Source organism: Staphylococcus sp. FSL W8-1268 (assembly GCF_038003965.1).
GTDB lineage: Bacteria > Bacillota > Bacilli > Staphylococcales > Staphylococcaceae > Staphylococcus > Staphylococcus hominis.
Window position 1 is genome coordinate 1,095,758 of sequence record NZ_JBBOQE010000001.1, and the last position, 115,343, is coordinate 1,211,100.

Below are 115,343 nucleotides of genomic sequence, written 5' to 3' on the forward strand. Positions count from 1 at the left end.
GACATGATGATTGTCAAACCAGCTTTAAGTTATTTAGATATTGTTAGAGATGTAAAAAATAACACTAATATTCCTGTTATTGCTTATAATGTTAGTGGTGAATATGCTATGACTAAAGCAGCATCTCAAAATGGTTGGATAGATGAAGAACGTGTGGTTATGGAACAAATGGTATCAATGAAACGTGCGGGCGCAGATATGATTATTACTTATTTCGCGAAAGATATTTGTCGTTACTTAGATAAATAATGGTTAAGGAGGAACAAGTTAATGACTTATGAAAAATCACAAGAAGCAATGCGCATTGCTGAAACACTTATGCCTGGTGGTGTCAATAGCCCTGTAAGAGCATTTAAATCAGTAGATACACCAGCAATTTTTATGGATCATGGTGAAGGTTCGAAGATTTATGATATAGATGGCAATGAATACATTGATTATGTATTAAGTTGGGGACCATTAATTTTAGGTCATAAAAATAAACAAGTCATTAGTAAATTACATGATGCTGTAGATAAAGGCACTAGTTTTGGTGCTTCAACACTAGAAGAAAATAAATTAGCTGAACTTGTTATTGAAAGAGTGCCTTCAATTGAAAAAGTAAGAATGGTTTCTTCAGGTACTGAAGCTACTTTAGCGGCATTAAGACTGGCTAGAGGTTACACTGGTAGAAATAAAATTGTTAAGTTTGAAGGATGCTATCACGGACATAGCGATTCATTGCTTATCAAAGCAGGTTCAGGTGTAGCAACTTTAGGTCTTCCAGATTCACCAGGAGTACCTGAAGGCACAGCTAAAAACACAATTACAGTACCTTATAATGATTTAGATGCGATTAAAGTAGCATTTGAAAATTATGGAGATGATATTGCTGGTGTGATAGTAGAACCAGTTGCAGGAAATATGGGTGTTGTACCCCCTAAAAAAGGTTTCTTAGAAGGATTAAGGGAAGTCACTAAAGAATATGGTTCTTTACTTATCTTTGATGAAGTCATGACAGGTTTCCGTGTAGGGTATAACTGTGCTCAAGGTTATTTTGGTGTGACACCAGATATCACATGCCTAGGAAAAGTGATTGGCGGTGGCTTACCTGTAGGTGCTTTTGGAGGCAAAAAAGAAATTATGGATAAAATTGCTCCAGTAGGTAATATTTATCAAGCGGGAACTCTATCTGGTAATCCTTTAGCAATGACAAGTGGTTATGAAACACTAAGTCAATTAACGCCTGAATCATATGAGTATTTCCAAGAATTAGGCGATATATTAGAAAAAGGACTTAAAGAGGTATTTGCTAAACACAATGTTCCTATTACAGTAAATAGAGCTGGTTCTATGATTGGTTATTTCTTAAATAAAGGACCTGTAACCAACTTTGAAGAAGCGAATCAAAGTGATTTAGAGTTATTTAGTCATATGTATAGAGAAATGGCTAAAGAAGGCATATTTTTACCACCTTCTCAGTTTGAAGGAACATTCTTATCTACCGCACATACCAAAGAAGATATTGAAAAAACGATTCATGCTTTTGATAATGCATTAAGTAGAATTGTTTAATATTTAAAAGTTAATATAATAAAAGTGGAACAAAGATGAGATAATATCATCGTTCCACTTTTTTTAATTTAAATGCTTTTAATCTAGAAAGAAGTGATGATTTTTGAGGCGAATTTGGCTAAATAATATTATATTATTAATAATAGCGATAATCATGAGTTTAATATTAAAATTATCTCATATGCTTTTACCCTTTATGTTTGGGCCCATTATAGCCTCAATTATTGTGGTTAAAGTACTAAAACTAAATATTAAATGGCCTTTTTGGATTAGTCAGATTGGCTTAATATTACTTGGAGTACAAATAGGATCTACGTTTACGTCACAAGTCATTAACGATATCAAAAATGAGTGGTTAACCATTGTGACGGTGACTGTTTTACTCATCACGTTATCATTATTGATTGCTTATTTTTTCAAAAAAATTGCAAGAGTTAATACTGAAACTGCTATCTTGAGTGTAATACCTGGCGCTTTAAGTCAAATGTTAATTATGGCTGAAGAAGATAAAAAAGCGAATATCTTAGTAGTAAGTTTAACCCAAACTTCTAGGGTTATTTTTGTAGTCGTACTTGTACCACTTATTTCTTTTTTATTTAGCAATTCATCATCAAGTGAAGAGATGATTCATAAAGCTACACCATTAACAAGAGCTTTAAATGTGCCCCAAATTGCTTTAATTATGATTGCTATAGCTTTTGTTTATTTCTTAATGTCAAAAATAAATTTTCCAACAAAACAATTACTCGCTCCAATTGTCGTTTTAATTGTTTGGAATTTATCAACTCATCTGACTTTTACTTTAGATAATTATATTCTTGCTTTTGCACAAGTGATTTATATGATTAGAATTGGTTTACAAATTGCACATTTATTAGGTGATTTAAAAGGTCGCATTGCTATAGCAATTATGTATCAAAATATAAGTTTAATTTTAGGATCATTTTTGATGGTCTTTATTGTTCATTTGTTTACTCATAATTCACTAAACGAATTATTTTTAGGTGGAGCTCCTGGAGGTATGAGTCAAATTGTGCTAGTTGCCATAGCTACTGGTGCAGATGTTGCTAAGATATCAAGTTTTCATATCTTTAGGATATTTTTTATATTATTTTTAGTAGCACCAATAATTAATTACTTTTTAAAACGAAAAAAAAGTGATAATCAATCATAAGGAGTAGAACTACGAATTCAAAATAATCTGTTCTACTCCTTTTAATATTTAATGATTAGGTTTTGAAGGACATCCTTCTAAGTGAGCATCATATAGACCAGCCGCTTCCATAAACGAGAATACAGTTACAGGTCCTAAAAATTTAAAACCATAAGCTTTTAAATCTTTTGAAAGTTGTTTTGCTCTTTCATCAACTGTAATACGTTCTGAGGGAGTTTTATAGTGCAAGTCAATAGGATGTCCATCAACATATGACCATAAAAACTTACTGAAGCTACCATATTCTTTTTCAATTTGTAAATAACCCTTAGCTTGAGATACTATGGCTTCTAATTTCTTTCTATTATGTACGATATTTGGAAAGGTCATTAAAGCATTAATATCTTTCTCTGTCATTTTAGAAATTTTTATAGGATCAAATTGATGAAATGCTTTTTCATAAGCCTCTTTCTTTTTTAATATAGTTAACCAAGATAAACCAGCATGTTGAGATTCAAGTGCAAGTAATTTGAAAAGTGAAAGACTATTAAAATCTGGTTGTCCCCATACTTTATTATGATAATCTAAATAAATAGGGTCTGTAGTTCCAAAGGCACATGCGTTCATAAATATTCCTCCAAAAGATTGACTTATCATTGTTTTCTATTATACTATTAATTAGTAATTAAATATATTTTTTGGGAAGAGTATGTTTGATACTTATCAAAGAGAGCATATGGACGGTGTAAATATGTATAATGATCAAACTGAAGGTAGCCCACAAGTTCTTTTATTGAATACACATATAATAGTAGATAGAAGCGTGTATGAGCGTTAATCATAAATAAGTGCAAGAAGATATGGAGGTATCGTCTTGAATTTAGGTGGTACCACGGAGCATCCGTCCTATATATTAGGAAGGATGCTTTTTTATTTTAGGAGGTTATTTCAATGAAAATGGAATCAAAGTATAATCCTCGTGAAGTTGAAGCGGGACGTTATGAAGAATGGGTAAAAAATGAATACTTTAAACCTCTAGAAGATGAATCTAGAGAAGCATATACAATTGTTATTCCGCCGCCGAATGTGACTGGTAAATTACATTTAGGACATGCTTGGGATACAACATTACAAGATATTATTACTCGAATGAAACGTATGCAAGGATACGATACGCTTTATTTACCTGGTATGGATCATGCGGGTATTGCAACACAAGCTAAAGTAGATGCTAAATTAAAAGAACAAGGTATTTCTCGTCATGATATAGGACGTGAAAAATTTTTAGAACATGCTTGGTCTTGGAAAGAAGAATATGCATCTTTTATTCGTAAACAATGGGCTAAATTAGGCTTAGGTCTTGATTATAGTAGAGAACGTTTTACTCTTGATGACGGCTTAAGTAAAGCGGTTAGAAAAGTATTTGTTGATTTATATAATAAAGGAATTATTTATCGTGGAGAGCGAATTATAAATTGGGATCCAGTCGCACGTACAGCATTGTCAGATATAGAAGTGATTCATGAAGATGTGCAAGGTCATTTTTATCATTTTAAATATCCTTATGCTGATGGTAATGGATATATTGAAATTGCCACAACTCGTCCTGAAACAATGCTAGGGGATACTGCTATAGTCGTTAATCCAAATGATGAACGTTATAAAGATGTTATAGGAAAAAAAGTGATTTTACCAATTATAGGTAGAGAATTACCAATTTTAGCAGATGAGTATGTTGATATTGAATTTGGTAGTGGAGCTATGAAAGTTACACCTGCACATGATCCTAATGACTTTGAAATTGGTCAGAGACATCATTTAGAAAACATTATCGTAATGGATGAAAATGGAAAAATGAATGACAATGCATCTCAGTATGCTGGTTTAGACCGTTTCGAATGTCGTAAAAAATTAGTAGAAGATTTAAAAGCTCAAGATTTAGTGATTAAAATTGAAGAACATATGCATTCTGTAGGTCATTCAGAACGTTCTGGTGCAGTAGTAGAACCTTATTTATCTACACAATGGTTTGTAAAAATGAAACCACTTGCGCAACAAGCACTAGATAATCAAAAAACAGATAATCGAATTGATTTTTATCCACCACGTTTTGAAAATACATTTAATCGTTGGATGGAAGAAATTAGAGATTGGACTATTTCTAGACAATTATGGTGGGGTCACCAAATTCCAGCTTGGTATCATAATGAAACAGGTGAAGTATATGTTGGAGAAGAAGCACCTGCTGATATCGAAAATTGGACTCAAGATGAAGATGTGTTAGATACATGGTTCTCAAGTGCGTTATGGCCATTCTCAACTTTAGGTTGGCCTAATGAAGAAGCAAAAGATTATCAACGTTACTATCCAACGAATGTTCTTGTAACCGGTTATGATATTATCTTCTTCTGGGTAGCAAGAATGATTTTCCAAGGATTAGAATTTACTGGTAAACGACCATTTAATGATGTACTTCTTCATGGTTTAGTAAGAGCTGAAGATGGTCGTAAAATGAGTAAATCACTTGGTAATGGTGTAGATCCAATGGATGTCATCGAAAAATACGGAGCAGATAGTTTACGCTACTTCTTAGCAACTGGTTCTTCTCCAGGTAATGACTTACGTTATTCTACCGAAAAAGTTGAATCTGTATGGAACTTTATTAATAAAATTTGGAATGGTGCTCGCTTTAGCTTGATGAATATTGGAGAAGACTTTAAAGTGGAAGACATTGATTTATCTGGTAATTTATCTTTAGCGGATAAATGGATTTTAACACGACTAAATGAAACAATAGAGACCGTTACTAATCTGAGTGAAAAATATGAATTTGGTGAAGTTGGACGTGCTTTATATAACTTTATTTGGGATGAATTCTGTGATTGGTATATTGAAATGAGTAAAATACCAATGAATGGTGAAGATGAAGCTCAAAAACAAACAACACGTTCTGTTCTAAGTTATACACTTGATCAAATAATGAGAATGCTACATCCATTTATGCCATTTGTAACTGAAAAAATTTGGCAAAGTTTACCGCATGAAGGAGAAACAATTGTAAAAGCAGCATGGCCGACAGTTAAAGAAGAGTTTGTGTTTGATGAAAGTAAACAGACAATGGAACAATTAGTTGAAATTATTAAATCTGTGAGACAATCACGCGTAGAAGTAAACACACCACTTTCTAAATCAATCCCTATTCTCATTCAAGCTAAAAATGAAGAAATTAAAACAATCTTAGAAAAAAATGCGGATTATATTCATAGATTTTGTAATCCAAGTGAATTAACCATTGATACAAATGTAGATATTCCTGAAAAAGCGATGACAGCGGTAGTAGTTGCTGGTAAAGTCATTTTACCGTTAGAAGGACTTATTGATATGGATAAAGAAATTGAACGTTTAGAGAAAGAGTTAGACAAACTTCAAAAAGAATTAGACCGTGTTGATAAAAAATTATCAAATGAGAATTTTGTTAATAAAGCACCTGAAAAAATTATAAATGAAGAGCGCGAAAAACAACAAAAATATCAAGAAAAATATAATGGTGTTAAAAACAGAATTGAACAATTAAAAGCATAGGAGAATTGTCAATGAATTACCTAGATAGCTTATATTGGATACATGAGCGCACTAAGTTTGGTATTAAACCTGGTGTTAAAAGAATGGAATGGATGCTTAACCACTTAAATAATCCTCAATTAAATATTCGCGGTATTCATGTGGGTGGAACAAATGGTAAAGGTTCTACAGTAGCTTATTTAAGAGCTGCATTAGTTGAGAATGGATATGAAGTTGGAACATTTACTTCTCCTTTTATTGAAACGTTTAATGAACGAATTAGTTTAAATGGTTATCCGATCTCAAATGACGAAATAGTTGAATTAGTAAAGCGAGTTAAACCAGTAAGTGAAGCGTTAGAACAAGAAACCGAACTCGGTTCTGCAACAGAATTTGAAATTATAACAACAATGATGTTTTTATATTTTGGAGAGATACATCCTGTAGATTTTGTTATTGTAGAAGCGGGACTAGGAATTAAAAATGATTCAACTAATGTGTTTACTCCTATTCTTTCAATTTTGACAAGTATAGGATTAGATCATACTGATATTTTAGGAAGTACGTATTTAGATATCGCAAAAGATAAAGGTGCTATCATAAAACCTAATGTACCCGTCATCTATGCAGTCAAAAATGAGGAAGCTTTAAAATACATTAGAGATTTAGCGGTAAATCAGAATGCAAAGCCAATTGAACTAGATAGAGAAATCATTATTGTATCTGAAGATGATGAATTTACTTATAGATATAAAGATTATGAGTTAGAAACAATCATCTTAGATATGATAGGTGATCATCAAAAAGAAAATGCTTCATTAGCTATTACAGCTTTAATAGAGTTGAACGAAGAAAATATTATTGAATTAGATTTTAATAAAATGATTGATGCTATTGAAAGTGTTTGTTGGACAGGACGTATTGAGCAAGTTAAAGAAAAGCCTCTTATTATTATTGACGGAGCACATAATAATGAAAGTGTTGAAGCATTAGTTTCAACAATCAAAAATTATTATGATCTTGAGAAAATGGATGTTTTATTTTCAGCCATTAAAGGTAAACCTGTAAACGAAATGTTAAGTAAATTACAAAATTTAGCTGGTACCTTTTATTTTACTGAATTTGATTTTCATAAAGCCTTATCTAAACAAGAATTACTTGAGAGTATAGATGCTGATAACATCGAATATATTGATGATTATGTAGATTTTATAAATCATTATGATGGTGAGGGCTTATTGATTACAGGTAGTTTATATTTTATAAGTGAAGTAAAATCGAAAGTTGAATTTAATTCATAATATATAGTATGTTAAATGTCTAAATATAGCTATGAAGAAAGTTACAAATTAAACTTCTTCATAGCTTTTTTATTAGTTATATAATTGATAGATTAAGAGTGGACTGATTATTTTTAATAAAAGTTTTATTCATTTTATTGAATTTAAAATGCTTTAAAGAAGATATATTTATTTATTGAAATGAATTTAATCTAATCCTCGTTATTCCATTTACTTAGACCATATTTTAGTTATAATGAATGATATGAGGTGATAAGTATAATAGTATTATTAGCATTTACGTGTAGTGTAATATTTAGTTTTTTATATCAATTTTCAAGTATAGAGAAAGTGAATCTTCAATATTTCAAGCGACGATCCCAATGTGATTATTGTCATACATCATTAAAGTGGTTTGATACTATACCATTATTAAGTTTCATATTCTTAAAAGGACGCTCGAGATGTTGTTCAAATCCTTTAAAGCGTTCCTATATTATAGGTGAAATATTATCGTTTCTTATTGTCCCATATTTAATATTTATCGATATACATATAAATTATTCTCTCTTTATATTAACTTGTTTAATGTTGATAACGATGTCTCTAACCGATATTCAAACATTAACAATCAACAGTAACTTAATCCTCATTTTTTTCATTGTCGGTATCTATATTTCTTCATTACATTTGATTTCATTTATATTTATTTTCTTTCTATTACATACATTTTTTCTGTTAAATTCTAAAAGTATAGGGTACGGTGATATTTTATTACTTAGTATACTTTCTATATTTTATACTTATGAATTTATGCTTCATCTAATATTATTAACTTGTGCAATTGGTCTTATGTTTTATATCATCATGTTTCGTTTTAAGATACGTAAAATCCCACTTATTCCTTTTATTTCAATCTCATATATTTTATTAATTAATTTTTCCAACAATATTATGTAACTAATAAAGAAAAGGTGATGTTTTTGAAAATTAAAGATATGGCCAAAAGTGAGCTTCCTAAAGAGAGACTCATTCAATATGGTGAAAAAAGTTTGTCTAACAGTGAATTATTAGCAATTTTAATTAACACTGGACGACGAGGGGTTTCAAGTATTGATATTGCGAATGAAATGATTAATAAAGTAAATAATTTAAAAGAATTAAAATTACTTTCAATACATGATTTGTTAAAAATAAAAGGTATAGGATTGCATAAAGCAGTGACATTAAAAGCCGCTTTCGAATTGGGAGAAAGAATAAATAAACGTAATTCGATTGAAAAAGTAAAGATTAAATCTCCTAAAGATGTCGCAGATATGATGATGTCTAAAATGAAAGATTTAACTCAAGAGCATTTAGTTGCTTTATTTTTAAATACTAAAAATATAGTGATTAAAGAAGAAACTATATTTATAGGAACATTAAATTCTTCAGTGATACACCCGAGAGAAGTCTTTAATGCTGCCATTAGAGCTTCATGTAATGCAATAATTGTGATTCATAATCATCCATCTGGAGATGTGACGCCTTCAAAAGAAGATATTGCTACTACCATTAGACTTAAAGAATGTGGACAAATTCTTGGCATTGAATTACTTGACCATATTATTATCGGTGATCAAAAATTTACTAGTTTAGTAGAGGAGGGATATTTCGTATAAAAGGTTAAAAAGTATTTATAGTCTCATTGTTAAAATTTTAGTATAATAAACCTTAATTATATATTTAGAGGTGTACGATGACTTTATTTTTAATCATAGGGGTATTAATACCTATTATTTACATAATGAGATTGAATATTAAACAAGAAACAATTCGTTTAAAAGAAACACTTAATACTGTATTATTATCGATTGTTGGTATTACAACTTTTTCTTTTATTGGAGTATTCGTTAACCAAACGCATACTCAATTATATATTGTACTTATTAGTGATATAGTAACTGGAACGATATTTGGGTTACTATTAGCAACAATATATAAAATTTATGAATACTTGTCTCAAAGCAATCGTAAATAAAGCTAGTTAACTTTTCATACAATACAATCATAAACGAATTAATAAAGGGATAGATTGTATCAATTACATTGAAAAGTAACTAGCTTTTTCATTATCTTATATAAGCTGAAAGCACATTAAAATTTTCTAAAATCCAAAGAACACCTTGATAGGCTAAATACAGTCCGAGAATAATAAAAGTAGCAGAGATTAAAAATCTTAAAAGTGCAAATCCTACTTTAAAAAGTATAACTGCAAGCAAGATAAGTAAAATAATTGTAAGAATGTTCATTTCTCACACTCCTCTAAATTTATTTTACGAGTGATATTAATTATTATAATATATTTTAAGAAAATGTTAATCAGTCTAAAGAATTTACTTAATTTACTTCTTTAGACCGATGGATGAAATCTATTTTATATTTATAATAATTTAGGTTTAAAATTGGAGGGATTTAATTGCGAATGGTATTTAGTATTTTTAAAAATATAGTAGCAGTTATTGCAATCCTTAGTATTGTTTATTTTGCATTAAAATATGCCCCATTTTTAAGAGAACAGGACTGGAATCCTATGAATCAACCTCTTAGTAACCAATTCGAGCTTCTACCAAGTAATCAAACATCAACACCAGTGCCCACTAATGGAAAAAGTTATACTATAGAAGAAAACAATTTACTTCAGAATATTCCTGCTAGTCAAACGAAAAATGTATTTAAATTTATAGATAAAAAAGAATTTATGGAAGTTTCAGGTATAGTTAGGATGGGATATAATGAAAATTACATTGTAGGGCAAAGAGATAATGAATTTATCATCTATAAATTCGGAAGTGATACGATTAAAGTCTTTAGTACGGAAATTGAAATGGAACAGGAATTAAATCGTCTAGGACAATCAATTACTTTAAAACCTCAGAATGAGTATTAAAAAATATAATTTGAAAAAAATAAATAAATGCGTTAATGTCTAGAATAGATACAATAATCTTTTGAAGGTTGGTGTAATGTATGTCTGAACAATCTAAAGAAAAACAAGCAAATGAACAAGCAAAAGCACAAAATTTATTTTCGAAATGGAGAAAAGATGAAACGCTCTATGAAGAAGATAAAAAAGATAATTCGAATAAAAAATCGTAAAATTAAATAAGATGACATTTGATAGGAGCAAGTACTAGAATTCAATGAAGATTCTAACTTGTTCCTTTTTTCTTCTTTGAAGATAATATTTAATATTATTCTTTATTTCAATCCTAGAGTAATATAAAATAGAATATAATAGTTTAAAATAAATAGTAGAGGTGTTATGAGTGTTAAATTTTTTTAAAAATAACAAGTTAATTGTTGTTTTTTGTGCAATAATTATTTTTATTGCATTGATTGGTTTGTCCATTCGTTCACAAACTCAATCACCTCCTGAGCAATATGTGGGGGACTCAGTGTCATTTGGTCAGAGAGTAATTAGTTACCCGGTAAACTTTGTGACTGGAGCTATAGGTAACTTCTTAAAATCTAACAAATCAAATCATAATGAAGTTAATCAATTAAAAGCAAAAAACGAAGCATTAGAAGCTGAAAATAAAAACTTAAAAAAAGAACTTGATATGACTGATGCTTCAAAATACGATGCAATTTCAGGTGCCATCATAGCACGTAATCCAGATCAATGGATGAATACAGTGATTATTGATAAAGGTAAAAAAGCTGGTGTAAGCAATAATATGGCAGTGTTTACTAGTGATGGTTTAATTGGAAGAGTAACTAGAGTGAATCAATTTTCTTCTCAAGTTGATTTACTTTCTACGAGTACAAGAGCTGGAAAACTATCAGTCAATATTCAACATCATTCTAAAAATGTTTTTGGATTAATTGATCACTATGATAATAAAACTCAGGAATTAATTATTAGTAATATCAATAATAAGGATAAAATTTCAAAAGGTGACAAAGTAGTAACAAGTGGATTAGCCGACCAATTGCCAAGTGATTTATACATAGGAGAAGTGACGAAGGTAGAAAATGATGAATATGGTTTAGCAAAAGAAGTGAGAGTGAAAACTGGAGCTAATTTATCAGATATTCAACATGTATACATAGCGAAAAAAAGTAATAATACGGATTTCAATGAAAGAGAGACCCGATAATGAAAGCGTTCGTTTATATAATGATTGGTATCATCGTTTTTTATCTTGATACACTTATTAGTTTAGTTATTCCTTTTCATATAGGAAACCTAACATTTATCTTAGTTCCTCATTTAACTTTAATGTATTTATTACTTTTATCAATTTATAGACCATTTATGGTCACATTATTACTAAGCATTTTTTTAGGTATTATAACTGATATCTACTTTGGCAGTGTATATGGTTTATATTTGTTTGGTTATATATTCTTAATAACAATATTTAATAAATTCTTGAAGATTTTTTACCGAGACTATATTATGGTATATTGGTTCAGTATCATTGGTGTAATGATTCTTGAAATATTTGTAGCAATTATATATTCTGTCATTAGCTATGTAGAATTTGATTTACTAAATTTTATATTACTACGTATTATCCCAACACTTATATTAAATATTATTTTATTAATTATTTTTATGCCTATATTCTTTAAATTTTTTAAAAAGCCAATATAATAGATTGACATTGAATATAAGTAATGGTAAGATGCAGTAGTTGAGTAGTTTTATAGCTACATACAACCGCTCAAATACAGGTTTAAGCGTTAAAATGTTTTTATTTTATCACCTGTATATGGCGTGACTTATAATTATAGGAGGTGCAAAGTATGTTTGCTATTATCGAAACAGGCGGTAAACAAATTAAAGTAGAAGAAGGTCAAGAGATCTTCGTTGAAAAATTAGATGTTAATGAAGGTGATTCATTCACATTTGATAAAGTATTATTTGTAGGTGGAGATTCAGTTAAAGTTGGTGCTCCAACTGTTGAAGGAGCTACAGTAACTGCTACTGTGAACAAACAAGGTCGCGGTAAAAAAATTACTGTTTTCACTTACAAACGTCGTAAAGATTCAAAACGTAAAAAAGGTCATCGTCAACCTTATACTAAATTAACAATTGATAAAATCAACGCTTAATTATGATTACTGTTGATATTTCAATTAATGATGAAGGTAAAGTAACAGACGTCATTATGGATGGCCATGCTAATCATGGTGATTATGGCTATGATATTGTTTGTGCAGGGGCTTCAGCTGTTCTTTTTGGAAGTGTAAATGCTATTTTAAGTTTAACTTCTGAAAAGCCGGATATCGATTATGATGATGACGGTGGTCATTTTCACATTAGATCAGTAGACACTAACAATGAGCAAGCACAATTAATTCTTCAAGCAATGCTTGTGTCTTTACAAACGATTGAAGATGAATATAATGAAAATATCAGATTAAATTATAAGTGAGGTGTATCCCGATGTTAAAATTAAACTTACAATTCTTCGCATCTAAAAAAGGGGTAAGTTCTACAAAAAACGGTCGTGACTCAGAATCAAAACGTTTAGGTGCTAAACGTGCAGACGGTCAATTCGTAACAGGTGGCTCAATTTTATATCGTCAACGCGGTACTAAAATTTATGCTGGTGAAAATGTAGGTCGTGGTGGCGATGATACATTATTCGCTAAAATCGACGGCGTTGTTCGTTTCGAACGTAAAGGTCGCGACAAAAAACAAGTTTCTGTATATGCAGTAGCTGAATAATTTTTGTCTAATTAACACCAGAAGTGAAGACTTCTGGTGTTTTATTTTTGTTTAAAAATGATTATAATAGAATCTAACGTTTTAGAGTTAATGATATAATATTAGCGATGAATTAATAAAATATATAAAAAGAGGTGAGATATATGTTTGTCGATCAAGTAAAAATATCTCTAAAAGCAGGCGATGGAGGTAATGGTATTACTGCTTATCGTAGAGAAAAATATGTACCATTTGGTGGCCCTGCCGGTGGTGATGGCGGTAAAGGTGCTTCAGTTATTTTTGAAGTTGATGAAGGTTTAAGAACACTTTTAGACTTTAGATTTCAACGTCATTTTAAGGCTAAAAAAGGTGAAAATGGTCAAAGTAGTAATATGCATGGTAAAAATGCGGAAGACCTAGTTTTAAAAGTGCCTCCTGGTACCATTATTAAAAGTGTAGAAACAGAAGAAGTTTTAGCAGATTTAGTTGAAGAAGGTCAACGTGCAGTCATTGCTCGAGGAGGTCGAGGAGGTCGAGGAAATTCACGTTTTGCAACCCCTCGAAATCCAGCTCCAGACTTTAGTGAAAATGGAGAACCTGGAGAAGAGCTAGATGTTACCTTAGAATTAAAGCTACTTGCTGATGTGGGACTCGTTGGATTCCCAAGTGTAGGGAAATCAACATTGTTGTCTATTGTATCTAAGGCAAAACCTAAAATTGGTGCTTATCATTTTACAACAATTAAACCAAATTTAGGTGTGGTTTCAACACCTGATCATAGAAGTTTTGTAATGGCAGATTTACCAGGTTTAATTGAAGGAGCTTCAGAAGGAGTTGGTTTAGGTCATCAATTTTTACGTCATGTTGAGAGAACAAAAGTTATTGTTCATATGATAGATATGAGTGGTTCTGAAGGAAGAGATCCACTTGAAGATTATCAAATCATCAATAATGAACTGATAAATTATAAACAAAGATTAGAAGATAGACCTCAAATTATAGTGGCAAATAAAATGGATATACCGGAAGCAAAAGATAACCTAGAATTATTTAAAAAAGAAATTGATGAAGAGGTAACTATTGTTCCAGTTTCTACAATTACAAGAGATAATATTGATCAATTACTATATACAATTGCTGATAAATTAGAAGAAGTAAAAGATATTGATTTTAGTGTAGAAGAAGATGAAGATGCAGGTGTTAATCGCGTATTATATAAACATACGCCATCTCAAGATAAATTTACGATTACAAGAGATGATGATGGTGCCTATGTAGTAAGCGGTAATGCAATCGAACGCATGTTTAAAATGACAGACTTTAATAGTGATCCAGCAGTAAGACGCTTTGCACGTCAAATGCGCTCTATGGGTATTGATGATGCATTAAGAGAACGTGGATGTAGTAATGGTGATATTGTTAGAATACTTGGGGGAGAATTTGAATTCGTCGAATAGGAGGGCTTTTTAGTGGACAGCAAAGATTATAAAAAGTTTTATTTAATACGTGAAGACGTTTTACCAGAATCAGTGGTTAAAACGCTTAAAATTAAAGACGCTTTAAAAAATGATTCCACACTGTCCATTTATGAAGCAGTTAAGCAGTTTAATCTATCAAGAAGTGCTTTTTATAAATATAGAGATACTATTTTTCCTGTAGATGACAAGATTTTTGAACACCGTGAATTCACCTTGATTCTCTATGTTAATGATATAGTAGGAATGCTTGCTCAAGTACTACAAATTATTTCAAAACTAGCGTTATCCGTTTTAACTATTCATCAAAGTGTTCCAATGGAAGAAAAAGCAACGATTACACTCTCTTTGAGTGCAAAAGATCAATCATTATCAATAGAAAAGGTCATGGGCACTTTGAGAAATATTCAACATGTTTATAAAGTTGAATTAATTAGTATGAGTATGTAAGGAAGGTATTTATGTACGCTTATATAAAAGGACATTTATCTCAATTGTTTCCAACACATATTGTTGTAGAAACGTCTAGTGGTATCGGTTATGAAATTCAAACTCCAAATTCATATCGATTTCAAAAATATTTAAATCAAGAATGTAAAGTCTTTACTTCACTTATTGTAAGAGAAGACGCACAATTATTATATGGTTTTATTAGCGAAGAAGAAAAAGAGATGTTCTTAAGCTTAATAAAAGTTACAGGTATAGGCCCTAAATCAGCTTTAGCTATTCTAGCCACAAGTACACCTAACGAAGTTAAACGTGCAATTGAAAATGAAAATGATACTTATCTAACTAAATTTCCTGGTATAGGTAAAAAGACTGCACGACAAATTGTATTAGATTTAAAAGGTAAAGTTAAGATTACAGAAGAGACTAGTGAGACCTTGTTACAAGTTGAGGGACAAGTTGAAGAAAATGACAATATAATTAAGGAAGCGTTATTAGCGCTTGCAGCTTTAGGATACTCTAAGAGAGAGCTTTCTAAAGTTGAAAAAGTACTTAATAAAACATCCATTCACTCTGTTGATGAAGCAGTTAAGATTGGTTTAAAAACGCTTGTATCTTAATATTATGAACGATAACTGGGGGGATAAATATGGATGATAGAATGGTAGATCAATCATTACACAATGAAGAATCTTCTTTTGAATTCTCACTCAGACCAACTAAATTAAAACAATATATTGGGCAATCATCAATAAAGAACAATTTAGAAATTTTTATAAAAGCGGCTAAACTAAGGGATGAGCCATTAGATCATGTATTACTTTTTGGCCCTCCAGGATTAGGTAAAACGACACTTTCAAATATTATTGCTAATGAAATGGAAGTCAATATAAGAACTGTATCTGGTCCATCATTAGAGCGACCTGGAGATTTAGCGGCAATTTTATCTGGGTTACAACCTGGCGATGTTTTATTTATTGATGAAATTCATCGCTTAAGTAGTGTAGTAGAAGAAGTTTTATACTCTGCTATGGAGGATTTTTTCTTAGATATTATTATCGGTAAAGGTGATGAAGCACGTAGTATACGTATTGATTTACCACCTTTTACTCTAGTAGGTGCGACAACACGTGCTGGAAGTTTAACAGGCCCTTTAAGAGATCGATTTGGTGTCCATTTAAGATTAGAGTACTATTCGGAATCAGATTTAAAAGAAATCATTATTCGAACTGCTGAAGTATTAGGTACAAAAATTGATGATGAAAGTGCAGTTGAGCTTGCTAAGCGTTCAAGAGGAACACCTCGTGTTGCAAATCGACTACTAAAAAGAGTAAGAGATTTTCAACAAGTAAATGAAGATGAACAAATTTATATCGAAACAACAAAGCAAGCTTTAAACTTATTACAAGTGGATGATGAAGGCTTAGATTACATTGATCATAAAATGATGAATTGTATTATTAATCAATATAATGGAGGCCCTGTGGGACTGGATACGATAGCAGTGTCAATTGGAGAAGAACGTATTACAATCGAAGATGTCTATGAACCCTTTTTAATACAAAAAGGATTTATAGAACGAACACCAAGAGGTAGAAAAGCAACACCATTTGCCTATGAACATTTCAAAAAAACTAAAGAATGAGGGAATAATATGAACGTTGAGGAGTTTGATTATCATTTACCTGAATCATTGATTGCTCAGACACCTTTAAAAAATAGAGATCAAAGTAGATTACTTGTGCTAGGTAGAAAGACTGGAAATATTGCACATAAACACTTTACAGATATTATGGATTATTTTGAAACTGGAGATACATTAGTGTTAAATGACACACGTGTTATGCCAGCGCGTTTATTCGGTTTGAAAGAAGAAACAGGTGCAAAGGTAGAAATGTTAATGCTTACTAGGATAGAGGACAATGACTGGGAAGTGTTATTAAAACCAGCAAAACGTATTAAAGTAGGTAATACTTTATCATTTGGTAACGGCAAAATCATTGCTGAATGTATAAAAGAATTAGAACAAGGTGGGCGTATTATGCGTCTACATTTTGAAGGTATTTTAGAAGAACGCTTAGATGAGTTAGGTGAAATGCCTTTACCACCTTATATTAAAGAACGTTTAGACGATCCGGATAGATATCAAACTGTATATGCTAAAGAAAATGGTTCCGCTGCAGCGCCTACTGCAGGGTTACATTTTACAGATGAGCTTTTACAGAAAATAAAAGATAAAGGTGTCAATATTGCATTTATTACACTACACGTTGGCCTAGGTACCTTTAGACCAGTAAGTGTGGAGGATATTAATGATCATGAAATGCATAGTGAATACTATCAAATGACTAAAGAAACGGCAGATATTCTGAATAAAACTAAAGAAAATGGGCATAGAATTATTTCTGTAGGTACAACGTCTACTAGAACGTTAGAAACCATTCGTCGTGATCATGAACAATTTGTTGCCACAAGTGGTTGGACAGATATATTTATTTATCCAGGTTTTGAATATAAAGCAATTGATGGGTTAATTACTAATTTTCATTTGCCCAAATCAACATTAGTGATGTTAGTCTCTGCTTTTAGTAGTCGAGAATATATTTTGAATGCTTATAAAGAAGCGGTAAAACTTAAATATAGATTCTTTAGTTTTGGAGATGCAATGTTAATAATTTAATGAATGAGAGGTACAGATTATGCCAGCAGTAACTTATGAGCACATTAAAACTTGTAAGCAATCAGGTGCACGTTTAGGGATTATTCATACACCCCACGGCTCATTTGAGACACCCATGTTTATGCCAGTAGGTACGAAAGCAACAGTTAAAACAATGAGTCCAGAAGAGTTAAGACAAATTGAAGCTAAAATTATATTAGGAAATACATATCATTTGTGGTTACAACCTGGAAATGATATTATCAAACAAGCTGGGGGCTTACATAAGTTCATGAATTGGGATGGCCCTATTCTTACAGATTCTGGTGGTTTCCAAGTATTTAGCTTGAGTAATCTTAGAAAAATATCAGAAGAGGGTGTCGAATTTAGACATCATACAAATGGCTCTAAGTTGTTTTTAAGTCCAGAAAAATCAATGCAAATTCAAAATGACTTAGGTTCAGATATTATGATGGCATTTGATGAGTGTCCACCTATGCCTGCCGAATATAAATATGTAAAAGATTCAATTGAACGTACAACGAGATGGGCTAAACGATGTCTTGAAGCACATCAACGTCCAGAAGACCAAGCATTATTTGGTATTATACAAGGTGGAGAGTACAAAGACTTAAGAGAACAAAGTGCTAAAGAACTTGTATCATTGGATTTTCCTGGATATGCTATTGGTGGTTTATCTGTAGGTGAACCAAAACCAGTGATGTACGATATGGTTGAACATACGGTTCAATTTATGCCAGAAGATAAACCAAGATACTTAATGGGAGTAGGATCACCTGATGCCTTAATAGAATGTAGCATTCGCGGCATGGATATGTTTGATTGTGTGTTGCCAACACGCATAGCTAGAAATGGAACATGTATGACATCTCAAGGACGATTGGTTATAAAAAATGCTAAATATGCAGATGATTTTAGTCCTATAGATGAGAATTGTGATTGCTATACTTGTAAGAATTATACACGTGCATATATTAGACACCTAATTAAAGCAGAGGAAACGTTTGGTATCCGTCTTACTACTATTCATAATTTACATTTTCTGCTAAAATTAATGGAAGATATTAGACAGGCCATTCGAGAAGATCGTTTATTAGATTTTAAAGAAGAATTTTTCGAACAATATGGGCTAAATGTAGAGAACCCTAAAAACTTTTAATAAGGAGAACAACATAATGAATGTTTCAGCATTAATCTTGCCTATAATTTTAATTATAGTATTTTATTTCTTTTTAATTAGACCGCAACAAAAACGTGCGAAAGAACATCGTGAAATGATTAGTCGTATCGAAGCAGGTCAAAAAATTACAACTATTGGTGGAATCAAAGGAACAGTTAAAGCTGTGGATGAAACAGCAGTTGTAATCACAGTAAATGGTCATGGTACTGAAATGACATTTGAAAAACCTGCGATTAAACAAGTTGATCCATCATAAATTATAATAAAAAGACATTCCACGACAGTTTGTTGTCATGGAATGTCTTTTTATTAACTATTTATCTTGATTACACTAATAAAGAGGTTATGTTAAGATAGATAAGTCTTGTCACATAGATGTAATCTTTAATTCACTTGCACATGGTTTATTAAAAGATTATTCTAATTACATAAGTAAATAATGAGGTGTTCATGTGAAAAAAACAAGTAGAATAATTGCATTCATACTCATTGTAGCGCTACTGATTGTAGGTATGGGCTTTACATATAAGAATGTAGTTAAGAATGTAAATCTAGGTTTGGATTTACAAGGTGGTTTCGAAGTATTATATCAAGTTAAACCACTTAGCGGTGATGGTAAAATCGATGATAAGGCTTTACAATCTACTGCTCAAACTTTAGAAAATCGTGTTAATGTATTAGGTGTATCTGAGCCTCATATTCAAGTTGAAGACCCTGATAGAATTAGGGTACAACTCGCAGGGGTAAAAAATCCTGATGAAGCTCGAAAAATTTTGTCCTCACAAGCAAATCTGACTATACGTGATGCTGATGACCACGTTAAATTAACAGGTAAAGATATTGTACAAGGTTCTGCAAAACAAGAATTTAAACAAGGTACAAACGAACCTGCAGTCACTTTTAAATTAAAAGACCGTGCGAAATTCAAAAAAGTTACAGAAGAAATTTCTAAAAAACAAGAAAATATGATGGTAGTGTGGTTAGACTATAAAAAAGGTGATAGCTATCATAAAGAGTTGGAAAAACCTGAAGATAAACAGAAATACGTTTCAGCCGCTTCAGTAGATCAACCCATTAATTCAGACAGTGTAGAAATTTCAGGTGGCTTCCAGGGTCAACAAGGCGTAGAACGTGCTAAGCAAATTGCAGAATTATTAAATGCAGGTTCATTACCAGTTGATTTAAAAGAAATTTATTCTAATTCTGTAGGTGCACAATTTGGTCAAGATGCATTAGATAAAACAATCTTTGCATCAATGGTTGGTGTTGCAATTATCTATTTATTTATGGTAGGTTTTTACAGATTACCAGGTATTGTAGCAGTGATAGCTTTAACAGTATATGTTTATTTAACATTAGTAGCATTTAACTTTATTTCAGGTGTACTTACATTACCAGGTTTAGCTGCATTAGTATTAGGTGTTGGTATGGCTGTAGATGCAAACATCATCATGTATGAACGGATTAAAGATGAACTTAGAGTAGGACGAACGCTTAAACAGGCTTATTCTAAAGCAAATAAAAGTTCTTTCTTAACGATTTTTGATTCAAACTTAACAACGGTTATAGCAGCAGCAGTATTATTCTTCTTTGGGCAAAGTTCAGTTAAAGGATTTGCTACGATGTTATTATTAGGTATTTTAATGATATTCATCACAGCTGTCTTCTTATCAAGAGGACTATTATCACTTTTAGTTTCTTCTAATTACTTTAAGAAGAAATATTGGATGTTTGGTGTAAATAAAAATAATCGCCATGATATCAATGAAGGTGTAGATGTTCATGACTTAAAAACAGCTTTTGAAAAATGGAATTTTGTTAAATTAGCAAAACCATTAATTGGAGTAAGTATTTTAATTTTAGTAATTGGTATAATTATTCTAAGTATATTTAAACTTAACTTAGGTATTGATTTCTCATCTGGTACAAGAGTAGATCTTGATTCTGATACGAAGTTATCTCAAACGAAAGTTGAACGTACGATTAAAGATGTTGGTTTGACACCTGATCAAATTCAAATTAATGGTAATGACAATAAACAAGCAACAGTTCAATTTAAAAATGATTTATCTAAAGATGAAACTTTGAAACTTAATAAAGTTATTAATGATCAATATGGTCATAAACCGACAGTGAACACAGTCTCTCCAATGATTGGTCAAGAGTTAGCTAAAAATGCAATGAAAGCATTAATTTATGCAGCTATTGGTATTATTATCTATGTTTCATTAAGATTCGAATGGAGAATGGGGCTTTCTGCTGTCTTAGCATTACTTCATGACGTATTTATTATCGTTGCTTTATTCAGTTTATTAAGACTTGAAGTAGATATTACATTTATCGCTGCAATCTTAACGATTGTAGGTTACTCAATAAATGATACAATTGTTACTTTCGACCGTGTAAGAGAAAATCTTCATAAAATTAAAGTTATAACAGAACCTCATCAAATCGATGATATTGTTAACCAATCTATTAGACAAACGATGACTCGTTCTGTTAATACAGTTCTTACAGTCGTTGTAGTAGTTATCGCCATACTAATCTTTGGTGCATCAAGTCTGTTTAACTTCTCATTAGCATTACTTATTGGATTATTATCTGGTGTATTCTCTTCTATCTTTATTGCAGTTCCACTATGGGGAATCATGAAGAAACATCAGTTGAAAAAATCTGAAAACGATAAGCTTGTAGTTTATAAAGAGAAAAAATCAAATGATGAAAAAATCTTAGTATAATTAAATATATGATATAAAATTAGTGGAAGAAACAAAAGAATTCTAATTGAATTCAGTGTTTCTTCCTCTTTTTATTTATTCTTTTTTTAGGTATAATTGCTTGTGGAAAAAGGAAGGATAACTTTATGATTCAATCTAAATATAAATGGCTTTATGAAGCACCTAAACAAAATATATCGTCTGAGATTATTAAGGAATTTAATTTATCTCCTATTGTAAGAAAGATTTTAGAAAGTAAATCGATTACACAGTACGATGAGATAAATACATTAATTAATGGTACAAATAAAAAGCATGATTCATGGCTAATGAGTGATATGCAAAAAGCTGTTGATCGAATTAATTTAGCGATTGATAAAAATGAAAGAATATTAGTATATGGAGACTATGATGCCGATGGCGTAACATCTACAACGATATTAGTTCAAACACTGCAGAAATTGGGCGCTGAAGTCGGTTGGTATATTCCTAATCGATTTAGCGAAGGTTATGGCCCAAATAAATACGCCTTTCAAAATGCTTACGATGAAGGCGTATCACTTATTATTACAGTTGACAATGGAATACAAGGTCATGAAGAAATTGAAATGGTACAAGCATTAGGAGTCGATGTAATTGTTACAGACCATCATGAAATAGGCCGTACATTACCAAAAGCGTATGCCATTATTCATCCTATGCATCCAGAATTTGAGTATCCATTTAAATATTTATGTGGAGCCGGTGTCGCATACAAATTATCGCAATGTTTAATAGATCATCCTCCAGAATATTTCATAGTTCTTGCAACTATTGGGACGATTGCAGATTTAGTGTCACTGACTGATGAAAACAGAACGATTGTTCAAGAAGGTCTTAAATATTTAAATCAATCCTGTCCATTTCAAATTCAATCATTATTAAATCAAGCAGGATTTAATGATGAGATAGATGAAGAAACAATTGGTTTCATTATTGGACCTCGTTTAAATGCGGTAGGTAGATTAGAAGATGCGTCATTAGCAGCGGAATTACTGATGGCAGAAGATTCTGAAGAGGCGAATTTTTTAGCTGAACAAGTAGAGGCATTTAACATTGAACGTAAAGATATTGTAGCTCAAATAACAGAAGAAGCCCTATTGATGGCTAATGAAAAAGTTGAAAATGGCGACAAATTTTTACTTTTAGCTAAAGAAGGATGGCATGAGGGAGTATTAGGTATTGTGGCTTCAAAAATTGTAGAAACTTATGCTTTACCCACTCTTATTTTAAATATAGATTTAGAACAACATCATGCAAAAGGTTCAGCTAGAAGTATTGAACAAGTGTCCATGTTCGAAATTTTAAGTGCACATCAAGATTTGATATCTAAATTTGGTGGTCATCATATGGCAGCTGGAATGACGATGGAGATTGATAATATTGATGCATTATCAAAAGGACTAAATGAGTGGATGGTTCAGCTTTCTAAACATACTTCTTTAGAACCAACAAAACATATTACGACTAAACTTTCAGAAGATGACATTACTGTATCAAATATTCATGATATTAAAATACTGAAACCGTTTGGTACTGATTTTGAAAAACCTTTATTTGAATTGGATGATACAGAAGTTAATGATGTTAAAGTGATTGGAAAAGATAAAAATCATTTAAAATTAGTAACTGGTCAAGCTAAGTTACAACATTTATTTTGGAAAAATGGTGGTTTAATTACACAAATAGAATTAGGCCAACCCGTCAATATCATAGGACATTTACAAATAAATGAGTGGAATGGCAATCAGACACCTCAAATGATGATACAAGATTTAGCGACTCAAAATGAGCAAATATTAGATTATAGAAGTAAACGTAAACAACTTAACATTGATACGTCATCTAAAAATGTTGCTTTTGTCATTCATTCTAAAAAAGAGAAGCTAGGGGAGAATTATTTCCACTACGGTGAAACAATTGATTCATCATATAATACGATTGTATTTCGTGATTTACCAACTGATTTAGATAGTGTCAAACAATCTCTAAAACATTTAGAATACTCACAACTCTATTTAGTATTACACCATCAACATTCAATTTATTTCGAGGGGTTACCGAGTAGTCATCTATTTAAACAAAGTTATAAGGCACTATTCATTAGGAAAGAAATGAATTTAGAAAAAGAAGGTTTACAATTATGTCAATACTTAAATATTAAGCCAAATACTTTAAAGTTTATTTTAAAAGTATTTCTTGACCTAAGTTTTATTTACGAAGAAAATGGTATAATTAAAATAAATGATAATCCAAGTAAACAATCTATTGAGTCGAGTCAAGTTTATAAATCGAGACAGTCAAGAATTGAAGTTGAAAAATTAATGCTTTATGATGACTTTTCACATCTTAAGAATTGGATTAAAGCTCAAAAAGCGTAACGCATAGGAGGAAATTTTTAAATGGATTTAAAGCAATACGTATCTGAAGTACAAGGCTGGCCTAAACCAGGTGTTAGTTTCAAAGATATTACAACTATTATGGATAATGGTGAAGCATACGGTTATGCAACTGATCAAATTGTAAAGTATGCAAAAGATCGTAACGTTGATATTGTTGTAGGCCCTGAAGCAAGAGGATTTATTATTGGCTGTCCAGTTGCGTACTCAATGGGAATTGGATTTGCACCTGTAAGAAAAGAAGGAAAATTACCACGTGAAGTTATTCGCTATGAATACGACTTAGAATATGGGACAAATGTTTTAACAATGCATAAAGATGCAATTAAACCAGGACAACGTGTTTTAATCACTGATGATTTATTAGCGACAGGTGGAACAATTGAAGCGGCTATTAAATTAGTAGAAAAATTAGGTGGTATTGTTGTTGGAATAGCTTTTATTATTGAATTAAAATATTTAAATGGTATGGAAAAAATTAAAGACTATGATGTCATGAGTTTAATTTCTTACGATGAATAGTCATTAATTTAGTAATTAGATTAATATATACTTTAAAGCGAGTGTAGGAATTCAGATTGAATACTATCTCGCTTTTTTATTTATCGTTGTATCATCATTAATCTAATCACATTTATTTATTTAAAAACTTGTAGTATTATATAACTATTATTTAAACCAAAGTTAATCTTTTAGAGATTTTAATACTTTTGTTAAAATTACATTAATACTCACGCATCTTTAATTAATAGGAGTGGTACTCGGATTAATTAAGTAATGAAAAGAAATGTCTTGATTTTCAATGATTCGGTTATCGGTAGAGTATTTGAAATATTAAAAAGTCGGGGTGTCATATATTGAATAACGAGTATCCATATAGTGCTGATGAAGTACTAAATAAAGCTAAATCCTATTTATCAGCAGATGATTATCAATATGTTTTAAAAAGTTATCATATTGCTTATGAAGCACATCAAGGACAGTTTCGAAAAAATGGGCTACCATATATTATGCATCCAATTCAAGTAGCAGGTATATTAACAGAAATGCGCTTAGATGGACCAACAATTGTAGCTGGCTTTTTACACGATGTGATAGAGGATACACCATATACATTTGAAGACGTAAAGAATATGTTTAATGAAGAAATTGCACGAATTGTAGATGGTGTAACGAAGTTAAAAAAAGTTAAATACCGTTCTAAAGAGGAACAACAAGCGGAAAATCATAGAAAGTTATTTATTGCGATAGCTAAGGATGTTCGTGTCATATTAGTTAAATTAGCTGACCGCTTACATAATATGAGAACGTTAAAAGCAATGGCTAGAGAAAAACAAATTCGTATTTCCAAAGAAACATTAGAAATCTATGCACCTTTAGCGCATCGTCTAGGTATTAATACCATTAAATGGGAATTGGAAGATATTGCGTTACGTTATATTGATAGTGTTCAGTATTTTAGAATTGTTAATTTAATGAAGAAAAAACGCAGTGAACGTGAAGCATATATTCAAAATGCTATGGATAAAATTCAAACTGAAATGAATAAAATGAATATCCAAGGTGAAATAAGCGGTCGCCCTAAACATATTTACAGTATTTATCGTAAGATGGTAAAACAAAAAAAACAATTTGATCAAATATTTGATTTATTAGCTATACGAGTGATTGTGAATTCAATTAATGATTGTTATGCTATTTTAGGCCTAGTTCATACATTATGGAAACCGATGCCAGGTCGTTTTAAAGATTATATCGCTATGCCAAAGCAAAATATGTATCAATCATTACACACTACTGTTGTTGGACCTAATGGTGATCCTTTAGAAATTCAAATTCGAACATTTGAAATGCACGAAATTGCTGAGCATGGGGTGGCAGCGCATTGGGCATATAAAGAAGGTAAAACAATAAATTCTAAAACACAAGATTTCCAAAATAAACTTAACTGGTTAAAAGAGCTTGCAGAAACTGACCATACATCTTCAGATGCACAAGAATTTATGGAATCACTTAAATATGATTTACAAAGTGATAAAGTATATGCATTTACGCCAGCAAGTGATGTGATTGAATTACCTTATGGCGCAGTCCCTATTGATTTTGCTTATGCCATTCATAGCGAAGTTGGTAATAAAATGATTGGCGCAAAAGTTAATGGTAAAATTGTGCCTATAGATTATATACTTAAGACAGGCGATATTATAGAAATTCGCACAAGTAAACATTCATATGGTCCAAGTAGAGATTGGTTGAAAATTGTTAAATCATCTGGAGCAAAAAGTAAAATAAAAAGTTTCTTTAAAAAGCAAGATCGTTCTTCTAATATAGAAAAAGGTAAATTTATGGTAGAAGCGGAAATTAAAGAACAAGGTTATCGAGTTGATGAGATTCTAACAGAAAAAAATATTGAAGTCGTTAACGAAAAATATCATTTTGCCAATGATGATGATTTATATGCTGCAGTAGGTTTTGGTGGAGTTACTGCATTACAAGTAGTGAATAAATTAACAGAAAGACAGCGTATACAAGATAAACAAAAAGCATTAAATGAAGCACAAGAAGTCATTAAAACATCACCAATTAAAGAAGATATCATTACTGATAGCGGGGTTTATGTCGAAGGATTAGAAAATGTTTTAATCAAACTATCTAAATGTTGTAATCCAATTCCTGGTGATGATATTGTTGGATACATCACTAAAGGACATGGTATTAAAGTTCATAGATCAGATTGCCCAAATATTAAAAATGAAAACGAGAGATTAATTAATGTCGAATGGGTTAAATCAAAAGATTCAACACAACGTTATCAAGTAGATTTAGAAGTCAATGCATATGATCGAAATGGGTTACTCAATGAAGTGATTCAAGCCGTAAATTCAACCGTAGGAAGTATTATTAAAATGAATGCACGATCTGATATTGACAAGAATGCAATCATTACAATTAGCGTTATGGTTAAAAATGTAAATGATGTATTTCGTGTAGTTGAAAAACTTAAACAATTGAGTGATATTTATACAGTTTCTAGAGTATGGAATTAAAAGAGGTGCTAAGATATGAAAATAGTTGTACAAAGAGTAAAACGAGCATCTGTCACTAATAAATCTATTCATAACCAAATTGAAAAAGGTTATTGTTTATTAGTAGGTGTTGGGAAAAATTCGACGGAAGCTGATATAGAAGTATTAGCGAAGAAAATTGTTAACGCACGTTTGTTTGAAGATGATAACGGGAAATTAAATTTAAATATTCAACAAATTAATGGTGCGATTTTATCTATTTCTCAATTTACACTTTATGCAGAAGTTAAAAAAGGTAATAGACCAGGTTTCTCACAATCCATGCGACCTGAAGATGCCAAAATATTATACGATAAGTTTAACTCTGAACTTCAAAAGTATGATATTGATATTCAAACTGGTGAATTTGGGACAGATATGGAAGTAGAAATTATTAATGATGGTCCCGTAACGATTATATATGAAAGTCAGGATGGCAAAGTAATATGAATAAATTAGATACATGGTTAACTAAACATGATCTAAAAAATATGTTGACGTTAGTAGTAGTGTTATTATTTATTCTTTTTATAATATTATTATTTATGTTTATGAATCATAATGATCAAGATAGTAATAGACTAACAATAACGGAAGATGCAGAAATAAGAACAGGTCCTAATGCAGGCTATCCGGTGATATATAAAGTTGAAAAAGGAGATAGTTTTAAAAAATTAAAGACTACAGGAAAATGGATTGAAGTCCAAAATGCTAAAGGAGATAAAAAAGGATGGGTTGCTGGTTGGCATACGAGTTTGAATATTAAAGCTGATGTCAATAAACAGGAAAATCCTTTTAGGAATAAAACTGTGGTACTTGATCCTGGTCATGGAGGTAGTGATCAGGGAGCCTCAAGCTCCACGGCTCTTAAATCTCTCGAAAAAAACTATACTTTGAAAACAGCACTTGAATTAAAACGTGCATTAGAAAAAGCAGGAGCGCATGTTAAATTGACGAGAACAGATGATAGTTATGTAAGCTTAGATAATAGAAAAGCGACAGGCGATGTATTTATAAGTATTCATAATGACTCATTAGATAGTCATAATGCTAATGGCGCTACTGTATATTGGTATCAAAATAGTCAAGAAACATTAGCAGAAATATTAAATGCGAATATTCAAAAAAAGTCATTACTTTCTAATCGTGGTGTTCGTCAACAAAATTATCAAGTTTTAAGACAAACGAATAAACCAGCTGTGTTACTTGAATTAGGCTATATAAGTAATCCTACTGATGAAAAAATGATTAGAAATCAATTACATAGACAGGTTGTAGAAGAAGCAGTCGTAGATGGATTAAAACAATATTTTGCTTCATAATACTTGCAAACTTTTCCTAAAATCGGTATCATAATCTGTGAACTTTATAAATAATACCGTTTGTATTCTTGAAAAGACTAATGAAATAGTGGACAATCATAATGATTGTGAAGAGAAGTAATCCTAGGCTGAAAGATTATACTAGTACATTGGTATCTTTGAACACAAGAAAAGGTGCTTTGATAAAATAAAGCCGGTTTGCGTACGTTACACGTGATGAGTGGAGAATATTTTTATTCTCAATTAGGGTGGCAACACGGCATATCGTCCCTTATATAGCATGAAGCTATATAAGGGACTTTTTTATTAAAGAATTTTAATAGTTAACAACAATTTAGAAGGAGTGATTGTATGATTAAGATTCCTAGAGGAACGCAAGATATTTTACCTCAAGAGTCTGCAAAATGGCGATATATTGAAAATAAATTAGATGAATTAATGAAATTATACAATTATAAAGAGATACGTACCCCAATATTTGAAAGTACTGACTTATTTGCAAGAGGTGTAGGAGATTCTACTGATGTCGTTCAAAAAGAGATGTATACGTTTAAAGACAAAGGCGATAGAAGTATCACATTAAGACCTGAAGGAACTGCAGCAGTAGTGCGATCATATATTGAAAATAAAATGCAGGGTGAACCTAATCAACCTATTAAGCTTTACTATAATGGACCAATGTTTAGATACGAACGAAAACAAAAAGGTCGCTATCGACAATTTAATCAATTTGGTGTAGAAGCAATAGGAGCAGAAAATCCAAGTATTGATGCAGAAGTATTAGCAATGGTAATGCATATATATGAATCATTTGGTTTAAAACATCTAAAACTAGTGATTAATAGTATAGGAGACCAAGCATCTCGTAAAGAATATAATGAAGCATTAATTAAGCATTTTGAACCTGTCATTGATACATTTTGTAATGATTGTCAATCACGTTTGCATACAAACCCAATGAGAATCTTAGATTGTAAGATTGATAGAGACAAAGAAGCAGTTAAACATGCTCCAAGAATTACAGATTACTTAAATGATGAATCAAAGGCTTATTATGAAGCGGTTAAACATCATTTAGATCAACTAGATATCAATTATGTTGAAGATCCTAATTTAGTGCGTGGACTTGATTATTATACTCATACAGCATTTGAACTCATGATGGATAATCCAAATTATGACGGTGCTATTACTACGCTATGTGGGGGAGGTCGTTATAATGGACTTCTTGAGTTATTAGATGGTCCTAATCAAACAGGAATAGGTTTTGCCCTTAGTATTGAACGATTACTTCTTGCACTTGAAGAAGAAGACATAGAATTGAATGTGGATGAAGATTTCGATTTATTTGTCGTAACGATGGGTAAAAAAGCTGAACAATATAGTGTGAAACTTTTAAATGATTTAAGAAAACATGGCGTGAAAGCTGATAAAGATTACTTAAATCGAAAAATTAAGGGACAAATGAAGCAAGCTGATCGTTTAAATGCTAAATATACGATTGTAATAGGTGACCAAGAGCTAGACAATAATAAAATTGATGTTAAAGAAATGTCTACAGGTGAAACAAAAACAATTCAATTAGATGAAGTAGTTAGTTTCTTTAATAAAGAAAAGGAGAATAAATAATGGGTAAAAGAACAACATACTGTGGTTTAGTAACTGAAGAATTATTAGGTCAAAAAGTAACACTAAAAGGTTGGGTTCATAATCGACGTGATTTAGGAGGCCTTATTTTTGTTGATTTACGTGATAGAGAAGGAATTGTACAAATTGTATTCAATCCAGATTTTTCAAAAGAAGCTCTATCTATTGCTGAAACTGTAAGATCAGAATATGTGGTCGAAGTCGAAGGTTCAGTCACTAAAAGAGACCCAGAAACAGTTAATCCAAAAATAAAAACGGGTCAAGTAGAAGTTCAAGTATCTCATATTCATATAATTAATAAATCAGCGACACCTCCATTTTCAATTAATGAAGAAAATCAAAGTGTTGATGAAAATATACGTCTTAAATATCGCTATTTAGATTTAAGACGACCAGAATTAGCTCAAACATTTAAAATGAGACATCAAACAACTCGATCGATTCGTCAATATCTTGATAATAATGGTTTCTTTGATATTGAAACACCCGTATTAACAAAATCTACACCAGAAGGTGCGAGAGACTATTTAGTGCCATCTCGTGTACATGAAGGCGAATTTTACGCTTTACCACAATCACCACAATTATTTAAACAATTATTAATGATTAGTGGTTTTGATAAATACTATCAAATTGTAAAATGCTTCCGTGATGAGGATTTACGTGCTGATCGTCAACCTGAATTTACACAAGTAGATATCGAAATGAGTTTTGTTGATCAAGAAGATATTATTCAAATGGGCGAGGAAATGCTTTCTAAAGTTGTAAAAGATGTAAAAGGTATTGATATCCAAACACCATTCCCTCGTATGACATATGATGAAGCAATGAAACGATATGGTTCTGATAAACCAGATACACGTTTTGGTATGGAATTGCAAGATGTGTCTCAATTAGGAAAAGAAATGGATTTCAAAGTATTTAAAGATACTGTAGAACACGACGGAGAAGTTAAAGCAATCGTTGCTGAAGGTGCTGCAGATAACTATACACGTAAAGATATGGATGGATTAACAGAATTTGTAAATATCTATGGCGCTAAGGGTCTAGCTTGGGTGAAAGTTGTAGATGAAGGCTTAAGTGGTCCGATAGCAAGATTCTTTGAAGAAGAGAATGTTAACACATTAAAAGAATTAACAGGTGCTAAACCTGGAGATTTAGTAATGTTTGTTGCAGATAAGCCAAATGTTGTGGCACAAAGTTTAGGTGCACTTCGAATTAAAATAGCAAAAGAGTTAAAATTAATTGATGAATCAAAATTAAACTTCTTATGGGTAACAGATTGGCCTTTATTAGAATATGATGAAGATGCTAAACGTTATGTTGCTGCGCATCATCCGTTTACATCACCTAAAGATGAAGATATTGCTAAACTAGACTCTGAACCAGAAAAAGTTCAAGCAAATGCTTATGACGTAGTATTAAATGGATACGAATTAGGCGGTGGATCAATCAGAATATCTGACGGAGAATTACAAGAAAAAATGTTTGAAGTTTTAGGATTTACTAAAGAACAAGCTAGAGATCAATTTGGTTTCTTATTAGATGCCTTTAAATACGGTGCACCACCACATGGAGGCATTGCTTTAGGTCTAGATAGATTAGTTATGTTACTTACAAATAGAACTAATTTACGTGATACCATCGCTTTCCCTAAAACTGCTTCTGCAACTTGCTTATTAACGGATGCACCAAGTGAAGTATCAGATAAACAATTAGAAGAATTATCGTTAAGAATTCGTCATTAATCTTCATTTTTAAAATAGAATAATTTAGTGCTAAATTGGGACGGAAATTGAATTTCTGTTCCAATTTTTGTATAAACTAACTTAAATTTTAAATAACAATAATTATATTATGTAAACATATATATTTAAAGACATTTTAAAATATAAAATATCTTCATATAGTATTTAAGGATTTATTTAATAAGCTCTTTATGATAAAATATGTCTATAAGATAGTCATCTGTGTTGTTCGTATGTTTGCTTTTTATTTGGGCCTAACACTTTTTGATCAGGGAGCCCAATAGGTTTTCTTGCAGCGCACACGCCTCATTTGGAGGACTTGCAAAACAAGAAACAGGGCACCCACCTGTATATAGCAGGCCGAATGATCAAGCTTTTTATAACTACGGCAACTACGGACTCTATCGGTACGTAAGGCTTTAGGCCTTACGTATTTTTTTTGCTTTTTTCTGTTAATATAGTATTAATATTTGCTAAGTAAAGGAGTTAATTATGAAACATCAATTTTCTAGAAATGAATTAGCCTATGGACAAGAAGGACTAGATTTACTAAAAGACAAGACAGTAGCGGTCTTAGGGGTAGGTGGAGTTGGTTCATTTGCTGCTGAAGCTTTAGCAAGAACTAACATTGGTCACATTATTCTTATTGATAAAGATGACGTAGATATCACTAATGTAAACCGTCAAATTCATGCATTAACTACTACCATAGGTCAAAGTAAAGTAACATTAATGGAAGAACGAATTAAACTCATCAATCCAAATTGTAAAGTTACACCTCTTCACATGTTTTATACTGAAGAGACATATGAAGATATTTTTAATAATTACAATATTGATTATTTTATCGATGCAAGTGACACGATTATATACAAAGTCCATTTAATGAAAGAATGTTTAGATAGAGGAATCAAGTTGATTTCAAGTATGGGCGCTGCGAATAAAATAGATCCAACACGTTTCAAAATTGCTGATATTTCAAAAACATATATGGATCCAATGGCAAAAATTATTCGTAACAAGTTGAAAAAACTTGGAATAAAAAAAGGTGTTCCTGTTGTTTTTTCAGATGAGAGTCCAATAGTTATTCGTGAAGATGTTAAGAAAACAGTTGGAGATGCAAATGCAATAAATCGAAAAGGTCAAATGCCTCCATCATCGAATGCATTTGTACCAAGCACAGTAGGTTTAATTTGTGCAAGTTATGTCGTAAATGATATTTTAAAAGATATTCCTGTACGTAGAATTAAAGATAAAGGTAACAACTAACAAAAAACCTATGGAAGAGATGAATGAAGTATTATCATCTTTTCCATAGGTTTTATTAATTTTTATGATTTAAATTATCATACACTATTTTAAATTGTTGTTCACTTTTAGAAGTTGTTTTTGGCTCATAATATATTTTATTTTTTAAAGCGTCAGGTAAATATTGCTGTTTAATATAACCATTCTCATAATCATGAGGATATTTATAACCGATAGATCGGCCTAAGTCTTTTGCTCCTTGATAGTGACCATCACGTAGGTGATTAGGTATTTGTCCAACTTTGCCTTTTCTGATATCACTTAATGCACTATCAATTGCTTTTATAGCTGAATTAGACTTAGGAGATAGTGATAATTCAATTACTGCTTGACTTAGAGGAATTCGTGCTTCAGGCAATCCGAGTCGTTCAGCTGATTGAATAGCTGCTAGTGTTCTTTGACCAGCATTTGGAGAAGCTAAGCCAATATCTTCATAACTAATGACGAGTAAACGTCGTACGATTGTTGGAAGATCACCTGCTTCGATTAATCTCGCCAAATAATATAAAGCAGCATTAACGTCACTTCCACGAATAGACTTTTGAAATGCACTCATGACATCATGATGCATGTCGCCATCTTTATCACTGATAAAAGCACCTTTTTGTAAACAATCTTTAGCATCTTCTAAAGTAACATGACGTTGATTATTGGAAACTTTAGCACTTAATACTGCTAATTCCAAAGCATTTAAAGCGCTTCTTACATCACCATGACTTTGAGTAGAGAAATATTTTAGTGCATCTTCATCAATTTTTGGTTGATACGATTTTAAACCATTTTGATCATCATTTAATGCTCTAGTTAATGCTTGATATACATCTTTTTCATCAAGTGGATATAATTCAAAAATTTGTACACGTGAGCGAATCGCTGGATTAATTGCATGATAAGGGTTAGAAGTTGTAGCACCAATTAAAATGATTTTACCATTTTCTAAATGTGGTAATAAAAAATCCTGTTTTGCTTTATCTAAGCGGTGAATCTCATCTAATAATAAAATGACTTGTCCTGACATTTTAGCTTCTTCAACTATCATTTGCATATCTTTTTTTGTATTCGTTACTGCATTTAATTGTCTAAATTTATATTCAGTACTGCCAGCAATGGCTTTAGCAATACTGGTTTTGCCAATTCCAGGAGGTCCATAAAAAATCATAGAAGATAATTTTTTAGTTTCTACCATACGTCTTATAATGCCTCTTGGACCAACTAGATGTTGTTGTGAAATAATTTCATTTATATTTGTAGGCCTCATTCTTGAAGCTAAAGGTTCTGTATTCAATTTTTTCACACCTTTCTATTACTATATTAACTGAAAAAATGATAGAATGGGACTATATTATTCGAATTAAGTGAGGTAAAACTATGAAAATATCAACGAAAGGAAGATATGGGTTAACTTTAATGATTTCCCTAGCAAAAAGAGAGGGGCAAGGGTGTGTATCATTAAAAACAATTGCTGAAGAAAATCATTTAAGTGATTTATATTTAGAACAACTCGTGGGTCCTTTAAGAAATGCTGGATTAATTCGAAGTATTCGTGGCGCTAAGGGTGGATATCAATTAAGAGTCCCATCTGAAGAAATTTCAGCTGGCGATATTATTCGCTTATTAGAAGGACCTATTACTATTGTAGAAAGTATAGATTCTGAACCACCAGCACAAAAAGAATTATGGTTGCGAATGAGAGATGCTGTTAGAGAAGTTTTAGATAATACAACATTAAAATATTTAGCTGATTTTGTAGAATCAGATAACGATTTAGATGGTTATATGTTTTACATTTAAAAATTTAAATTAATTATGTTTAAAACTTTTTTACTGTGGTATTGGATTAAAGTAAGTAAAATTTACTTATTAAAAATTAAATGCTTAAATTCGAAAGGAGAATTTCAATATGGCATTCATGGATAAAGCAAAAGATGCAGCAGAGAAATTTAAAAATAGCGATAACGAACAAGTAAATAAAGTAAAAGATAAAATTAATGAATATACTGGTGGAAATAACGACAGTAAAGATGACAAAAAAGACAACAAATAATTAAAATTGTGAGTGATGATTTTAGTCATCACTCTTTTTTTATGAAAAATTTAAAACCTGTTGACAATTTATTTATGTTCAACAGGTTTTAATCAATATTATTTATTTAATTTTTGAATTACTCGTTTAAAACGCTCATATGATTCAAATTGTCTATCTTGGTCATAAATATAGCTTACGGCCATTATTTCATCAATATCACCATATTCCTCTAAAAATGCTTCTAATTTAGCTTTTACAGTTTCTTCAGAACCAATAAGAGAATCATCAAATCTTTGTTTTGCCATTTCATACTCTCTCGGTGTTAAAAGACCTTTTAAATCATCAGTTGGTGGTTGAACTGGTTGCATTCTTCCTCGAGCAATACTAATGAATACTTGTGCTAAAGAACTAGCTAAATATTCTGCTTCTTTATCAGTTTCTGTCACGATAGCATTTAAACATACAATCATATATGGTTTATCTAATGCTTCAGATGGTTCAAATAAGTCGTGATAAATTTCAATTGCTTCTTTCATTTGCTGTGGTGCAAAATGACCTGCAAAAACATAGGGTAGACCTTTTCTAGCTGCTAAATGTGCAGAGTCAGTTGATGATCCGAGTATATATAACGGTACATTTTTATCTACCGCAGGATAAGCTCTTACATAAGCTTGTTTATTTCCTGGACCAAAATAAGTTTGTAATTGTTCTACTTCTTCAGGGAAAGCATACACACCATTATGTTGATCTCGTCTCAATGCACTTGCTGTCATCATATCAGTACCAGGTGCTCTACCTAATCCTAAATCTACACGATTGGGATAAATGGTTTCTAAGGTACCAAATTGCTCAGCAACAACTAAAGGTGCATGGTTTGGAAGCATGATGCCACCTGAACCAACTTTAATATTATGAGTATGTTCAAGCGTATGTTGTATTAACAATGATGTAGCTGAACTTACTAAATTAGGTGCATTGTGATGTTCTGCAATCCAATAACGCTCATAATCTAATTCATCTAATTTTTGAGCTAAAGCCACCATATCATTTATTGCATCTTTATCAGTTTGACCTTCTCGTATAGGAACTAAATTTAATGCAGAAAATTTTATATCAGACATAGACTATTTCTCCTTTTTATCTTTATTACCTAATAGTTTAACAATTTAAAACAATTACAGTTATTAAATTGCTCATACTTAAAATGATTATTGAAAGAAAAATAGTTAATATATTAATTCATAAACAAGAAGGTAGAAAATTTTAGAATGAGGTGCTATTATAGGAACATTGATAATATTGTGGGGAGTGTACTTAATAATGGAAGTATATGCAGATTATGCTGCAACTACACCAGTCAAACCAGAAGTTATAGAAGTAATGATGGATATATATCAATCACACTACGGCAATCCATCTTCTATTCACTCAGTAGGTAGAGATGCTAGACGCTATTTAGATGAATCTAGAAGAAATGTTGCTCAATTACTAGGTGCTAAACCAAGCGAAGTTATTTTTACTAGTGGTGCTACAGAATCAAATAATACTTCTATTAAAGGTTTAGTCTATGCTAATGAGCATTTAGGTAATCATATTATTACTACAAAAATTGAACATCATTCTGTATTACACGTATTCGAGCAACTAGAGAAAGAAGGATATGAAGTCACATATTTAGACGTAGATGATACAGGTAAAGTTGATTTGGGTCAATTGGAAGAAGCTTTAACAGATGATACTATCTTAGTATCTATTATGTTTGTCAATAATGAAGTGGGCACAGTAGAACCTATTTACGATATCGAAAACATTGTTTCTAATTCAAATGCTCTATTACATGTGGATGCAGTCCAAGCAATTAGCCATTTAGATATTAAATTTAGTGAGTTTAAAATTGATACCATGAGTATTACTGCTCATAAATTTGGTGGACCTAAAGGTGTAGGTATTTTATTAGTAAAAAACAATACACCAATCGAGTATTCTCAATTAGGCGGCGAACAAGAAACTAAACGTCGTGCTGGAACGGAAAGTGTTCCACAAATAGTTGGAATGACAAAAGCTCTAGAAATAGCTACTAAAAATCGAGATCAAAATAATATTCATTTAATGCAATTAAAAGAACTTTTTTTAGTAAGTTTGCAAGAACGTGCAATTCCATTTGAAGTCAATGGTTCAATGGTAGAAACGACTGGCCATATACTTAATTTATATTTTCCATTTATAGATGTAGAAACAATGTTAACTTTATTAGATTTAGCAAATATTTATGTTTCGTCTGGTTCTGCATGTACAGCTGGCTCAACAACTCCGTCACATGTACTTGCTGCGATGTATGAAGATGACGATCGTGCAAAACATTCAGTCAGATTTAGTTTTAATGAAATCACAACTGAACAAGATATAAAATATATTGTTGCTGAAATTCATAAAATATATCATAAATTTAAGGAGGAATAGAATTTGTCAAATAAAGATATACGTGTTGTAGTTGGTATGTCTGGAGGTGTAGATAGTTCAGTCACAGCATACCTTTTAAAGGAACAAGGATATGATGTTATTGGCATCTTCATGAAAAACTGGGACGACACAGATGAAAATGGGGTATGTACAGCTACAGAAGATTATAATGATGTCATAGCAGTATGTAATCAAATTGGTATACCATATTATGCTGTGAATTTTGAAAAAGAATATTGGGATAAAGTATTCACATATTTCTTAGATGAATATAAAAAAGGTCGTACTCCTAATCCAGACGTCATGTGTAATAAAGAAATTAAATTCAAAGCATTTTTAGAACATGCATTAAAATTAGGAGCGGATTATGTGGCTACTGGTCATTATGCACGAATCCATAGACATGAAGATAGTCACGTAGAAATGTTACGTGGGATAGATAATAATAAGGATCAAACGTACTTTTTAAATCAATTATCTCAAAAACAATTATCTAAAGTTATGTTTCCTATTGGAGATTTAGAAAAAAAAGAAGTTCGTAAAATCGCTGAAGAACAAGACTTAGCAACAGCTAAGAAAAAAGATTCTACGGGTATTTGCTTTATTGGGGAACGTAATTTTAAATCATTCCTTTCTCAATATTTACCGGCACAATCTGGTGAGATGAGAACACTCAATGGTAAAAAAATGGGCATACACAGTGGTTTAATGTACTATACTATTGGCCAACGTCATGGACTAGGTATTGGTGGAGATGGAGATCCATGGTTTGTTGTTGGTAAAAACCTTGAAGATAATATTTTATATGTCGAGCAAGGCTTCCATCATGATGCATTATATAGTGATTATTTAATTGCTTCCGACGCATCATTTGTTAATCCAGTTGATTTAGAAAATGGATTTGAATGTACTGCTAAATTTAGATATCGTCAAAAAGACACTAAAGTATTTGTTCAAAAAGAAGATGAACAATCTATTCGAGTTACTTTCAACGAACCTGTTCGAGCTATTACACCAGGCCAAGCAGTGGTATTCTATAATGGAGAAGTTTGTTTAGGTGGCGCTACTATAGATGATGTATATAAAACAACAGGTCAACTTAGCTATGTTGTTTAATGTTTAGTAAACCGTTAACTCATTGTAAATGAGAATTAGCGGTTTCTTTTTAATTGTAAATTTATGTTAGAAATGGAGACATGGAAATGATTGAACAAGAAACAATATATCAGTGGATGAATAATGGTAATTATGAAGAAGCCATTAAAGCATTATTTAATAATATTGAAGAGAATCCTAATATTATTGAAAATTATATTAATGCTGGTATCGTTTTAGCTGATGTTGGTGAGATTGAGAAAGCAGAAAGATTTTTTCAAAAAGCAATAACATTAGATGACAAAAATGGCGCGGTTTACTATAATTTAGCTAATCTATATTATGAACAATCGCGTTTTCAAGAAGCGATAAAACTTTATCAACGAGCTTTAAAATATAATATGAATCCCGTTGATACTAATTATATGATTGGTATGTCTTTTAGCCAACTAGATGCGCAAAGAGAAGCATTACCCTTTTTTATGACTGCTGCTGAATTAGATCAAACTTTGGACACAGAAGTTCAATTTCAATATGGTTTAACATTATGTCATTTAGAAATGTTTCAAGAAGCCATTAAGCAATTAAACTATGTTTTATCTATTAATCCTAATCACGTAGATGCATTATATAATTTAGGTCTTGCAACATATATGGAAACTGAGGATGCTGATAAATCAATTCAGTATTTTGATAAAGCAATTCAAATTGATCCTAAACATTTATTAAGTCAGCATGCTAAACAAACATTTAAATCTCTAAAAAATGAGGAGGAATAATATGTCAAACCCTACACTATTTGATTACTCAATGGTTAAAGGAACAGTTGATACCATTCTGTTTCAAAATAAAGATAACTTTTATACTGTTTTAAAAGTAGATTCCATTGAAACTAATGAATCATTTGATAATCTGCCTACAGTCGTAGGGTTTTTTCCTAATATTGTTGAAGGAGATGTCTATACGTTTAAAGGACAAATTGTTCAACATCCTCGTTATGGTAAACAACTTAAAGCTGAAACATTTGAAAAAGAATTGCCTCAAACTAAAGATGCCATTATAAGTTATTTATCTAGTGACTTATTTAAAGGTATTGGTAAAAAGACTGCTCAGAATATTGTAAATACATTAGGAGAAAATGCAATAAATGATATTTTAACTGATCCTTCTGTTCTTGAAAATGTTCCTAGTTTAGCAAAAACGAAACAAAAACAGATTGTAGAACAGATTAGTGCAAATCAAGAGTCAGAAAAAATAATGATTCGCTTACATGACTTAGGTTTTGGTCCAAAATTATCTATGGCGATTTATCAATTCTATCAATCAGAGACTTTAAAAGTTTTAGAAAACAATCCATACCAATTAGTTTATGATGTAAAAGGTATTGGTTTTCAAAAAGCTGATACATTAGCTAGAAATAATGGTATTGCTTATAACGATTCAGAACGTTTAAAAGCTGGATTATTATATACTCTTGAAGAAGAATGTATAAAACAGGGGCATACTTATTTAGATGAAAATGCTGTATTAGAAATTACAGAAGATATGCTTTCAGATAAGCATTTAGATGAAACAATTGAACAACAACAATTAAAACATGTACTACAAACACTTTTTGAAGAAAAGAAAATTATTTTAGAGAATAGTCATGTTGCGATTCCAAGCTTATACTATTCAGAACTTAAAAGTGTTCAAAATTTGTATCGTATCAAAACATACAAAAATCACTTTAAAATAATAGAGCAATCAGATTTACAGATACATATTGGTGAACTAGAAGATCAAAATAATGTTAATTATGCTAAATCACAACAAGAAGCACTTGAAACGGCGATGAATTCGAAAATAATGTTACTGACTGGAGGGCCAGGAACAGGTAAGACAACTGTTATTAAAGGGATTGTAGAATTATATGCTGAAATTCATGGTCTATCTCTTAAGTATTCTGATTATCAAGAAGATGATTATCCAATCGTATTAGCCGCCCCAACTGGAAGAGCATCAAAGCGTTTACAAGAATCAACTGGCTTAGAGGCAATGACGATTCATCGATTAATAGGATGGAATCAAGATACTCAACCAGAAGATATTCTTGAGAATGAAATTAAAGCTAAGCTCATTATAATTGATGAAATGTCAATGGTTGATTCTTGGTTGTTCCACCAATTTTTAAGTGCCGTTCCACTAGATGCACAAATCATTCTAGTAGGGGATGAAGATCAATTGCCATCTGTCGGTCCTGGCCAAGTATTTAAGGATTTAATTGAGTCTAAAGCATTTCCAAGAGTTAATTTAACTGAAGTTTATCGCCAACAAGATGGTTCTAGCATTATTGACTTAGCTCATCGCATGAAACATCATGAGCCAATAGATATTACAAAACGTTATCATGATAGAAGTTTTATTCATTGCAATGTAGAACAAATTCCAACTGTAGTGGAGAAAGTAGTATCTAGCGCTGTAAATAAAGGATATGATATGAGTGATATTCAAGTTTTAGCACCTATGTACAAAGGAAGTGCAGGGATAAAAAGACTTAATCAAGTATTACAAAATATTTTAAATCCTAAAGAAAAAGATACAAGAGAAATAGAGTTTGGCGATATAACGTTTAGAAAAGGAGACAAAGTTTTACAACTAGTCAATCGACCAAATGATAATATTTTTAATGGTGATATTGGAGTCATAGTAGGTATATTCTGGGCTAAAGAAAATGCACTTAACAAAGATGTACTGATTATCGATTTTGAAGGAAATGAAATTACATTTACTAGACAAGATTTATTAGAACTCACACATGCTTATTGTACCTCAATCCATAAATCACAAGGGTCAGAATTTCCTATTGTCATTATGCCTATTGTCAAACAATATTTTAGAATGTTGCAAAGACCTATTTTATATACAGGTCTGACACGTGCAAAACAATCTTTAGTACTATTAGGAGATCCAAAGGCATTTGACATTGCCTTAAATACGCAAGGTCAAGAAAGACATACACAATTAAAAACACTAATTATAAATTATTTTGGTATGAGTCAGGTTAATATAGATGTAGAAGAGAATGATGAACAGATAAATATAGATGATAAAGATGATAATAATGCAGTTGAACACATTACTTTAAGTGAAGAAACAATTTATCAAATTAATCCAATGATTAATATGGGAAATGTTTCGCCTTACGACTTTGTTGAACATTGACAATTTAAACAAAAATACTTAAAATAAATTTGAATTCGCATAAAGATGAGTAAACTTTTTAACTTATGTAGAGATGTACTGGTTGGTGAAAAGTACAAGTTAATTTGTTGAACGCTACTTTGTGTTATCGTTTATATGATAATTAAGTGATGAGAAATTAAATATATTTCAAAAGTATTTATTTCTTGTAAGTAGGGTGGTACCGCGAAAACGTTCGTCCCTTTGTTGGATGAACGTTTTTTATTTATAAATGTATTAATTATATTAGGAGTGAAAAAATGAAAAAACTTAAAGCAAGTGATATACGTCAAAAATATATTGATTTCTTTGTTGAAAAAGGTCATATGGTAGAACCATCTGCACCACTTGTGCCTATTGACGATGATTCGTTACTTTGGATAAACTCTGGTGTTGCAACTTTAAAAAAATACTTTGATGGACGAGAAACACCTAAAAAGCCTAGAATAGTTAATTCTCAAAAAGCAATTAGAACAAATGATATTGAAAACGTAGGTTTTACTGCGCGTCATCATACTTTCTTTGAAATGCTTGGAAACTTCTCAATTGGTGACTATTTTAAAAAAGAAGCAATTGAATTTGCTTGGGAATTTTTAACTAGTGACAAATGGATGGGAATGGAACCAGAAAAGCTATATGTAACAATTCATCCAGAAGATGTTGAAGCCTATCGTTTATGGCATGAAAATATTGGCTTAGAAGAAAGTCGTATTATTAGAATTGAGGGGAATTTCTGGGATATTGGAGAAGGACCATCAGGACCTAACACCGAAATTTTCTATGATCGTGGTGAAGCATATGGTCAAAATGATCCAGCAGAAGAAATGTATCCTGGCGGTGAAAATGAGAGATATTTAGAAGTATGGAACTTAGTGTTTAGTGAATATAACCATAATAAGGATCATACTTATACACCACTTCCAAACAAAAATATTGATACCGGCATGGGATTAGAACGCATGACGTCTATTTCCCAAAATGTTCGTACCAATTATGAAACAGATTTATTTATGCCAATTATTGAAGAAGTAGAGCATATATCAGGAAAAAAATATCTTGAAAATAACGAACAAGATGTAGCATTTAAAGTCATCGCCGACCATATCAGAACAATCTCATTCGCAATCTCTGACGGCGCTTTACCTGCAAATGAAGGGCGTGGTTATGTTTTACGTCGTCTCTTACGTCGTGCCGTACGTTTTAGTCAAACGCTTGGCATTAATGAGCCATTTATGTATAAATTGGTTGATATCGTTGCTGACATTATGGAGCCATATTATCCAAATGTAAAAGAAAAATCAGATTTTATTAAACGTGTTATTAAATCTGAAGAAGAACGTTTCCATGAAACACTTCAAGAAGGCGTATCTATATTAAATCAACTCATTACGCAAGCAAAAGAATCTACACATCAGATTAATGGTTCTGATGCGTTTAAATTATATGATACGTATGGATTCCCAATTGAGTTAACTGAAGAACTAGCAAGTCAAGAAGGTATTACAGTCGACATGGCAACATTTGAAGCTGAAATGGAACAGCAACGTACTAGAGCGAGAGAAGCTAGACAAAGTTCACAATCTATGCAAGTTCAAAGCGATGTTTTAAAAAATATTAATACTAAAAGCCAATTTGTTGGTTATGAAACAACAGATTATCAAACAATTTTAACAGATTTAATTTATAACGGTAAAACTGTTACATCTGCTGAAGCTGGAGAAACAGTTTACTTTATCTTAAAAGAAACACCATTTTATGCAGTAAGTGGTGGACAAGTTGCAGATAAAGGAACTGTAGGAAATGATCAGTTCGAAATAGCCGTTCAAGAAGTTACAAAGGCACCAAACGGACAAAATTTACACCAAGGTATAGTTCAATTTGGACAAGTAAGTGTAAATAGTCATGTAGATGCAACTGTAAATAAAGAAGAACGTAAAGATATACAAAAAAATCATAGTGCCACTCACTTACTACATGCTGCATTAAAAGAGATTTTAGGTGAACATGTTAATCAGGCGGGTTCACTCGTTGAAAGTGAACGATTAAGATTTGACTTTTCTCACTTTGGTCCAATGACAAAAGAAGAGATTGATCAAGTTGAAAGAAGAGTAAATGAAGAAATTTGGAGAGGAATTTCAGTTCATATTCAAGAAATGCCTATTCAAGAAGCTAAAGAAATGGGTGCTATGGCTCTGTTTGGTGAAAAATACGGTGATATTGTAAGAGTAGTCAATATGGCTCCATTTTCAATTGAATTATGTGGTGGTATTCATGTAGATAATACGGCTGAAATAGGGTTGTTTAAAATTGTAAGCGAATCAGGTACAGGTGCAGGTGTTAGACGTATTGAGGCACTTACCGGTAAAGCCGCATTTTTATATTTTGAAGATATTCAAAATAAATTTAATTCTGTCAAAGAACAACTTAAAGTAAAATCAGATAAACAAGTTTATGATAAAGTTGTTCAAATTCAAGAAAATGAAAAACAATTGAATAAGCAATTAGAGCAACGTAATAAGGAAATTACTTCACTTAAAATGGGTAATATAGAGGATCAAGTAGAAATGATTAATGGATTTAAAGTATTAGCTACAGAGGTAGAAGTATCTAATCCAAAAGAAATCCGTCAAACAATGGATGATTTTAAATCAAAAAAACAAGATACAATTATTATTTTAGCAGGTCATGTTGGTGAAAAAGTTTCGTTAATTGCCGCTGTACCTAAAGAGCTTACAAGTCAGGTTAAAGCCGGTGATATCATTAAAAACATGGCTCCAATTGTAGGAGGAAAAGGTGGCGGTCGTCCAGATATGGCACAAGGTGGCGGCACACAACCTGAAAACATCTCAGAATCATTACGCTTTATTAAAGATTATATTAAAAACCTATAACTTTTTAATCAACTGGTGTAATATTAATATGTAAGTTAATACATGTCAGAGGAGTGTCGCATCTATGGAAAATATTGATAAAACTATGAAATTCGATTATGATGAAATTCCAAAAGAAAATGTCCAAACAGTTTTAAAAAATGTACATCAGACTCTAGAAGAACGAGGCTACAATGCTGTAAATCAAATTGTCGGCTATTTACTTTCAGGAGATCCTGCATACATTCCTCGTCAAAATGATGCACGTAATCAAATACGACACATTGATAGAGATGTAATTATGGAAGAACTCGTTTCAAACTACTTAAAAGAGAATAATAAATAAATGTTACGTCATAAAATTTTAGGATTAGATGTAGGTAGTAGAACTGTAGGTATCGCAATTAGTGATTTGATGGGCTGGACTGCTCAAGGACTAGACACTCTAAGAATAAATGAAGAAAATGAAGAATTTGGTATTGATAGATTGGTTTCAATCATAAAAGACAATAATGTTGGTTCAGTAGTCATAGGATTACCGAAAAACATGAATAATTCTATTGGTTTTCGTGGAGAAGCTTCCCTTAAATACAAAGAATTGCTTCAAGAGGCTTTACCAAATATTGAAATTATTATGTGGGATGAACGTTTAAGTACCATGGCTGCTGAGCGCTCATTATTAGAAGCTGATGTCTCAAGACAAAAAAGAAAAAAAGTAATTGATAAAATGGCAGCAGTTTTTATACTGCAAGGCTATTTAGATTCAATTCAATAAAGGAGAATTTCATTATGACTGAACATAATCATAATACAGAATTAAATATTAGTAATGAAGAAGAATTATTAACGTTATTCGATGAAAATGGAAATGAAGTTTTATATCGAAAAATGCTTGAATTTTATCATCCAGAATTTAAAAAAGAGTATGTTATTTTAGCTGAAGAAGGTGCTCAATCTGATGATGATGACATGATTGAGCTCATTCCAATGATTAATGAACCAGATGAATCTGGTGATGGTGGTAAACTTGTTCCTATTGAAACAGATGAAGAATGGGATATGATTGAAGAAGTTGTAAATACAAATATGGAAGAATAAACAGTCTTTTGTTAATAATAAATCTCTAATCAATTCACTTTGGTTAGAGGTTTTTAATATTTCAGGCTTAAATTTAATTTAGAATTATGATAAAATATTTAAAGTTAAATTACTGTAGCATAAATTTTTAAATATACAGTCAGTTACTATATTTATACATTAAAACATAAAGTAGGTTTATTATTTTATTTTAAATAATGTAATATTAGTTGACTGATTTATTTTTATGCCTATTGATATTAAAAGGGAAGTTATAGAAGTGGAATCAAATCAATCCTATTTATTAAATCTTCATGAACAGTTAAATAATAATATTGAAGAACTAAGATTTTATGCAGAAGAACACGCTGTTCCTATAGTGGATAAATTAACTTTAGACATGATAAAACAATTAATTAGAATTCATCATTCGAAAAATATTTTGGAAATTGGAACTGCTATTGGATATAGTTCGATGCAATTTGCTTCTGTTTCACCAGATATTTCTATTACTACTATTGAACGTAATGAGAATATGATAAAACAAGCAAAATTTAATTTTAAAAAATTTGAATACGAAAATCAAATTCGTCTTATAGAGGGCGATGCGCTATCACAGTACGATAAAGTGAGCAATCATTTATATGATATGATATTTATCGATGCAGCTAAAGCGCAATCTCAAAAATTTTTTGAATATTATACACCGTTATTGAAAAATGGTGGCTTAGTTATTACTGATAACGTTTTGTATCATGGATTTGTATCTGATATAGATATCGTACGATCAAGAAATGTTAAGCAAATGGTAAAAAAGGTACAAAAATATAATACTTGGCTTATGAAACAAAAGAACTATAAAACAAATTTTTTAAATATGGATGATGGTTTAGCCATATCTATTAAAGGAGAATGAATATGACTGAATTACTTGTCACTCCAAAATCTTTAAATCATATGAAAACATTGATAGAACTCGGTGCTGATGCATTTGTGATTGGAGAGCAAAAATTTGGATTGCGATTACCCGGAGAATTTAATCGTGAAGATGTTCGAAAAGCAGTTAATTTAGCACACGAACATGATAAAAAAGTATATGTGGCAGTTAATGGTATTTTTCATAATTATCATTTAAATGCCTTAGAAAACTATATTGAATTTTTACATGAAATAAGAGTAGATAGAATTATTTTTGGTGATCCTGCTGTCGTGATGTATGTTAAAAAACAAAATAATCCGATACCATTAAATTGGGATGCAGAAACAATTGTTACGAATTATTTCCAATGTAATTACTGGGGTGAAAAAGGCGCTAAAAGAGCTGTATTAGCACGTGAATTAAACCTAGATGAAATTTTAAATATTAAAAAACATGCAAAGGTTGAAATTGAAGTTCAGGTTCACGGTATGACTTGTATGTTCCAATCTAAACGTATGTTATTGGGTAATTATTACACTTTTCAAGATAGACAAATGAAAATCCAACGTAGTGAGAATGAGCAAGATTTATTATTATACGATGAAGAAAGAGAAAATAAATATCCTGTGTTTGAAGATTACAATGGTACTCATATTATGTCTCCTAATGATATCTGTTTAATTGAAGAATTAGAGCCATTCTTTGAAGCAAATATTGATTCATTTAAAATTGATGGTATCTTACATAGTGAATCATACATTAATACTGTTACAGCACAATATAGAGAAGCCATTGACTTATATCATGAAGATCCAGAAGCTTATGAAGATGAAAAATTTATGTTAATTGATCCAATAGAAGAAATTCAACCTGAACATCGTCCATTTGATGAAGGGTTCTTATATAAACAAACAGTATATTAAGGGAGGCGCCAGTATGAAGACGTTAAATGAAATTGAAGTAAATGCTAAAAGAAAAATAAAAAAACCTGAATTATTAGCGCCTGCTGGAAACCTAGAGAAGTTAAAGATTGCGGTTCACTATGGTGCTGATGCTGTATTTTTAGGTGGACAAGAATACGGGTTACGTTCTAACGCTGATAACTTTACTATGGAAGAAATTAAAGAAGGCGTTGAATTTGCAAACCGTTATGGTGCAAAAATTTATGTTACGACTAATATAATCGCTCATGATGAAAATATAGACGGTTTAGAAGATTATTTACGTCAATTAGAAGCTACAGGTGCAACAGGAATTATTGTAGCAGATCCACTTATTATTGAAACATGTAAGAAAGTAGCTCCTAAATTAGAAATTCATCTCTCAACACAACAATCTCTTTCTAATTACAAAGCTGTGGAATACTGGAAAGAAGAAGGACTTGATCGAGTAGTATTAGCTCGTGAAACAGGCGCTATGGAAATGAAAGAAATGAAAGACAATGTTGATATCGAAATAGAAGCCTTTATTCACGGTGCGATGTGCATTGCTTATTCAGGTAGATGTACTTTAAGTAATCACATGACAGCACGAGACTCTAACAGAGGCGGTTGTTGTCAAAGTTGTCGTTGGGATTATGATTTACTAGCTGTTGATGAAGAGGGAGAATTAGATTTATTTTATCAAGATGGCGAAGTTGTGCCTTTTGCTATGAGCCCAAAAGATTTAAAATTAATTGAATCCATTCCTCAAATGATGGATATTGGTATAGATTCTTTAAAAATTGAAGGGCGAATGAAATCTATTCATTATATTGCTACAGTAGTATCAGTTTATCGTAAGGTTATTGATGCATATGCAGAAGATCCGGATAATTTTAAAATTAAACCAGAGTGGTTAATTGAATTAGACAAATGTGCTAATCGAGATACAGCACCTGCTTTCTTTGAAGGAACGCCTGGATATGAAGAGCAAATGTTTGGTGTTCAACAAAGTAAAAAGTCACCATATGATTTTTGTGGATTAGTTTTAGATTATGACGAAGCAACTCATATTGCTACAATACAACAAAGAAATCACTTTAAACCTGGTCAAGAGATTGAATTTTTTGGACCTGAAATTGAATCATTTAAACAGGTTATTGATGTCATTTATGATGAAGAAGGAAATCACCTTGATGCAGCACGTCATCCTCTTCAAATTGTTCAAATTAAAGTGAATCATCCTATTTACCCTAATAATATGATGAGAAAGGAAATCGGCTAATGACACAGACAACAATCATCGGAATCGCTGGCGGTTCAGGATCAGGAAAAACAACTGTCACAAATGAAATAATGAAAAACTTAGAAGGCCATAGTGTTGCTTTACTTGCTCAAGATTATTATTATAAAGATCAATCACACTTAACATTTGAAGAACGACTTGAAACTAATTATGACCACCCTTTTGCATTTGATAATGATTTACTTATTAGTAATTTAAAAGATTTGCGTAACGGTCAATCGGTTGAAGTTCCAACATATGATTATAAAAATCATACTAGAAGTGATGAAACAATTGCATTTGAACCTAAAGATGTTATTATCGTAGAGGGTATATTTGCTTTGGAAAATAAAACATTACGTGATATGATGGATGTTAAAATATACGTTGATACTGATGCAGATTTACGTATTTTAAGAAGACTTGTACGTGACACAAAAGAGCGAGGACGCTCAATGGAATCAGTTATTAACCAATATTTAAATGTTGTCAGACCTATGCATAATCAATTTATAGAACCAACAAAAAAATATGCTGATATTATTATTCCAGAAGGTGGAAGTAATAAGGTGGCAATTGATATAATGACAACAAAAATACAAACGCTTGTTGGGAAGCATTAACGAATAATATGTATTTTTCAAAATTAAATTAACTTGTTGAAAAGGAAGATGAACTTATGGAAAATCAAAAACAATATCCAATGACACAGGAAGGTTATGAAAAGTTAGAACAAGAATTAGAAGAACTTAAAACAGTTAAACGTCCTGAAGTAGTAGAAAAAATCAAAGTTGCTAGATCTTTTGGTGACTTATCTGAGAACTCAGAATACGATGCTGCTAAAGATGAACAAGGTTTTATTGAGCAAGATATTCAACGTATTGAACACATGCTTAGATATGCTTTGATTATTGAAGACAACGGTGATAATAATGTTATTCAAATTGGTAAAACTGTTACGTTTGTCGAATTACCTGGTGATGAAGAAGAAAGCTATCAAATTGTTGGATCTGCAGAAGCAGATGCGTTTAAAGGAAAAATTTCAAATGAATCTCCAATGGCAAAAGCACTTATTGGTAAAAATTTAAATGATGAAGTTCGTGTTCCACTTCCAAATGGTGGAGAAATGAAAGTTAAAATCGTTGATATTAAGTAACAAAAAATCCAAAAATCATTTTGATTTTTGGATTTTTTTATAGTTAAATATTTATAATTATTTAACTATAAATTAGATATAAGCAAGTACATTCATTTAATTTTTAGAACTTTCACATGACAAAAATATAAATATATGCTTAAATAACAATGTAGACAAATTATATAGTTATCTTGTACTGAAAGGGAGTAAGCGATTACATTAATGCATTACTTACCTTCTTTTATTATTGTCTATTTGAAAGACATATTAAACTACTATGAATACGTGGATATTTTATATTACTAATATATAAAATGAAATACGTTATTTATAATCGAAGGAGGACCATCATCTTTGGAAATAAAGATTATTAATGAACAATCAATTGCGCTTTATTTTAAAGAAGAAATATCTGAAAGTAATTACAGAGATGTTGAATCCGTTACTAAACATATACACGCTAAAAGAATAGATGGTATCAAAGATGTGATACCGTCATATAGAGCAATTATGATAAATTTTGATAATATAAAGCTTAATTTTAAGCAATTAATAGATATATTAGATTTAAAACAGTTAAATGGTGAACATGCTAAAGATATTTCAGATAAAACGATCATACATATTCCAGTATTATATAATTCAGAAGTCGGACCTGATTTACCATATGTAGCTAAACATAACAAACTAACTACTGATGAAGTCATTCAAATCCATACTCAAAATGAATATCTCGTTTACATGTTAGGTTTTATGCCTGGTTTTCCATTTTTAGGTGGATTGGATTCTCGTTTACATACTCCACGTCGAGATGAACCTAGAGTCAAAATTGACGCAGGTTCAGTAGGAATAGCAAATAATCAAACTGGTTTATATCCTTCTGATTCACCAGGTGGTTGGCAAATTATTGGAAGAACACCATTAAAAGTATTTGATATCAACGACGATGAAATGTCTTTATATCAAGCGGGGGATTATATTAAGTTTTATTCTATTGATGAAAATACATTTAACGACATCCAAAGTGAAATAGCAGAAAATCGATTTAATAAAGAAAAGTGGGTGTTAAATCATGTCGATTAGTATTATTCAACCTGGTATGTTTACAACTGTTCAAGATGAAGGAAGATTTGGTTTTCAACACCTAGGTTTTTCAAGTGCTGGTGCTATGGATTTATATAGTTATTTAATTGGTAAGACTTTAATTGGTAATAATGGACCTAGCCTTGAATATACTATTATCGGTCCAACACTTCAATTTAATAAAGATAATACATTTATTTTGACAGGAGCACATGTAAACGCAAAATTAAATGAAGAGACAGTTGATATTAATACTGTAATTTATGCATGCAAAGGCGATATTTTGAAAGTTGGAGCAGTGACTGCAGGCGCTCGTGGTTATATTTTCTTTGGCCATCCTTTAGATATTCAACCAATAGCAGAAAGTTATTCGACACATACTAGAAGTAAAATTGGTGGTTACAAAGGGAGACCATTATCAAAAGGAGATTTGATATACTTAAAAGAAAATCCATCTTTCAAACAAAATTTGGGTAAAACAACAGTTTATAATGCTATTCCCGAAGATAATATAATACATATTATTACCGGTCCACAAATTGAAGCATTTTCAAAGGAAAGTATAAATAAGCTCGTTAATATGGAATATAAAGTTTCTGAAAAATCTGATAGAATGGGGTATCGTCTTAATGGTGAGCATATCCCTCCTAAAACTGGGGCAGATATTATTTCAGAACCTGTTGCTTTAGGAAGTATTCAAGTCCCAAATGATGGTAATCCTATTATCTTATTAAATGATAAACAAACTATAGGTGGCTATACGAAAATCGCTACAGTCACTCAACTAGATTTAAATAAAATTGCTCAATTTAAGCCGGGAAATTTAATTCGATTTAAGTGGTTAACGATTGAAGAGGCTACAAAGGTTCAAGAACAATATCTAAATCACTTTAATCATTTAAATGCTGAAATTAACACGTCACCAACCTTTAATATGGGTGAAATGAGACCGACAGCAAAGAAATTGACTAAAATCATTACAGAGGAGAGATAGTTATGGATATAAAAAAAATAGAAGAAGTCATTAAACTTGTAAAATCAAATGATGTAAAAAAATTTAAATATAAAGATAATAAAAACGAAATCGAATTAGATTTTACTGAACAAAGTAACAATCAAAATAATAGTACTCCAGTAATACAATCTGAAGGGAATTCTCAAGACAAAAGTATTTCAGAAAATAACCCTTCAAATGATTCAGCAAAAACAATTACTTCTCCTATGGTAGGAACATTCTTCTTACAAGATAGCAAGGAATTAACGGATCCTATAATTCAAGTAGGTGACAACATTAAATCTGGTGATGTTATCGGATATGTTGAAGCAATGAAAGTAATGAATGAAGTGACTAGTGATATAGATGGTGAGATCACTGACATTGTGGTTGAACATGGTACAAACGTTGAATACGATCAAGTTCTAGTTAAAGTAAAATAAAGGGGGCAGAAATATGTATCGTTGTTTAGTAGCAAATAGAGGAGAAATTGCGGTACGTATCATTCGAGCGTGTCGAGAAATGGGAATAGAAACTGTCGCAGTATACGCTAAAGGTGATGAAAAAAGTCTTCATGTAAGTTTAGCTGATCAAGCAGTTTGCATTGGAGAAGCAAATCCTTTAGATAGTTATTTAAATATAGAACGTATTATTGGTGCAGCTGAAATCACAGGTTCTAATGCTATTCATCCTGGATACGGATTTCTATCGGAGAGTACAACATTTGCCCAAAAAGTTGAAGAAAACGATATTCATTTTATTGGCCCTAACAAAAAAACAATGGAAATGATGGGTGATAAAATAACTGCTCGTCAAACTGTTCATTCAGCAGGAGTACCAGTTATTCCAGGCTCAACAGATGCGGTAAACTCTGTAGAAGAAATTAAAGAATTAGCAAAAGACATAGGATATCCTTTAGTATTAAAAGCCGCAAGTGGTGGCGGCGGTAAAGGTATTCGAATTGTTAAGGAAGAAAATCAACTTGAGAAATCATTAAAAGAAGCTAAAAGTGAAGGTCAAAAATATTTTAATGATGATCGAGTGTATGTAGAAGCATTTATTCCTGTTGCAAAACACATAGAGGTTCAAGTGATAGGTGACGGAAAAGAAAATTATGTTCATTTAGGTGAACGAGATTGTTCAGTCCAAAGAAAAAATCAAAAATTAATAGAAGAAGCACCATGTGCAGCATTATCTGAAGAACGACGTGAAAAAATATGTAATGATGCTGTCAAAGTTGCAAAAGCCTCTAATTATCGTAGTGCTGGTACTATTGAATTTTTAGTTACTGAAGATGCACATTACTTTATTGAAATGAACGCAAGAATACAAGTAGAACATACTGTTACTGAGATGCGTGCAGATAGAGATTTATTACAAGCACAATTATATTTGTTATTACATAATAAATTACCGTTTAGTCAAGAAGATATTGTATTCAATGGTCATGTAATAGAGGCACGTATCAACGCTGAAAATCCAGAAAAGAAATTCCAACCTACTCCAGGTAAAGTTAAACGTCTACACTTACCTCAAGGCTTTAATATTAGAGTAGATTCGTTATTATATGCTGGTTATCAAGTATCTCCTTACTATGATTCACTAGTTGCAAAAGTTATCGTAAAAGACTCTAATAGAACTTCTGCGATTAATAAATTAAAAGTGGCACTTGATGAAATGGTAATTGATGGTTTCACTACTACGGCTGATTTTCTATATGCAGTATTAAGTTACCCACCATACGCAAAAGGAAATGCAGAAGAAGTTGATATTAAATTCCTTGAAAAACATCACATAGTTAAAGGAGTGAAATTATGATGAAAGTTGATTTAAACTGTGATCTAGGTGAAGCATTTGGTAATTATTCATTTGGAGGTGATAAAGATATCATTCCTTTAATTACATCTGCTAATATAGCCTGTGGTTTTCATGCGGGTGATGAAAATGTAATGAATCAAACAGTAAAATTAGCTAAAAAAAATCATGTAAGTATTGGCGCTCATCCCGGACTTCCAGATTTAAAAGGGTTTGGTCGTCGAAAGATGGATATTAGTCCAACCGAAGTATATAACTTAATAGTTTATCAGTTAGGTGCTTTAGAAGGATTTTGTAAAGTACATCAAACACGAATAAATCATGTTAAACCACACGGTGCGCTGTATAATATGGGCGCTAAAAATAAAGAAATTGCAAAAGCAATTGCAAAAGCAGTATACGATTTTGATTCTGCTATAGTGCTTGTAGGTTTATCTAATTCATTATTAATATCTGAAGCTAAAGCAATTGGATTGAAAACAGCTTCTGAAGTGTTTGCTGATAGACGTTACGAAGATAATGGACAATTAGTTAGTCGTAAAGAACCAGACGCAGTCATTACTGATACTGATGAAGCACTAAAACAAGTTTTGAAAATGGTAACTGAAAACAAAGTGATAAGTCGCAATGGGAAAGAAATTGATTTGGAAACAGATACAATATGTGTTCACGGTGATGGTAAACATGCACTAGAATTTGTTGAACAAATAAGAAAAAAATTAACGAAAGAAGGCATTGATATTCAATCCTTATAAGGGGGTTTTCTAATGAAAGAAAATTTAAATCAAACACAAGATAAAGACAATTTTAAATTTACAAAAAGTCATAGACGCTTACTTTATGGATCTGTATTTTTAATGGCTACATCTGCGATCGGTCCTGCATTTCTAACTCAAACTGCTGTGTTTACAGCAGAATTTTATGCAAGTTTCGCTTTTGCAATCTTAATATCTATATTAATTGATATTGGAGCTCAAATTAATATTTGGCGCGTATTAGTTATAACAGGTTTACGTGGTCAAGAAGTATCAAATAAAGTGTTACCTGGATTAGGAACTTTAATTTCAATATTGATTGCTTTTGGAGGACTTGCTTTTAATATCGGAAACATAGCTGGTGCTGGTTTAGGATTGAATGCAATATTTGGACTTGATGTTAAATGGGGAGCAGCTATTACAGCCATTTTTGCAATTTTAATATTTGTAAGTAAAAGTGGTCAAAAAATTATGGATATTGTTTCAATGATTTTAGGAGTAATAATGATATTAGTAGTCGCTTATGTCATGGTTGTATCTAACCCTCCCTATGGTGATGCACTTGTTCATACAGTTGCACCAGAACATCCTATTAAATTAATTTTACCAATTATTACTTTAGTTGGAGGAACAGTAGGTGGATACATCACATTTGCTGGCGCACATAGAATACTTGATTCTGGAATGAAAGGTAAAGAGTTTTTACCATTTGTGAATCGTTCAGCTATTGCAGGTATCTTAACTACAGGTATTATGAGAACATTATTATTTTTAGCAGTACTTGGAGTTGTAGTGACAGGTGTCACTTTAAATGCAGATAATCCGCCAGCCTCAGTATTTGAACATGCTATTGGACCAATAGGAAAAAATATTTTTGGAGTTGTTATTTTCGCAGCCGCAATGTCATCAGTGATTGGTTCAGCATATACAAGTGCAACTTTCTTAAAAACATTACACAAATCATTATTTAATAAAAATAATTTGATTGTCATTGTCTTCATCGTGATTTCAACAATAATTTTCTTATTAATTGGAAAACCAATTAGTTTATTGATTATTGCTGGAGCAATAAATGGATGGATTTTACCGATTACTTTGGGTGCAATATTGATAGCGAGTAGAAAAAAATCAATTGTTGGAGATTATAAACATCCAACATGGATGCTAGTATTTGGCATTATAGCAGTTATTGTTACAATTATAACAGGTATATTGTCTCTACAAGATTTAGCTACTTTATGGAAAGGTTAATCATAAATATATATATAATTTAAGATTTTAAAATTTAACTGTCGACAGTGTTTAACTGTGTCGACAGTTTTTTTATTAAATCATTTTCAAGATTATTTTAATAGAAAAAGTTAGTCGTGATGAACTAGAAATTATGTTAGAATAACATGTGCTAAGATTAAAGTTGAGGTGTAAATATGATTGGAATTATTGGAGCTATGGAAGAAGAAGTAGCGATTTTAAAACATAAATTAGTGAATTTAAATGAGATTGAAGTAGCACATGTAAAATTTTATCGTGGTCAACTAAATGATAAAGATGTTGTTTTAACACAAAGTGGAATTGGAAAAGTAAATGCTGCAATATCCACAACATTGTTAATTGAAAAATTTAAACCAACATTGATTATAAATACAGGTTCAGCTGGTGCTTTAGATGACAGTTTATCAGTTGGAGACATTTTAATTAGTAATCATGTGATGTACCATGATGCAGATGCAACTGCTTTTGGATACGACATCGGTCAAATACCTCAAATGCCAGCTCAATTTGAAGCTAACCAACAATTACTCCAATTAACTGAAAAAGTTGTAAAACAGCAAAATTTAACCGCTAAAATTGGTCAAATTGTAAGTGGCGATAGCTTTATTGGTAGTAGCGAACAGCGATTAAAAATTAAACGTCAGTTTTCAGAAGCTATGGCAGTTGAAATGGAAGCAACGGCTATTGCTCAAACTTGTTATCAATTTAATTTACCTTTTATCGTCACTCGTGCTGTTTCTGATTTAGCAAATGGGAAAGCAGAAATGTCGTTTGAAGAGTTTCTTGGTAAAGCAGCTCAATCATCAAGTAACATTGTTGAACAGTTGGTTAAAGAAATATAAACAATAAATAATTTAAAGGTGAAATGAATGGGATTAATTAAAAAATATTTTATGCCTAGTGATTATGTACAATCTGTATTTCAAATTGATATTGAAAAGTTAGCAAATTCTGGTTTTAAAGGTATTATTACAGATTTAGATAATACATTAGTAGGTTGGGACGTTAAAACACCAACGAAAGAAATACAAGAATGGTTTAAAAAGGCAAATGATTTAGGATTAACGATTACAATTGTATCAAATAATAGTGAAAAACGTGTTTCCGGTTTTTCGAAAGACTTAGACGTTGATTTTATCTTTAAAGCTAGAAAACCTATGGGAAGAGCTTTTAAAAAGGCTATACAACACATGAATATTAAACCAGAAGAAACAGTCGTTATAGGTGACCAAATGCTTACAGACGTACTTGGTGGCAATAATAACGGTCTATATACTATCATGGTAGTCCCTGTCAAAAAGACAGATGGATTTTTAACTAGACTAAATAGAATAATCGAACGTCGATTATTAAACTATTTTAAAAGAAAAGGCTATATTACATGGGAGGAAAATTGATTGGATGAAACTTTAAAATGTATCGGTTGTGGCGCTCCTTTACAATCTGAAGATAAAAACGCACCTGGGTATGTGCCAGAACATAATTTATTTAGAGATGATGTTATATGCCAACGTTGTTTTAGATTAAAAAATTATAATGAAATACAAGATGTAGGAATGGATAGTGAAGATTTTTTAAATTTATTAAATGGATTATCCGATAGACAAGGGATTATCGTTAACGTAATTGATGTTTTTGACTTTGAAGGATCGTTTATTAATGCTTTAAAACGAATTGTAGGAAATAAGAAAATCATTTTGGCGGCGAATAAATTAGATCTTTTACCAAGACAAATTAATCAACGTCGTGTAAAAGAATGGTTAAAAAGAACAGCTAGAAAGTATGGATTAGAAGCTGAAGAGGTGGTATTAATATCAGCTCATAAAGGATGGGGTATTGATGCACTTTTAGAATCAATCAACCGTTTTAGAAATCATCAAGATGTTTATATCGTTGGTACTACAAATGTTGGTAAATCAACTTTAATCAATAAATTAATTGAGCAAAGTGTAGGTGAAAAAGATGTCGTTACAACATCAAGATTTCCAGGTACAACATTAGATATGATAGATATTCCTTTAGATGAAAAAACATTTATGTATGACACACCTGGCATTATACAAGCGCATCAAATGACCCATTATGTTACTGAAAAAGAATTGAAAGTGATTATTCCTAAGAATGAAATTAAACAACGTGTATTTCAATTAAATGAGGAACAAACTTTATTCTTCGGTGGATTAGCTAGGATAGATTATGTTTCTGGTGGGAAACGACCACTTGTATGTTATTTTTCTAATGATTTAAATATTCATAGAACTAAAACTGAAAAGGCAAATGATTTATGGCGAAATCAAATAGGGCATTTATTAAGTCCACCTAGTAACCCCGAAAAATTTAATATAAGTGATATGAAAGCTGTACGTCTAGAAACAGGGAAAGAAAAACGTGACATTATGATTTCTGGATTGGGCTTTATTACACTCGAAGCAGGTGCAAAAGTGATTGTTCGTGTTCCTAAAAGTGTTGATGTTGTTTTAAGACAATCTATTATGTAGGGAGGATTCATAATGAAATTTGCAGTGATAGGAGATCCGATTTCACATTCATTATCACCAGTGATGCATAATACTAATTTTAAAGTTTTAGGTTTAAATGATACCTATGAAGCATTGCATATACCGGTTCAAGATTTCGATAATATTAAAGAAATAATAACTGAAAAAAATTTAAGTGGATTTAATATTACTATTCCTCATAAAGAACGCATTATTCCATTCTTAGATGATATTGATGAACAAGCTAAAGCTGTAGGTGCAGTGAATACTGTGAAAATAGAAGGGAATAAATGGATTGGTTATAATACTGATGGTCTTGGATACGTAAAAGGATTAAAACAAGTATATCCTGACTTATCAAATGCATACATTTTAATTCTTGGAGCTGGGGGTGCAAGCAAAGGTATTGCAACTGCACTTTCACAATGTGTACAACCTAAATTAACTATAGCGAATAGAACAATGAGTCGCTTTGATAATTGGAAATTAGATATTAATGCGATTACCCTACAACAAGCTGAACAATATCTTGATGAGTTTGATATTATTATTAATACAACATCAGCAGGATTAGATAATAATAAAGAGAGTGTAATTCGTCTCGATCAATTATCACCGAATACATTGGTAAGTGATATCATTTATATTCCCTATAAAACATCATTTTTACAACAAGCTGAAGAGAAGGGTAACCCTATTTATAATGGTCTAGATATGTTTGTATATCAAGGTGCTGAGAGCTTTAAAATATGGACTGGCAAAGATGCTGAAATTAAAGAAATGAAATTAGCAGTTTTAAATCAATTAAAAGGAGAATAATATGCTATGCTAACAGGTAAACAAAAAAGATATTTAAGAAGTTTGGCGCATAACATTGATCCAATTTTTCAAATAGGTAAAGCTGGAATTAATGATAATATGATTAGTCAAATAGATGAAACACTTGAAAATAGAGAATTAATTAAAATTCATATACTTCAAAATAATTTTGATGATAAAAACGATTTAGCCCAAACGCTAAGTCAAGCTACTAATAGTGAAGTGGTCCAAGTCATTGGATCAATGATAGTCATTTATAGAGAATCTCAAGAAAATAAGGAAATTTCATTACCATAATTCTATGAAAAAAATTGTTTTATACGGCGGACAATTTAATCCTATTCATACTGCACATATGTTAGTAGCTAATGAAGTATTTCATAAAATTAAACCGGATGTTTTCTATTTTTTACCAAGTTATATGGCTCCACTTAAAGAACATAACGATTACTTAGATGCTCATTATCGCATCAAAATGATTAATATGGTAATTGAGCAGTTAGGTTTCGGAAATATTTGTTATGCAGAATTAGAAAGAAAAGGTCAAAGTTATACGTATGATACATTAAAAGCGTTAATTGACCAAAATCCTTACGATAAGTTTTATTTTGTAATAGGATCAGACCAATATGATCAACTTGATAAATGGTATAAAATAGATGAATTAAAGCAAATGATTATCTTTATAGTAGTAAATAGAGAAAAAAAGATTCAAAAGGTTGATGAAAATATGATTTCCATATCTATTCCAAGAATGGATATTAGTTCATCAATGATTAGACAACGTGTAAAAGATAAAAAAACAATTGATATTTTAGTCCCTCGAAATGTTAGTAAATATATTAGAGAGGAAGGATTCTATGAACACTAAAGAAGCAAAAAAACTTATCGAAAATAAATTGCCCAAAAAGCGTTTTAAACATTCTCTTAGAGTAGCTGACACAGCAGTTAAGCTTGCTGAAATCTATGATGGAGATAAAAGTAAAGCAGAGTTAGCAGGTATTTTACATGATTATTGTAAATATGATGATTTAGGAAAAATGTATCAAGTCGTTCGCCAACATGATTTAGATAGCAATTTGTTAAGTTATGGAAGTGAAATTCTTCATGGACCTGTATGTGCAGCATTAATGAAGGCTGATTATGGCATCGAAGATGAAGAAATATTATTAGCCATTAAATATCACACTACTGGTCGTAAAGAAATGACAAAAACTGAAAAATTGGTATTTATTGCTGACTATATAGAACCTGGTAGAAAAACTCCAGGAGTTGAAGAAATTAGAGATATGGCATACAATCAAGGTAGCTTAGATAAAACAATTTATGAAATATCAAAGCGAACAGTGTTATTTTTAATTAGTAAAGATATTACTGTTTATGGTTCTACGATTGAATGTTTAAATTATTATAATTATAGTGATCAAAAGATAAAGGATGATTAAATGAATTCAGAAGAATTATTAAATATTGCTGTCACAGCGACAGAAGATAAAAAAGCAGAAGATATTGTTTCTCTTAATATGCAAGGTATTAGTGATATGACTGATTATTTTGTAGTGTGTCATGGTAATAATGAACGTCAAGTTCAATCAATTGCTAGAGCAGTAAAAGAAAAAGTGCATGAAAATAATATTGAAGTAAAGCGTATGGAAGGTTATCAAAGTGCAAGATGGGTCTTAATTGATTTAGCAGACGTAGTAGTTCATATTTTCCATAAAGATGAACGCAATTACTATAATATAGAGAAACTTTATCAAGATGCTCCAATAGAATCATATAATCAGGTAGCATATTAAAATGATGCAATACACTGAAATGAGTAAAGTTTATGATCAGCTTACTCAAGATCAACCTTATGAAGAATGGTTTAATATTGTAAAATATTATACAAGAACAATGTCTTCTAATGATTCAATAAATATTCTTGATATTGGTTGTGGCACTGGAAGTTTAACGCAATTACTTCCTTCTATTGGAACGGTTACAGGCATGGATTTAAGTACAAACATGTTATCTATTGCTGCAAATAAATCTAATCAAGTTACTTGGTTAGAAGGTGACATGACCGATTTTTCATTAAATACAACATATGATGTTGTAACAATATTTTGTGATTCCCTGAATTATTTACCTGATATTGATGATATCGTAAATACGTTTAATTGTGTATTTAATCATTTATCTCATTTAGGAATGTTTATATTCGATATTCATACGATATATAAAATGAACACAGCATTTAATAATCAATGTTATATTGATGATAATGATGATATATTTTTAGCGTGGGAAGCTATAAAGGGTGAAGAACCTTATAGTGTTTATCATGATATGAGTTTCTTTTTAAAACAGCATAATGGTAATTATCACCGTTTTAATGAATCACACTATCAAAGAACATTTGAAAAAGATTTCTATATTCGATTGTTAAAACAAACTGGATTTAATCGTATTGAAACTTTTGTAGACTTTGACATCAATAATCATAATGAAAAAGGTGACAGATTGTTTTTTGTTGCTTATAAATAAAATAAAGTAAACTCATCTCCTTATACGTTTATACATATAAGGAGATGAGTTTTTGTTTAAGTATAGAAATGAAATAATTCAATTATTAACTAAGTGGAAGACTCATATCATCATTTTAATTGCAGTAGTGTTACTTTTTATAGTGATTCTCATGCTTATGAAAAATAATGAGACTTCAGAACATATGACAACATCTAATGCTAATAATAGCCAATTTAATAATAATGAAAAATATAATAAAAATAAAAATGATAATAATTTATCCACTTCTTCTAAAGAAAATTCAACTATTTATGTAGATGTCAAAGGGGCTGTTAAATTACCAGATGTTTATGAAATGAAAAAGAACGATAGAGTTAAAGATGTATTAAAAAAAGCTAAAGTTTCTGAAAACGCTGATATTACAAAAATCAATTTATCTGAAAAACTTACTGATCAAAAAATGATTTATATACCTAATAAAAATGAAACGAAAATAAATGCTACACCCACTAATCAAAGTAATTTAAATACTTCTGAAAGTATTAAAGTCAATCTTAACACAGCAAATGAAAGAGAATTGCTTAATGTTCCAGGTATAGGGCCAACTAAAGTGAAAGAGATTATTAAATACAGAGAGGAAAAGGGACAGTTTAATAATGTTGAAGACTTAAAACAAGTAAGAGGAATTGGAGGGAAAACTTTTGAGAAACTTAAAGATTACTTTACTACATAAATTAAATTGGAAGAAATTTTAATATAAATTATAATAGATATATATTTTTTTAAGGAGTTGAACTTTATGGATAGAATAAAATGGGATGAATATTTTATGGCACAAAGTCATTTGCTTGCATTACGTTCTACATGTCAACGATTATCAGTAGGCGCAACAATTGTAAAGGACAATAGAATAATTGCAGGAGGTTATAATGGCTCAGTAGCAGGAGAAGTTCACTGTATTGATGTAGGATGTTTAATAGAAGATGATCATTGTATTAGAACCATCCACGCAGAAATGAATGCATTATTACAATGCGCAAAACAAGGTGTATCGTCAGATAATGCAACGATATATGTCACACATTTTCCTTGTTTAAACTGTACTAAGTCTATTATTCAAGCAGGTATTAAAAAAATATACTATGCAAAAGATTATCATAATCATAAATATGCTATTAAATTATTAAATCAAGCAGGTATTGAGTATGAAAAAATACCATTTTCTGCTAATAAAATAGCTGAATTTTTAACTAAAGAATGTTAGTTGTTTTATATGCACTTTCTTTTTTAAGTGGTATATTATGGGTTCATCTTAAATTATTTTCAATTTTAATATTTACTATTATATTAATTATTGTGTATCGAAAGAGTATTCCTTTATACCACTATTTATTAATTCTATCCTTTTTCTTTCTAGCTTTATTTCAAGTACACCATACTTTGAAAACAAATCATTTAATACTCCAAAATTTAAAAGTCCACAGTAATATACATTCAAAAGTAACGTTTCAAAATGATATAAAACAATTCAATCAAATTATTAAAGGACAATTTCGATATAAACATAATCTTTATCACTTTACTTTTAAAAGTCCACAATTGAGAGCTAAAGATTTAAAAAATCGAGAATGTAAAATTAATGGAAATATCACAAATAGTATTCAAAATGAAGTCTATGTTTATATCAATCAAATAGATAATAAATATTGTACTAAGGTTAATCATATAAGTTTTATAGATAAACACCTAAATTATATTCAAAACAAGTTATATCATTCTTCGTTAAAATATCCAGAGAGAGTATTAGCTTTAATTACTGGGGATACTGGTGCAATTGATACAGATTACTTAGATAAAGTTAAAGCTATAGGTATTTATCATTTACTTGCTGTCAGTGGATCACATGTTGCTACCATTATTTTTATCATTCAATATAGTCTGGTCAGGTTTAATATTCCAAAATTATTTATACGAGTTTTTATTATTATAATACTAATACTATTTATTTTTTATACAAATTTTGCACCGAGTGCTTTAAGAGCAGTTTTAACCGCTATTACTTTTTTTATTATCCCTAAGGCTTTTAAAATTTCGTCTATAAGTGTATTATCTTTAGTCTTTTTATTGATGACAATTTGGAATATGAATTTTGCTTATGATATTGGATTTCAATTTTCTTTCATCATTTCTTTTTTTATACTACTTTCTAAGCCACTATTTAATAATCAATCAATTTTAAAGAATTATATTTATATAACAATTATCGCTCAATTTTCATCCATGATTATTAGTATTTACCATTTTAATCAGTTTCAATGGATTGGTTTTATTTCTAATATAATATTTGTCCCATTATATTCTTTCATTATTTTTCCACTTTCTATTGTTTTATTTATTTTCTATCATTTCTTTAGTGACTTGCGATATATAAATATGGTTGCAAATCAATTATTTGAACTGCACGATAGAATAATACAACCGTTCATTTTATTTAGAAATTACCAAATAAATATCGCTGATCAATCAAATTTAAGTCTACTATACTGTTTCATTTTATTAACTCTACTAACTACATTTATATGTTATAAAAATTATAGAGTATTCTTAATTATAATTATCTTATTTATAATATTTTTAAGATTAACTAATCAACCATTAGCGACGACGTTTACTGCTTTAAACGTTGGCCAAGGTGATAGTTTTCTTTTTCAAACAAAAAATAATGAAACTGTGATGGTAGATACTGGTGGTAAAGTAGTTCAAACGAAGATTAAAGATAATCATAATATTGCGAAATATCATATTATTCCTACTTTAAAATCTAGAGGAATATCAAAAATTGATCACTTAATTCTTACCCATCCACATAATGATCATATCGGCGAATTTCCTTATTTAGCACAAAATATAAGAATCAAAAATTTATATTTATATATAAAAAGTTATTCTATAGAACAAATTAAAACTATACATACAACTTGTAGTATATATCATATAAAAGTTATTGATGTTTCAGAGACTAATAAAATTCAGTTGAAAGAAGCTAAAATATCATTTTTAAATGCTTTTATTGATTCCAATGAAGACAAAAATGCACAAAGTATAATCTCATTAATAGAGTACAAAAATTACAAATTATTATTGATGGGCGACGCAATTGAAGAAAATGAAAATTTATTATTAAAGAAATATCATTTACCGTTAATTGATGTTCTAAAAGTTGGACACCATGGCAGTAAAACAAGTAGTTCAAAACATTTGTTAGAAATCATACAACCTAAAATAAGTATTATTTCAAGTGGAAAAAATAATACTTTTCATTTGCCTAATAATGAAACGATAGATAAATTAGAGAAAATTAATTCTCATATCTACAATACTCAGACTGATGGAGATATTACTTTAAATCTCGATAATCAACTTATATCATCCTTTAATAAAAGTTAATGATAGAGAATAATAATTACACAATGCTATAATAACTTAATGGTAGAATTTTGAAAGGGTGCAAGTTTACATGGCTAATAATATAATGGCTATATACGGAGAAGTGCCAGAACTAGTGGAGAAAAAAAGTAATGAAATCGTAGAAAGTTACTTAAATGAAAAAAAAGACGATTTTAACTATGTTAAATATAATCTTTATGATACAAGTTTTAATCAGATTATGGAAGAAGCATTAACGATGCCTTTTATTTCAGAGAAAAAAGCTATCGTTGTTAAAAATGCTTTTATCTTTACAGGTGAGAAAGTTTCAAAAGATATCCAACCAAACAACGAACAAGTGAACGAATTTTTAGAAAAATATGATGGAGAAAATTTTATCATTTTTGAAGTGTATCAAAATAAATTAGATGAAAGAAAGAAAATTACTAAAACTTTAAAAAAGACAAGCAAGCTAACTAAAGTTGAACAGATGTCTGAACAAGAGATTAAAAAATGGATAAAAAATAAACTTCATGAAAATTTTAAAGATATTAAACAGGATGCATTAGATTTATTTATAGAATTAACTGGTATTAACTTTAATATAGTTTCGCAAGAATTAGAAAAAATCATTTTATTCTTAGGAGAGCGACCAACTATAAATAAAAAAGATGTTGAAGAGATTATTAATAGAAGTTTAGAACAAAATGTTTTTCTTTTAACTGAATATATACAAAAAGGAGAAAAATATAAAGCCATTCAACTTATTAAAGATTTAATAGTAATGAAGGAAGAACCTATTAAACTATTAGCATTAATAACAAGTAATTATCGATTATATTATCAATGTAAAATTTTAAGTCGAAAAGGATATAGCGGACAACAAATTGCTAAAACAATTAATGTGCACCCATATCGAGTTAAATTGGCTTTAAATCAAGTAAAACATTATCAATTAACTCATTTGCTAAATATTATTGATCAATGTGCAGAAACTGATTATAAGTTAAAATCCTCATATATGGATAAACAACTGATTTTAGAATTATTTATTCTTTCTTTATAAATAAAAAAAGTTCAAGCTAATCGCTTGAACTTTTTAAATGATTATTTGCTTGAAGACATTAATTGAGATTTAATGCGGTCAGCTTTATTTGAATGAATTAAGTTACTGTGTGCAGCTTTATCAACTGATTTAATTGCGAAGTTAACTAATTCAGCTTTATTATCAGCATTATTTTCAATTGCTGATTTAGCATTTTTCACTGCAGTACGCATAGCGTTTTTTTGTGAAATATTACGTTCTTCAGCAGTTTCAGTTGTTCTTACACGTTTAATAGCAGATTTAATATTTGGCATTACTGTCACCTCCTAAAAGTGATCTAAGCATATCAAATTTTATTTTGATTACAACAAGAAATATTTTATCAAAACATGAATATTTGTGCAATCATTTATTAACATTAAACCTATTTATTTACAAAAAGAACGATATTAACTATTGGAAACCTTTATACAACACTTTATAATTGTTATGTAGTTTAAGAAAAATCTTAAAATTAAAAGTAAATAAAGAATCTTCACATGATGATTCTTTTCTCTTAAATTTGCAAATAATGATTAAAAACGATATTATGTCAAAGATGTATACACATACGGGTAAATTTACGAAAGCGAGAATGATAAGTTATGGATATGCAAGAACGCTATAACCGAAGAGACAATATAAGAAACTTTTCTATAATTGCTCATATTGATCATGGTAAATCAACGTTAGCAGATAGAATATTAGAAAATACTAAATCTGTAGAAACTAGAGAAATGCAAAATCAATTGCTTGATTCAATGGATCTTGAAAGAGAGCGCGGTATTACAATTAAATTAAATGCTGTTAGATTAAAATATGAATCTAAAGATGGACAGACTTATACGTTTCATTTGATCGATACTCCAGGGCACGTCGATTTCTCATATGAAGTTTCTCGTTCATTAGCTGCATGTGAAGGCGCTATTTTAGTAGTTGATGCTGCACAAGGCATTGAGGCTCAAACTCTTGCTAATGTTTACTTAGCACTAGATAATGATTTAGAACTCTTACCGGTAGTAAATAAAATAGATCTACCCGCAGCTGAACCAGAAAGAGTAAAACAAGAATTAGAAGATGTTATTGGTTTAGATAAAGATGAAGTTGTGTTAGCAAGTGCTAAATCAAATATTGGTATTGATGAAATCTTAGAAAAAATTGTTGAAGTTGTTCCTCCACCAGAAGGAGATCCTAGTGCACCGCTTAAAGCTCTTATTTTTGATTCAGAGTACGATCCTTATCGAGGTGTTATTTCTTCTATTCGTGTAATGGAAGGCGTTGTAAAAGCTGGAGATCGTATCAAAATGATGGCAACAGGAAAAGAGTTTGAAGTTACTGAGGTTGGGATTAATACTCCTAAACAACTACCAATTGAAGAACTTACAGTAGGCGATGTTGGATATATTATTGCAAGTATTAAAAATGTCGACGATTCACGTGTTGGGGATACTATCACTCATGTAGATAGACCAGCAGATGCTCCGTTAAAAGGGTATAAAAAGATGAATCCAATGGTTTATTGTGGATTGTTCCCAATTGATAATAAAGATTATAACGATTTAAGAGAAGCTCTTGAAAAACTTCAATTAAATGATGCATCATTAGAATTTGAACCAGAATCATCACAAGCGTTGGGATTTGGATTTAGAACAGGATTCTTAGGTATGCTACATATGGAAATTATTCAAGAGAGAATTGAACGAGAGTTTGGAATAGAATTAATTGCCACTGCACCTTCAGTTATATATAAATGCGAAATGAATGATGGTTCAGAAGTTATAGTTGATAATCCATCTCAAATGCCTGAACGTGATAGAATTAAAGCGATTTATGAACCATATGTAAAAGCAACAATGATGGTTCCAAATGACTATGTAGGAGCAGTTATGGAACTGTGTCAACGTAAACGTGGCCAATTTATAAACATGGATTACTTAGATGATATCCGTGTAAATATCGTTTATGAAATTCCATTGTCAGAAGTTGTATTTGATTTCTTTGACCAATTAAAATCTAATACGAAAGGCTATGCTTCATTTGATTATGAATTTATCGAAAATAAAGAAAGTAATTTAGTTAAAATGGATATTTTATTAAATGGTGACAAAGTAGATGCACTTAGTTTTATCGTTCACAGAGATTTTGCGTATGAACGAGGTAAAGCTCTTGTTGAAAAGTTAAAAACACTTATTCCTAGACAACAATTCGAAGTTCCGGTTCAAGCTGCAATAGGTCAAAAAATCGTAGCCCGAACTAATATTAAATCTATGGGTAAAAATGTGTTATCTAAGTGTTATGGTGGAGATATCAGCCGTAAACGTAAATTACTTGAAAAACAAAAAGCTGGTAAAGCAAAAATGAAAGCTGTTGGTAACGTAGAAATACCACAAGATGCTTTCTTAGCTGTTCTTAAAATGGATGATGAATAAATTATTAATGCGAGGCTGGAACCTACAATCATGTGTTCCAACCTCGTTTGTGTTTTAAAAACTTAAAATTGAGGGTGTAACTATGTCAATAAAAAGTGCGTATATTCATATACCTTTTTGCGTTAGGATTTGTACATATTGTGATTTTAATAAGTACTTTATTAACAAACAACCAGTAGATGAATATATTTCTGCATTAATTAAAGAAATGAAAACAAGTGAAATTAGAAATCTTGAAACAATGTACGTTGGAGGAGGTACTCCTACAGCTTTAAATCTCAAGCAACTTGAAACACTTTTAAAAGCAATACAGTCAACTTTTTCAATTAAAGGTGAATATACATTTGAAGCAAACCCCGATGAATTAACTTTAGATAAAGTGAAATTACTGCACTCATATGGTGTAAATAGAATTTCTATGGGTGTACAAACATTTAAACCAGAATTACTAAAAATTCTAGGTAGAACACATAAAACTCAAGATATATATAATGCTGTAGATTATGCTAGAAAAGCAAATATTGAATCGATTAGTTTAGACCTAATGTATCATTTACCAACTCAAACATTAGACGATTTTTCAGATAGTCTTAATAGAGCAATACAAATGGATATAGATCATATTTCAAGTTATGGATTAATTTTAGAACCTAAAACTCAATTTTATAATATGTATCGAAAAGGCAAATTAAAATTGCCAAACGAAGATCTAGGAGCTGAAATGTACCAATATTTAATGAATGTTTTAGGAGAAACCTCATTTAAACAGTATGAAATCTCAAATTTCGCCAAGTCTCATCATGAATCAAGACATAATAAGACTTACTGGCTAAATGAAGAATATTATGGTTTTGGAGCAGGCGCAAGTGGATATGTAAATGGAGAACGCTATTCGAATCTCAATCCTGTTAATCATTACATCAATGCTATTAATAATCATCAACGTCCTATTTTAACTTCCAATTTCCCTACTCAATCAGAAAGAATGGAAGAAGAAATGTTTTTAGGATTAAGAATGAATAAAGGTGTCGATAAAGTTAAATTTCTTTCAAAATTTGGTACCTCAATGGATAAAGTGTTTGGTGAGACAATAAATAATCTGAAAAAGAAAAATTTACTTTATGAAAGAGATAACCATATTTCATTGACAAACAGGGGAAAAATCATTGGAAATGAAGTTTTTGAAGCATTTCTATTAAATTAATAAATTTTTTTGAAAAATAAGAGCTTTAACGTTGACTTACTTTGACCAATTTGTTAAATTATAATTAGCACTTGAGACAAAGGAGTGCTAATGAGGTGAAGACATGATTACAAATAGACAATTAAGCATTTTAAATGCAATTGTTGAAGATTATGTTGATTTAGGACAACCGATAGGTTCTAAAACCTTAATTGATAGACATAACTTAAATGTAAGCCCAGCTACTATTAGAAACGAAATGAAGTATTTGGAAGAGTTGAATTTTTTAGAAAAAATTCATTCATCTTCAGGGCGTGCACCTTCTGAACAAGGTTTTAGATTATACGTCAATCAATTGTTAAAACAAACATCTCATCAAAAACAAAATAAAGTTCAACGTTTAAATCAACTTTTGATTGAGAATCATTATGATATTTCTTCAGCCCTTAGTTATTTTGCTGATGAATTATCAATAAAATCTCAATATGCAACGTTGGTTGTTCGACCTAATCACAAAACAGATATTATAAATAATGTTCATTTGATTCGTGCAAATTCGTCTATAATTATAATGGTCATCATCTATAATTCTGGACATGTAGAACATTTACATTTAAGTGAATCAATGGAGTTTGACGATGATAGGTTAACAAGGATTTCAAATTTTTTGACTGATAATTATTATAAAAGTCAATTTGATTTTAATAAGAAGTTAAAACAATTTACAAATTCTATTGCGGAACAATCCTTTATAAATGAATTAACTATCATGCTAACTTCTCATCTCCATAAACAAAGTAATAGCATTTTTATGGGTGGAAAGGTTAAACTTATTGATGCACTGAACGAAACCAATGTTTCTTCTATTCAGCCAATCTTACAATATCTAGAATCAGAAAAAATTATCGAGTTACTAGAAAATATTTCTACTTCTGAAATTAATGTTAAAATTGGCCACGAAATAGATAAAGGGTTAAGTGATATTTCAATTATAACGAGCCAGTACCATTTTGATGATGCACTAAAAGGACAAATTGCGGTTATCGGACCAACTGCGATGCATTATCAAAATGTGATTCAATTACTTAATCAAATATGGTGAATCTAATTGTAATTATATTGGAGGGCATAAAATGACAGAAAAAGACGAATCAGTGAAAAATAACACTGAACATACTGAAGAAAATGAAACCGTTAAAAACGAAGCGTCGTCTTTAAATGATGTAGAAAATAATCCTTCTGAAGAAGAATTAAATAATGAATCTACATCTGAACATGATAATGAAGATAAAAATGATCAATCTAAAGACGAAGAGATTCAACAATTACAATTAAAAGCAAATGAAAATGAAGAAAAATATTTAAGATTATATGCTGAATTCGAAAATTATAAGCGTCGAATTCGAAATGAAAATGAAACGAATAAAAAATATCAAGCTCAACATGTGCTTACTGATATTTTACCTACTATCGATAACATTGAACGTGCACTGCAAATTGAGGGTGATGATGAATCATTTAAATCTCTCAAAAAAGGCGTTCAAATGATTCATGAAAGCTTATTAAGAGCATTAAAAGACAATGGCTTAGAAGAAATTGAATCTGAAGGTCAAGAATTCGATCCAAACTTCCATCAAGCTGTTGTTCAAGATGACAATCCTGATTTTAATTCTGGTGAAATCACTCAAGAATTACAAAAAGGGTATAAATTAAAAGATAGAGTTTTAAGACCATCTATGGTCAAAGTTAATCAATAAGATTTAAATTTAAAAAATTTTTAAAATTGGAGGAATTTTATTATGAGTAAAGTAATAGGTATTGACTTAGGTACTACAAATTCTTGCGTATCTGTATTAGAAGGAGACGAACCTAAAGTAATTCAAAATCCTGAAGGTGCTAGAACAACTCCATCAGTTGTGGCATTTAAAAATGGTGAAACTCAAGTAGGTGAAGTTGCTAAACGTCAAGCAATTACAAACCCAAATACTGTACAATCAATTAAACGTCATATGGGTACAGATTATAAAGTAGATATTGATGGCAAATCATATACACCACAAGAACTTTCAGCAATGATTTTACAAAATTTAAAAAACACTGCTGAAAGTTATTTAGGAGATAAAGTGGATAAAGCAGTAATCACTGTGCCTGCTTATTTCAATGATGCTGAACGTCAAGCTACTAAAGATGCTGGTAAAATTGCTGGTTTAGAAGTAGAACGTATCATTAACGAACCAACAGCTGCAGCATTAGCTTATGGTTTAGATAAAACTGAACAAGATCAAAAAGTCTTAGTATTTGACTTAGGTGGCGGTACTTTCGACGTTTCTATTCTTGAATTAGGCGATGGCGTATTCGAAGTATTATCAACTGCAGGGGATAACAAACTTGGAGGGGACGACTTTGACCAAGTAATCATCGACTATTTAGTATCAGAATTCAAAAAAGAAAATGGTGTTGACTTATCACAAGATAAAATGGCGTTACAACGTCTTAAAGACGCTGCAGAAAAAGCTAAAAAAGATTTATCTGGTGTATCTCAAACACAAATCTCATTACCATTCATTTCAGCTGGAGAAAATGGTCCATTACACTTAGAAATCAACTTAACTCGTTCTAAATTTGAAGAATTAGCTGATTCATTAATCAGAAGAACAATGGAACCAACTCGTCAAGCACTTAAAGATGCTGGCTTATCTACTTCTGAAATTGATGAAGTTATCCTAGTTGGTGGTTCAACTCGTATTCCTGCAGTACAAGAAGCAGTTAAAAAAGAAATTGGTAAAGAACCTCATAAAGGTGTAAACCCAGATGAAGTTGTTGCAATGGGTGCTGCTATCCAAGGTGGCGTAATTACTGGTGATGTTAAAGACGTTGTATTATTAGACGTAACTCCATTATCATTAGGTATCGAAATTATGGGTGGTCGTATGAATACGTTAATTGAACGTAATACAACAATTCCAACATCAAAATCTCAAGTATATTCAACAGCAGCTGACAATCAACCAGCAGTAGACATTCACGTATTACAAGGTGAACGTCCAATGGCTTCAGATAATAAAACATTAGGTAGATTCCAATTAACTGATATTCCACCAGCTCCACGTGGTGTACCTCAAATTGAAGTAACATTTGATATTGATAAAAATGGTATCGTAAACGTTACTGCAAAAGACTTAGGTACAAATAAAGAACAAAATATTACTATTCAATCAAGTTCTGCATTATCTGATGAAGAAATTGATCGTATGGTTAAAGATGCTGAAGAAAATGCTGAAGCAGATAAACAACGTCGTGAAGAAGTAGACTTAAGAAACGAAGCAGATAGCTTAGTATTCCAAGTTGAAAAAACAATTAAAGACTTAGGTGAAAATATCAGTGAAGAAGACAAATCAAATGCTGAAAGCAAAAAAGATGCACTTAAATCAGCATTAGAAGGTCAAGATTTAGATGATATTAAAGCTAAAAAAGAAGAATTAGAACAAGTAATTCAAGAATTATCTGCTAAAGTATATCAACAAGCTCAACAAGCTCAACAACAAGCACAAGACAATTCACAACAATCAAATGATAGCAATGTTGAAGACGCTGAGTTCAAAGAAGTTAAAGACGACGAAGATAAAAAATAAAGCTAATCGTTTATAACGTTTACTATGTAAACATTTATAAATGTAAGCCAAAAAGTCAAAGTCAATTGAACATTGGCTTTGACTTTTTCTTTTATAATTAAGATACTTGAGTATGTGTTTAAATTATAAAAATTTAGAAAAGGAGAGATACTTGTGGCTAAAAGAGATTATTATGAAGTTCTTGGCGTAAGTAAAGATGCTTCAAAAGATGAAATTAAAAAAGCATACCGTAAATTATCAAAAAAATATCATCCGGACATCAATAAAGAAGAAGGCGCTGATGAAAAGTTCAAAGAAATTTCTGAAGCATACGAAGTTCTAAGTGATGACAATAAACGTGCAAATTATGACCAATTTGGACATAGCGGTGCCCAAGGTGGATTTGGCAGTCAAGGATTTGGTGGACAAGACTTCAGTGGCTTCGGTGGAGGCTTTGAAGACATATTTAGCTCATTCTTTGGTGGTTCACGTCAAAGAGATCCAAATGCACCTAGAAAAGGTGACGACTTACAATACACTATGACTTTAGAATTCGATGAAGCTGTTTTTGGTACTAAAAAAGAAATTTCTATTCGAAAAGATGTTACGTGTCATACATGTCATGGTGATGGCGCTAAACCAGGTACAAGTAAAAAAACATGTAGCTATTGTCATGGTTCAGGACATGTATCTGTTGAACAAAATACAATTTTAGGACGCGTAAGAACTGAACAAACTTGTCCTAAGTGTGAGGGTAGTGGTCAAGAATTTGAAGAACCATGTCCAACTTGTCATGGTAAAGGGACTGAAAATAAAACAGTAAAATTAGAAGTAACTGTACCTGAAGGTGTAGACAATGAACAACAAATCCGTCTTGCTGGTGAAGGTGCACCTGGTGAAAATGGCGGTCCACATGGTGATCTTTATGTAGTATTCCGCGTTAAACCTTCTGATAAATTTAGAAGAGATGGCGATGATTTATTCTATGAACTTAATATTAGCTTCCCACAAGCATCACTTGGCGATGAAATCAAAGTACCAACTCTAAACAGTAACGTTATGCTTACAATTCCTGCTGGTACTCAAAATGGTAAACAATTCCGTCTTAAAGAGAAAGGCGTTAAAAATGTTCATGGATATGGCCATGGTGATTTATTTGTTAATATAAAAGTTGTCACACCAAATAAACTAACTGATAGACAAAAAGAATTAATGAGAGAATTTGCGGAAATTAGTGGTGAAAATCCGGAAGAACAACCTGCTAATTTTAAAGACAAAGCTCGTAAATTCTTTAGAGGTGAATAGTCATGAACTGGACAGAATTTGCAGTCACTGTAAATCATGAAGTTGAATCTTTAGTCACTAACATATTAGAAAACTATGGTTCAAATGGAGTAGTTATAGAAGATTCCAATGATTTAATTAATCAACCTACTGATAAATTTGGTGAAATCTACGAATTAAAAAAAGAAGATTACCCTGAACAAGGTGTGAGATTAAAAGCATACTTTAATGAATTGAAATATAACACTCAATTTAAAAATAAATTAGAAAATGAAATATTAAATTTGGATCTTATAGATGATTCAGTAGTTGAGTTTTCAGCAAAGACTATTGCTGAAGTAGATTGGGCTAATGAATGGAAAAATTATTTTCATCCTTTCAGAGCTTCTAAGAGATTTACGATTGTTCCAAGTTGGGAAGACTATTCAAAAGAATCAGAAGATGAATTATGTATAGAATTAGATCCTGGAATGGCTTTTGGTACTGGAGATCATCCAACAACAAGTATGTGTCTAAAAGCGATTGAAACTTATGTAACACCCGATTCCTCAGTCATTGATGTAGGTACAGGTTCTGGTATATTAAGTATCGCTAGTCACTTAATAGGTGTTAAACGAATTAAAGCCTTAGATATAGACGAAATGGCTGTTGGTGTGGCTAAGGAGAATTTTAGAAAAAATCATTGTGAAAATGATATTGAAGCCATTCCCGGTAATCTATTAAAAGAAGAAAATGAAAAATTTGATGTAGTTATCGCAAATATTTTAGCTCATATTATTGATGAAATGATTGAAGATGCTTATAATACACTAAATGAAGATGGTTATTTTATAACTTCAGGTATTATAGAAGAAAAGCATGAAGATATACTGTCGCATATGAAGCGTGTTGGATTTAATATTGTATCAATCAATCATGACAATGGATGGGTTTGCATTGTTGGTCAGAAAGTGAGTGAATAATTTGCAACGATACTTTATCAATCAAAACGCTGATTCTCATCAGCGTTTTTTTATTACCAATGAAGAAGATATACATCATATCAAAAATGTAATGAGAAATACCGTTGGTAACAAAATTATAATTAATTTTAATGATAAAAAAGTATTTATTACTGAAATTACACATATAAGTTCTAATCAAATTGAAGTTTTACCAATAAACCAATTAGATATTGACACTGAATTACCAGTTGATGTAACGATTTGTAGTGGTTTAATAAAAGCTGATAAATATGAATGGTTGCTTCAAAAAAGTACAGAATTGGGTGCCAATCATTTTATTTCAGTGGGTATGGATCGATCTGTAGTTAAATTACAAGAGAACAAGGTACAAAAGAAAATAGATAGATGGCAAAAGATTGTAAAAGAAGCTGCTGAACAAAGTTATAGACTTGTTATTCCAGATGTTAAATTTCAGTCGAATTTAAAAGTAATTTATGATACCATAAATAATTATGACTATGTGTTAATAGCATATGAAGACGAAGCCAAGCATGGTGAAAAAAGTCGATTTAAAAATATTTTAAACAACTTTCAAACGAATGATCGTGTGTTAATCATATTTGGACCTGAAGGTGGTTTTTCCGATAAGGAAATTGATCTCTTTAGGGAGGTAAGCTTAAACATTGGTTTAGGCCCTAGAATATTAAGAGCAGAAACTGCGCCACTATATGCACTTAGTGCTATAAGTTTTGAGAAAGAATTGATGGGGTGAATTAAATGGCAACAGTAGCGTTTCATACTTTAGGTTGTAAAGTAAACCATTATGAAACTGAAGCAATATGGCAATTATTTAAAGATGCTAATTATGAAAGAGTAGATTTTGAAACTAATGCAGATGTATATGTCATTAATACTTGCACCGTGACTAATACAGGTGATAAAAAAAGTAGACAAGTCATTAGAAGAGCAATACGTCGTAATCCGGATGCAGTAGTATGTGTTACAGGTTGTTATGCACAAACATCTTCTGCTGAAATTATGGAGATTCCAGGTGTAGATGTCGTTGTTGGTACTCAAGACAGACATAAATTACTTAGTTATATTGATCAATTTAGAGAAGAACGTCAACCAATTAATGGTGTTGGAAATATTATGAAAAATCGTACATATGAAGAACTAGATGTACCTTATTTTACGGATAGAACTCGTGCATCTCTAAAAATCCAAGAAGGTTGTAATAACTTTTGTACGTTCTGTATTATTCCATGGGCACGTGGTTTAATGCGCTCTAGAGATCCTGAAAAAGTAGTTGAACAAGCAACACAATTAGTTCAATCTGGATATAAAGAAATTGTATTAACTGGTATTCATACCGGTGGATACGGTCAAGATTTAAAAAATTATAATTTAGCTCAATTACTCAGAGATCTTGAGGAAATTGATGGTTTAGAAAGAATTCGAATTTCTTCAATTGAAGCCAGTCAACTTACTGATGAAGTCATTGACGTTCTAAAAAATTCTAATAAAGTAGTTAGACATTTACATGTACCATTACAATCAGGTTCAGATACAGTATTAAAACGTATGCGTCGCAAATATACTATGGAACATTTTTCTAAAAGACTAACAAAATTACATGATGCATTACCTGACTTAGCGGTTACAAGTGATGTTATAGTAGGTTTCCCAGGAGAAACTGAAGAAGAATTCCAAGAAACATATGATTTTATAGTTAAACATAAATTCTCAGAGTTACATGTTTTCCCGTATTCACAACGTATTGGTACACCTGCTGCACGTATGGATGATCAAATTGATGAGTCAATTAAAAATGAACGTGTGCATAAACTTATTGCTTTAAGTGATCAACTTGCTAAAGAATACGCATCAAAATTTGAAAATGAAGTTTTAGAAGTGATTCCAGAAGAAGTAGGGGAAACAAAAAATACATTAGTAGGTTACGCAGATAATTATATGAAAGTTGAATTTGAGGGTAGTGAGGATTTAATCGGTGAGATTGTTAAAGTTAAAATTAATAAAGCTGATTATCCAATTAACATTGGTAGTGCAGTTAGAATCGTTAATCATGCTACTAATAAAACTGAAGAAGGCATATTATTATAAATTTTTGAAATTATAAAGATTTATAATTGACCATAATTATTTCATATATTATACTAAATAAAGCATAGTTAATTATTTCTATGCAATTATTGACTTTAAGTTTCGTTGATATTTGGAGGGAGGGAAATACAGATGTCTAAAACAGTAGTACGTAAAAATGAATCACTAGAAGATGCATTACGTAGATTTAAACGTTCAGTATCTAAAAGTGGTACAATCCAAGAAGTACGTAAACGTGAATTTTACGAAAAACCAAGTGTAAGACGTAAGAAAAAATCAGAAGCTGCACGTAAACGTAAATTCAAATAATTAATAGCTCTGTTGACTCCCTCAACATGAATGTTAATTATATATATCCTCTCAATTAGTTAAACTAATTGAGAGTTTTTTTATATCATTGTAATACTATAATATAGTATTTATTTCATGTATAATTTAATTGAGAGCGAGGTGAGATAATGATAAGTATAAGTTTGATACATATCGAGAATACTTTTGCTTCATTGAATCATTCATGGTTGAATCATATGTCAAATATCATTGTTAATCCTATTGTTTTATTAATTCTTACATGTATTATCTTTTTAGGTTTTTTATATCAACTTTATTCTAAAAGGATAAATATTTTAGGTATTTTAGCTTCTCTAGCGTTACTTATTCTATTTCTAGGATTTTTAATTAGTGGCGATGTCAATTTGATTTCGATTTTATTGTTTTTCATAGGTATCATCTTACTAATAATAGAACTATTCGTTGTTGGAGCAGTCATTGGAATTATAGGAATAGTGCTTATTATTGTTAGTATGATTATGTTAGGAGATAATATTTTAGTTATGCTCTTTAATGTTATTGTCGCTTTAATATTTTCTATTATAGAATGGGTGGTTTTGGTGAAAGTATTTAATCGCAAAATACCATTTTTTGATAAAGTGGTATTGAATGATTCAACGAGTACAGAAGCTGGTTATAGATCTCATGATGATTGTTCTTACTTAGTGGGAAAAACTGCGTATACTACTACTGATTTAAGACCTGCTGGAATCATAACTTTAGATGACAAAAGAATTGATGCTGTTTCTGACGGTACATTTATCCTGAGAAATAAAAAAGTAAAAATTTTAGAGGTAGAAGGTAGTAGAGTAGTTGTAAGAGAAATAAAAATATAAAAGGAGTAAAATCAATGTTAAATATTGGAATTATAATTATTGCGATTATTATAATAGTTGCGTTATTGTTATTATTTTCATTTGTACCAGTCGGATTATGGATTTCCGCTATTGCTGCAGGTGTAAAAGTTAGTATTGCTACACTTGTAGGAATGCGACTTCGTAGAGTATCTCCTCGTAAAGTGATAGGTCCTCTTATTAAAGCTCATAAAGCAGGATTAAATTTAACAACAAATCAATTGGAATCTCATTATCTAGCTGGTGGTAATGTAGATAGAGTAGTGGATGCCAACATAGCAGCTCAACGTGCAGATATCAATTTACCTTTTGAAAGAGGTGCCGCAATAGACTTAGCGGGACGAGATGTCTTAGAAGCTGTTCAAATGTCTGTTAATCCCAAAGTAATCGAAACTCCCTTTATTACCGGTGTTGCGATGAACGGTATCGAAGTTAAAGCTAAAGCTAGAATTACAGTAAGAGCTAATATTTCTAGACTTGTAGGTGGTTCTGGAGAAGAAACAATTATTGCACGAGTTGGTGAAGGTATTGTTTCCACAATTGGTTCTAGTGAACATCATACACAAGTACTTGAAAATCCTGATAATATTTCTAAAACAGTATTAAGTAAAGGATTGGATTCAGGAACAGCATTTGAAATTTTATCGATTGATATTGCAGATGTAGACATCGGTAAAAATATCGGCGCTGATTTACAAACGGAACAAGCACTCGCAGATAAAAATATTGCTCAAGCTAAAGCTGAGGAACGACGTGCTATGGCTGTTGCCTCTGAACAAGAAATGAAAGCACGTGTTCAAGAAATGCGTGCTAAGGTAGTAGAAGCTGAATCAGAAGTACCACTAGCAATGGCTGAAGCTTTACGTAAAGGTAATATCGGAGTAAAAGATTACTATAATTTAAAAAATGTAGAAGCAGATACAGGTATGAGAAACGCTATTAATAAACGTACCGAACAAAATGACGATGAATCACCAAATTAAATAGAGGGGTGATTAAATGAATATTGGAATTCTTATATTCGTTATTTCTGTGATTGTTACTGGTATTAGTGCAATGAGAGATAAAAGTCATGAACAACGAAAAAATCAAATGCCTCCACACAAAAATACACAAAGTCCTACGCAAAACACACCAAGAAAAAAAGGTATTTTTGAACAGATAGAAGAAGCTTTTAATGAGATGGCATCAGAATTTGATGAAGAAGAACAAACTAAAAAAACATCATCACCAAAACCATCTTCTAAAAAAGAAACGGTTCACAGTGATAAAAATCTAAAAAAAAATGTTACGCCTGAACATCATCGTGGAGAATCAAAACGGTTTGAAACTAAACAATCTCACACCGGAAAAGTGCCTTCTAAAGATAGATATTCAACTTCACGAGAGAGATCTCAAAGTGAAAAAAATATTAAAAAACAGTTAGAAGACTCGCTATCAAAAGAATTATTTAATGTGAGATCTGAAATTGACAGGGAAAAAGAAAAACAACTTTCTTTAATTGAAAAGAAAGCTAAAGAAATTATTAATGATAAGTATTTATCTGAAAAAACGAAACGTTATAAACTGAATCAACTACTCAATAGTAAATCTATTGAGAAAAATATGACACATCAAACGTTTCAATTTGATAATGATCCAATAGTTGATGGAATTATTTGGCAAGAAATATTAAATAAACCTAAAAAATTATAAGAGGTTATAAATAAAAAAATAAGACAAGATTCATTGTTTCATTCTGACCTCTATAAGAGACTTTCTACGTGAAAGTCTCTTTATTTATGTTCCTAATAAGTTAAGACGCCCCTAAAACTCATAGTGTTCTTGGTACTTTTTTGTTATGCTATATTATCTTAGGTTAATTATTCATTCAAAACATTTAAATTTGTATACTTTATCATTGTTTAGTAAAATTTATATGAAAGATTAATTATTAATGAATATGTTTTATGTGAAAAGGAGCGCTTTTATGCCAGGAATAATTCAAATAGATAACATCAATCATTCTCAAGCTTTAATTGGTAATAATGATGAACACTTAAAGTCGATTGAAGAAGCATTTGATGTTATCATACATGCTCGTGGGCAAGAAATTGCAGTAAAAGGTCAAGTATTAGAGCATGTTGAAAAAGCAGAATTAGTTCTTAAAAATTTATTAAAGGTAATTGAGTTAGGACATTCAATTACATTAAAGGATGTTGAGGCTGCCATAAAGATGGCTAAAAATGATACTATTCAATATCTATTGGATTTATATGATGAAGAGATTACTAAAGATGCCTTTGGTAAAACAATTCGTGCAAAAACAATGGGGCAACGTCTTTATATTAATGCTATGAAACGTAATGATTTGGTATTTGGTATAGGTCCTGCTGGAACAGGTAAAACTTTCCTTGCAGTTGTTTATGCTGCACAACAATTAAGAAAAGGAACTGTAAAAAGAATTGTTTTAACAAGACCAGCTGTAGAAGCTGGTGAATCATTAGGTTTCTTACCAGGAGACTTAAAAGAAAAAGTTGATCCATATTTAAGACCTCTTTATGATGGTTTAAATACTGTCCTAGGTAGAGAACAAACAGCACGTTTTATTGAACGAGGTACAATTGAAATTGCTCCCTTAGCGTATATGAGGGGTAGAACTCTAGATGATGCATTTGTCATTTTAGATGAAGCTCAAAATACAACACATGCACAAATGAAAATGTTTTTAACTCGTCTAGGATTTGGTTCAAAAATGGTTGTAACTGGAGACCAAACTCAAATTGACTTACCAAAAGGTGTTAAAAGTGGATTAAAAGAAGCTATTAAGAACCTTCGTGGTGTTAAAGGAATAAATATTATGGAACTAGATCAAAGTGATGTAGTACGACACCCATTAGTAAGTAAAATTATCGAACGTTATGAAGGAGACAATTAAATGTTTACGATTGATTTCAATGATCATACAAACTTAGTTAAAGATAAATGGTATCATCAAATTGAAGACTTAATTAACTTTGCTAAAGAAAAAGAAAACATTCATGAAGATGCTGAATTGTCAGTTACTTTTGTAGATAAAGATGAAATTCAAGAAATAAATAAAAATTATCGAGATAAAGATAAAGTGACTGATGTTATTTCTTTTGCACTTGAAGAAGATGAACCAGATATTATTGGTTTAGATATTCCTAGAGTATTAGGAGATATTATTATTTGTACTGATGTAGCTAAGGAACAAGCTGAATCTTATAATCATTCATTTGAAAGAGAACTTGGTTTTTTAGCTTTACATGGTTTTTTACACTTATTAGGTTATGATCATATGAATGAAGAAGATGAAAAAGAAATGTTTGGACGTCAAAAAGAAATTTTAAATGCATACGGATTGACTAGAGATTAAATTTTTAAAACGATTTAACTACACCTTTGATGGTTTAAAAACACTTCTTCAAAAAGATCACAATTATCTAATACACTTAATCTTCGCATTCATAGCTATCATTTTAGGAATTATCGTAAGACTTTCAACTGTAGAATGGTTGTTTGTTTTATTAAGCATCACTTTGGTACTTACGCTTGAAGCTGTGAATACGGCTATAGAATGCGTCGTAGATTTAGTTACTTCTGACTATCATGAATTAGCTAAACAAGCTAAAGATATTGCCGCCTTTAGTGTTATGGTTGTTTCAATCTTTGCACTAATTATAGGTTTAATTATTTTTATACCTCACATCTTTTTTTAAGGGGACAATAAAATGAGTTATCAATCACATTATTTTCAAGAAGTTAGAAAAGCTCAACAACGTGCTTATGTACCGTATAGTCATTTTAAAGTAGGTGCATATTTAAAAACAAAAGACGGTCGTCATTTTTATGGAGCAAATGTTGAAAATGCAGCTTATCCAGCAACGATTTGCGCAGAACGATCTAGTTTAGTAGCTGCAATTTCAGAAGGCTATCGACCAGGAGATTTTGAATCAATAACAGTTACCGTTGACGCTGAACATCCGTCATCACCTTGTGGAACATGTCGTCAAGTATTAAAAGAACTCTGTGATGACGACATGCCTGTGTATATGACAAATCATAAAGGTGAGATGATTAAATCAACTGTAGCAGAACTATTACCTCACGGCTTTTCAGGAAAGGATTTAGAATAAATGACAGAACACAAATCAGGATTTGTATCTATTATAGGGAGACCGAATGTGGGAAAATCCACATTTATGAATAGAGTCATTGGACATAAAATTGCAATTATGTCAGATAAAGCTCAAACAACAAGAAATAAAATTCAGGGAGTAATGACAAGAGAAGATGCTCAAATCATTTTCTTAGATACACCAGGCATTCATAAACCTAAGCATAAATTAGGAGATTATATGATGCGTGTAGCTAAAAATACGCTATCAGAAATCGATGCTATTATGTTTATGGTAAATGTAAATGAAGATATTGGTCGTGGTGATGAATATATAATGGAAATGCTGAAAAATGTTAAAACACCGGTATTTCTAGTGTTAAATAAAATTGATTTAGTTCATCCAGATGCACTTATGCCTAAGATTGAAAAATATAAAACCTATATGAATTTTACTGAAATCGTGCCAATTTCGGCACTTGAGGGATTGAATGTGGATTATTTTATCGATGTACTTAAAGATTATTTACCTGAAGGTCCAAAATATTACCCTGATGATCAAATATCGGATCATCCAGAACAATTTGTAGTAGGCGAGATTATTAGAGAAAAAATCTTACATTTAACAAGTGAAGAAATCCCACATGCAATAGGGGTAAATGTAGACAGAATGATTAAGGAAAGTGAAGAAAGAGTAAGAATTGAAGCAACTATTTTTGTTGAACGTGATTCTCAAAAAGGAATTGTTATAGGTAAGGGTGGGAAAAAACTTAAAGAAGTTGGTAAAAGAGCTCGACGCGATATTGAAATGCTTCTCGGATCAAAAGTTTACCTTGAATTATGGGTAAAAGTTCAGAAAGATTGGAGAAATAAAGTAAACTTTATTCGTCAAATGGGATATGTTGAAGATCAAGATTAACGTTTAAATTAATAGGAAAGCCGGTGAGATGCATTGTTAGAAAAACAAAAAGGAATTATCATAAAATCAGTAGATTATGGTGAATCCGATAAAATTATTACAATATTAAACGAGCATGGTGCTAAAATTCCTATTATGGTAAGACGTGCTAAGAAATCTAAAACCGGCTTGCAAGCTCATACACAACTCTTTGTGTATGGCTTATTTATTTATAATAAATGGAAAGGTATGGGGACGCTCAGTTCTATTGATGTCATAAACCAATATTATCAATTACGATTAGATATTTTTGATAGTAGTTATGCGACTTTATGTGTCGAAGCAATAGATCGATCATTAGAACCAGATGAAGTTTCTCTATATCATTATAAGTTATTAGAATTTGTACTCAATAAAATTTCAGAAGGTAATTCTGCTCAATTAATGTCGATTATCGTATTATTGAAATGTATGAATAAATTTGGTTTTGGCGCATTTTTCAATTATTGTGCAATTACTGGTGATACTGATCAATCTAAGCTTATTGCTTACAGTTTTAAATATGACGGGACAATCTCAGAAACTGTATTAAATAATGATCCTTATGCATTAAAGCTATCCAATAAAACATTTTATTTATTGGATATTTTACAAAAGTTGCCAATTGATAAAATGAATCATTTTAATATTAACCAAGCTTTATTAGATGAAATGTCAGAATTAATGATAATGCTGTATAGAGAATATGCTGGCATGTACTTTAAAGGTCAAAAATTAATTAATCAACTTAAGCGATTAGAATAATATACAATGTTTAAATTAATTAAAAGAACCCACTTATTACTCATAGCAAGTAATAAGTGGGTTCTTGTTATATTAAAACTTAACTTTTTCAGCTAAGAATGTTTCTAATTCTGAGATTGGCATACGAACTTGTTCCATAGAATCTCTATCACGTACTGTAACTTGATTATCTTCTAATGAATCGAAATCAAATGTAATACAGTAAGGAGTACCGATCTCATCTTGACGACGATAACGCTTACCAATTGATTGTGATTCATCAAAATCAACAGAAAACTTAGAACTTAATTGTTCAAAGATTTTAATTGCTTCTTCAGATAATTTTTTACTTAATGGTAAAATAGCAGCTTTATATGGTGCTAAAGCAGGGTGAAAATGCATTACTGTACGAGCATCTTTACTACCTTCAACGCCTTCTTCATCATAAGCATCACATAAGAAAGCTAATGTAACACGATCTGCCCCTAAAGAAGGTTCAATACAATATGGAATATATTTCTCATTTGTTTCTGGATCATGATATCTGAAATCCTCGCCAGAATGTTCACTGTGTTTTTTCAAGTCAAAATCAGTACGGCTTGCAATACCCCATAATTCGCCCCAACCAAATGGGAATTTATATTCAATATCTGTAGTCGCATTAGAATAGTGAGATAATTCTTCTTCATCATGGTCACGTAATCTCATATTTTCTTCATTGATGTTTAAATCTTTTAACCATTGACTTGCAAATGTTTTCCAGTAATTTTGCCATTCAATTTCTTCACCAGGTTTACAGAAGAATTCTAATTCCATTTGTTCAAATTCTCTTGTTCTAAAAATAAAGTTACCAGGCGTGATTTCATTACGGAATGATTTACCGATTTGACCAATACCAAATGGTAATTTTTTACGCATTGAACGTTGAACGTTTTTATAGTTTACGAAAATACCTTGAGCAGTTTCTGGACGTAAAAATAGTTCATTAGTAGAGCCCTCAGTAACACCTTGGAATGTTTTAAACATTAAGTTAAATTGACGAATATCTGTCCAATTAGCAGTACCACTTACTGGACATACAATACCTTCATCATCGATGATGCGTTTCATTTCTTCAAAACTTAAGCCATCAGCAATGAAATTTTCATCACCTTTTTCATTTTGCATATAGTCTTCGATTAATTTATCTGCACGATAGCGAATTTTACTATCTTTATTATCAATCATTGGGTCATTAAAATTACCTAAATGACCAGATGCTTCCCAAGTTTTTGGATTCATTAAAATTGCAGCATCAATCCCAACATTGTATGGTGATTGAGTAATGAATTTTTGCCACCATGCTTTTTTAATATTATTTTTTAATTCAACACCTAATGGACCATAATCCCATGTATTAGATAAACCACCGTAAATATCACTACCTGGGAATACAAATCCTCTATGTTTAGCTAGTGATACAATAGTATCCATATCTTTAACCATATTATCTCTCCTTTTAAAATAAAAACGTCCCAAGACAATAAATAAATATAAAACAATACTTATTATTATCTTGGGACGAGTTAATAATTCATCTATATAAATATATAGTGTTAACAAAATAACCCGCGGTTCCACCCAAATTAGTGTAGACACTCGCTTTTATGTAATGATATTGATAAGCCAATTTTTAAAATGTTAAGCTTCCACCAACCTTAACTCGCTTAATCATATTTTAATTCATAGAAAATTTAATAGCAAGGATTTATATGTATTTGTAGGTATATATATAAATAGGTATAATAAAACATGAAATTAAAAGGGGTGAAGACCTATAGAATTAAGTAAAAGACAAGAACAAATAATTGAAATAGTTAAGGATGGTGGCCCGATAACAGGTGAACATATAGCAGATAAGCTTAATTTAACTCGTGCTACTTTACGTCCTGATTTAGCTATTTTAACTATGTCTGGTTTTATTGAAGCTAGACCACGTGTGGGTTATTATTATTCAGGTAAATCCAAGAATAAATTAATCAGTGATCATTTACGTCAATATATAATAAAAGATCATATGTCTCTACCTGTTATCGTTAAAGAAGATACGACAATTTATGATGCTATATGTACTATATTTTTAGAAGATACAGGAACATTATTTATTACTAATCAAAAAGATGAATTGATTGGTGTGAGCTCGCGAAAAGATTTGTTACGTGCCTCTATGATTGGTCAAGATATTCATACTATGCCTATAAGTATCATCATGTCACGTATGCCTAATATTGTTTATTTAAAAGAAGAAGATCTCGTCATCTATGCTGCAAGTCAAATGATAGATAAGGAAATTGATTCAATTCCCGTCGTTAGAAAAAAAGAAAATAGTAAATATAAAGTTGTAGGTAGAATATCTAAAACAACAATAACAAAATTATTTGTTTCATTATTTAAAGAATAGGTGATAAACAATGGAAAATATAAAGATAATCATTGCATCTGATTCAATAGGAGATACAGCTGAGTTGGTTGCTAGTGCTTGCGTCGCTCAATTTAATCCTAAAGCTTGTAAACATGGTTTTTTGAGATATCCTTATATAGAAACCTTTAAGGATATAGATGAAGTTATACAGGTCGCTATAGATAAAAATGCAATTATTGTATATACGTTAGTAGAACCAGAAATTAAAGCATATATGAAGAAAAAAGTAGACGATTTCTCTTTAAAAGCTGTTGATATAATGGGTCCTCTAATGACACTACTTAATCAAACGCATGATGAGGAGCCGTATAATCAGCCAGGCAGAGTTCATAAATTAGACGATGCCTATTTCAAAAAAATAGATGCAATCGAATTTGCGGTAAAATACGATGATGGTAAAGATGCGAAAGGATTACCTAAGGCAGATATTGTTTTAATTGGCATTTCAAGAACTTCTAAGACGCCTCTATCTCAGTATTTAGCGCACAAAAGCTATAAAGTAATGAACATTCCTCTAGTTCCAGAGGTAACGCCACCAGACGAATTATTTAAAATTAATCCAACTAAATGTATAGCATTAAAGATTAGTGAAGATAAACTTAATTTAATAAGAAAACAACGACTTAAACAATTAGGATTAGGTGAACATGCTAGATATGCGACTGAAGATAGAATTAAAGAAGAAATTCAATATTTTGAAAAAATTGTCGAAAAAATAGGATGCCCTGTTATTGATGTATCTGATAAGGCTATTGAAGAAACAGCAAATGATGTTATACAAATTATTGAAAGTAAAGCATAAATATTTAAAAACCTTTTATAAAAGTGTATAATATTATGACTACTATTTAATAGGTGATATATATTGCGTATAGAACAGTCTGTAATTAACGAAATAAAGGAAAAAACAGATATTTTAGATTTAGTAAGTGAATATGTGAAATTAGAAAAAAGAGGACGCAATTACATTGGTTTGTGTCCTTTTCATGATGAAAAAACACCTTCTTTTACAGTTTCTGAAGATAAACAAATATGCCATTGCTTTGGTTGTAAAAACGGTGGAAATGTTTTTCAATTTATTCAAGACATTAAGGACATTTCATTCGTAGAAGCAGTACAAGAACTTGGAGAACGCGTTAATATAAAAGTAGATATTGGTCATTCTAATCCCTCTACAACTCAAATAGCATCTGAAGACTTAAAAATGATTGAAATGCATGAATTAATTAATGAATATTATATGTATGCATTAATGAAATCAGTAGAAGGTGAAGAAGCTTTAAATTATCTCGTAAATCGTGGTTTCACTGAAGAATTAATAAAATCTCGTGGAATAGGGTATGCCCCTAATAACGCTCACTTTTGTCATGACTTTTTAAAACAAAAAGGATATGACATAGAACTAGCTTATGAAGCTGGTTTGTTATCACGTAACGAAGAAAATTTTAGTTACTACGATCGTTTTAGAGATCGCATCATGTTTCCTTTAAAAAATGCTCAAGGAAGAATTGTCGGTTTTTCTGGTAGAACTTATAACAATCAAGAACCTAAGTATTTAAATAGTCCTGAGACACCGATTTTTCAAAAAAGACGATTACTTTATAATCTTGATAACGCAAGAAAATCAATTAGAAAAAATGATGAAGTAATGTTGTTAGAAGGATTTATGGATGTAATTAAAGCTGATTACGCTGGATTAAAAACAGTGGTAGCAAGTATGGGTACAGCATTATCAGAAGATCACATGACAGTTTTAAAAAAATTAACCTCTAATATAACTTTAATGTTTGATGGAGACTTTGCTGGTCAAGAGGCCACTTTAAAAACTGGAGAACATTTACTGAAACATGGATTAAATGTATTTGTAGTACAATTACCAAAAAACATGGATCCCGATGAATATATAGTTAAATTCGGTAAAGAAAAATTTATAGAATTTTTAAATAATGAGAAGAAATCGTTTATTATTTACAAAGTTCAATTCTATCGAGAAGAAATTGAAAATAATGATCTAGCTTATGAGCGTCACTTTAAAGAGATTACTGAAGATATTTCATTTGTCAGATCTTCAATATTAAAAAATAAAATTGTGAATGACGTAGCTGACATTTTCAATATTGATGCCAATACTATGATGTCCAATGTACATCAACAACCTGAATTTATCTCATATGAAGAAGACTATATTGGAAATACCAATGATAACTCGAATTCAAATTCTCAAAATTTAAACATTGTTTTTACACATTTAAACAAAAGTGAAAAAGCACAAAGAGCTTTATTAAAACATTTTATGATGGATAAAGATGTATTTCTAAATTATAACCGACAACTTGAAGCAAATGATTTTACGAATAAATATTTCCAAAGTATTTTTAAAGCGCTAACCGATTATTATTCTGAAAATGATTACTATTCGATAAGTGATTTAATATTATACATTGAAGATAAAGATATTAGAGAAGCAATTATACAGCTTGATGATTATGAATTAAATCGAGAACCTTATGATTTAGAAATTGAAGAATATATCTCAACTTTAAATGAAAACAAATATGAAGATTCTATTGAAGAACTTAATCATAAATTAAAAGAAGCACTTAGAATTGGTGACGTAGAATCTCAAAAGTATTATTTACAAATGATAGTTAATAAAAATAAGCAACGCATGTAGATGAATATTTAAATTAAAGAAATATAAACAAATATTAAACTTTTAATATAGTATTTATATTTAATAACCATTACTGTATAATGGTTATTATGCTTTTTTAAAGGGTAGACAAATAGTAAGTTAAATATTTATGAAATAAGGATATCATTTTTATTACCTATAGAATGATAATATTTCATGTTTATTATAAAATATACTTTTCTTATTATAATAATTTATTATATAATTAAATATCTTAATTGAAAGCTTAAAATACGATTGGGAGGCCTTTTCATGTCTGATAACCAAGTTAAAATCAAAAAACAAACAATTGATCCGACTTTAACATTAGAAGATGTTAAAAAACAATTAATTGAAAAAGGTAAAAAGGAAGGTCATCTAAGTCATGAAGAAATTGCTGAAAAGCTGCAAAATTTTGACATGGATTCCGACCAAATGGATGATTTCTTTGACCAACTAAATGATAACGATATTAGTTTAGTAAATGAAAAAGATAGTTCAGATACAGATGAAAAATTAAATCCAAATGACTTAAGTGCGCCTCCAGGTGTTAAAATTAATGATCCTGTAAGAATGTACTTAAAAGAAATTGGACGTGTAAATCTTCTTAGTGCACAAGAAGAAATTGAATTAGCTAAACGTATTGAACAAGGTGATGAAGTAGCAAAATCTCGCCTTGCAGAAGCCAACTTGCGATTAGTTGTAAGTATTGCAAAACGGTATGTTGGTCGTGGTATGCTTTTCTTAGACTTAATTCAAGAGGGGAATATGGGTCTTATCAAAGCAGTAGAAAAGTTCGATTTTAGTAAAGGATTTAAATTTTCTACTTATGCTACGTGGTGGATTAGACAAGCCATTACACGTGCTATTGCTGACCAAGCTCGTACTATCCGTATTCCTGTGCATATGGTTGAAACTATTAATAAGCTTATTCGTGTACAAAGACAATTATTACAAGACTTAGGTCGTGATCCTGCTCCTGAAGAAATTGGTGAAGAAATGGATTTACCACCTGAAAAAGTTCGCGAAATACTTAAAATAGCTCAAGAGCCAGTATCCCTAGAAACGCCAATAGGTGAAGAAGATGACAGTCACTTAGGAGACTTTATTGAAGATCAAGAAGCACAAAGCCCTTCTGACCATGCTGCTTATGAGTTATTGAAAGAACAATTAGAAGACGTTTTAGATACACTTACTGATAGAGAAGAAAATGTTTTACGTTTAAGATTTGGCCTTGATGACGGACGAACTAGAACATTAGAAGAAGTGGGTAAAGTGTTCGGTGTTACAAGAGAACGTATTCGTCAAATCGAAGCTAAAGCGCTTAGAAAATTAAGACATCCAAGTCGTAGCAAGCGTCTTAAAGATTTTATGGACTAAGATTAATGGTGAATCTGAGTTAACGATAGATGTTATGTATAAAGAAACTAGAGGCTAAGACAATACTATGTCCTAGCCTCTTTTTATAATAAAGGAGATAACAATGATATCATTAAATCATCGATTAAAAGTTGTAAGCCAATACTTATTAAGTAATTCATTAGCTGATATCGGTTCTGATCACGCTTATTTACCTATTTATGCATTACAACATCATCTATGCGATGATGCTATTGCTGGCGAAGTAATCAAAGGACCTTATACAGCTGCTAAAAAGAATGTAGCACAGCATCAACTTACTCAACATATCGATGTTCGATTAGGTGATGGTCTTAGTATACTAACTGAGAAAGATAAAGTAGATAATATCACAATTTGTGGAATGGGTGGACCTTTAATAGCGAAAATATTAGATGAAGGTAAAGATAAACTTGCACATCATCCACGTCTAATTTTGCAAAGTAATATTCAAACTGAAACCTTACGCAAGACACTTCAACATCTTAATTATGATATTATCGCTGAAGAAATTTTAGAAGAAAAAGGACATATCTATGAAATTGTAGTTAGTGAATGGAAAGAAAATCTTAATCTTCTTAATAAAAAATCACTTAAATTTGGTCCTATTCTTTTAAATAATAAAAACGGTATTTTTATAAAAAAGTGGGAAAGAGAGTTAGCAGCTTTAGAGCATATTCGTAATCAATTGAATCCAATACAACATCGTGAGAGACTAGAAGAGATTGAAGAAGAGATATCAATGATAAGAGAGGTACTCTATAATGAAAATTAAAGAACTAATGTCAATTATTGACCAACACGTTCCCCTTAAAACTGCTGAAAGCTGGGATAATGTGGGTTTATTAATTGGAGATGACACTAAAGAGATAACAGGTATTTTGACAGCATTAGATTGCACAATGGAAGTAATAGAAGAGGCAATTAGCAAAGGATACAATACAATTATTGCCCATCACCCTTTAATTTTTAAAGGTATTAAATCATTAGTTAATGATGGATATGGTAAATTAATACACATGCTTATTCAAAATGATATTCAACTTATTGCTTTGCACACCAATTTAGATAATCACATTGATGGTGTCAATGAGATGCTAGCAAAAAAATTAAATTTAACTAATATTAGATTTTTAAATGAAGAAGAATCATTTTACTATAAAGTACAAACTTACATTCCCGAAGAAAATCTAGAATCATTTAAATATCATATTAATAATATTGGTTTAGCAAAAGAAGGGAATTATGAATATTGTTTCTTTGAGTCCAAAGGTAAAGGTCAATTCAAACCAGTTGGAGAGGCTCGCCCTCATATTGGAGAACTAAATCGAATTGAATATGTAAATGAAGTGAAGCTAGAATTTATGATTCGTAAAGATCAATTAAATATTGCTAAAAATGCAATTATTAATTACCATCCTTATGAAACACCTGTATATGATTTTATTAAGATGACGACATCTGCTAATTATGGTCTTGGAAAAATAGGCGAACTAAATGAGCCGTTAAATTTAGAAGATTTTGCTAAATATGCTAAAGCACATTTAAATATTCCTAGCGTTCGTTATACAGGTCCTTCAGAAGCGTTAATTAAAACAGTTGCTATTATCGGAGGTGCTGGTATCGGTTTTGAAACTAGTGCTTTTAAAAAGGGAGCAGATGTTTTCGTTACTGGAGACATAAAACATCATGATGCACTTGATGCTAAAACTAATGGCATTCATTTATTAGATATCAATCATTATAGTGAGTACGTTATGAAAGAAGGACTTAAAGGCTTACTAGGACAATGGTTATTTAGTAATGAGAGTAAGCAGTTTAATATAGAAGCTTCAGAAATAAATACAGATCCATTTAATTATATTTAAAATTATACAAAGGAGGCCAGATGAATGGCTAATCATCCATTTGAATTATTTAATTTAAATACAAATCTTATTGATGCAGTTAAAGATTTAAATTTTAATAAACCTACTGAAATTCAAAACAGAATTATTCCACGTATAAAAAAAGGAACCAATTTAATTGGTCAATCACAAACCGGTACTGGCAAATCACACGCCTTTTTATTACCTTTAATAGATTTAATTAATACTGACATTAAAGAACCTCAAAGTATTGTTGTTGCACCAACTCGTGAATTAGCACAACAATTGTATAAAGTGGCTAGTCATCTAGCTAGTTTTCAATCAGATATTAAAGTAAGTTTATTTATTGGTGGTACTGACATAGAGAAAGATAAACAACGAACAAATCAACAACCTCAATTAGTGATTGGTACACCAACACGAATCAATGATTTAGCTCAGAGTGGACATTTGCATATTCATAAGGCATCATATTTAATTATCGATGAAGCAGATTTACTCATTGATTTAGGCTTAATAGAAGATGTTGACTATATTGCTGCTCGTTTAGATGAAAATGCTAATATTGCAGTCTTTAGTGCAACAATTCCAAAATCATTAGAACCGTTTTTAAATAAGTATCTTAGTCACCCTGAATATGTTGTAGTTGATAACAAATCCCAAAATAAAAAAAATATTGAATTTTATTTGATTCCTACTAAAGGAACTGAAAAAGTTGATAAAACTTTGCAATTAATTGATATACTAAATCCATATCTATGTATTATTTTTTGTAACAGTAGAGAAAATGCAAATGAACTTGCTCAATCTCTTAATGAGTCTGGCATTAAAGTTGGTATGATTCATGGCGGTTTAACACCAAGAGAACGTAAACAACAAATGAAACGTATTCGGAATTTAGATTTCCAATATGTTATTGCAAGTGATTTAGCTTCAAGAGGAATTGATATTGAAGGCGTTAGTCATGTAGTGAATTTTGATGTTCCTAATGATATTGATTTCTTTACTCATAGAGTGGGTAGAACAGGACGTGGAAATTATAAAGGCGTGGCTCTAACATTATATAGCCCAGATGAAGAACATAATATTTCTCTTATTGAAGATAAAGGCTACCACTTTGATAATGTTGATATTAAAAATGGAGAACTTAAGCCAATCAAAGCGCACAATACACGTCATAAACGCGAACGTAAAGATGATCATTTAACAAATCAAGTAAAACATAAAGTAAGAAGTAAATCTAAAAATAAAGTTAAACCAGGTTATAAAAAGAAATTTAAACAAGAAGTAGAAAGAATGAAACGACAAGAAAGAAAGCAATACAGTAAACAACGTAGTAGACAACAACGAAAAAACAATAAAAAAGGTTAGGTGAAACAAATGTTAATTGGCTCACATGTATCAATGAGTGGTAAAAAAATGTTAGAAGGATCGGCCGAAGAAGCACATCAATTTGGTGAATCAACATTTATGATTTATACAGGTGCACCTCAAAATACAAGAAGAAAAAGTATAAACGATTTAAATATTGAAAAAGGGCATAAAGTTATGGAACAATATGGTTTATCAAATATTGTTGTACACGCTCCTTACATAATAAACATAGGAAATACAACGAAACCTGAAGTTTATGAATTAGGTGTTAATTTCCTTCAAAATGAGATTGAACGTACGCAAGCTTTAGGAGCGAAAGATATTGTCTTACATCCAGGTGCACATGTAGGTGCTGGTGCAGATAAAGGAATTAATCAGATTATTAAAGGATTAAATGAAGTGTTAACACATGATCATGATGTACGAATTGCACTTGAAACAATGGCTGGAAAAGGAACAGAAATTGGACGTAGTTTTGAAGAACTTGCTCGCATTATTGATGGTGTGACACATAACGATCGGTTATCTATTTGCTTCGATACCTGTCATACACATGATGCTGGTTATAATATCAAAAATGATTTTGATGGCGTTTTGAATGAGTTTGATAAAATTATTGGAATAGACCGTATTAAAGTTGTTCATGTAAATGATAGTAAAAATGAACAAGGTGCACATAAAGACCGACATGAAAATATTGGATTTGGATATATTGGTTTTGATGCCTTGAATAATGTGGTACATCATGAAGCTTTTAAAGACATTCCTAAAATCCTTGAAACTCCTTATGTAGGAGAAGATAAGAAAAATAAAAAGCCGCCTTATCGCTTTGAAATTGAAATGTTAAAATCTCAAATTTTTGATCCTAAATTAAAAGAAAAAATATTGAATCAATAATTAAAATAAGAGTAAGATAGCATAATCTACAAAGAGACTATCTTACTCTTATTTTAATTCGTAAACATTACTATTTACAAAAAACATATATAATTGTATAGTATTTAGCGAGGTGAAAAGATGAATCAACCTGTTTTTGAATTAAAAAATATTGATTATTATTTTGATAATAAACAAGTATTAGAAAACATTAATATCCAAATTAATAGAGGTGACTTTCTTGCAATTGTTGGTCCTAATGGAGCAGGAAAATCTACTCTTTTAAAGGTTATTCTTGGCTTATTACCATTACAACGCGGTGAAATATACATTGACGGGAAATCTTATAAAAAAAATACTCAATCTGCATTAAAAATTAGTTATGTGTCTCAAAAAGCCAATGCTTTTACTGCAGGATTTCCTGCTAGTGTGAAAGAAGTTGTTTTAAGTGGTTTAACTAAAACGAAAAGAATTTTTCAGTGGTTTAATAAAAATGATGAACAACAAGTAGATAATGTCTTACATCGTTTAAATATTCATCATCTAAAGAATAAAAATATTGCAGAATTATCAGGTGGACAACAACAACGTGTACTAATTGCACGCGCTTTAATTTCAAATCCATCTGTCTTAGTATTAGACGAACCGACAAATGGGATTGATGCAAAACATGTGAATGAATTTTATGCCACCTTGCAACATTTAAAAGAAGAAGGTATAACGATTATTTTAGTTACTCATGATATAGGCGTTGTGGTAGACACAGCTACAAAAGTCGCTTGCTTAAATAAACATCTTCATTTCCACGGTTCTACTGAAGAATTTAAGTCTCTTGATGAAGTTGAAATTTCAAAAATATATGGTCATCCAATTAAATTTGTTGATCATCAACATAATCGTTCATGCTGTGAAGCATAATTTTAAATAGGAGTTAATTATGATAAGTATATGGATTAAATTAAGAGGTGAATATCATGATTGAAGCATTGTTAAACTTTGATTTTATGAGATATTCACTTTTAAGTGGGATATTGATTGGTTTTATTGCACCTTTAATTGGTGCATTTATAGTGGTAAGGCGATTATCATTAATTGCTGATGCTTTAAGTCACGTCACACTAGGCGGTATTTCGTTTGGAATGTTTATTATTACCTTATCACCAGTATTAGTATTTATAAACCCTATGTGGTTTGGTATAATCTTTGCAATAGTTGGAGCTTTACTTATAGAAAAATTAAGAACTTCGTATTCAAACTATCAAGAAATTGCAATTCCAATTATAATGAGTGCTGGAATTGCATTAAGCGCAATTTTTATTTCTCTAGCTGATGGGTTCAATCAAGAAATTGTTGGATTATTATTCGGATCAATTAGTGCTGTAAATTTAAGTGACTTAGTCACAATTACGATCATTTCAATCGTCGTATTATTATTCATTCTTTTATTATACAAAGAATTATTTATTTTATCTTTTGATGAGGAATATAGTAAGGTTATTAATATTCCAAAATGGATTCAGTTTTTATTTATAACGATTGTTGCTATGGTTATTTCTGCATCAATGAGAGTAGTAGGAATTTTACTTGTGAGTGCATTAATTACATTACCTGTGGCTATAGCAATGCGATTAACTAAAGGATTTAAACAGTTGATTATCTTAAGTATTATTATAGGTGAATGTTCTGTCATTCTAGGACTTACCTTAGCATTTTATATTAATATATCTCCTGGTGGTGTCATCGTGGTATTATTAGTTCTAATTTTAGGAATAACGATGTTACTACAGAAAACTAAACGAACTGCCAAAAAGGAGCATTAAATTATGAATACAAACGACGCTATTAAAATTTTAAAAGACAATGGGTTAAAATATACTAAGAAAAGAGAAGATATGATTAATATCTTTGTTAATGAAGATAAATATATTAATGCTAAATATATACAACAACAATTAGACAATGATTATCCAGGTATATCTTTTGATACTATTTATCGTAATCTTCATCTTTTTAAAGATTTAAATATTGTTGAAAGTACAGAATTAGATGGAGAAATGAAATTTAGAATCGCTTGTACTAATCACCATCATCATCATTTTATATGTGAAAATTGTGGAGATACAAAAGTAATAGATTTTTGTCCAATTGAGCAAGTTAAGCAATTTCTACCTAATGTAGATATTCATACTCATAAATTAGAAGTATATGGTATATGTGAAACTTGCCATAATAAAGGTATAAATTAAAATGAGATATGTTCTGAGACGTAAATAAGCGTCTCAGTTTTTTTATAGGTCAAAAGTCTGAATTTTTACTAATATTGAAATATAATGTTTAAAAACTACTAAAATGAGATATAAAAAGAGTATAATAAGAAATATGACAACTATGTGAATAATATTTAAAGCAAATGATTTGTTGTACATCATATAGCTTGTTATGATTTATGTGAAGATAATTTAGGAGGATGATTATTTATGGCTTTTGAATTACCAAATTTACCATATGCAGCAGATGCATTAGAACCACATATCGACAAAGAAACAATGGAAATTCATCATGACAAACATCATAACACTTATGTTACAAAATTAAACTCTGCAGTTGAAGGTACTGATTTAGAATCTAAATCAATTGAAGAAATTGTTGCAAATTTAGATAGTGTACCTGAAAATATTCAAACAGCAGTACGTAATAATGGTGGAGGTCATTTAAATCACTCATTATTCTGGGAATTATTAACTCCTAATTCTGAAGAAAAAGGTACTGTAGTTGATAAAATTAAAGAACAATGGGGTTCTTTAGATGAGTTTAAAAAAGAATTCGCTGATAAAGCTGCAGCACGTTTTGGTTCAGGTTGGGCTTGGTTAGTAGTAAATAATGGAAAATTAGAAATTGTTACTACTCCAAATCAAGATAACCCTATTACTGAAGGAAAAACTCCAATTTTAGGCTTAGATGTTTGGGAACATGCTTATTATCTTAAATATCAAAATAAACGTCCAGATTATATCAGTGCTTTCTGGAATGTTGTAAATTGGGAAAAAGTAGACGAGTTATACAATGCTGCTACAAAATAATAAATAAAAAAAGTATTTATTAGTGATCTCTTTTTAGGAGATCACTTTTTTTATGAAAAATATAGAAAAATTATACAATTTCATATATCATTTATAAGTATACATGATTAATAATTGAGGTCGGTTGTCTTGCTTAAAAGATTAAAAGAAAAATCAAATGATGAAAAAATAAAACATACGATGAATAAACGAATTCGTTTTATATTTGGTGCAATTGTTTTGATTTTCGTATTAATTGTCCTAAGACTAGGATATTTACAAATTGCACAAGGTGCACATTATAGTCAATTAGTGAAAAATGATGAGAATATTACTGTCAATGAGTCCGTACCACGAGGAAGAATACTAGATAGAAATGGCAAGATTTTAGTTGATAATGCTTCGAAATTAGCAATTACCTACACGCGTTCTAGAAAAACAAGTCAACAAGACATGTTAAATACCGCTAAAAAATTAGCTAAACTCATTACAATGAATACTGATAAGATTACAAAGCAAGATAAACAAGACTTTTGGATACAAAATCATCCAAAAGAAGTTAATAAATTAATGAAAAAAGAAACAACTATGCTTAACAATGGTAGCATAAGTCAAGAACAGTATGATAAACAATTACATAGTAAAATTAAAAATACTCAATTAAATAGTTTATCTAAGCATGATTTACAAGTGTTAGCTATATATAGAGAAATGTCATCTGGATCTACACTTGATCCGCAAATGATAAAAAATGAAGATGTTAGTGAAAAGGAATATGCTGCTGTTTCTCAACAATTGGATAATTTACCTGGTGTCAATACTTCAATGGACTGGGATCGAAAATATCCATATGGTGAAACTTTAAGAAGTATATTTGGTAGTGTTTCTACACCTTCTGAGGGTATTCCTAAAGAATTAACTGAACAGTATTTAGCAAAAGGATATTCTAGAAATGACAGGGTAGGGAAAGCTTATCTAGAGTATCAATATGAAGACATTCTACGTGGTAAAAAGAAACAGCTGAAATACACTACTGATAAATCTGGTAAAGTTATTAGTTCTAAAGTGATTAACCCTGGGTCACGTGGAAATGATTTACAACTAACAATTGACATTGATTTACAGAAAAAAGTTGAGTCTCTGTTAGAAAACGAAATAAAAACACTGCGTAGTCAAGGAGCAACCAACATGGACAATGCGCTTGTAGTTGTTCAAAATCCTAAAAATGGTGATATTCTTGCAATGGCTGGAAGACAAATTGATAAAAATGGTGAACTGCTAGATTATGATTTAGGTAACTTTACTGGCCAATTTGCAGTCGGTTCTTCTGTTAAAGGAGCAACCTTATTAACTGGTTATCAAAATCATACTATCAAAGTCGGTGAAGAAATGATTGATGAACCTTTACACTTTAGAGGCGGACTAACTAAACGTTCTTACTTTAACCAAAATGGCAAAGTCCTAATTAACGACAAAGAAGCATTAATGCATTCTTCAAACGTATATATGTTTAAAACTGCTTTAAGACTAGCTGGTGATCCTTACTCAAGTGGTATGAGTTTACCTAATAATATTGAAGAAGCTGGTCAAAAACTAAGAAAAGGTCTAAATCAAGTAGGATTAGGTGTTAAAACAGGTATCGATTTACCTAATGAAACAATTGGTCAAATTGAACCATTAACTAATAATCCAGGCAATTATTTAGATTTATCAATAGGTCAGTATGATACTTATACACCTATTCAACTTTCACAATATATATCTACAATTGCAAATAATGGTTACAGAGTACAACCGCACATTGGTTTAGCTATACATGACGCAACAAATAGTGATCAAGTAGGACCGGTAAAAGATAAAATTAAAGGTAATATACTAAATAAAGTTAATAATTCTCAAGATGAGATAGATGAAGTAAAACAAGGATTCAAGATGGCTTTCAATGAAAAAGATGGTACAGGCTATGCAAGCTTCCATAAAACTGTTGTTCCATCAGCTGGTAAAACTGGTACTGCTGAAGTTTATCAAAATGGACAATCTAGAGTTAACTCAACATATATAGGTTATGCGCCTATTAAAGATCCTAAATTAGCTTTTTCTATCGTATATACTAATCAACCTGTTCCACCACCATGGTTAAATGGGGGAGATTTAGGAAGAGATATCATTAATTACTACTTTAAAAATGAAAAATAATTTTAATAACCGTTGATAAGATGCTTTTCTACTTAATACTAGTAAAAATTAATACTTTTCAATTAATCGTCTAAGTGGTATGATAATAAAGTCGTATTTAGAAAAGGTAAGGAGGTATAATCATGCGCGTAAACGTAACATTAGCTTGTACTGAATGTGGTGACAGAAACTACATTACTACTAAAAATAAAAGAAACAATCCTGAACGTATTGAAATGAAAAAATATTGTTCACGTGATAACAAACAAACTCTACATCGTGAAACTAAATAATATTAAAAGTAAAAAAGGTTGGAACAAAATTGTTCCAACCTTTTTTACTTTAGTAGATCATTCAACCATTAATCATCTTAAATATATAATTAGCAATTATATTTATTTTATATAGATTAATATATTTTTTAACTTAAAATAATTTGAATTATCATAAATGACATCACTATATAATAACGTTATAATATATTAAAGGATGGGAGAAAGAATGGGTAAAAAGCAAATTAGAAAAAATATTTTATCACAAATGAAAGACTTTGATAAAAAAAATAAGCGTAAAGCTGATATTTGGTTAATGAAACAATTAATTGAAAATGAAAAATTTAAAAAAGCACATCGTATCGGTATATTTTTGTCTATGCCACACGAGATTAATACATACAATATTATTACTTTCGCTTTAGATAATGGAAAACAAATTTTTGTGCCCGATACAGATTACAGAAGTCGTAATATGAATTTTAAACAACTATTAGATTTGTCATCAATAGCTACCGATGATAAAGGTATTAATTATGTTAATGAAGATACATCTATTAGTAATGACATGGACTTACTTATTGTACCTGGAATAGCTTTTCAAACAAATGGTTTTCGTATAGGATACGGAGGAGGTTACTATGATAAATTTCTAAATCAACACGATATTAACTCGATTAGTCTTATATATGACTTCCAAATATCAGATTTCGATGTGGAAAAACATGATCAACCTGTAGATAATTTAATTATATGTAATACTAAATTTGGGAGGAATTAATGAATATTGATAAACTATATTGGAAATCAATTTATTATTGGATCAAATATTTTAACTATAAATTAGAACACACAGATAAAAATACAAATGAAATTTGGTTATCCAATAAGAAAAAAGAAGAACTTATTGTATTTAGAAAAGAAGTGAGTTCAACTCAAGAGATACGCTTCGACAAATCTAAAATAAATGATCATAAAGAGAATTTACAAAAAAAGTTAGGATTTAAAATTAAAAAAGTCGAGTTCTTCTACTTTTTAGAAACATCGATGAATATTGATCATCTCGATGAAATGCATCCTACTAAGTTGATTTATCATAGTATCACTAATGAAAAAGACTTAGAAAATACAATGCCTAATTTTATTTTAAAAAAGCGCATTAATAAAAAAGAAAAAAAATCATCGTTGGATTATAAAAAACGTGTACTTAATACGAATCTTGTTGATAAGTATATGATGATGTTTTCACCAATGACTTATACACTTATAGCTATAAACGTTCTAATATGGTTATATATGAAGATTTATCTAAATCATTTTTCAGATATTAAGTTACTAGATGTTGGGGGATTAGTACACTTCAATGTAGTGCACGGAGAGTGGTACCGTCTTATTACCTCGATGTTTTTACATTTTAATTTTGAACATATTTTAATGAATATGCTATCTTTATTCATTTTTGGTAAAATTGTAGAGACTATCGTTGGTCCATATAAAATGTTAGGTATCTATTTAATTTCTGGTTTATTTGGAAACTTTGCTTCGTTATCCTTTAATATAAGTACCATATCTGTTGGTGCAAGTGGAGCTATTTTTGGTCTTATAGGAGCTATTTTAACGATGATGTACTTAAGTAAGACTTTTAATAAGAAAATGATAATACAATTGTTAGTTGTTGTATTAATATTGATTTTTGTCTCGCTATTTATGTCGAACATTAATTTAATGGCTCATTTAGGTGGTTTCATAGGTGGTTTCCTTATTACATTAATAGGCTATTATTTTCATGAGAACCGTAATTTATTTTGGTTATTTTTAATTTTATTATTAGTACTTTTTGTTTTATTACAAATTAGAATATTTTCAATTAAAGAGGAAAATATTTACGATAAACTTATTAAAGACGAAATGATATCTTATAATTATGATGATGCTTTATCAATTGTTGAACATACAATCAATAAAGGATACGATGATGATGAAACATATTACTTAAAGGGTTTAATAACTGCTACTAAAAGTTCTAAAGCAGAAGCAATGGCTGATTGGGAAAGAGGCCTAAGAAGTCATCCTAACTCTGCATTACTAAACTATGAATTATCCATAGCTAATAGAGCATTAAATGATAACGATAAATCTTTAAAATATATAAAAAAAGCTTTAAAAATTGATGGCAACAACCAAAGCTATAAAAATTTAGAAAAAGAATTGAAAGATAGTAATGAATCTAAAAATTAACAATTTTTATGATGTCTTGCAACTTTTGAAACGTTATGGTTTTATTATATATTTTAAAGATAAAGAAGATATGTATGAAATGATGCAACAAGAAATACGTTCTCTTTACAATTATGATCTTTTATCAAAAGAAGAATATCTAAAATGTATTTTAATAATTAATCAAAGAAGGAATGAGCATAAATGAAAAATATTATTTTAGCAGCTGATATAGGTGGAACAACATGTAAACTAGGTATCTTTGATACGAAATTAGAACGATTACATAAATGGTCTATTGAAACCGATACTTCAGACCATACAGGTCGAACATTATTAAGGCAAGTCTTTGATTCTTTTAAAGAAGCAACTGAATCTTATCACTTTGATCTTCAAAATGTTATCGGAGTTGGTATAGGAGTTCCCGGTCCTGTTGATTTTGAAACGGGAATCGTACATGGGGCTGTTAATTTACATTGGCCTGGAAATGTAAATGTGAGAGAGATTTTTAGTGAATTTATAGATTGTCCTGTATATGTTGATAATGATGCAAATGTAGCTGCACTAGGTGAAAAGCATAAAGGTGCGGGTCAAGGTGCAAATGATGTAGTTGCTATTACACTTGGTACTGGTCTTGGTGGAGGTATCATTTCAAATGGTGAAATTGTACATGGTCATAATGGTTCAGGTGCGGAAATAGGTCATATTAGAACTGATTTTGATCAACGTTTTAATTGTAACTGCGGCAAATCAGGATGTATTGAAACTGTTGCTTCAGCTACTGGAGTTGTTAATTTAGTCAATTTTTATTATCCTAAACTTACTTTTAAATCATCTATTTTATCACTTATAAAAGAAAATAAAGTAACTGCTAAAGCTGTATTTGATGCAGCAAAAGCAGGAGATCAATTCTGCATATTTATAACAGAGAAGGTCGCAAATCATATCGCTTATTTATGTAGTATAATTAGTGCTACAAGCAATCCTAAATATATTGTTTTAGGTGGAGGAATGTCTACAGCAGGATTAATATTAATTGAAAATATTAAAACAGAATATCATAATTTAACATTTACTCCTGCTCAAAAAGATACTGAAATTGTCCAAGCAAAACTTGGAAATGATGCTGGTATCACTGGTGCTGCTGGACTAATAAAAACATATATAATTGAAAAGGATGGTGTTAAATAATGGCTATTGTTGATGTAGTTGTTATACCAGTTGGAACGGAAGGTCCAAGTGTTAGTAAATATATTGCAGAAATCCAAATGAAACTAGAAGAATTTAAAAAACAAGGTAAAATTGACTATCAATTAACACCTATGAATACGCTTATCGAAGGTGATCTTAAAGATTTATTTGAAGTAGTTCAAGCAATTCACGAATTACCATTTGATAAAGGATTAAATAGAGTATGTACAAATATCCGTATTGATGATAGAAGAGATAAGTCTCGTAAAATGAATGATAAGTTAAAATCTGTTCAAAAACACTTAGATAAACAAGGTGAGTAATATGAGAATTTCTAATTTATCTTTAGGATTAGTTGATACAAACGCATATTTTATAGAAAGCGATAACAGTGTATTATTAGTTGACCCTGCCGGAGAATCTGATAAAATATTTAAGCAATTAAATCAAATCAATAAACCTTTGAAAGCAATATTACTTACACATGCTCATTTTGATCATATTGGTGCTTTAGATGATGTATTATCCAAATATGATGTACCTGTTTATATGCATAAAGAAGAATTTTCTTTCTTAACTGATCCTGAAAAAAATGGTTCTTCAAAGTTTAAACAATATGGTATGCCACTCACTACTAGTAAAGCTCAACCAATTGCTTTAGATGAAGGTAATTTTACAATTGATGAATTTAAATTTAATGTTATTCATACACCAGGTCATTCACCAGGAAGTTTAACTTACGTTTTTGACGATTTTGCAGTAGTCGGAGATACATTATTTAATAACGGTATTGGAAGAACAGACTTATATAGAGGAGACTATGAAACATTAGTAGACTCAATTAAAGACAAATTATTTGAATTAGACGGAGATTTGCCTTTATTCCCAGGTCACGGTCAATACACTACGGTAGATGATGAACAACTCAATCCATATTTAGATGGACAATAAAAAAAGTAATTTAAACACCTCTTACGTTTATATATGTAGGAGGTGTTTTTTTGAAATTATTATTTCAAGAAATAATTAATAAAGCAATTTCAAAAAATGCAAGTGACGTACACTTTATTCCTTCAGAGGATAAAGTACATATTAAATTCAGAGTGAATGATAGGTTAGAGACGTATGAAATATTTAGTAATGACATTTATGAAAAATTATTAATTTATATGAAATTTAAAGCAAATTTAGATGTATCAACACATCAAGTAGCTCAAAGTGGTAGATATACTTATCATGCTAAATCAATATTTTATTTAAGAATTTCTACTTTACCTTTGTCATTAGGAATAGAAAGTTGTGTTATCAGACTTATCCCTCAATATTTCACTTCTAAAAGAGAGTATAAAGACTTTAATGACTTTAAACCTCTAATGAATAAAAAGCAAGGTCTCATTTTACTTACTGGTCCAACAGGTTCAGGTAAAAGTACTTTGATGTATCAATTAGTACTCTATGCTTTTCAAGAATTAAATTTAAATGTTATTACAATAGAAAATCCTGTTGAACAATTATTAAAAGGCATAACACAAGTGTCAGTAAATCATAAAGCTGGTATAGATTATGTTAATTCATTTAAAGCAATATTAAGATGTGATCCAGATGTTATTTTAATTGGTGAAATTAGAGATGCTGAAGTGGCAAAATGTGTTATTCAAGCAAGTTTAAGTGGTCATTTAGTACTAACCACTATGCATTCAAGCAATTGTAAGGGCGCAATACTCAGATTGTTAGAGATGGGGATTAGTGTTCAAGAAATTTCACAAGCAATAAATGTCATTTCAAATCAAAGATTAGTTACAACTACTTTAAATCAAAGAAAGCTTGTTTGTGAGTCTATTACAAATAATCAAATTCAATATTTTTTTGAACATAACCATACGCTTCCTGAGACATTTAATAATTTAAAAGAAAAATTGTTATCGCTATCGAAAGAAGGTCTTATATGTGAAGATGTGGTTGAAAAATATATTTAACAAACATTCTAAAGTTCTTAGCGAAAATCAACAAATTATACTTCTAAATAATTTGAATAACTTACTTAAAAGTGGATTTACATTATTAGAATGTTTTAATTTTATAAATTTGTATTTTAATTATAAAAATAAAAATATAGCAAATAAGATAGTTAAAATAATAAAAACGGGAGGAGAATGCGATCAAATATTAGAATTAATAGGCTATCCTAAATCTATTATCACTCAAATTCAATTTGCGCAGAAATATGGGAATATAAATGAAGCACTAGAGGAAGCAATGAATTATTTAAAAACAAATCTTCAAGCTAAACAACGAATATTAAAAGCTATTCAATATCCCATTATTTTAATTGCAATATTTATAACTATGTTAAGTATATTAAATTATACAGTTTTACCTCAATTTAAACATCTGTATTCAATGATGGATGTTAAACTCAATTTATCACAAACTATTATTACATATTTAATTAGTCATTTACCACAAATTTTTCTTTTTGTTTTTTCTACTTTACTAACTTTATCCATCATTATATTTATCTTTCTTAATAAATTAGATATATCCAAAAAACTTACATTCATTTCTTACATACCAATTGTACGTTTTTATTATTCGACTATAAAAACATATCAACTTGCTAATGATTTAGCTTTATTTTATAAAAATGGTATTAGTATTCAACAAGTCGTAGATATGTACATTCATCTACAAAACAACTCATTTTTGAATTATATTGGTATCGTTATTCAAAATGAACTAAATAGAGGCATTAATTTACCCAATATTTTGATTAAAATACCATGTTATCAATATGATTTAATACAGTTTATTAAGCAAGGTGAGAAAAACAATAAATTAGATATTGAGTTGAAAATGTATTGTCAAATATTAATTCAAAGGCTCCAACAAACAGCTTTAAAACAATCAAAAATGATCCAACCTATCGTATTTATATTCTTAGGAGCCTTTATAGTCAGCTTGTATCTAGTAATCATGTTACCCATGTTCCAACTTATGCAAAATATTAAATAAAGTAAAATGGAGGTTTTTATGAAAAAATTCAAACATAAATTAAAAGCTTTTACTTTAATCGAGATGTTACTTGTACTATTAATAATTAGTGTTTTACTCATTCTTATTATTCCAAACATAGCTAAACAAATGGCACATATTCAATCAACAGGATGTGAAGCACAAGTGAAAATGGTCAATAGTCAAATTGAAGCTTATACTTTAAAACATAATAGAGTTCCTAATTCTATTGAGAACTTAATAACTGAAGGGTTTATAAAACAAGGGCAATCATCTTGTAAGTCTGGAGAAACTATCAGTATTAAAAATGGAGAAGCAGTTGCAGAGTAAGAGTATTAAATCATTCACTTTTATAGAGAGCCTATTAATCATTTTGATTTTAACAATCTTACTTAATGTAACGTTAAGGGTAAATGTATTTAACAATATTTCTTTGTCAGACGATATAAAAGCAACACAATTTGTTAATCAATTAGAATATTTTAAATCTAAAGCGATGCGTAATCATCAATCTATTACATTGTTAATTTCAAAACATTCCTCAATTATAAAAGTAATAGAAGCACATGGTGGTCGGTACAATTACAATATTGAAGATGGAAAAATAGTTGAAGTTAAAAATTTAGGGAAAATTACTTTTAATAAAGAAGGAAGAACAAATCAGTTTGGCTCTTTAATATTGAAAATTAATCAACATCAATATAAATTAATCATTAATATTGAAAAAGGAAGAATTAGATATTTTAAAATTTAAAGCAGTGTTACTCATCGATAGTTTATTTAGCTTATATATATTCACTACTATAGTTTTTACTTTAATTCCACTACTAATCAGTTTAAATCATACATTAAAAAGAGAATACCAAATTGTTGAAATCAAGCAAACCATAATGAGTAGTATCAACCATTATGATAAAAAAACCATTTCAAAAGGTATAAATTTAGGTGATTATCATATTAAACTTTATTCCAATAAAATATGTGGACTTCACAAAGAAACTGAAATCGAATCATGCGTTAAATATTAAATTAAAATCGTTCACTTTAATAGAAATGTTAGTTTCATTATTTTTAACAACAATGATGTTAACATTTTTTCCTCAATTAATTAAATTGACTCATTCCTATTTATACGAGTCATATAATAGTTATCAAACAGAATATGCTTTTTTTCAGACAAATATAACTCAAATTATTTCGAAAAAACATCATGCCCTTATAATTAAGGATAAACATACAATTATCATTGATAATGAATCGTCTAAAGATTATATAGAATTTAAAAACAACAAACTATTTTACAAAATTAATGGAAATGGCAATATCGTTTTACTAAATAACGTCATCAATGCAGAATTTCAAATTTTACCTTCTAACATCATAAAATTAAATCTAAAAATAGGTGATAAAAACGACTACTATGAAAAAAACTTATTTTTATAAAATGAAAGGATATATAAGTAGCTATACATTATTTATTCTTAGTATATATTTGATAATTATATCTACTTATTCTGCTCAATATAGTATAAAATTAAAAACAATACATAATATTCAAATATATTATGATAGTATAATAAGTGATAAACTTAAGAGAGGTGATTAGGATGACTCATTCTTATTTACCACTTATATTAACAGGCTTTATGGGTACTGGTAAAAGTACTATTGGTGAATATTTGGCTTCAAAATTATACTATTCATATATTGATTTAGATACATATATAGAAATGAAAGAATTTAAAACAATACCAGATATTTTTAATGAAATTGGTGAAAAAGGATTTCGTAAGTTAGAATATAACTATTTAAAGGATTGTATTGGTAAATACGATATTATATCAACGGGAGGAGGGATTATAGAAAACGATGATTCTATCTCACTTTTAAAAAATAAAACAGTTATTTGGTTAGATTGTGATATTGATATTATCTATCATAGAATTGCTAATGATCCACATAGACCAAATGCGAAAAACAAAAGTGAAAAACAATTAAAAGACTTGTATTTATCGAGAGTTTCAAGATATAATGAAATCGCATCCACAAAAGTAGATAGTAGTAAAACAATTGAATGTGTATATAAAACAATTTTAAATCATATACCATGCGAATGATCAGTATTAGAGAGAATAACTTGAACTGATTCTATAGTTGTTTTGAAATTATGTCATGTTATCGCCGAAGGTGCAAGTAAACTACGAAACTCTCAGGCAAAAGGATAATACTGTTACGCAGTCCTGGATTTGTTATTTAGACAGGGTAGCTTCTGCTACTCTGCTTTTTTTATAAAATAGGGGGTTTTTAAATGACAAGCGAATTAAAAAAGACACCATTATATGAAACTTATGTAAATAGTGGTGCTAAAATAGTTGAATTCGGTGGGTGGGCTATGCCTGTCCAATTTACTAGTATTAAAGAAGAACATAACGCAGTTAGATACAAAGTGGGTATGTTCGATGTAAGTCATATGGGAGAAATTTTAATTGAAGGTGAAAATGCTAGTAAATTTGTTCAATATTTACTTTCAAATGATACTACTAATTTATCTGAAACTAAAGCTCAATATACAGCTTTATGTAATGATGAGGGTGGTATTATTGATGATTTAGTAACATATAAAATTGCTGATAACAAATACTTATTAATTGTTAATGCAGCCAATACTGATAAGGATTTCGAATGGATTCAAAAACATCAATCTAAATTTAATGCTGCTGTAACAAATGTGTCTGAACAATATGGTCAATTAGCGATTCAAGGTCCTCAAGCAAGAACTTTAGTAAGTGAACTTGTTGATGTTGATGTAAGTGAAATGAAGCCTTTTGAATTCAAACAAAATGTAACTATCTTTGGAAAAAATGTTATCTTATCTCAATCTGGATATACAGGTGAAGATGGTTTTGAAATTTATTGTAATTCAAATGATACAGTTGACATTTGGAATGGTTTTATTGATAAAGGCGTTGTACCTTGTGGTTTAGGTGCAAGAGATACACTTAGATTAGAAGCTGGTTTACCTCTTCATGGACAAGATCTCACTGAATCAATCACGCCTTATGAAGGTGGAATTGGTTTTGCTGCTAAACCTTTAATTGAAGATGAATTTATTGGTAAATCTGTTTTAAAAGATCAAAAAGAGAATGGGTCAAAACGACGTACTGTGGGTTTAGAACTTATAGATAAAGGCATTGCAAGAACGGGTTATACAGTAATGAATCTTGACGGAAAAGAAATAGGTGAAATTACTTCAGGAACTCAATCACCTTCTTCAGGAAAATCAATTGCTATGGCTATTATTGATCGTGATGAATTTGAGTTAGGTAAAGAATTACTAGTTCAAGTTCGTAAAAGACAATTAAAAGCTAAAATTGTTAAGAAAAACCAAATCGAAAAATAACTAAGGGGTGTGCAATGTGAGTCATCGTTATATACCATTAACTGATAAAGATAAAAAAGAAATGTTAGAAACAATTGGAGCAAATTCAATTACCGAGCTCTTTGGAGATATTCCAAAAGATATTTTACTTAATAGAGATTTAAATATAGATAGTGCAGAAGCTGAAACTTCACTTTTAAGAAGATTGAATACTATTGCAAATAAAAATATTACTAAAGAAACACATGTGAGTTTTTTAGGTGCAGGAGTATATGATCATTACACACCTGCAGTAGTAGACGCTATGATTTCTCGTTCTGAATTTTATACTGCTTATACACCTTACCAACCTGAAATTTCTCAAGGTGAACTACAAGCAATTTTTGAATTCCAAACATTAATTTGTGAACTTACTCAAATGGATGTCGCAAATTCATCTATGTATGATGGCATAACTAGCTTTGCCGAAGCTTGTATATTAGCTTTTAATCATACTAAAAAGAACAAAATTGTAGTATCTAAAGGTCTCCATTATCAGGCTCTACAAGTATTAAAAACATATATTAAAGTAAGAAAAGAATTTGAAATTGTTGAAGTTGATTTAAATGGAACGATTACTGACTTAGAAAAATTAGAACAAGCAATTGATGATGATACTGCAGCAGTTGCTGTACAATACCCTAACTTCTATGGAACAATTGAAGATTTAGAAAAAATTCATTCTTATATTGAAAATAAAAAAGCGTTATTCATTGTTTATTCTAACCCATTAGCATTAGGCGTTTTAACACCTCCAGGACAATTTGGAGCAGATATTGTTGTTGGTGATACACAACCATTTGGTATTCCTACTCAATTTGGCGGTCCTCATTGTGGTTACTTTGCTACTACTAAAAAGTTAATGCGTAAAGTTCCTGGCAGATTAGTAGGACAAACGCAAGATGATGAAGGTAATAGAGGATTTGTTCTTACTTTACAAGCTCGTGAACAACATATTCGTCGTGATAAAGCCACATCAAATATTTGTTCAAACCAAGCATTGAATGCTTTAGCATCCTCAATTGCTATGTCAGCTCTTGGTAAACAAGGTATTTATGATATTGCGGTTCAAAACTTAGAACATGCTAATTATGCTAAAAATCAATTTAAAAATAACAGTTTTGAAGTCCTAGATGGTACATCTTTTAATGAATTTGTTGTTAAGTTTGATCAACCTATCAAAAATGTAAATAAAAAATTAGCAGAACATGGTTTCATCGGAGGCTTTGACTTAGGTGAAGTTTCATCAGACTTTGACAATCATATGTTAATTGCTGTTACTGAATTAAGAACTAAAGAAGAGATTGATACATTTGTTGAGAAAGCTGGTGAGCTAAATGACAGTAAGTAAATCTAGTCCATTAATTTTTGAAAGATCTAGAGAAGGTAGATATGCATATTCTTTACCGCAAAGTGATATTAAAACTGACTCTGTTGAACGTATTTTAGATGATAAATTTATTCGTAAAAATAAAGCAGAGTTTCCTGAAGTGGCAGAATTAGATTTAGTACGTCATTACACGGAACTTTCGAATAAAAACTTTGGGGTAGATTCTGGATTTTATCCTTTAGGTTCTTGTACTATGAAATATAATCCAAAAATCAACGAAAAAGTTGCTCGTATTTCTGGATTTGCAGAATCTCATCCACTACAAGAGGAAGAACAAATTCAAGGTTCATTAGAAATTATTTATAGTTTACAAGAAGAACTAAAAGAAATTACAGGTATGGATGAAGTAACTCTACAACCAGCAGCAGGTGCTCATGGTGAGTGGACAGCTTTAATGATTTTTAAAGCATATCATATAAAAAATGGTGAAGGCCATCGTAATGAAGTTATTGTTCCAGACTCTGCACATGGTACAAACCCTGCATCAGCTTCATTTGCTGGATTTAAATCAGTAACTGTTAAATCTAATGAACGCGGTGAAGTTGATATCGAAGACTTAAAGCGTGTCGTTAATGAAAATACCGCTGCTATTATGTTAACTAACCCAAATACTTTAGGTATCTTTGAAAAAAATATTATGGAGATTCGTGAAATTGTTCATGAAGCAGGCGGGTTACTCTATTATGATGGAGCAAACTTAAATGCTATTATGGATAAAGTTCGCCCTGGAGATATGGGATTTGATGCTGTGCACCTAAACTTGCATAAAACTTTCACAGGTCCTCATGGCGGTGGTGGTCCTGGTTCAGGTCCAGTCGGCGTAAAAAAAGAATTAGCAAGTTATTTACCAAAACCAATGGTGATTAAAGACGGTGATACATTTAAATATGATAATGATATTGAAAATTCAATCGGTCGGGTAAAACCATTTTATGGTAACTTTGGTATTTATTTAAGAGCTTATACGTATATTAGAACTATGGGTGCACAAGGATTAAAAGAAGTGTCTGAAGCAGCTGTCTTAAATGCGAACTACATTAAAGCACGATTAAAAGATCGTTATGAAATCCCTTATGAACAATATTGTAAACATGAATTTGTCTTAAGTGGATCTAAACAAAAAGAATATGGTGTCCGTACTCTGGATATGGCAAAACGTTTACTAGACTTTGGTGTACATCCACCAACAATTTACTTCCCGCTAAATGTGGAAGAGGGTATGATGATTGAACCAACCGAAACTGAATCTAAAGAAACTTTAGACTACTTCATTGATGCAATGCTTCAAATTGCAGACGAAGTTGAAAGTAATCCTGATAACGTATTAGAAGCACCTCATACAACTATCATTGATAGATTGGATGAAACAACTGCAGCTCGTAAACCTATTCTTAAATTTGAAGATTTACATCAAGAAAAACTTTAATATTGTAAATAGTTTAATGGATGATTTAATTTCAGAAATAATAAAACTCTCAAGAAATTTCTTGAGAGTTTTATTTCTGATAATTATTTTTTAGTTTTAATTTTACCAGTCCATTTTTTATAGCCGCCTTTAAGCATGTATAAATCTTTATATCCATTTTTTTTCAAAATGCGAGCAGCACGATAACTGGCAATACCATTTGCATCACAAAGATATACAGGTTGATCTTTACGTAAACCTTGAAATCTTTGTCTAAACATAGATATTGGAATATTGCGAGCACCATTAATATGACCATAATCATAATCAACTTTTTCACGTACATCAATGACTTGGGCTTTTCTTAAACCTTTATGAAATTCGTTTTGATCTAGTTCAGTTACAGCTCGTCGATTAAGAAAGAAATTTCCAACCATGTAAAGGATTATTAAAACTATAATTATTAATGCTATAATCAAAGATACATTCATATTGCATCCTCCCTAATTAACCGATATTATTAATTATAAAGGTGTTAGCTCAATTTATCAAAATTTTTTTATTGTTTCATATTATTGATACATTCTAACGTAATATTAACGTTGAATTTATATAAATTAAGTTGTGATTGGAGTTTTTATATGACTGAAACATGGAATTTTATCAATACTGGAAGCCATGACCCCTATTATAATATGGCGATGGATGAAGCCTTATTAAATTTTGTTTCAAGAGGGGAAATTGATCCTGTAGTTAGATTTTATACTTGGGATCCTGCTACCTTATCTGTAGGTTATTTTCAAAGATTAAAAAAAGAAATTGATATCGATAAAGTGAAAGAAAAAGGATTTGGTTTAGTTCGCCGTCAAACTGGTGGTAGAGGCGTTTTACACGACAAAGAATTAACATATAGTGTTATCGTACCTGAATCTCATCCAAATATGCCTTCTACAATTACTGAAGCTTACCGTGTCATTTCAGAAGGACTTTTAGAAGGCTTTAAATTATTAGGATTTGATGCTTATTTTGCTATTCCACGTTCTAAAGAAGAAAGAGAAAAATTAAAACAACCAAGAAGTGCCGTTTGCTTTGATGCTCCAAGTTGGTATGAACTGGTCGTTGAAGGACGTAAAATTGCAGGTAGTGCACAAACACGTCAAAAGGGCGTTATTCTTCAACACGGATCACTACTTCAAGATGTAGATGTAGACGAATTATTTGATATGTTTATTTTTAAGAATGATCGCTTGAAAGAAAAAATGAAAAAAGCTTTCGTAGATAAAGCTGTAGCAATAAATGATATATCAGATAGACACATCTCTATTGAAGAAATGGAAAAAGCATTTGAAGAAGGATTTAAAAAAGGATTAAATATTGAATTTAAACCACTATCTCTAACTGAAAATCAATTAGCCGAAGTAAAAGTGCTTGAAGAAAAATATCGT

At 30.5% G+C, this 115,343-nt stretch carries 120 protein-coding genes, 1 other RNA gene, 2 pseudogenes, 1 riboswitch and 2 other annotated features (2 of these 126 running past the window's edge); of the genes and pseudogenes, 116 read left to right on the forward strand and 7 right to left on the reverse strand.

The window, feature by feature from the left end; genetic code table 11:
- The 3 genes from hemB to NST64_RS05620 all read left to right on the forward strand — a co-directional run.
- Nucleotides 1-249, forward strand: partial view of a porphobilinogen synthase gene (gene hemB, locus NST64_RS05610; RefSeq protein WP_002448944.1) — the 3' portion only. It extends 726 nt beyond the left edge of the window; the window shows 249 of its 975 coding nt (coding positions 727-975); the start codon falls outside the window, past its left edge; it ends in the stop codon at nucleotides 247-249.
- A 21-nt stretch (nucleotides 250-270) separates the two neighbouring features.
- Entirely contained in the window at nucleotides 271-1,554 is a 1,284-nt protein-coding gene (gene hemL, locus NST64_RS05615) for a glutamate-1-semialdehyde 2,1-aminomutase (RefSeq protein WP_002449004.1), read from the forward strand.
- A gap of 103 nt (nucleotides 1,555-1,657) precedes the next feature.
- Nucleotides 1,658-2,728 (forward strand): AbrB family transcriptional regulator, encoded by a 1,071-nt coding sequence (locus tag NST64_RS05620; RefSeq protein WP_002449008.1) that lies wholly within the window; start codon nucleotides 1,658-1,660, stop codon nucleotides 2,726-2,728.
- A 48-nt stretch (nucleotides 2,729-2,776) separates the two neighbouring features.
- Here NST64_RS05620 and NST64_RS05625 read toward each other — a convergent pair whose 3' ends face one another.
- Nucleotides 2,777-3,334, reverse strand: coding sequence for a DNA-3-methyladenine glycosylase I (locus NST64_RS05625; RefSeq protein ID WP_002448956.1), 558 nt, complete (start codon nucleotides 3,332-3,334; stop codon nucleotides 2,777-2,779).
- A 58-nt stretch (nucleotides 3,335-3,392) separates the two neighbouring features.
- Nucleotides 3,393-3,619 (forward strand) — a binding site (T-box leader).
- A 39-nt stretch (nucleotides 3,620-3,658) separates the two neighbouring features.
- Between NST64_RS05625 and NST64_RS05630 the strand changes: the two genes are divergently transcribed.
- From NST64_RS05630 to NST64_RS05650, 5 genes are all read left to right on the forward strand, one after another.
- A complete protein-coding gene (locus tag NST64_RS05630) occupies nucleotides 3,659-6,289 on the forward strand; it encodes a valine--tRNA ligase (protein ID WP_002449015.1) in 2,631 nt (876 codons plus the stop codon).
- Nucleotides 6,290-6,300: 11 nt separating this feature from the next.
- Nucleotides 6,301-7,569, forward strand: a complete 1,269-nt coding sequence (locus NST64_RS05635; protein ID WP_002449007.1) for a bifunctional folylpolyglutamate synthase/dihydrofolate synthase — start codon at nucleotides 6,301-6,303, stop codon at nucleotides 7,567-7,569.
- A 249-nt stretch (nucleotides 7,570-7,818) separates the two neighbouring features.
- Entirely contained in the window at nucleotides 7,819-8,508 is a 690-nt protein-coding gene (locus NST64_RS05640) for a prepilin peptidase (protein WP_002448988.1), read from the forward strand.
- Nucleotides 8,509-8,531: 23 nt separating this feature from the next.
- Nucleotides 8,532-9,209 carry a RadC family protein gene (radC, locus tag NST64_RS05645; protein WP_002448999.1) on the forward strand — a complete coding sequence of 226 codons (678 nt, stop codon included), beginning with the start codon at nucleotides 8,532-8,534 and terminating at the stop codon, nucleotides 9,207-9,209.
- 77 nt (nucleotides 9,210-9,286) lie between these two features.
- Entirely contained in the window at nucleotides 9,287-9,568 is a 282-nt protein-coding gene (locus tag NST64_RS05650) for a hypothetical protein (protein WP_002448966.1), read from the forward strand.
- A gap of 91 nt (nucleotides 9,569-9,659) precedes the next feature.
- Here NST64_RS05650 and NST64_RS05655 read toward each other — a convergent pair whose 3' ends face one another.
- Nucleotides 9,660-9,839, reverse strand: a complete 180-nt coding sequence (locus NST64_RS05655) for a hypothetical protein (RefSeq protein ID WP_002448979.1) — start codon at nucleotides 9,837-9,839, stop codon at nucleotides 9,660-9,662.
- Between the two features lie 167 nt (nucleotides 9,840-10,006).
- Here NST64_RS05655 and NST64_RS05660 point away from each other — a divergent pair, with 167 nt between their 5' ends.
- From NST64_RS05660 to NST64_RS05775, 24 genes are all read left to right on the forward strand, one after another.
- Nucleotides 10,007-10,477: a DUF4930 family protein gene (locus NST64_RS05660; RefSeq protein WP_002448941.1), complete on the forward strand. Its 471-nt coding sequence runs from the start codon at nucleotides 10,007-10,009 to the stop codon at nucleotides 10,475-10,477.
- Between the two features lie 80 nt (nucleotides 10,478-10,557).
- Nucleotides 10,558-10,686: a hypothetical protein gene (locus NST64_RS05665; RefSeq protein ID WP_002448962.1), complete on the forward strand. Its 129-nt coding sequence runs from the start codon at nucleotides 10,558-10,560 to the stop codon at nucleotides 10,684-10,686.
- Nucleotides 10,687-10,856: 170 nt separating this feature from the next.
- Complete coding sequence (gene mreC, locus NST64_RS05670) at nucleotides 10,857-11,690, forward strand: rod shape-determining protein MreC (RefSeq protein ID WP_002448929.1); 834 nt, start codon at nucleotides 10,857-10,859, stop codon at nucleotides 11,688-11,690.
- Nucleotides 11,690-12,190, forward strand: coding sequence for a rod shape-determining protein MreD (gene mreD / locus NST64_RS05675; protein WP_002448950.1), 501 nt, complete (start codon nucleotides 11,690-11,692; stop codon nucleotides 12,188-12,190). The genes mreC and mreD overlap by 1 nt, the downstream gene beginning before the upstream one ends.
- 54 nt (nucleotides 12,191-12,244) lie before the next feature.
- Nucleotides 12,245-12,329, forward strand: a sequence feature (ribosomal protein L21 leader region).
- Nucleotides 12,330-12,342: 13 nt separating this feature from the next.
- Nucleotides 12,343-12,651, forward strand: a complete 309-nt coding sequence (gene rplU, locus NST64_RS05680) for a 50S ribosomal protein L21 (protein WP_002448968.1) — start codon at nucleotides 12,343-12,345, stop codon at nucleotides 12,649-12,651.
- Nucleotides 12,652-12,653: 2 nt separating this feature from the next.
- Nucleotides 12,654-12,974 carry a ribosomal-processing cysteine protease Prp gene (locus tag NST64_RS05685; protein ID WP_002448953.1) on the forward strand — a complete coding sequence of 107 codons (321 nt, stop codon included), beginning with the start codon at nucleotides 12,654-12,656 and terminating at the stop codon, nucleotides 12,972-12,974.
- Between the two features lie 11 nt (nucleotides 12,975-12,985).
- Nucleotides 12,986-13,270 (forward strand): 50S ribosomal protein L27, encoded by a 285-nt coding sequence (rpmA, locus tag NST64_RS05690; protein ID WP_002449010.1) that lies wholly within the window; start codon nucleotides 12,986-12,988, stop codon nucleotides 13,268-13,270.
- Nucleotides 13,271-13,413: 143 nt separating this feature from the next.
- Nucleotides 13,414-14,706 (forward strand): GTPase ObgE, encoded by a 1,293-nt coding sequence (gene obgE, locus NST64_RS05695; protein ID WP_002448940.1) that lies wholly within the window; start codon nucleotides 13,414-13,416, stop codon nucleotides 14,704-14,706.
- 12 nt (nucleotides 14,707-14,718) lie between these two features.
- A complete protein-coding gene (locus tag NST64_RS05700; protein WP_002448936.1) occupies nucleotides 14,719-15,174 on the forward strand; it encodes an ACT domain-containing protein in 456 nt (151 codons plus the stop codon).
- An 11-nt stretch (nucleotides 15,175-15,185) separates the two neighbouring features.
- Nucleotides 15,186-15,791: a Holliday junction branch migration protein RuvA gene (gene ruvA, locus NST64_RS05705; protein WP_002448949.1), complete on the forward strand. Its 606-nt coding sequence runs from the start codon at nucleotides 15,186-15,188 to the stop codon at nucleotides 15,789-15,791.
- A 29-nt stretch (nucleotides 15,792-15,820) separates the two neighbouring features.
- Nucleotides 15,821-16,816: a Holliday junction branch migration DNA helicase RuvB gene (gene ruvB / locus NST64_RS05710; RefSeq protein WP_002448957.1), complete on the forward strand. Its 996-nt coding sequence runs from the start codon at nucleotides 15,821-15,823 to the stop codon at nucleotides 16,814-16,816.
- A gap of 9 nt (nucleotides 16,817-16,825) precedes the next feature.
- Complete coding sequence (queA, locus tag NST64_RS05715) at nucleotides 16,826-17,851, forward strand: tRNA preQ1(34) S-adenosylmethionine ribosyltransferase-isomerase QueA (protein ID WP_002448945.1); 1,026 nt, start codon at nucleotides 16,826-16,828, stop codon at nucleotides 17,849-17,851.
- Between the two features lie 19 nt (nucleotides 17,852-17,870).
- On the forward strand, nucleotides 17,871-19,010 hold the full coding sequence (tgt, locus tag NST64_RS05720; protein WP_002455245.1) for a tRNA guanosine(34) transglycosylase Tgt: 1,140 nt from the start codon (nucleotides 17,871-17,873) through the stop codon (nucleotides 19,008-19,010).
- Nucleotides 19,011-19,026: 16 nt separating this feature from the next.
- Nucleotides 19,027-19,287 (forward strand): preprotein translocase subunit YajC, encoded by a 261-nt coding sequence (gene yajC, locus NST64_RS05725; protein WP_002448938.1) that lies wholly within the window; start codon nucleotides 19,027-19,029, stop codon nucleotides 19,285-19,287.
- Nucleotides 19,288-19,483: 196 nt separating this feature from the next.
- Nucleotides 19,484-21,769 carry a protein translocase subunit SecDF gene (gene secDF, locus NST64_RS05730; RefSeq protein ID WP_107632429.1) on the forward strand — a complete coding sequence of 762 codons (2,286 nt, stop codon included), beginning with the start codon at nucleotides 19,484-19,486 and terminating at the stop codon, nucleotides 21,767-21,769.
- Nucleotides 21,770-21,894: 125 nt separating this feature from the next.
- Entirely contained in the window at nucleotides 21,895-24,168 is a 2,274-nt protein-coding gene (recJ, locus tag NST64_RS05735; protein ID WP_311059053.1) for a single-stranded-DNA-specific exonuclease RecJ, read from the forward strand.
- Nucleotides 24,169-24,189: 21 nt separating this feature from the next.
- Complete coding sequence (locus tag NST64_RS05740; protein ID WP_002448963.1) at nucleotides 24,190-24,708, forward strand: adenine phosphoribosyltransferase; 519 nt, start codon at nucleotides 24,190-24,192, stop codon at nucleotides 24,706-24,708.
- A gap of 335 nt (nucleotides 24,709-25,043) precedes the next feature.
- A complete protein-coding gene (locus NST64_RS05745) occupies nucleotides 25,044-27,233 on the forward strand; it encodes a RelA/SpoT family protein (RefSeq protein WP_002449001.1) in 2,190 nt (729 codons plus the stop codon).
- 15 nt (nucleotides 27,234-27,248) lie between these two features.
- Nucleotides 27,249-27,701, forward strand: coding sequence for a D-aminoacyl-tRNA deacylase (dtd, locus tag NST64_RS05750; RefSeq protein ID WP_002448984.1), 453 nt, complete (start codon nucleotides 27,249-27,251; stop codon nucleotides 27,699-27,701).
- On the forward strand, nucleotides 27,698-28,573 hold the full coding sequence (locus tag NST64_RS05755) for an N-acetylmuramoyl-L-alanine amidase (RefSeq protein ID WP_049418467.1): 876 nt from the start codon (nucleotides 27,698-27,700) through the stop codon (nucleotides 28,571-28,573). The genes dtd and NST64_RS05755 overlap by 4 nt, the downstream gene beginning before the upstream one ends.
- Nucleotides 28,574-28,924: 351 nt before the next feature.
- A complete protein-coding gene (gene hisS / locus NST64_RS05760; RefSeq protein WP_049418465.1) occupies nucleotides 28,925-30,202 on the forward strand; it encodes a histidine--tRNA ligase in 1,278 nt (425 codons plus the stop codon).
- A complete protein-coding gene (aspS, locus tag NST64_RS05765) occupies nucleotides 30,202-31,968 on the forward strand; it encodes an aspartate--tRNA ligase (RefSeq protein WP_002448935.1) in 1,767 nt (588 codons plus the stop codon). Before hisS ends, aspS begins: the two co-directional genes overlap by 1 nt.
- Nucleotides 31,969-32,182: 214 nt before the next feature.
- A non-coding RNA gene (gene ssrS / locus NST64_RS05770) (6S RNA) lies at nucleotides 32,183-32,373 on the forward strand.
- Nucleotides 32,374-32,460: 87 nt separating this feature from the next.
- On the forward strand, nucleotides 32,461-33,237 hold the full coding sequence (locus NST64_RS05775) for a tRNA threonylcarbamoyladenosine dehydratase (RefSeq protein ID WP_002455249.1): 777 nt from the start codon (nucleotides 32,461-32,463) through the stop codon (nucleotides 33,235-33,237).
- Between the two features lie 55 nt (nucleotides 33,238-33,292).
- Here NST64_RS05775 and NST64_RS05780 read toward each other — a convergent pair whose 3' ends face one another.
- Nucleotides 33,293-34,561, reverse strand: a complete 1,269-nt coding sequence (locus NST64_RS05780; RefSeq protein ID WP_107632459.1) for a replication-associated recombination protein A — start codon at nucleotides 34,559-34,561, stop codon at nucleotides 33,293-33,295.
- 83 nt (nucleotides 34,562-34,644) lie between these two features.
- On the opposite strand from NST64_RS05780, the gene cymR reads away from it, so the two are divergent.
- Both cymR and NST64_RS05790 read left to right on the forward strand, forming a co-directional pair.
- Nucleotides 34,645-35,067: a cysteine metabolism transcriptional regulator CymR gene (gene cymR / locus NST64_RS05785; protein ID WP_002448977.1), complete on the forward strand. Its 423-nt coding sequence runs from the start codon at nucleotides 34,645-34,647 to the stop codon at nucleotides 35,065-35,067.
- 109 nt (nucleotides 35,068-35,176) lie between these two features.
- Nucleotides 35,177-35,320 carry an SAS049 family protein gene (locus tag NST64_RS05790; protein WP_002448973.1) on the forward strand — a complete coding sequence of 48 codons (144 nt, stop codon included), beginning with the start codon at nucleotides 35,177-35,179 and terminating at the stop codon, nucleotides 35,318-35,320.
- A 98-nt stretch (nucleotides 35,321-35,418) separates the two neighbouring features.
- Here the strand turns inward: NST64_RS05790 and NST64_RS05795 are convergent, their stop codons facing one another.
- Nucleotides 35,419-36,423: an LLM class flavin-dependent oxidoreductase gene (locus tag NST64_RS05795; RefSeq protein ID WP_049336022.1), complete on the reverse strand. Its 1,005-nt coding sequence runs from the start codon at nucleotides 36,421-36,423 to the stop codon at nucleotides 35,419-35,421.
- A gap of 199 nt (nucleotides 36,424-36,622) precedes the next feature.
- Between NST64_RS05795 and NST64_RS05800 the strand changes: the two genes are divergently transcribed.
- The 32 genes from NST64_RS05800 to holA all read left to right on the forward strand — a co-directional run bounded on the left by NST64_RS05800 (nucleotide 36,623) and on the right by holA (nucleotide 66,530).
- Nucleotides 36,623-37,762 (forward strand): cysteine desulfurase family protein, encoded by a 1,140-nt coding sequence (locus NST64_RS05800; protein ID WP_049418460.1) that lies wholly within the window; start codon nucleotides 36,623-36,625, stop codon nucleotides 37,760-37,762.
- 3 nt (nucleotides 37,763-37,765) lie between these two features.
- Nucleotides 37,766-38,878 carry a tRNA 2-thiouridine(34) synthase MnmA gene (gene mnmA, locus NST64_RS05805; RefSeq protein WP_049418456.1) on the forward strand — a complete coding sequence of 371 codons (1,113 nt, stop codon included), beginning with the start codon at nucleotides 37,766-37,768 and terminating at the stop codon, nucleotides 38,876-38,878.
- 86 nt (nucleotides 38,879-38,964) lie between these two features.
- A complete protein-coding gene (locus tag NST64_RS05810; RefSeq protein ID WP_049418454.1) occupies nucleotides 38,965-39,636 on the forward strand; it encodes a tetratricopeptide repeat protein in 672 nt (223 codons plus the stop codon).
- A gap of 1 nt (nucleotide 39,637) precedes the next feature.
- On the forward strand, nucleotides 39,638-42,061 hold the full coding sequence (gene recD2 / locus NST64_RS05815; protein WP_049437833.1) for an SF1B family DNA helicase RecD2: 2,424 nt from the start codon (nucleotides 39,638-39,640) through the stop codon (nucleotides 42,059-42,061).
- Between the two features lie 278 nt (nucleotides 42,062-42,339).
- Complete coding sequence (alaS, locus tag NST64_RS05820; RefSeq protein ID WP_002455256.1) at nucleotides 42,340-44,970, forward strand: alanine--tRNA ligase; 2,631 nt, start codon at nucleotides 42,340-42,342, stop codon at nucleotides 44,968-44,970.
- 64 nt (nucleotides 44,971-45,034) lie between these two features.
- On the forward strand, nucleotides 45,035-45,295 hold the full coding sequence (locus NST64_RS05825; RefSeq protein ID WP_002448947.1) for an IreB family regulatory phosphoprotein: 261 nt from the start codon (nucleotides 45,035-45,037) through the stop codon (nucleotides 45,293-45,295).
- Nucleotides 45,296-45,724 carry a Holliday junction resolvase RuvX gene (gene ruvX, locus NST64_RS05830; protein ID WP_002455257.1) on the forward strand — a complete coding sequence of 143 codons (429 nt, stop codon included), beginning with the start codon at nucleotides 45,296-45,298 and terminating at the stop codon, nucleotides 45,722-45,724.
- Between the two features lie 14 nt (nucleotides 45,725-45,738).
- Nucleotides 45,739-46,047 carry a DUF1292 domain-containing protein gene (locus NST64_RS05835; protein WP_002448965.1) on the forward strand — a complete coding sequence of 103 codons (309 nt, stop codon included), beginning with the start codon at nucleotides 45,739-45,741 and terminating at the stop codon, nucleotides 46,045-46,047.
- Nucleotides 46,048-46,306: 259 nt separating this feature from the next.
- Nucleotides 46,307-46,942, forward strand: a complete 636-nt coding sequence (locus NST64_RS05840) for an O-methyltransferase (RefSeq protein ID WP_002448992.1) — start codon at nucleotides 46,307-46,309, stop codon at nucleotides 46,940-46,942.
- Nucleotides 46,943-46,944: 2 nt separating this feature from the next.
- Complete coding sequence (locus tag NST64_RS05845) at nucleotides 46,945-47,868, forward strand: peptidase U32 family protein (protein ID WP_037555620.1); 924 nt, start codon at nucleotides 46,945-46,947, stop codon at nucleotides 47,866-47,868.
- Between the two features lie 13 nt (nucleotides 47,869-47,881).
- Nucleotides 47,882-49,150, forward strand: a complete 1,269-nt coding sequence (locus NST64_RS05850; RefSeq protein ID WP_049418449.1) for a peptidase U32 family protein — start codon at nucleotides 47,882-47,884, stop codon at nucleotides 49,148-49,150.
- A complete protein-coding gene (gene udk / locus NST64_RS05855; RefSeq protein WP_002448951.1) occupies nucleotides 49,150-49,773 on the forward strand; it encodes a uridine kinase in 624 nt (207 codons plus the stop codon). The genes NST64_RS05850 and udk overlap by 1 nt, the downstream gene beginning before the upstream one ends.
- 56 nt (nucleotides 49,774-49,829) lie before the next feature.
- Nucleotides 49,830-50,306 carry a transcription elongation factor GreA gene (gene greA / locus NST64_RS05860; RefSeq protein ID WP_002448959.1) on the forward strand — a complete coding sequence of 159 codons (477 nt, stop codon included), beginning with the start codon at nucleotides 49,830-49,832 and terminating at the stop codon, nucleotides 50,304-50,306.
- 336 nt (nucleotides 50,307-50,642) lie between these two features.
- Nucleotides 50,643-51,371, forward strand: a complete 729-nt coding sequence (gene pxpB, locus NST64_RS05865; RefSeq protein ID WP_017176186.1) for a 5-oxoprolinase subunit PxpB — start codon at nucleotides 50,643-50,645, stop codon at nucleotides 51,369-51,371.
- Nucleotides 51,361-52,365 (forward strand): 5-oxoprolinase subunit C family protein, encoded by a 1,005-nt coding sequence (locus tag NST64_RS05870; RefSeq protein WP_049418447.1) that lies wholly within the window; start codon nucleotides 51,361-51,363, stop codon nucleotides 52,363-52,365. Before pxpB ends, NST64_RS05870 begins: the two co-directional genes overlap by 11 nt.
- Before the next feature lie 2 nt (nucleotides 52,366-52,367).
- On the forward strand, nucleotides 52,368-52,808 hold the full coding sequence (locus NST64_RS05875) for an acetyl-CoA carboxylase biotin carboxyl carrier protein (RefSeq protein WP_049336042.1): 441 nt from the start codon (nucleotides 52,368-52,370) through the stop codon (nucleotides 52,806-52,808).
- A gap of 13 nt (nucleotides 52,809-52,821) precedes the next feature.
- Nucleotides 52,822-54,183 carry an acetyl-CoA carboxylase biotin carboxylase subunit gene (locus NST64_RS05880; protein ID WP_049418445.1) on the forward strand — a complete coding sequence of 454 codons (1,362 nt, stop codon included), beginning with the start codon at nucleotides 52,822-52,824 and terminating at the stop codon, nucleotides 54,181-54,183.
- Nucleotides 54,183-54,935 (forward strand): 5-oxoprolinase subunit PxpA, encoded by a 753-nt coding sequence (pxpA, locus tag NST64_RS05885; RefSeq protein ID WP_049336609.1) that lies wholly within the window; start codon nucleotides 54,183-54,185, stop codon nucleotides 54,933-54,935. The genes NST64_RS05880 and pxpA overlap by 1 nt, the downstream gene beginning before the upstream one ends.
- 12 nt (nucleotides 54,936-54,947) lie before the next feature.
- On the forward strand, nucleotides 54,948-56,186 hold the full coding sequence (locus tag NST64_RS05890; RefSeq protein WP_049336045.1) for an NRAMP family divalent metal transporter: 1,239 nt from the start codon (nucleotides 54,948-54,950) through the stop codon (nucleotides 56,184-56,186).
- Nucleotides 56,187-56,362: 176 nt separating this feature from the next.
- Nucleotides 56,363-57,049: a 5'-methylthioadenosine/adenosylhomocysteine nucleosidase gene (locus tag NST64_RS05895; RefSeq protein ID WP_049336047.1), complete on the forward strand. Its 687-nt coding sequence runs from the start codon at nucleotides 56,363-56,365 to the stop codon at nucleotides 57,047-57,049.
- Nucleotides 57,050-57,076: 27 nt separating this feature from the next.
- On the forward strand, nucleotides 57,077-57,604 hold the full coding sequence (locus NST64_RS05900) for a YqeG family HAD IIIA-type phosphatase (RefSeq protein ID WP_002449847.1): 528 nt from the start codon (nucleotides 57,077-57,079) through the stop codon (nucleotides 57,602-57,604).
- Nucleotides 57,605-58,705 carry a ribosome biogenesis GTPase YqeH gene (yqeH, locus tag NST64_RS05905; protein WP_049336050.1) on the forward strand — a complete coding sequence of 367 codons (1,101 nt, stop codon included), beginning with the start codon at nucleotides 57,605-57,607 and terminating at the stop codon, nucleotides 58,703-58,705.
- 12 nt (nucleotides 58,706-58,717) lie between these two features.
- Complete coding sequence (aroE, locus tag NST64_RS05910; RefSeq protein WP_002488542.1) at nucleotides 58,718-59,524, forward strand: shikimate dehydrogenase; 807 nt, start codon at nucleotides 58,718-58,720, stop codon at nucleotides 59,522-59,524.
- A gap of 6 nt (nucleotides 59,525-59,530) precedes the next feature.
- Nucleotides 59,531-59,821: a ribosome assembly RNA-binding protein YhbY gene (gene yhbY, locus NST64_RS05915; protein ID WP_002449800.1), complete on the forward strand. Its 291-nt coding sequence runs from the start codon at nucleotides 59,531-59,533 to the stop codon at nucleotides 59,819-59,821.
- Nucleotides 59,822-59,825: 4 nt separating this feature from the next.
- Nucleotides 59,826-60,395 carry a nicotinate-nucleotide adenylyltransferase gene (locus NST64_RS05920; protein WP_049418442.1) on the forward strand — a complete coding sequence of 190 codons (570 nt, stop codon included), beginning with the start codon at nucleotides 59,826-59,828 and terminating at the stop codon, nucleotides 60,393-60,395.
- On the forward strand, nucleotides 60,385-60,969 hold the full coding sequence (yqeK, locus tag NST64_RS05925; protein WP_049336054.1) for a bis(5'-nucleosyl)-tetraphosphatase (symmetrical) YqeK: 585 nt from the start codon (nucleotides 60,385-60,387) through the stop codon (nucleotides 60,967-60,969). Before NST64_RS05920 ends, yqeK begins: the two co-directional genes overlap by 11 nt.
- Nucleotides 60,970-61,323 (forward strand): ribosome silencing factor, encoded by a 354-nt coding sequence (rsfS, locus tag NST64_RS05930; RefSeq protein WP_002449779.1) that lies wholly within the window; start codon nucleotides 60,970-60,972, stop codon nucleotides 61,321-61,323.
- A gap of 1 nt (nucleotide 61,324) precedes the next feature.
- A complete protein-coding gene (locus tag NST64_RS05935; protein WP_049418440.1) occupies nucleotides 61,325-62,056 on the forward strand; it encodes a class I SAM-dependent DNA methyltransferase in 732 nt (243 codons plus the stop codon).
- Nucleotides 62,057-62,108: 52 nt separating this feature from the next.
- The gene (locus NST64_RS05940) at nucleotides 62,109-62,771 is read left to right on the forward strand and encodes a helix-hairpin-helix domain-containing protein (RefSeq protein ID WP_002449803.1); all 663 of its coding nucleotides are present in this window, start codon (nucleotides 62,109-62,111) and stop codon (nucleotides 62,769-62,771) included.
- Nucleotides 62,772-62,837: 66 nt separating this feature from the next.
- Nucleotides 62,838-63,302 (forward strand): ComE operon protein 2, encoded by a 465-nt coding sequence (locus tag NST64_RS05945; protein WP_002449872.1) that lies wholly within the window; start codon nucleotides 62,838-62,840, stop codon nucleotides 63,300-63,302.
- A 176-nt stretch (nucleotides 63,303-63,478) separates the two neighbouring features.
- Complete coding sequence (locus tag NST64_RS05950) at nucleotides 63,479-65,485, forward strand: DNA internalization-related competence protein ComEC/Rec2 (RefSeq protein WP_241487000.1); 2,007 nt, start codon at nucleotides 63,479-63,481, stop codon at nucleotides 65,483-65,485.
- Between the two features lie 70 nt (nucleotides 65,486-65,555).
- Complete coding sequence (gene holA, locus NST64_RS05955; protein ID WP_002449817.1) at nucleotides 65,556-66,530, forward strand: DNA polymerase III subunit delta; 975 nt, start codon at nucleotides 65,556-65,558, stop codon at nucleotides 66,528-66,530.
- A 41-nt stretch (nucleotides 66,531-66,571) separates the two neighbouring features.
- On the opposite strand, the gene rpsT is transcribed toward holA, so the two are convergent.
- Nucleotides 66,572-66,823, reverse strand: a complete 252-nt coding sequence (gene rpsT / locus NST64_RS05960; RefSeq protein WP_002449701.1) for a 30S ribosomal protein S20 — start codon at nucleotides 66,821-66,823, stop codon at nucleotides 66,572-66,574.
- 330 nt (nucleotides 66,824-67,153) lie between these two features.
- On the opposite strand from rpsT, the gene lepA reads away from it, so the two are divergent.
- From lepA to recO, 19 genes are all read left to right on the forward strand, one after another.
- Nucleotides 67,154-68,977, forward strand: a complete 1,824-nt coding sequence (lepA, locus tag NST64_RS05965) for a translation elongation factor 4 (protein WP_002455271.1) — start codon at nucleotides 67,154-67,156, stop codon at nucleotides 68,975-68,977.
- 82 nt (nucleotides 68,978-69,059) lie between these two features.
- Nucleotides 69,060-70,181, forward strand: a complete 1,122-nt coding sequence (hemW, locus tag NST64_RS05970) for a radical SAM family heme chaperone HemW (RefSeq protein ID WP_002449698.1) — start codon at nucleotides 69,060-69,062, stop codon at nucleotides 70,179-70,181.
- Between the two features lie 103 nt (nucleotides 70,182-70,284).
- On the forward strand, nucleotides 70,285-71,262 hold the full coding sequence (gene hrcA / locus NST64_RS05975; RefSeq protein ID WP_002455272.1) for a heat-inducible transcriptional repressor HrcA: 978 nt from the start codon (nucleotides 70,285-70,287) through the stop codon (nucleotides 71,260-71,262).
- A gap of 31 nt (nucleotides 71,263-71,293) precedes the next feature.
- Entirely contained in the window at nucleotides 71,294-71,917 is a 624-nt protein-coding gene (gene grpE, locus NST64_RS05980; RefSeq protein ID WP_002449765.1) for a nucleotide exchange factor GrpE, read from the forward strand.
- 42 nt (nucleotides 71,918-71,959) lie between these two features.
- The gene (gene dnaK / locus NST64_RS05985; protein WP_002488544.1) at nucleotides 71,960-73,792 is read left to right on the forward strand and encodes a molecular chaperone DnaK; all 1,833 of its coding nucleotides are present in this window, start codon (nucleotides 71,960-71,962) and stop codon (nucleotides 73,790-73,792) included.
- Between the two features lie 153 nt (nucleotides 73,793-73,945).
- Complete coding sequence (dnaJ, locus tag NST64_RS05990) at nucleotides 73,946-75,076, forward strand: molecular chaperone DnaJ (RefSeq protein ID WP_002455274.1); 1,131 nt, start codon at nucleotides 73,946-73,948, stop codon at nucleotides 75,074-75,076.
- 2 nt (nucleotides 75,077-75,078) lie between these two features.
- Entirely contained in the window at nucleotides 75,079-76,017 is a 939-nt protein-coding gene (gene prmA, locus NST64_RS05995) for a 50S ribosomal protein L11 methyltransferase (protein WP_002449831.1), read from the forward strand.
- A 1-nt stretch (nucleotide 76,018) separates the two neighbouring features.
- A complete protein-coding gene (locus NST64_RS06000; RefSeq protein WP_049418432.1) occupies nucleotides 76,019-76,771 on the forward strand; it encodes a 16S rRNA (uracil(1498)-N(3))-methyltransferase in 753 nt (250 codons plus the stop codon).
- Between the two features lie 5 nt (nucleotides 76,772-76,776).
- The gene (gene mtaB, locus NST64_RS06005; protein ID WP_049418430.1) at nucleotides 76,777-78,123 is read left to right on the forward strand and encodes a tRNA (N(6)-L-threonylcarbamoyladenosine(37)-C(2))-methylthiotransferase MtaB; all 1,347 of its coding nucleotides are present in this window, start codon (nucleotides 76,777-76,779) and stop codon (nucleotides 78,121-78,123) included.
- A gap of 132 nt (nucleotides 78,124-78,255) precedes the next feature.
- Nucleotides 78,256-78,432: a 30S ribosomal protein S21 gene (gene rpsU / locus NST64_RS06010; protein ID WP_002449867.1), complete on the forward strand. Its 177-nt coding sequence runs from the start codon at nucleotides 78,256-78,258 to the stop codon at nucleotides 78,430-78,432.
- Nucleotides 78,433-78,581: 149 nt separating this feature from the next.
- Entirely contained in the window at nucleotides 78,582-79,289 is a 708-nt protein-coding gene (locus NST64_RS06015; RefSeq protein WP_049418429.1) for an NfeD family protein, read from the forward strand.
- 14 nt (nucleotides 79,290-79,303) lie between these two features.
- Nucleotides 79,304-80,290, forward strand: coding sequence for a flotillin-like protein FloA (gene floA, locus NST64_RS06020; RefSeq protein ID WP_002449729.1), 987 nt, complete (start codon nucleotides 79,304-79,306; stop codon nucleotides 80,288-80,290).
- Nucleotides 80,291-80,306: 16 nt separating this feature from the next.
- Nucleotides 80,307-81,002, forward strand: a complete 696-nt coding sequence (locus NST64_RS06025; protein WP_002449854.1) for a hypothetical protein — start codon at nucleotides 80,307-80,309, stop codon at nucleotides 81,000-81,002.
- A 274-nt stretch (nucleotides 81,003-81,276) separates the two neighbouring features.
- Nucleotides 81,277-82,224, forward strand: a complete 948-nt coding sequence (locus NST64_RS06030; RefSeq protein WP_049418426.1) for a PhoH family protein — start codon at nucleotides 81,277-81,279, stop codon at nucleotides 82,222-82,224.
- Nucleotides 82,225-82,686, forward strand: coding sequence for an rRNA maturation RNase YbeY (ybeY, locus tag NST64_RS06035; protein WP_002455276.1), 462 nt, complete (start codon nucleotides 82,225-82,227; stop codon nucleotides 82,684-82,686). It abuts the gene before it with no gap.
- Entirely contained in the window at nucleotides 82,682-83,029 is a 348-nt protein-coding gene (locus NST64_RS06040) for a diacylglycerol kinase family protein (RefSeq protein WP_049418424.1), read from the forward strand. The genes ybeY and NST64_RS06040 overlap by 5 nt, the downstream gene beginning before the upstream one ends.
- A gap of 12 nt (nucleotides 83,030-83,041) precedes the next feature.
- Nucleotides 83,042-83,446, forward strand: coding sequence for a cytidine deaminase (gene cdd / locus NST64_RS06045; protein WP_002455278.1), 405 nt, complete (start codon nucleotides 83,042-83,044; stop codon nucleotides 83,444-83,446).
- Nucleotides 83,447-84,346, forward strand: coding sequence for a GTPase Era (era, locus tag NST64_RS06050; protein ID WP_049418423.1), 900 nt, complete (start codon nucleotides 83,447-83,449; stop codon nucleotides 84,344-84,346).
- Between the two features lie 33 nt (nucleotides 84,347-84,379).
- Nucleotides 84,380-85,129 (forward strand): DNA repair protein RecO, encoded by a 750-nt coding sequence (gene recO / locus NST64_RS06055; protein WP_049336087.1) that lies wholly within the window; start codon nucleotides 84,380-84,382, stop codon nucleotides 85,127-85,129.
- Between the two features lie 72 nt (nucleotides 85,130-85,201).
- Here recO and NST64_RS06060 read toward each other — a convergent pair whose 3' ends face one another.
- Nucleotides 85,202-86,593 carry a glycine--tRNA ligase gene (locus NST64_RS06060; protein WP_002449775.1) on the reverse strand — a complete coding sequence of 464 codons (1,392 nt, stop codon included), beginning with the start codon at nucleotides 86,591-86,593 and terminating at the stop codon, nucleotides 85,202-85,204.
- A gap of 331 nt (nucleotides 86,594-86,924) precedes the next feature.
- On the opposite strand from NST64_RS06060, the gene NST64_RS06065 reads away from it, so the two are divergent.
- The 30 genes and pseudogenes from NST64_RS06065 (at nucleotide 86,925) to gcvPB (ending at nucleotide 113,919) form a co-directional block, all read left to right on the forward strand.
- Nucleotides 86,925-87,548: a helix-turn-helix transcriptional regulator gene (locus NST64_RS06065; protein WP_071860142.1), complete on the forward strand. Its 624-nt coding sequence runs from the start codon at nucleotides 86,925-86,927 to the stop codon at nucleotides 87,546-87,548.
- Between the two features lie 10 nt (nucleotides 87,549-87,558).
- On the forward strand, nucleotides 87,559-88,371 hold the full coding sequence (locus NST64_RS06070; protein WP_002449751.1) for a pyruvate, water dikinase regulatory protein: 813 nt from the start codon (nucleotides 87,559-87,561) through the stop codon (nucleotides 88,369-88,371).
- Nucleotides 88,372-88,434: 63 nt separating this feature from the next.
- Nucleotides 88,435-89,656: pseudogene (gene dnaG, locus NST64_RS06075) on the forward strand (DNA primase); the annotation flags it as partial.
- A 161-nt stretch (nucleotides 89,657-89,817) separates the two neighbouring features.
- Nucleotides 89,818-90,243 (forward strand): annotated as a pseudogene (locus tag NST64_RS11610) (DnaB-like helicase N-terminal domain-containing protein); the annotation flags it as partial.
- Between the two features lie 273 nt (nucleotides 90,244-90,516).
- Complete coding sequence (rpoD, locus tag NST64_RS06080) at nucleotides 90,517-91,623, forward strand: RNA polymerase sigma factor RpoD (protein WP_002449793.1); 1,107 nt, start codon at nucleotides 90,517-90,519, stop codon at nucleotides 91,621-91,623.
- Nucleotides 91,624-91,726: 103 nt separating this feature from the next.
- Nucleotides 91,727-92,416, forward strand: coding sequence for a tRNA (adenine(22)-N(1))-methyltransferase (locus NST64_RS06085; RefSeq protein ID WP_002449878.1), 690 nt, complete (start codon nucleotides 91,727-91,729; stop codon nucleotides 92,414-92,416).
- Entirely contained in the window at nucleotides 92,406-93,509 is a 1,104-nt protein-coding gene (locus NST64_RS06090; protein ID WP_049336094.1) for a Nif3-like dinuclear metal center hexameric protein, read from the forward strand. Before NST64_RS06085 ends, NST64_RS06090 begins: the two co-directional genes overlap by 11 nt.
- Nucleotides 93,510-93,533: 24 nt before the next feature.
- Nucleotides 93,534-94,880: a DEAD/DEAH box helicase gene (locus tag NST64_RS06095; protein WP_049418417.1), complete on the forward strand. Its 1,347-nt coding sequence runs from the start codon at nucleotides 93,534-93,536 to the stop codon at nucleotides 94,878-94,880.
- Nucleotides 94,881-94,889: 9 nt separating this feature from the next.
- Nucleotides 94,890-95,780 carry a deoxyribonuclease IV gene (locus tag NST64_RS06100; protein WP_002449740.1) on the forward strand — a complete coding sequence of 297 codons (891 nt, stop codon included), beginning with the start codon at nucleotides 94,890-94,892 and terminating at the stop codon, nucleotides 95,778-95,780.
- Between the two features lie 120 nt (nucleotides 95,781-95,900).
- On the forward strand, nucleotides 95,901-96,677 hold the full coding sequence (locus NST64_RS06105) for a metal ABC transporter ATP-binding protein (protein WP_049418413.1): 777 nt from the start codon (nucleotides 95,901-95,903) through the stop codon (nucleotides 96,675-96,677).
- A 56-nt stretch (nucleotides 96,678-96,733) separates the two neighbouring features.
- Complete coding sequence (locus tag NST64_RS06110; protein ID WP_002449745.1) at nucleotides 96,734-97,579, forward strand: metal ABC transporter permease; 846 nt, start codon at nucleotides 96,734-96,736, stop codon at nucleotides 97,577-97,579.
- 3 nt (nucleotides 97,580-97,582) lie between these two features.
- Entirely contained in the window at nucleotides 97,583-98,005 is a 423-nt protein-coding gene (locus NST64_RS06115; protein ID WP_002455286.1) for a Fur family transcriptional regulator, read from the forward strand.
- Nucleotides 98,006-98,236: 231 nt separating this feature from the next.
- Nucleotides 98,237-98,839 (forward strand): superoxide dismutase, encoded by a 603-nt coding sequence (locus NST64_RS06120; protein ID WP_002449767.1) that lies wholly within the window; start codon nucleotides 98,237-98,239, stop codon nucleotides 98,837-98,839.
- 129 nt (nucleotides 98,840-98,968) lie between these two features.
- Nucleotides 98,969-101,014: a peptidoglycan D,D-transpeptidase FtsI family protein gene (locus NST64_RS06125; protein WP_002449757.1), complete on the forward strand. Its 2,046-nt coding sequence runs from the start codon at nucleotides 98,969-98,971 to the stop codon at nucleotides 101,012-101,014.
- 122 nt (nucleotides 101,015-101,136) lie between these two features.
- Nucleotides 101,137-101,286, forward strand: a complete 150-nt coding sequence (gene rpmG / locus NST64_RS06130; RefSeq protein ID WP_002449881.1) for a 50S ribosomal protein L33 — start codon at nucleotides 101,137-101,139, stop codon at nucleotides 101,284-101,286.
- 208 nt (nucleotides 101,287-101,494) lie between these two features.
- Complete coding sequence (locus tag NST64_RS06135) at nucleotides 101,495-102,046, forward strand: 5-formyltetrahydrofolate cyclo-ligase (protein WP_002449726.1); 552 nt, start codon at nucleotides 101,495-101,497, stop codon at nucleotides 102,044-102,046.
- Entirely contained in the window at nucleotides 102,046-103,503 is a 1,458-nt protein-coding gene (locus NST64_RS06140; protein WP_002449916.1) for a rhomboid family protein, read from the forward strand. Before NST64_RS06135 ends, NST64_RS06140 begins: the two co-directional genes overlap by 1 nt.
- Complete coding sequence (locus NST64_RS06145; RefSeq protein WP_037555982.1) at nucleotides 103,487-103,690, forward strand: YqgQ family protein; 204 nt, start codon at nucleotides 103,487-103,489, stop codon at nucleotides 103,688-103,690. Before NST64_RS06140 ends, NST64_RS06145 begins: the two co-directional genes overlap by 17 nt.
- Entirely contained in the window at nucleotides 103,687-104,673 is a 987-nt protein-coding gene (locus NST64_RS06150) for an ROK family glucokinase (protein WP_002449785.1), read from the forward strand. The genes NST64_RS06145 and NST64_RS06150 overlap by 4 nt, the downstream gene beginning before the upstream one ends.
- Nucleotides 104,673-104,996: an MTH1187 family thiamine-binding protein gene (locus NST64_RS06155; protein WP_002449910.1), complete on the forward strand. Its 324-nt coding sequence runs from the start codon at nucleotides 104,673-104,675 to the stop codon at nucleotides 104,994-104,996. The genes NST64_RS06150 and NST64_RS06155 overlap by 1 nt, the downstream gene beginning before the upstream one ends.
- 1 nt (nucleotide 104,997) lies before the next feature.
- Nucleotides 104,998-105,624 (forward strand): MBL fold metallo-hydrolase, encoded by a 627-nt coding sequence (locus tag NST64_RS06160; protein WP_002449717.1) that lies wholly within the window; start codon nucleotides 104,998-105,000, stop codon nucleotides 105,622-105,624.
- A gap of 50 nt (nucleotides 105,625-105,674) precedes the next feature.
- The gene (comGA, locus tag NST64_RS06165; RefSeq protein ID WP_002449861.1) at nucleotides 105,675-106,649 is read left to right on the forward strand and encodes a competence type IV pilus ATPase ComGA; all 975 of its coding nucleotides are present in this window, start codon (nucleotides 105,675-105,677) and stop codon (nucleotides 106,647-106,649) included.
- Entirely contained in the window at nucleotides 106,621-107,685 is a 1,065-nt protein-coding gene (gene comGB, locus NST64_RS06170; RefSeq protein WP_002455292.1) for a competence type IV pilus assembly protein ComGB, read from the forward strand. Before comGA ends, comGB begins: the two co-directional genes overlap by 29 nt.
- 18 nt (nucleotides 107,686-107,703) lie before the next feature.
- Nucleotides 107,704-108,015, forward strand: coding sequence for a competence type IV pilus major pilin ComGC (gene comGC / locus NST64_RS06175; RefSeq protein WP_002449700.1), 312 nt, complete (start codon nucleotides 107,704-107,706; stop codon nucleotides 108,013-108,015).
- Nucleotides 108,005-108,439 (forward strand): competence type IV pilus minor pilin ComGD, encoded by a 435-nt coding sequence (gene comGD / locus NST64_RS06180; protein ID WP_107632516.1) that lies wholly within the window; start codon nucleotides 108,005-108,007, stop codon nucleotides 108,437-108,439. The genes comGC and comGD overlap by 11 nt, the downstream gene beginning before the upstream one ends.
- A 191-nt stretch (nucleotides 108,440-108,630) precedes the next feature.
- The gene (locus NST64_RS06185) at nucleotides 108,631-109,128 is read left to right on the forward strand and encodes a competence protein ComG (RefSeq protein ID WP_002449908.1); all 498 of its coding nucleotides are present in this window, start codon (nucleotides 108,631-108,633) and stop codon (nucleotides 109,126-109,128) included.
- A 164-nt stretch (nucleotides 109,129-109,292) separates the two neighbouring features.
- Nucleotides 109,293-109,802 (forward strand): shikimate kinase, encoded by a 510-nt coding sequence (locus tag NST64_RS06190; protein WP_002449809.1) that lies wholly within the window; start codon nucleotides 109,293-109,295, stop codon nucleotides 109,800-109,802.
- A riboswitch (glycine riboswitch) is annotated at nucleotides 109,799-109,920 on the forward strand. It overlaps the preceding gene by 4 nt.
- A gap of 73 nt (nucleotides 109,921-109,993) precedes the next feature.
- Complete coding sequence (gene gcvT / locus NST64_RS06195) at nucleotides 109,994-111,085, forward strand: glycine cleavage system aminomethyltransferase GcvT (RefSeq protein ID WP_002488553.1); 1,092 nt, start codon at nucleotides 109,994-109,996, stop codon at nucleotides 111,083-111,085.
- A gap of 16 nt (nucleotides 111,086-111,101) precedes the next feature.
- The gene (gcvPA, locus tag NST64_RS06200; protein ID WP_002455298.1) at nucleotides 111,102-112,454 is read left to right on the forward strand and encodes an aminomethyl-transferring glycine dehydrogenase subunit GcvPA; all 1,353 of its coding nucleotides are present in this window, start codon (nucleotides 111,102-111,104) and stop codon (nucleotides 112,452-112,454) included.
- Nucleotides 112,441-113,919: an aminomethyl-transferring glycine dehydrogenase subunit GcvPB gene (gene gcvPB / locus NST64_RS06205; RefSeq protein ID WP_002455299.1), complete on the forward strand. Its 1,479-nt coding sequence runs from the start codon at nucleotides 112,441-112,443 to the stop codon at nucleotides 113,917-113,919. Before gcvPA ends, gcvPB begins: the two co-directional genes overlap by 14 nt.
- Before the next feature lie 83 nt (nucleotides 113,920-114,002).
- Here gcvPB and NST64_RS06210 read toward each other — a convergent pair whose 3' ends face one another.
- Nucleotides 114,003-114,389: a rhodanese-like domain-containing protein gene (locus NST64_RS06210; RefSeq protein WP_002449897.1), complete on the reverse strand. Its 387-nt coding sequence runs from the start codon at nucleotides 114,387-114,389 to the stop codon at nucleotides 114,003-114,005.
- Nucleotides 114,390-114,539: 150 nt separating this feature from the next.
- Here NST64_RS06210 and NST64_RS06215 point away from each other — a divergent pair, with 150 nt between their 5' ends.
- Nucleotides 114,540-115,343, forward strand: partial view of a lipoate--protein ligase family protein gene (locus tag NST64_RS06215; RefSeq protein ID WP_002449762.1) — the 5' portion only. 27 nt of this gene lie beyond the right edge of the window; 804 of the gene's 831 nt are visible here — the first part of the coding sequence; its start codon is at nucleotides 114,540-114,542; its stop codon lies off the right edge, out of view.

Excerpts from the sequence above, each read along its gene's own strand:
- NST64_RS05895 (WP_049336047.1), top strand. The coding sequence starts at position 56,363 with ATGATTGGAATTATTGGAGCTATGGAAGAAGAAGTAGCGATTTTAAAA.
- lepA (WP_002455271.1), top strand. The coding sequence starts at position 67,154 with ATGGATATGCAAGAACGCTATAACCGAAGAGACAATATAAGAAACTTT.
- NST64_RS05880 (WP_049418445.1), top strand. The coding sequence starts at position 52,822 with ATGTATCGTTGTTTAGTAGCAAATAGAGGAGAAATTGCGGTACGTATC.
- grpE (WP_002449765.1), top strand. The coding sequence starts at position 71,294 with ATGACAGAAAAAGACGAATCAGTGAAAAATAACACTGAACATACTGAA.
- ruvB (WP_002448957.1), top strand. The coding sequence starts at position 15,821 with ATGGATGATAGAATGGTAGATCAATCATTACACAATGAAGAATCTTCT.
- NST64_RS05650 (WP_002448966.1), top strand. The coding sequence starts at position 9,287 with ATGACTTTATTTTTAATCATAGGGGTATTAATACCTATTATTTACATA.
- NST64_RS05870 (WP_049418447.1), top strand. The coding sequence starts at position 51,361 with ATGTCGATTAGTATTATTCAACCTGGTATGTTTACAACTGTTCAAGAT.
- dnaK (WP_002488544.1), top strand. The coding sequence starts at position 71,960 with ATGAGTAAAGTAATAGGTATTGACTTAGGTACTACAAATTCTTGCGTA.
- NST64_RS05790 (WP_002448973.1), top strand. The coding sequence starts at position 35,177 with ATGGCATTCATGGATAAAGCAAAAGATGCAGCAGAGAAATTTAAAAAT.
- NST64_RS06160 (WP_002449717.1), top strand. The coding sequence starts at position 104,998 with ATGAGAATTTCTAATTTATCTTTAGGATTAGTTGATACAAACGCATAT.
- NST64_RS05920 (WP_049418442.1), top strand. The coding sequence starts at position 59,826 with ATGAAAAAAATTGTTTTATACGGCGGACAATTTAATCCTATTCATACT.
- rplU (WP_002448968.1), top strand. The coding sequence starts at position 12,343 with ATGTTTGCTATTATCGAAACAGGCGGTAAACAAATTAAAGTAGAAGAA.
- aspS (WP_002448935.1), top strand. The coding sequence starts at position 30,202 with ATGGGTAAAAGAACAACATACTGTGGTTTAGTAACTGAAGAATTATTA.
- dtd (WP_002448984.1), top strand. The coding sequence starts at position 27,249 with ATGAAAATAGTTGTACAAAGAGTAAAACGAGCATCTGTCACTAATAAA.
- NST64_RS05625 (WP_002448956.1), bottom strand. The coding sequence starts at position 3,334 with ATGAACGCATGTGCCTTTGGAACTACAGACCCTATTTATTTAGATTAT.
- yhbY (WP_002449800.1), top strand. The coding sequence starts at position 59,531 with ATGCTAACAGGTAAACAAAAAAGATATTTAAGAAGTTTGGCGCATAAC.
- mreD (WP_002448950.1), top strand. The coding sequence starts at position 11,690 with ATGAAAGCGTTCGTTTATATAATGATTGGTATCATCGTTTTTTATCTT.
- gcvT (WP_002488553.1), top strand. The coding sequence starts at position 109,994 with ATGACAAGCGAATTAAAAAAGACACCATTATATGAAACTTATGTAAAT.
- NST64_RS06060 (WP_002449775.1), bottom strand. The coding sequence starts at position 86,593 with ATGGTTAAAGATATGGATACTATTGTATCACTAGCTAAACATAGAGGA.
- NST64_RS05800 (WP_049418460.1), top strand. The coding sequence starts at position 36,623 with ATGGAAGTATATGCAGATTATGCTGCAACTACACCAGTCAAACCAGAA.
- cymR (WP_002448977.1), top strand. The coding sequence starts at position 34,645 with ATGAAAATATCAACGAAAGGAAGATATGGGTTAACTTTAATGATTTCC.
- NST64_RS06145 (WP_037555982.1), top strand. The coding sequence starts at position 103,487 with ATGAATCTAAAAATTAACAATTTTTATGATGTCTTGCAACTTTTGAAA.
- greA (WP_002448959.1), top strand. The coding sequence starts at position 49,830 with ATGGAAAATCAAAAACAATATCCAATGACACAGGAAGGTTATGAAAAG.
- NST64_RS06070 (WP_002449751.1), top strand. The coding sequence starts at position 87,559 with ATGGAAAATATAAAGATAATCATTGCATCTGATTCAATAGGAGATACA.
- NST64_RS06190 (WP_002449809.1), top strand. The coding sequence starts at position 109,293 with ATGACTCATTCTTATTTACCACTTATATTAACAGGCTTTATGGGTACT.
- NST64_RS05825 (WP_002448947.1), top strand. The coding sequence starts at position 45,035 with ATGGAAAATATTGATAAAACTATGAAATTCGATTATGATGAAATTCCA.
- ruvX (WP_002455257.1), top strand. The coding sequence starts at position 45,296 with ATGTTACGTCATAAAATTTTAGGATTAGATGTAGGTAGTAGAACTGTA.
- NST64_RS05900 (WP_002449847.1), top strand. The coding sequence starts at position 57,077 with ATGGGATTAATTAAAAAATATTTTATGCCTAGTGATTATGTACAATCT.
- recD2 (WP_049437833.1), top strand. The coding sequence starts at position 39,638 with ATGTCAAACCCTACACTATTTGATTACTCAATGGTTAAAGGAACAGTT.
- holA (WP_002449817.1), top strand. The coding sequence starts at position 65,556 with ATGGCTAATAATATAATGGCTATATACGGAGAAGTGCCAGAACTAGTG.
- pxpA (WP_049336609.1), top strand. The coding sequence starts at position 54,183 with ATGAAAGTTGATTTAAACTGTGATCTAGGTGAAGCATTTGGTAATTAT.
- NST64_RS05775 (WP_002455249.1), top strand. The coding sequence starts at position 32,461 with ATGAAACATCAATTTTCTAGAAATGAATTAGCCTATGGACAAGAAGGA.
- recJ (WP_311059053.1), top strand. The coding sequence starts at position 21,895 with ATGATTCAATCTAAATATAAATGGCTTTATGAAGCACCTAAACAAAAT.
- NST64_RS05755 (WP_049418467.1), top strand. The coding sequence starts at position 27,698 with ATGAATAAATTAGATACATGGTTAACTAAACATGATCTAAAAAATATG.
- NST64_RS06155 (WP_002449910.1), top strand. The coding sequence starts at position 104,673 with ATGGCTATTGTTGATGTAGTTGTTATACCAGTTGGAACGGAAGGTCCA.
- yajC (WP_002448938.1), top strand. The coding sequence starts at position 19,027 with ATGAATGTTTCAGCATTAATCTTGCCTATAATTTTAATTATAGTATTT.
- hemW (WP_002449698.1), top strand. The coding sequence starts at position 69,060 with ATGTCAATAAAAAGTGCGTATATTCATATACCTTTTTGCGTTAGGATT.
- mtaB (WP_049418430.1), top strand. The coding sequence starts at position 76,777 with ATGGCAACAGTAGCGTTTCATACTTTAGGTTGTAAAGTAAACCATTAT.
- ruvA (WP_002448949.1), top strand. The coding sequence starts at position 15,186 with ATGTACGCTTATATAAAAGGACATTTATCTCAATTGTTTCCAACACAT.
- gcvPB (WP_002455299.1), top strand. The coding sequence starts at position 112,441 with ATGACAGTAAGTAAATCTAGTCCATTAATTTTTGAAAGATCTAGAGAA.
- NST64_RS06100 (WP_002449740.1), top strand. The coding sequence starts at position 94,890 with ATGTTAATTGGCTCACATGTATCAATGAGTGGTAAAAAAATGTTAGAA.
- rpoD (WP_002449793.1), top strand. The coding sequence starts at position 90,517 with ATGTCTGATAACCAAGTTAAAATCAAAAAACAAACAATTGATCCGACT.
- NST64_RS06095 (WP_049418417.1), top strand. The coding sequence starts at position 93,534 with ATGGCTAATCATCCATTTGAATTATTTAATTTAAATACAAATCTTATT.
- NST64_RS05740 (WP_002448963.1), top strand. The coding sequence starts at position 24,190 with ATGGATTTAAAGCAATACGTATCTGAAGTACAAGGCTGGCCTAAACCA.
- NST64_RS06115 (WP_002455286.1), top strand. The coding sequence starts at position 97,583 with ATGAATACAAACGACGCTATTAAAATTTTAAAAGACAATGGGTTAAAA.
- queA (WP_002448945.1), top strand. The coding sequence starts at position 16,826 with ATGAACGTTGAGGAGTTTGATTATCATTTACCTGAATCATTGATTGCT.
- NST64_RS05890 (WP_049336045.1), top strand. The coding sequence starts at position 54,948 with ATGAAAGAAAATTTAAATCAAACACAAGATAAAGACAATTTTAAATTT.
- NST64_RS05810 (WP_049418454.1), top strand. The coding sequence starts at position 38,965 with ATGATTGAACAAGAAACAATATATCAGTGGATGAATAATGGTAATTAT.
- NST64_RS06085 (WP_002449878.1), top strand. The coding sequence starts at position 91,727 with ATGATATCATTAAATCATCGATTAAAAGTTGTAAGCCAATACTTATTA.
- aroE (WP_002488542.1), top strand. The coding sequence starts at position 58,718 with ATGAAATTTGCAGTGATAGGAGATCCGATTTCACATTCATTATCACCA.
- NST64_RS05835 (WP_002448965.1), top strand. The coding sequence starts at position 45,739 with ATGACTGAACATAATCATAATACAGAATTAAATATTAGTAATGAAGAA.
- NST64_RS06030 (WP_049418426.1), top strand. The coding sequence starts at position 81,277 with ATGCCAGGAATAATTCAAATAGATAACATCAATCATTCTCAAGCTTTA.
- udk (WP_002448951.1), top strand. The coding sequence starts at position 49,150 with ATGACACAGACAACAATCATCGGAATCGCTGGCGGTTCAGGATCAGGA.
- NST64_RS05635 (WP_002449007.1), top strand. The coding sequence starts at position 6,301 with ATGAATTACCTAGATAGCTTATATTGGATACATGAGCGCACTAAGTTT.
- NST64_RS05935 (WP_049418440.1), top strand. The coding sequence starts at position 61,325 with ATGATGCAATACACTGAAATGAGTAAAGTTTATGATCAGCTTACTCAA.
- floA (WP_002449729.1), top strand. The coding sequence starts at position 79,304 with ATGTTAAATATTGGAATTATAATTATTGCGATTATTATAATAGTTGCG.
- NST64_RS06015 (WP_049418429.1), top strand. The coding sequence starts at position 78,582 with ATGATAAGTATAAGTTTGATACATATCGAGAATACTTTTGCTTCATTG.
- NST64_RS05875 (WP_049336042.1), top strand. The coding sequence starts at position 52,368 with ATGGATATAAAAAAAATAGAAGAAGTCATTAAACTTGTAAAATCAAAT.
- NST64_RS05795 (WP_049336022.1), bottom strand. The coding sequence starts at position 36,423 with ATGTCTGATATAAAATTTTCTGCATTAAATTTAGTTCCTATACGAGAA.
- ybeY (WP_002455276.1), top strand. The coding sequence starts at position 82,225 with ATGTTTACGATTGATTTCAATGATCATACAAACTTAGTTAAAGATAAA.
- rpsT (WP_002449701.1), bottom strand. The coding sequence starts at position 66,823 with ATGCCAAATATTAAATCTGCTATTAAACGTGTAAGAACAACTGAAACT.
- NST64_RS06140 (WP_002449916.1), top strand. The coding sequence starts at position 102,046 with ATGAATATTGATAAACTATATTGGAAATCAATTTATTATTGGATCAAA.
- rpmA (WP_002449010.1), top strand. The coding sequence starts at position 12,986 with ATGTTAAAATTAAACTTACAATTCTTCGCATCTAAAAAAGGGGTAAGT.
- NST64_RS05665 (WP_002448962.1), top strand. The coding sequence starts at position 10,558 with ATGTCTGAACAATCTAAAGAAAAACAAGCAAATGAACAAGCAAAAGCA.
- rsfS (WP_002449779.1), top strand. The coding sequence starts at position 60,970 with ATGAATTCAGAAGAATTATTAAATATTGCTGTCACAGCGACAGAAGAT.
- hrcA (WP_002455272.1), top strand. The coding sequence starts at position 70,285 with ATGATTACAAATAGACAATTAAGCATTTTAAATGCAATTGTTGAAGAT.
- cdd (WP_002455278.1), top strand. The coding sequence starts at position 83,042 with ATGAGTTATCAATCACATTATTTTCAAGAAGTTAGAAAAGCTCAACAA.
- NST64_RS06120 (WP_002449767.1), top strand. The coding sequence starts at position 98,237 with ATGGCTTTTGAATTACCAAATTTACCATATGCAGCAGATGCATTAGAA.
- yqeK (WP_049336054.1), top strand. The coding sequence starts at position 60,385 with ATGAACACTAAAGAAGCAAAAAAACTTATCGAAAATAAATTGCCCAAA.
- era (WP_049418423.1), top strand. The coding sequence starts at position 83,447 with ATGACAGAACACAAATCAGGATTTGTATCTATTATAGGGAGACCGAAT.
- NST64_RS06025 (WP_002449854.1), top strand. The coding sequence starts at position 80,307 with ATGAATATTGGAATTCTTATATTCGTTATTTCTGTGATTGTTACTGGT.
- NST64_RS06150 (WP_002449785.1), top strand. The coding sequence starts at position 103,687 with ATGAAAAATATTATTTTAGCAGCTGATATAGGTGGAACAACATGTAAA.
- NST64_RS06135 (WP_002449726.1), top strand. The coding sequence starts at position 101,495 with ATGGGTAAAAAGCAAATTAGAAAAAATATTTTATCACAAATGAAAGAC.
- NST64_RS05850 (WP_049418449.1), top strand. The coding sequence starts at position 47,882 with ATGAAGACGTTAAATGAAATTGAAGTAAATGCTAAAAGAAAAATAAAA.
- NST64_RS05945 (WP_002449872.1), top strand. The coding sequence starts at position 62,838 with ATGGATAGAATAAAATGGGATGAATATTTTATGGCACAAAGTCATTTG.
- NST64_RS05685 (WP_002448953.1), top strand. The coding sequence starts at position 12,654 with ATGATTACTGTTGATATTTCAATTAATGATGAAGGTAAAGTAACAGAC.
- obgE (WP_002448940.1), top strand. The coding sequence starts at position 13,414 with ATGTTTGTCGATCAAGTAAAAATATCTCTAAAAGCAGGCGATGGAGGT.
- NST64_RS06210 (WP_002449897.1), bottom strand. The coding sequence starts at position 114,389 with ATGAATGTATCTTTGATTATAGCATTAATAATTATAGTTTTAATAATC.
- NST64_RS06110 (WP_002449745.1), top strand. The coding sequence starts at position 96,734 with ATGATTGAAGCATTGTTAAACTTTGATTTTATGAGATATTCACTTTTA.
- prmA (WP_002449831.1), top strand. The coding sequence starts at position 75,079 with ATGAACTGGACAGAATTTGCAGTCACTGTAAATCATGAAGTTGAATCT.
- rpsU (WP_002449867.1), top strand. The coding sequence starts at position 78,256 with ATGTCTAAAACAGTAGTACGTAAAAATGAATCACTAGAAGATGCATTA.
- comGC (WP_002449700.1), top strand. The coding sequence starts at position 107,704 with ATGAAAAAATTCAAACATAAATTAAAAGCTTTTACTTTAATCGAGATG.
- NST64_RS05630 (WP_002449015.1), top strand. The coding sequence starts at position 3,659 with ATGAAAATGGAATCAAAGTATAATCCTCGTGAAGTTGAAGCGGGACGT.
- alaS (WP_002455256.1), top strand. The coding sequence starts at position 42,340 with ATGAAAAAACTTAAAGCAAGTGATATACGTCAAAAATATATTGATTTC.
- tgt (WP_002455245.1), top strand. The coding sequence starts at position 17,871 with ATGCCAGCAGTAACTTATGAGCACATTAAAACTTGTAAGCAATCAGGT.
- NST64_RS06090 (WP_049336094.1), top strand. The coding sequence starts at position 92,406 with ATGAAAATTAAAGAACTAATGTCAATTATTGACCAACACGTTCCCCTT.
- NST64_RS06105 (WP_049418413.1), top strand. The coding sequence starts at position 95,901 with ATGAATCAACCTGTTTTTGAATTAAAAAATATTGATTATTATTTTGAT.
- hisS (WP_049418465.1), top strand. The coding sequence starts at position 28,925 with ATGATTAAGATTCCTAGAGGAACGCAAGATATTTTACCTCAAGAGTCT.
- NST64_RS05655 (WP_002448979.1), bottom strand. The coding sequence starts at position 9,839 with ATGAACATTCTTACAATTATTTTACTTATCTTGCTTGCAGTTATACTT.
- rpmG (WP_002449881.1), top strand. The coding sequence starts at position 101,137 with ATGCGCGTAAACGTAACATTAGCTTGTACTGAATGTGGTGACAGAAAC.
- hemL (WP_002449004.1), top strand. The coding sequence starts at position 271 with ATGACTTATGAAAAATCACAAGAAGCAATGCGCATTGCTGAAACACTT.
- NST64_RS05845 (WP_037555620.1), top strand. The coding sequence starts at position 46,945 with ATGACTGAATTACTTGTCACTCCAAAATCTTTAAATCATATGAAAACA.